We start from the raw sequence: 112430 nt of genomic DNA, 5'->3' as shown, positions 1-112430 counted from the left end.
CGGCTCCCACGCGCACGGCGCGAGCATCCACGGTCAGAAGGTCGGCACCTTCGGTCTCGGATCGGCGTTCTCTCTCAACGGCCCCAAGCCGCTGAGTGGGGGCGAAGGCGGGTTCGTTCTGACGGATGACGACGACACGTACTACCGGGTATTGACGTTCGCCCACTACAACAAGCGGTGCAAGTCGGAGATCCCGGAAGGTCATCCGCTCGCCCGGTATGCGGTCACCGGGTCTGGCCTCAAGCTCCGTATCCACCCGCTGGCGGCTGCCCTCGCCTTCAACCAGCTCGGCCGCCTGGACAGCTACCTCCTCGGCCGGGCTGAGATCGCCCGCTACCTCACCGAGCACCTGGCCCGGGTACCCGGGCTGGGAATCGTGCCGGTTCCCGATGGAGTGGTCACGTCCTGGTACGGGTTGACGCTCACCTATCGACCCGAGGAGCTCGGAGGTCTGACCCTCGACCGATTCCACCAGGCCCTGATTGCCGAGGGGGCGACCGGGTTCGACCGGCCGGGATCCACTCGGCCCCTTCACGAACTCCTGCTTTACCAGTACCCGGAACTGCTGTTTCCCGGGCACCCGTATCGCCACCGTCGGTTCCCGGCCGGCTGCTTCCCGGTCTCCGAGCATGCCTACCGGCACACGATCAAGTTGCCGGTCTGGCATCGTGAGCAGGATCTCGCGCTGGCCGAGCAGTACGTTCGCGCGGTCGTCAAGGTGAGCGAGCGTCATAAGGAGTTGCTGTGACCGTCACCTCCCCCGAGTTCCTGGCCCGCTTGGTGGACGACGCCCGAGCGGATGGCGTCACCGGCTTCGTGGCCGCCGCGGTTGTCACCGATGCCGACCGGGTCCTGCTCGTGCGGCGCAACCCGGGTGACTTCATGGGCGGTATGTGGGAGGTCCCCTCCGGCAAGGTCGAGGACGGGGAGACCGTCCTCGAAGCCCTGCACCGCGAGACCGCCGAGGAGACCGGCCTGACCATCGAGACGGTGAGCGGCTACATCGGCCACTTTGACTACTCCAACAGCCGCGGCGGCACCACCAGGCAGTTCAACTTCGCGGTCACCGTGGAGAAGACCGAGCTGATCGTCCTGACCGAGCACGACGCCTATCAGTGGGCCTTCCTTGGCGAGTTGCCCGAGGTGAGCGAGGCCGTCCGCCACCTGATCGCGCCCTGATCCGGAGCTCTCCCTCCGTCGACTTGGCTGCGTTTGGCGGGGAGCGTCCCGGGCGTTCCCCTGAAGGGTGCCGCGCGGGGGCCGTCCGTGCGGTGAGGGAGACGGGGCCCGCCCTCCTGGTCTCAGGGGAGGGCGGGAACCGGACCGGTGGTGCGGGCGGCCCGGCCTCGCCCGGCTCGTTTCAGACCGCGACCGGGGCGGCGCCGAAGTGCGTCCGGAGCGCCTCCGTGAGCGCCGTCGCCGCGGACTCCGGCGGGGCCGCCACCGCGATGTAGCCGTCGGGGCGGATGAGGAAGACGGTGGGGGTGGTGCCGTAGGCCGCGCGGAGGTGGCCGTCGGGGTCGAGGAGGTCGGCGGTGGGGCCGCCGACGTGGACGGTGTGGAGGGGGGTGGAGCCGGCCGCTTTGGTGAGGGCGGGGGTGTCCAGGTCGGGGGCGTCGAGGGCGAGCACGGTGAAGTGCGGGCCGCGGAAGGCGTCGAAGAGGCGGGTGGGGGTGCCGTCGGCGGTGGTGCAGGGGGCGTCGGGGGCGCGGTCGCCGGCGGTGCGGGCGTCCTCGGCGAGGCCGGTGCGCAGCTCGCGGGCGAGCGGGCTGTTCGGGTAGCCGATGCCGAGTTGGTGCAGGTCGGGGCCGCGACGGAGGCTGCCGGAGCGGTGCAGCCGGGTGCTGGTCGCGAGGATGTCGGCGGCGATCGGGCGGCGCTCGGCCTCGTAGGTGTCGAGGAGGGCGTCGGGGGCGCCGTGCCGGAGCACTTGGCCGAGCTTCCAGCCGAGGTTGTAGGCGTCCTGGACGCTGGTGTTCAGGCCCTGGCCGCCGGCCGGGGAGTGGATGTGCGCGGCGTCGCCGGCCAGGAACACCCGGCCGTGACGGTAGGCGTCGACCATGCCGGCCTTCGGGCGGTAGAGGGACGTCCACAGCACCTCGCGGACCTGGTCGCGGGTGAGGTGGGTGTGCGTGGCGATCAGGTCGCGGACCGCCTCGTGGGAGGTGTCCGGCTCGCCGGCCGCGGCGGCGAGCATCTGGAAGTCGTCGGTGCCGGCCAGCGGGAGGAGGCCGATGAAGCCGCCGTTCGGCGACATCCAGCGGTGCCAGTGGTCGCGGTCGAGGCCGTCGAGGCGGATGTCGGCGAGGACGGCGTGGCCCTGGGCGAGCTCCGGCCCGGTCATCCGGACGCCGAGCTGCTTGCGGACGGTGCTGGCGCCGCCGTCGCAGGCGACCAGGTAGCGGGCCCGGACGGTGCGCACGGCGGCGTCGGGCCCGGTCAGGTGGGCGGTCACGCCGTCGTCGTCCTGGGTGAAGTCGGTGAGCGCGGTGTCCAGTTGGACGCTGCCGCCGAGGTCGCACAGGCGGTCGTGGAGCAGGCGGACGTTGCGCCACTGGGGGAGCATGCGGATGTCGGCGTAGGGCGCGGACGGGGTCGGGGCGCCCCGCTCCACCATCTCGTGGGTGTGGACGATCCGGCCGTCCTTCCACAGCGCCATGGGCGGGTAGAGGCCGCTGGCGGCGTGCGCGGCGGGGAGTACGCCGAGGTCGTCGTAGACCTCCTGGGTGCGGGGCTGGATGCCGGTGCCGCGGGCGCCGAGGGAGAGGGTGTCCTGTCGCTCGACGATGAGGGTGGTCACGCCCCGGCGGGCGAGGTCGATGCCGAGCGCGAGGCCGGTCGGGCCGGCGCCGGAGATCAGGACGTCGACGGGCGGCGCGGTGGCGTCCCCGGCGGCGGCCTCGTAGGTGCCCTCGGTGGGGTTGGCGAAGGTTTCCTTAACGCTGTTAAGTGCCATGCTTTCGAGGCTGCCCTTAACGGTGTTAAGTTGTCAACATGGCTTCGCGCATTGACCGAAAACTGGTGGTGGAGACCGCCCTGCGGCTGCTGAACGAGGGCGGCCTGGACGGCCTGACCCTCCGGCGGATCGCCAAGGGACTCAACGTCCAGGCGCCCGCGCTCTACTGGCACTTCAAGAACAAGCAGGAACTGCTGGACGAGATGGCGACCGAGATCTTCCGGCGGCTGTTCCGGTCGACGCCGCCCGAGGGCGGGCCGGGGCCGGACGGCCGGTGGCCGTCCTGGCAGGAGATGGTCCGGAACACCTGCGCCGCGCTCCGCCGGGAACTGCTCACCTACCGCGACGGGGGCAAGGTCGTCGCCGGCACGCGGATGACGGACGACAGCTTCGCCGCCCCCCTGGAACTCTTCCTCGGCCACTTCACCGCGGTCGGCTTCACCCTGCCCGAGGCGTCCCGCGCCTGGTGGACCGCGTACAACTACACGGTAGGGCTGGTCATCGAGGAGCAGTCGGTGCACCCGGACCCCGCGCACCGGGAGGTCCGCGACCCGTCCTACGACCTCGACGAGCGGGAGCGCCGACTGGGCGCGGAGTACCCGCTCGCCGCACGGGCCGGGCGGGCGCTCTTCGGGGACCTGGAGGAGGCGTTCGAGGTCGGGCTCCAGATCATCGTCGCCGGGATCGAGGCCAACTACGTGCAGGCGCACGGGCGTTGACGGGGGTGTGGGGCGGGTCGGGCCCGCCCCGCCGGGCAGCGGCTAGCGGCGCGGATCGATGGCGCGGCGCAGCCGCGGGGTCAGCGGACGCTCGACCCACCGGTGCAGCACCCACGCCAGCAGCAGCATCAGCCCGACGGTCAGCAGGAACGTGGCGTACGAGGGCAGCCCGACGCCGCGGTGCAGCACGCCTATGACGACCCAGCCCAGGTGCTCGTGGACGAGGTAGAAGGGGTAGGTCAGCGCCCCGGCGACGGTCAGCCAGCGCCAGTTCGCCCAGCGCAGGGCGCCCAGGGCCACCGCGGCGACCGCGGCGAAGCCGAGGGTCACGACGGCGATGATGACACTCGCCGAGCGGTACGAGAAGGCGTGCGCGGACGGTGCGTGCCAGAGTCCGGCGACCGCGTAGTGCTGTCCGATCAGCCAGCTGACCAGCACGATCGTCCAGGCGACCGGGTCCCGCCGGCCGAACCGGTGCAGCAGGTACAGGCCCACGCCGCCGATGAAGAACGGGGCGTACTGGGGCATCAGGACGGTGTTCAGGAACGGGTCGTGGGCGGACTGGGCCAGGGCGGCGGCCAGCGTCCAGCCGGCGCAGAACAGGACGACCCGCCCGCGGGTGGCGCCCGGCAGCACCACGCACAGCGCGAAGAGGGCGTAGAAGCGCATCTCCGCCCAGAGCGTCCAGCACACGCCGAGGACCCGGTGCACGCCCAACGGGTACTGGAGCATGGTCAGGTTCGTCAGCACCTCGCTGGGCGAGAGCGCCTTGAAGGCGACCCAGGGGAGCGCGAAGACCGCGGTGACCAGCAGGATCGCCACCCAGTAGGCGGGGTACAGGCGGCTGACCCGGGAGGCGACGAAGGAGCGCAGGGTCCGCCCCCAGCCGCTGAGGCAGATCACGAAGCCACTGATCACGAAGAAGATCTGGACGCCCAGGCAGCCGTACGCGAACGCGCCGGAGAGGGCGGGGAACTGGTGGGCCGGGGAGTCGCCCCAGGCCCGGGAGACGTCACCGTTGCGGCCGCCGTAGTGGTACGCGGCGACCATCAGGGCGGCGAGCAGTCGCAGCCCGTCCAGGGCCCGCAGCCGGGCGGCGCCTCCGCTCCGGCCGCGGCCCGGTATCGCGGTGTCCCGGACGGCGGCCGGAACGGCGCCCGACCGGTCGGCCGTGGTGCGGTCCGGTGCCGTGCGGGGTGCCCCGGCCGCCGGTGAGGTCGTGGTCATCAGGCGGCGGCCCGCTTCCTCAATCGGCGCTGCACGGCCCGGGCCCGGCGCGCCACCCGGCGGAGGGCGGCGTTGCGCGGGATGAACGACAGTTGGGCCGGGAGCGCGCCGGGCAGCGCGAGCGCGGTGAGCCGGCGACGCTTGAAGTAGCGCCGGGTGCGCGGGCTCAGGTGGGCCGCCAAGTAGCGTTCGGTGGCCGGCCGCAGGTGCGGGTAGATCTGGTGCTGCATCGCGTAGCCGACGGCGGTGACCAGCGGGCCGACGTCCTCGGGCGCGGCGGTGGCGCGCGGCCGTTCGGCGCGGTCGGCGAGGTCCGGCACCAGCGCGTCCACCAGCGTCACCGGCATCCGGTTGCTGTTCTGGTACGGCGTCAACCGCTCCAGCAGCAGCCCGGTGCCGGTCCGGGCCACCGGCAGGTCGTAGAAGACCGCCGCGGTCAGCAGCGCGGTGGAGAAGCAGCCGACCACCAGTGCCGGCCGGGTCCGCTGGTAGAGGACCTCGGCGAGCACCGGCCGGTCCAGCACCGTGAGCGCGACCTCAAGCCGCTCGGCCTCCCGTTCCAGCAGTCTCGACCAGCGGGCCGGTGCCGACGGGTGCGGCTTGAAGACGATCTCGCGGTGCCCCCGCTCGACCGCCCCGCGCACCATCGCCACGTGCAGTTCCTCTTCCTCCTGCGGGGTGAGGATGGCGAGCGCGGAGAGGTACTGGCCGAGCAGCAGCGCCGCACCCTCCGGCACCCCGGCCAGGTCGTCCGCCGCCGTGCCGTCGTCGGCGAGGTCGGCCAGCACCTTGGTGAACGCGGCGGACGGCACCAGCACCGGCTCGACCCCGAACTCGGTGAGCAGCAGCGGCTTCAGGCCCGGCACCAGGTCCAGGTGGAGCAGCCGCTCGACCCGGGTGCCGACCAGCGGGTCGAGCTTGTTGCGGGTGGGGCCGTAGCTCATCAGCCCGTCGGCGTAGACGTGGACGGGCGCACCGGGGAAGAGCTGCGCCAGCGCCAGCGCCGGATTGACCTGGATCGACTCCACGACCAACTCGACCTGGTCGTCGCCCAGTTCCCACAGCAGCCGCAGATGGCGCTCCCACAGCGGTACGTCGTCGGGGCGCGGCGACCAGCCGCCGGGGTGGAACGGGCGGATCGTCTCGTTCCACGACAGCACCCGGTCGAAGCGGCCGCGCAGCCGCGCGAAGCCGGGCATGGCGTCCAGCGCCGGGGTGGTCTCCGGGGTCGTCGCGTTGTTGCTGATCAGCAGCAGTCGGCGGTCGGCCGGTGCGAACAGGTCGGCGTCCAGGGCCGCGGCCAGCGTCGCCGCGCCGTAGAGGGTGGAGGCCAGGAAGATCTGGGTGCGGGGCCGGTCGGGCATCAGGCGGCGACCTCCGCCGGGGTGGGGCGGCGACGCAGCCGCCGCAGCCGGGAGGCGCGGTGTACATCCATGGAATCCAGGGCTTCCTTCAGTACGTCCTGCGGCATGCGTTTCATGGCCGCGGCGCTCATCGCCCGCAAGGTGCGGGCGACCGGCGGCTCGAACCGTTCGATCGAGCCGAGATGGTGGGAAATGATCGCGCAATACGTGCGGACCGCTTTCGGCAACAACAGGTGCGCCTCGGGGTCCCGCGCCGTTTCCTCGATCACCTGATCGAAGGCGCGAATGAAGTCCAATTGCCGCACATCGCCGATCTGGGTCAGCGAGGACGCCACGCCGCGTCGGTAGAAAACCCCCAACAGGCCGGTCACCGCCATGGATTTCGCCTCGCGGTGCAATCGCCAGATCCACGGCCGGTCCTCGGCCGTGCGCAACCCGTCGGTGAAGTGCAGCAATCCGTCGTCGAGCAGCCGCCGGTGGTAGATGCCGGCCCAGGCGTAGGCGTAGTCCACCGAGGTGGAGCGGTCGGCGGGCAGGATCACGCTCCGCGGATCCATCACCACCCCCCGCCGGCCGTGCGGGACCCGGTGCACGGTGCGCGCCCGGGCGGTGCACTGGACGTGGTCGGTCCGGACGAAGTCGCACCCCAACTCCTCTATGACGGAGAGGAGTTCGGGGAGGTAGCCGGGGGCCAGCCAGTCGTCCCCGTCGAGGAAGGTGAGGTAGGTGCCGCGGGCCGCGTCCAGCCCGGTGTTGCGGGCGGTGGCCAGACCGCCGTTCTTCTCGTGCCGCAGCACCCGGGCACCCGGCAGGTCCGCCGCGGCGCGCGCGAGGATCTCCGGCGTCTCGTCGCGTGAACAGTCGTCGACGAGGAGGAATTCGAAATCCTCGCGAGAGTTCGCCGCCAGGCTTTTCAGAGTATCGGGCGCGTATGTCTGCACGTTGTAGAACGGCACGATGACGGAGAGCTTAACCACCCACGTGACGTTAGGGGTGGCGCCCGGCATTCGTCTTGACGCGGCGCGTACTTGGCGGTGAACGAAGAATGGCGGGATGGTTAACCGAGCCGGTGACCGGACGGTATCCGGGTGGGTTCGACATGCGTCGGTCGGCTGTTAACCCGTTGTTGCTCCTCAGTTGGTCCGCCAACCGTCGCGCCTTCCTAGCGTCTTCGACGTGCCATCACGTACCCATTCCGCACCGCGGGTCGCGGTGCTCGCCGACTCGGACACCCGGTGGAAGTGGGGCGCCCTGACCGCCCGCCGACTCCAACCGGACGCCCGGCTCGACGGCTACCTGCTCCGCGGCCGCGCCACCCCCACCGTCCGCCAGCTCGGCGAGGTCGGCGCCCGCGCGGACTCGCTGCAGGAGATCCGGGGCGTCGACTTCGTCCGCGCCGTGGACCGCACCCGTTGCGACGTGCTGGTGCTGGCCTGCGTCGGCGGCGCCGTCCAGGCGATGCTGCACGGACTGGGGCACGCCTGGCGCGCCGAAGGGCGCCGCCCCGTCGTCGTCACCGGCTACGTCGGCGTGGTCTACGAGAAGCTCGCCGACGGCCTGTTGCTGCGGCACGGCGCGGACGTGGTGCTCGCCAACTCCCGCCACGACGCGGACCGGTTCCGCGCGGTCTACCGCGGCGTCGGCGCCCCGGACGGCTCCGTCGTGGAATGCGCGCTGCCCTTCCTCGGCGGCGCCCCCTACGCGGAGCCGCCGGCCGGGCCCGCCGCACCGGGAGGCCGCCCGTACACCGTGGTGTTCGCCGCCCAGCCGTCCGTGCCGGACAGTCGCGAGGGGCGGACCCACCTGCTGCGCAGGGCGGTCGAGCACGCCCGCCGGCACCCGGACCGGGAGGTGCTGATCAAGCTCCGCAGCAAGCCCGGCGAGCACACCACCCACATCGAGGAACTGCCCTACCAGAAGCTCGCCACCAAGCTGCCCGGCGGACTGCCGCCCAACTGCCGCCTGGTGTACGGGAACATGGGCGAGGTCCTGGACCGCACCGACCTGCTGGTCACGGTCAGCTCCACCGCCGCCCTGGAGTCGCTGCACCGCGGCATCCCCACCGCCGTCCTCACCGACCTCGGCATCCGCGAGGCGCTCGGCAACCACCACTTCCTCGGCTCCGGCTGCCTGGCCTCCTGGGACGAACTCGACGCCGGCCACCGCCCGCAGCCCGACCCCACGTGGCTGGCCGGTCAGGGCGTCGCCGCGGACGGGGCGTACGAGGGGGCCTTCGACGCCGCCCGCGACCGCGTCACCGCACTGGCCGCCGCCGACCAACTGCCGCCGCTCACCCCCTACTACACCCCCCGCACCGCCCCCGGCTACCTGCCCGGCATCCTCGCCCGCTACGGCCTGGACCCGCAGGGCGCACCGCTCGCCGGACACGCCGAGGAACCCCAAGAGGCCGTCGGGCTGAGGAAGTTGGCACGCGAGACGGTCCGCGAGGCCGCCCGGGGCGCCTACCGGCACGGCGTCCAACGCGTCGCCCCGGCCATCCGCCGCTGGGGGCAGCTGTGAGCCACCCCCGCACCCGCGCACGACCGGCAACCGCGACCGGTCCCCGCCCGACCAAGGAGAGCCCCATGCCCCCCACCGTTGTGGCCGTCATCCCCGCCCGCGGCGGCTCCAAGGGCGTCCCCGCCAAGAACCTCGCCGCCGTCGGCGGCGTCCCCCTGGTGGCCCGCGCGATCCGCGAGTGCCGCGCCGCCCGGCTCGTCACCGACGTGGTGGTCTCCACCGACGACGCCGGGATCGCCGCCGCCGCCCGCGGCGCCGGCGCGATGGTCATAGCCCGGCCCGGCGAGATCGCCGGCGACACCGCCACCAGCGAGGCCGCGGTCCGGCACGCCATGGACAGCTACGAGGCCGAACAGGGCCGCCCGGTCGACGCGGTGCTGCTGGTCCAGTGCACCAGCCCGTTCCTCACCAGCGAGGACATCGACGCGGTGGCCGCCGCGGTGGTCGAGGACGGCGCCGACAGCGCACTGACCGTCGCCCCCTTCCACGGCTTCGTCTGGCGCGACGCCGACGCCGCGGTCGACGCGGTCGCCGGGGCGGACGCCACCGCCGACGGCGGCCACGGCGTCAACCACGACAAGTCCTTCCGGCCGCGCCGCCAGGACCGCCCGCAGGACCTGCTGGAGACCGGCGCCGCCTACGCCATGGACGCCGCCGGCTTCCGCACCAGCGGCCACCGCTTCTTCGGCCGCACCGAACTGGTCCGCACCGACCCGGCCCGGGTGCTGGAGATCGACGACCCGCACGACCTCGCCCGGGCCCGTGCCCTCGCCCCGCTCCTCGACGGACCCCGCCCCGGCGCCCTGCCGACCCGCGCGGACGTCGACGCCGTCGTCCTCGACTTCGACGGCACCCAGACCGACGACCGGGTGCTGGTCGACGCCGACGGACGGGAGACCGTCGCCGTGCACCGCGGTGACGGCCTGGGGATCGCCGCGCTGCGGCGCGCCGGGCTGGACCTGCTGATCCTGTCCACCGAACAGAACCCGGTGGTCGCCGCCCGGGCCCGCAAGCTCAAGGTGCCCGTCCTGCACGGCATCGACCGCAAGGACGTCGCCCTCAAGCAGTGGTGCGAGGAGGCCGGCGTCACTCCGGACCGGGTGCTCTACGTCGGCAACGACGTCAACGACCTGCCCTGCTTCGACCTCGTCGGCTGGCCGGTGGCGGTCGCCTCCGCCCACGACGTGGTCCGCGGCGCGGCCCGCGCGGTCACCGCCACGCCCGGCGGTAGCGGCGCCGTCCGCGAGATCGCCGGCTGGCTGCTGGGCCCTTCCCTGTAGCTCCCGCCCAGCCCTGTAACGCCGTTACAGGGCGCCGGCCTGCCTTTCCCCGACCCGCCCACTGCCCTTCCCCGACCCGCCCCCCCTGATCCACCACCCTCGAACAGAACGAAGGAACCTCCCATGAGCAGCACCTCCCGCCTCCGCTCCCTCGGCGACCGCCCGGTCGGCCCCGGCCGCCCCGTCTACGTCACCGGCGAGATCGGCATCAACCACAACGGCGACCTGGAGAACGCCTTCGCGCTGATCGACGCCGCCGCGGACGCCGGCTGCGACGCCGTCAAGTTCCAGAAGCGGACCCCCGAGGTCTGCACCCCGCGCGACCAGTGGGACGTCGAGCGCGACACGCCCTGGGGCCGGATGACCTACATCGACTACCGCCACCGCGTGGAGTTCGACGAGGACGGCTACCGCGCCATCGACGAGTACTGCAAGAAGCGCGGCATCGCGTGGTTCGCCTCCCCCTGGGACGTCGAGTCCGTCGCCTTCCTGGAGAAGTTCGACGTCCCCTGCTACAAGGTCGCCTCCGCCTCGCTCACCGACGACGAACTGCTGCGCGCCCTGCGCGCCACCGGCCGCGCCGTCATCCTCTCCACCGGCATGTCCACCCCCAAGCAGATCCGGCACGCCGTCGAGGTCCTGGGCAGCGACAACATCGTTCTCTGCCACGCCACCAGCACCTACCCGGCCAAGGCCGAAGAGCTCAACCTCCGCATGATCCACACCCTCCAGGCCGAGTACCCCAACGTCCCGATCGGCTACAGCGGCCACGAGACCGGCCTGCAGACCACCCTCGCCGCGGTCGCCCTCGGCGCCACCTTCGTCGAGCGGCACATCACCCTCGACCGCGCCATGTGGGGCTCCGACCAGGCCGCCTCCGTCGAACCGCAGGGCCTGACCCGCCTGGTCCGCGACATCCGCACCATCGAGGAGTCCCTCGGCGACGGCGTCAAGAAGGTCTACGAGAGCGAGCTCGGCCCGATGAAGAAGCTGCGCCGGGTCGCCGGCGTGGTCGCCGAGGCCGAGGCCGCGCAGGACGTGGACGCGCAGGACGCGGACGCCGCGGCCGACCGCGCGCCGGCCGCCGTCTGACCGGCCGAGCGGAGTTCGCAACGTGGACTCACCCGACGGGACCCGCGCCACCAGCGCCGAGGTCCCGCCCCAGGAGGCGGCGGGGACTCCCGCCCGCCGCCTCCTCGGGGTGCCCCGGCAGCGCCACCGGACCGACCCCAGCGGTGACGACATGACCCCCGCCCCCGCGGACACCGGGACCCTCGCCTTCGTCGAGAGCCCGGTGCAACTGCTGAACGTCCTCGAATGGGCGCACGCCGCCCGCGCCGCGACGCTCACCGTCGTCGTGCTCGCCCCGCACGACCCGATGACCCGCGGCCAACTGCGCCGGATGGCCGAACTCGCCCGCGACGAGGGCCACACCCTGCGCTGGGAGGAGGCCCGCGGCGGCGCCACCGCCCCGCTGCGCACCATCGGCGGCCTCACCCCCCTGCTCCGCCGGGCCCGCCGGGTCGTCCTCGGCGACCCGTTCTCCCGCTACGTCCAACTGCTCCTGGGCCTGACCCGCGCCCGCGACCTGGTCGTGGTCGACGACGGCACCGCCACCATGGAGTTCATCGGCCAACTCGCCCGCGGCGAACGGCTGGTGCGCTGGCACCGGCACGGTTCCGGGCGCGGCCCCCGCGACCTGCTCTTCGCGCCGTTCGCGGCCACCGCCCGCCGCCGCCTCACCCCCGACCCCGAGGGCGCCCGCCGCCGCCGCACCGTCGCCCTCTTCAGCTCCATGCCCGTCGAGGTGCCCGACGGCATGGCGGTCACCTCCAACGACTTCGCCTGGACCCGCGGACGCTTCGGCCCGCCCCGCCTGACCCGGACCGCCGACATCGTCGGCACCTCGCTCGTCGAGACCGGCGTCGTCGACACCGACCGCTACCTGGCCGCGGTCGCCCGCCTGGCCCGCGCGCACGGCGCCACCCGCTACTTCGCGCACCGCCGGGAACGCGCCGGCAAGCTCCACCGGCTGGCCACCGAGACCGGACTGGAGGTGGTCCGCCCCGACCTCCCACTGGAACTCATCGCCCGCCGCGGCCCCATCGGGCGGCTGGTCCTCAGCTTCCCGTCCACCGTCGTCCACACCCTCCCGCTGGCCCTGAAGGGGACCGGCGTGCAGGTCGCGGTCTGCGACATCGACCCCGCCTGGCTCACCGCGCACGCCTCGCCCCGCGCCCGGGGCTTCCTCGACGACGTCACCGGCACCGCCCGGGACGTCCGACGGCTACCGGGGGCCGACCCCGACGACCGCTCACGAAGACGGCGCACCACCACCGAACCCGGCGACCGCACACCCCCACCGAACGCCGTGGCCGAACACGGCGATCGAACCTGAGAGCAGAACCTGACAGGGAGCGATAAAACCCTGCTTCATACCCCTGCCAAATTCGGTCCATGCACCCAGCTGCCTAAAATTTCTTCCCCTGAGGGGCTGAACTTTTGTTGATCGAGGGCCAGTTGCCCCGTTCGGGCCCGTAACCTTCAACGGGTGAACCAACTGATGTCCCACCCCGCCGACGACCCGCACGCCCCCGCCCTGCCCGGTACGCTCCCCGACGCCCTACGCGCCGAACTCGTCGCGTTCCGTCGGGACTTGCACATGCACCCCGAGCTCGGCAACCAGGAATTCCGGACCACCGCGGCGCTCAAGGACCGCCTGGAGCGGGCCGGACTGCGCCCCCGGGTCCTGGCCACCGGCACCGGCCTCGTCTGTGACATCGGTACGGTCGACGGCACCCCGGGCGGCGCGGTGGGCGAGCGGCTCGCCCTGCGTGCGGACATCGACGCCCTCCCCATCCCCGACACCAAGACGGTCGACTACGCCTCGACGGTCCCCGGCCGCGCCCACGCCTGCGGCCACGACGTGCACACCACCGTGGTGCTCGGCGCCGGCCTGGTCCTCGCCGAGCTGGCCCGCCAGGGCCGCCTGCCCCGCCCGGTGCGGCTGCTCTTCCAGCCCGCCGAGGAGGTCCTGCCCGGCGGCGCCGCCGAGGCCGTCGAGTGCGGGGTGCTGGACGGCGTCGGGCAGATCCTCGCGGTGCACTGCGACCCCCGGGTCGACGCCGGCCGGATCGGCCTGCGCACCGGCCCGATCACCTCGGCCTGCGACCGGCTGGAAGTCACCCTCGAAGGCCCCGGCGGCCACACCGCCCGCCCGCACCTCACCACCGACATGGTCACCGCCGCGGCCCGGGTCGCGGTCGACGTGCCGGCGCTGATCGCCCGCCGGGTCGACGCCCGGGCCGGCCTCGCCGTCACCTGGGGCCGCCTGGAATCCGGTCACGCCTGCAACGTCATCCCGCAGCGCGCCGCGCTCTCCGGCACCGTCCGCTGCCTGGACCTGCACGCCTGGCGGCAGGCGCCGGACCTGGTCCACGCCGCGATCGACGAGGTCGCCACCCTGCACGGCGCCAAGTCCCAGATCGACTACGTCCGCGGCGTCCCCCCGGTCGTCAACGAGGTGGACAGCGTCCAGCTCCTGCACGACGCGATGGCCGCCCGGCGGGGCGTCGCGACCGTCGAGGACACCGAGCAGTCCCTCGGCGGCGAGGACTTCTCCTGGTACCTCGAACACGTCCCCGGCGCCATGGCCCGGCTCGGCGTCCGCCCGCCCGGCGAGCTGAGCAGCCTCGACCTGCACCGCGGCGACTTCGACGTCGACGAGCACGCGATCACCGTCGGCGTGGAACTGTTCACGGCGGCGGCTCTGCTCTGAGCCGAGCCCCTTCCGGGGAACGTTCGAACTGATGGGCTGCTGTCCGGGACGCGTTGCTCCGCGGAAGGGTGGCGGCATGAGGTACGCACCGAAGACCCTGACCCCGTACGTCTCCGCCCGCCACTACTTCGGCTCCCGGGACTCCGCGGCGCTGATCCAGCACCTGATGGAGAGGTACGAGCCATGCGCACCAGCATCGACCTGAGCACCGTCGCCTGGCGCAAGAGCAGCTACAGCAACATGGACGGTGGCAACTGCGTGGAGGTCGCCGAGATCATCCCCGTCGCCTGGCGCAAGAGCAGCTACAGCAACATGCAGGGCGGGGACTGCCTGGAGGTCGCGGACGGCGTCCCCGGTCTGGTCCCCGTCCGGGACAGCAAGGATCCGGGCGGTCCCGCCCTGCTCCTCCCGGTGGCCGCCTGGTCGGCGTTCGTCGCGGCGATCAAGGTCGAGGGTATAGCCGCCCGCTGAGGGCACATTTCACGCCACACCCCACCACCCCGGGCGGCCGGCCCTCTGTCGGTCGCCCGCCGTGTTTCCGGACCGTGCCCTGAGAGACGAATCGGTAACGGCAACGCAGTGGAGGGTTTTGCGCCAGGTCTACGCGCGTTAATCTCCCGACAAGTCAGCGCCACTGGGGGCGCTTGCAGCGAAGGGAAGGCCCCGTGCGTCGGGTCATCAGGGTTGTCGCCGCGGCCACCGCCACCGCGTGTCTCGGGCTCACCGCCACCGCCTGCGGCCAGAGTTTCGCCGAGGCCAACCGCGCGACACACGCGGGTGTCGGGCTGGCCTTCGACATCGGCGGGCGGGACGACCACTCGTTCAACGAGGCGGCCGCCCGCGGTACGGAGAACGCCCGCAAGCAGCTGGGCGTCAAGGTCAAGATGCTCACCGCGAAGAACGGCGAGACCGAGGCGGACCGCGAGCAGCGGCTGACCTCGTTCGCCGAAGCCGGCTACAACCCCGTCATCGGGGTCGGCTTCGCCTACAGCCAGTCCGTGCAGAACGTCGCCAAGGACTTCCCCGACACCACCTTCGGCGTCGTCGACGCGGTGCCCACCGGCAAGAACGTCGACGCGATGGTGTTCGCCGAGCACGAGGGTTCGTACCTCGCCGGGGTCGCGGCCGCGCTGAAGAGCAAGACCCACAAGGTGGGCTTCATCGGCGGCGTGAACAACGCGCTGATCCAGAAGTTCCAGGCCGGCTTCGAGCAGGGCGTGCGCGACACCGACCCGAAGGCCAAGGTCGTCTCGCAGTACCTGTACCCCAACAACGACAAGGGGTTCAACGACCCGGCCGCCGCCAAGGCCAAGGCCCAGGGCATGCTCGACAGCGGTATCGACATCATCTACTCGGCCGCCGGGCAGTCCGGCGCCGGCTCCATCGAGGCGGTCAGCAAGGTCAAGGGCGCCTGGGCGATCGGGGTGGACTCCGACCAGTACCGGCAGCCGGGACTGGCCCGCTACAAGGACCACATCCTGACCTCGGTGGTGAAGAACGTGGACGTGGCGGTCTTCGACCTCATCAAGAGCTGCGAGCAGCACAAGCCGCTCACCGGCGTCCACACCTACGACCTGAAGCACGGCGGCGTCTCGCTGGCCACCTCGGGCGGCTTCATCACGGACGTCCAGCCGCAGATCGACGCGGCCCGGAAGAAGATCATCGAGGGTCAGGTGAAGGTCAAGGAGACGCCGAAGTCGTAGCCTCCCGGGGCCGCGCCCGGCAGGCCCGTGCGAGCGCCGCCGGCACCGCGTCCCCGCTCCGTCCCACCCCGTCCGCTCCTTCCGCTCCTTCGCCCCTGAGGGGAGTGCGCCATCAACGCAGCACCCACCAGCAGCCCGCCCGGTCAGGACGCCCCTGCTGTAGAACTCCGCGGGATCACCAAGAGGTTCCCCGGCGTCGTGGCCAACCACGACATCCACCTCACGGTCCGCCGCGGCACCGTCCACGCCCTGTGCGGCGAGAACGGTGCCGGCAAGTCCACCCTGATGAAGATCCTCTACGGCATGCAGAAGCCGGACGAGGGCACCATCGCGCTCGACGGCGAACAGGTCGCCCTGCACTCCCCGGGCGACGCCATCGCCCGCGGCATCGGCATGGTCCACCAGCACTTCATGCTCGCCGACAACCTCACCGTCCTGGAGAACACCGTCCTCGGCGCGGAGAAGCTGCACGGCATCGGGGCCGGCGCCCGCGCGAAGATACGGGAGATCTCCGACGCCTACGGGCTGAACGTCCGGCCCGACGTGCTCGTCGAGGACCTGGGCGTCGCCGACCGGCAGCGGGTGGAGATCCTCAAGGTGCTCTACCGGGGCGCCAGGACGCTGATCCTCGACGAGCCGACCGCGGTCCTCGTCCCGCAGGAGGTCGACGCGCTCTTCGACAACCTGCGCGAGCTCAAGTCCGAGGGCCTGACCGTCATCTTCATCTCGCACAAGCTGGGCGAGGTGCTCTCGGTCGCCGACGACATCACCGTCATCCGGCGCGGCACGACCGTGGCCTCCGTCGAACCGGCCGGGACCACCCCCAAGCAGCTCGCCGAACTCATGGTCGGCAGCGAACTGCCGTCGCCCGAGACCCGCGAATCGACCGTCAGGGACGAGGAGATGCTGCGCGTCGACGACGTGCGGCTGTCCGCCACCGACTCCGACGGCGTGGTCCGCACGGTGCTGGACGGCATCTCGTTCACCATCCGCAAGGGCGAGGTGCTCGGCGTCGCCGGCGTCGAGGGCAACGGGCAGGCCGAACTGGTCGAGGCCGTCATGGGCATCCGCACGCCGGACGGCGGGACGATCACCCTGGACGGCGCCGACCTGTCGCGGTCCTCCACCCGCGCCCGGCGCGAGGGCGGCATCGGCTACATCCCCGAGGACCGCCACCGGCACGGCCTGCTGCTGGACGCCCCGCTGTGGGAGAACCGCATCCTCGGCCACGTCACCGAGCGCCCCAACAGCAAGGGCCGGCTCCTCGACCTGGCCGGCGCCCGCAAGGACACCGAGCGGATCGTCGCCGAGTACGACGTCCGCACCCCCGGCATCGAGGTCACCGCGGCCTCGCTCTCCGGCGGCAACCAGCAGAAGCTGATCGTCGGCCGCGAGATGAGCCACCACCCCAAGCTGCTGATCGCCGCCCACCCGACCCGCGGGGTCGACGTCGGCGCGCAGGCCCAGATCTGGGAGCAGATCCGCGCCGCGCGCCGGGAGGGCCTGGCGGTCCTGCTGATCTCTGCCGACCTGGACGAGCTGATCGGCCTGTCCGACACCCTGCGGGTGATGTACCGGGGCCGACTGGTCGCCGACGCCGACCCCGCCGTGATCACCCCGGAGGAGTTGGGCTCCGCCATGACCGGTGCCGCCAGCGGCCACCTCAGCGCGTCGGACGACTCGGTCGACAGCGCCGCCGCCCAAGGGGGTGACGCGCAGTGAGCACGTCCACCCCCACCCCAACGGCCAAGAAGCCCGCGGCCGTTGACGCCATCGCCCGCAGCGCCGCCCGGGACAAGGTCCTGCTGGGCGTCGCCGCACCGGTGCTGGCGATCGTCGCCGCGATAGTGATCAGCTCGCTGGTCTTCCTGGCGTCCGGCGAGAACCCGTTCCGCGCCTACGGGATCATGGCCGACTACGGCCACTACAGCGACAGCCAGGTCTGGATCGTCAACAAGGCGGTGCCGTACTACCTTTCGGCGCTCGCGGTGGCCGTCGGCTTCCGGATGAACCTCTTCAACATCGGGGTCGACGGGCAGTACCGGCTGGCCGCCTTCGCCGCGGCCGCGGTCGGCGGTGCCGTCGCGCTGCCCGGCGCCCTCCAGATCATCCTGCTCATCGTCATCGCGATGCTGGTGGGCGCGATCTGGTCCGGCATCGCGGGTCTGCTGAAGACCACCCGCGGGGTCAGCGAAGTGATCACCACGATCATGCTGAACTCCATTGCCGCCTCGGTGATCGGCTACTTCCTCCAGGACGGCCGGCTCGCCATCAAGGACGGCAACCTCCTGCACACCAAGTTCCTGCCGGAGTCCAGCCACTTCTTCTCCTTCCCCACCCACCCCAAGCCGGTCGAGGGCTTCGTGGTGGTCGCGGTGCTGGCCGGGGCCGTGTACTGGTTCCTGATCAACCGCACCCGCTTCGGCTTCGACCTGCGGGCGGTGGGCGCCTCCGAGCCGGCCGCCGAGGCCAGCGGCGTCAGCGTCAAGCGGATGGTCGTCATCAGCATGCTGCTGTCGGGCGCCGCGGCCGGTCTGGTCGGGATGCCGACCCTGCTCGGCGAATCGTTCCAGTACGGCACCGACTTCCCCGCCGGCATCGGCTTCACCGGCATCGCCATCGCACTGCTCGGCCGCAACCACCCGGCCGGCATGGCGTTCGGCGCGCTGCTCTGGGCGTTCCTCGACCGCACCGGCTCCCGGCTGGAGTTCGAGGGCTACGCCCAGGAGATCGTGGGCGTCATCCAGGGCGTGATCGTGCTCTGCGTGGTCATCGCCTACGAGGTCGTCCGCCGCTACGGGCTGCGCCTCCAGCAGCGCAAGGTCGGCGAGGAACTGGCCGCGCTCGCCCGGACCGGCGACGGCACCGGCAGCGCCGACAACAGTGACAAGCCGGAGGTGACGGCGTGAGTAGCGAACTCAAGTCCGCGGCACGGACCGCGGCTCCCGCCCCCGCCCCCGGCGGCCGGCGCAAGCTGACCTACCCCTGGATCCTGCTGATCATCGCCGGTGCGCTGGTCGCGGTCTCCGCCCTGCGGGCCGTCAGCGGCGCCACCGACCTCACCTCCGGCGGCCAGTTCGGGGCCGCGCTCAGCGCCGCGGTGCCGATCGGCCTGGCCGGTCTGGGCGGTCTGTGGGCCGAGCGCTCCGGCGTGATCAACATCGGCCTCGAAGGCATGATGATGCTCGGCTCGTTCGCCGCCGGCTGGGTCGGCTGGCAGCACGGTCCCTGGGCCGCGGCCGCGGCCGGCATCCTCGGCGGCGCGCTCGGCGGCCTGGTGCACGCCGTCGCCACCGTCACCTTCGGCGTCGACCACATCGTCTCCGGCGTCGCCCTCAACATCCTGGCGCTGGGCGCCACCCAGTACCTCGCCACCCTGTGGTTCGGGCAGGAGGGCAGCGCCGCGATGGCGGCCGGCGGCAACGACAAGCAGTCGCCGCCGATGCCCGACATGCCGACCTTCACCGTCCCCGGCCTCGCGGACTGGCTGAACGGGATCGAGGGCCACCACTGGTTCCTGGTCTCCGACCTCGCCGGGGTGCTCGGCGGTGCGGTCACCGGCGTCTCCTGGCTGACCGTGCTGACCGTCGGGCTCTTCGTCGGCACCTTCTTCCTGCTGTGGCGCTCGTCGTTCGGCCTGCGGCTGCGGTCCTGCGGCGAGGCCCCGCTCTCCGCCGAGTCCCTGGGCGTCAACGTCTACGCGTACAAGTACGCGGCGGTCCTGGTGTCCGGCGCGCTGGCCGGCCTCGGCGGTGCCTTCCTGGCGATCAGCGTGCACTTCTACCAGGACGGCCAGACCGGCGGTCGCGGCTACATCGGCCTGGCCACGATGATCTTCGGCAACTGGCGGCCGGGCGGCGTCGCCCTCGGCGCGGGCCTGTTCGGCTTCATGGACGCCATGCAGCTGCGCAGCGGCGGCCCGACCGTGCACGCCCTGCTGCTCGGGCTGGCCGCGCTGCTCGCCGGCCTGGCGCTGGTCCGGCTGCGGGCCGCCAAGCGCGCCCAGGCCGCGGTCGCCGCGGTGGCCGCCGCCGTTCTGGTGGTCTGGTACGCGCTCTCCGACAGCGTTCCGCTGGAACTGGTCGAGGCCAGCCCCTACCTCGCTACGCTGCTGGTCCTGGCGCTCTTCTCCCAGCGGCTGCGGGCCCCGAAGGCGATCGGCAAGCCGTACCGCCGTGGCCGGGGCCACTGACGCGCCGAGGTCCGACGCACCCCGCGCCGCGAGACGACGAAGGAAGACACCCCGCATGACGCACGACGTGCCGGTCACGATCGACTGGCCCGCACTGCGGACGCAGGCCCGGGACGCGATGTCCCGGGCCTACGCCCCTTATTCCGGCTATCCGGTCGGCGCCGCCGCCCTGGTGGACGACGGCCGCACGGTCACCGGCTGCAACGTCGAGAACGCCTCCTACGGCCTGGGCCTGTGCGCCGAATGCGGCCTGGTCTCGGCCCTGTTCGCCAGCGGCGGGGGCCGGCTCACCGCGTTCACCTGCGTCGACGGCGAGGGCGAACTGCTCGTGCCGTGCGGCCGCTGCCGCCAACTGCTGCACGAGCACGGCGGCCCGGACCTGCTGGTGGACACCGCGGCCGGGATCCGGCCGCTGGCCGCGCTGCTGCCGGACGCGTTCGGCCCGGAACACCTGACGCGCTGACGGCCGCTGGAGCCTGCGGACGGCGGGTGTCGCCACCCGCCGTCCGCCCTGGCGACCGCGCCGTCTATGCGTGTAGAACGGGACCTACCCGTTCGAAAGGAATCCGTCCATGGACGCCATCTCCGTCATCCGCACCAAGCGCGACCGCGGTGAACTGACCCCGGAACAGATCGACTGGGTCATCGACGCGTACACCCGCGGCGAGGTCGCCCACGAACAGATGTCGTCCCTCGCCATGGCCATCTTCCTCAACGGCATGAACCGCCGGGAGATCGCCCGCTGGACCGCCGCCATGATCGCCTCCGGCGAGCGGATGGACTTCTCCTCGCTCACCCGCCCCACCGCCGACAAGCACTCCACCGGCGGCGTCGGCGACAAGATCACCCTCCCGCTCGCCCCGCTGGTCGCCGCCTGCGGCGCCGCCGTCCCGCAGCTCTCCGGCCGCGGCCTGGGCCACACCGGCGGCACCCTCGACAAGCTCGAAGCCATCCCCGGCTGGCGCGCCGCTCTGAGCAACGACGAGATGCTGGACGTCCTGCGCACCGTCGGCTCGGTCATCTGCGCCGCCGGCGACGGCCTCGCCCCCGCCGACAAGAAGCTCTACGCCCTCCGCGACGTCACCGGCACCGTCGAGTCGATCCCGCTGATCGCCTCCTCCATCATGTCTAAGAAGATCGCCGAGGGCACCGGCTCCCTCGTCCTGGACGTCAAGGTCGGTTCCGGCGCCTTCATGAAGAACCTCGACGACGCCCGCGAACTCGCCTCCACCATGGTCGGGTTGGGCACCGACCACGGCGTGCGGACGGTCGCCCTGCTCACCGACATGGCCACCCCGCTCGGCCGCACCGCCGGCAACGCCCTCGAAGTCCGCGAGTCCGTCGAGGTGCTGGCCGGCGGTGGCCCGTCCGACGTCGTCGACCTCACCCTCGCGCTGGCCCGCGAGATGCTCGACGCGGCCGGCCTCAAGGACGCCGACCCGGCCAAGGCACTGGCCGACGGCTCCGCCATGGACCACTGGCGCCGCATGATCGCCGCGCAGGGCGGCGACCCCGACGCCGCGCTCCCGGTGGCCCGCGAGCAGCACACCGTCACCGCCGCCGCCACCGGCACCCTCGCCACCCTCGACGCCTACGCCGTCGGCCTCGCCGCCTGGCGCCTGGGCGCCGGCCGGGCCCGCAAGGAGGACCCGGTGCAGGCCGGCGCCGGCATCGAACTGCACGCCAAGCCCGGCGACCGGGTCACCGCGGGCCAGCCGCTGCTGACCCTGCACACCGACACCCCCGAGAAGTTCGCCTACGCGCTCGAAGCCCTGGACGGCGGGGTGGAGATCGGCCCGGCCGACGCGGCCTTCACCGCGCGCCCTGTGGTGCTGGAACGTATCGCCTGACCTGCGGTTTTCCCATTCGGGTGAACGGGATCGGTGGACCGACGCCGGTCCCGTTCGGCATGCTGGGATCGGTGTCACATCTACTAAGGAGACCGCCATGAGTGCACTCCCCGTCGACCCTGCTCCGGGTCAGCACTGGGATGAGCTCGTCCGCTTCTGGGAGGAGTCGGACTGGCCTGAGGGCAGCAAGGTGGAGATCATTGACGGGATCATCGTTGTGACACCACCGCCCGCCGCTCCCCACAACCGCATCGCCGAGTTGGTCCACCGCAGGCTGTACAGCGTGTTGCCGGAGGACTGGGGCGCCTACGAGACCCTCGGCGTCGCCCACCCCCCGTACGGCCGCCTCTACATCCCGGATCTGGTCGTGATCCCGCATGCGGTCATCGATGAGCTGGCAGGGGGCAGTTCCGCCCCGCTTCCGGCCGCCGAGCTGGTCGTCGAGATCACCTCACCGTCCAACGCGAGTTACGACAGGATCAACAAGGCAGCCGCGTACGCGCAGGCGGGGGTGGCGCTCTACCTGCTCATCGACCGCTTCGGCCCCGCCGGCCCCACGGTCACGCTCTTCGGGGAGCCGAAGGACCACGTCTACCGGGAACTTGAGAAGGTGAAGTTCGGGGAGGACATCCACCTCCCTGCGCCCTTCGGCCTCACCCTCGACACCAGCGCCTTCCCCTTCGGCGGGGTATGACGACGAAGGGCCCGCCCCACCAGGACAGGTGGTGGGGCGAGCCCTTCGCGTCGTGGGGTGTTACGCGGCCTTGCCCAGGGTCAGCAGCCGACGTTCGGCCACCGCCTTCCGGGTGGCGTAGAGGGTGATGCCGGCGGCGCCGACCATCGCGGCCAGGCCGAGCAGGACGGTGCCCGACCAGCCGGCGGCGTGGAAGGCGGCGGCGCCGAGCGCACCGCCCAGGCTGCTGCCGATGTAGTACGCGCACTGGTACAGCGCGGACGCCTGGGCCCGGGCGGTCTTGGCGGTGCGGCTGACCGACGACGAGGCCACCGCGTGGCCCGCGAAGAACCCCGCGGTGATCAGGACGAGTCCCGCCACCACCGCGCCCACCGAGGCGACGAGCGTCAGCAGCAGTCCCGCCGTGGTGGTGCCCACGGCCAGGTAGAGCGCACCGCGCCGGCCGACCCGACCGACCAGCTTCCCGGCCGCGGCCGACGAGACCGTACCGACCAGGTAGATCACGAAGATCGAACCGACGATGCCCTGGGGGAGGTGGAACGGCTCGGCGACCAGGCGGTAGCCGATCACGGTGTAGACCGCCCCGAAGACCGTCATGAACAGCCCGCCGATGGCGTAGAGGCGACGCAGCAGCGGGTCGGCGAGGTGACCGGCGAGGGTTCGGGCCAGCGCCCGCGGGCCCACCGAACGCGCCGCGAAGTGCCGGGCCCGCGGCACCAGCAGCCGGAACGCCACCGCACACACCACGGCCAGCACGCCCACCGCGCCGAGCGCCGCCCGCCAGCCCCACGCCTGGGCGACCCAGCCGGTGACGATCCGCCCGGACATCCCGCCGATGCTGTTGCCGGCCACGAACAGGCCGATCGCCGCCACCAGCGCCTTCGCGCGCACCTCCTCCGCCAGGAACGCCATCGCCGACGCGGGCAGCCCGGCCAGCGCGACGCCCTGCACGGCGCGCAGCGCGATCAGGGTGCCGAGGGAGGGGGCGAACGGCACCAGCAGCGCGATCACCGCGGCGACGGTGAGGGAGGCCGTCATCAGGGTGCGGCGCCCGAACCGCTCGGAGAGCGCGCTGAGCGGGATGACCCCGAGGGCCAGCCCGAAGGTGGCCGCCGAGACGGTCCAACTCGCCTGGTCCGGCGCGACGTCGAGGTCCGCGGAGATGGCCGGCAGCAGGGCCTGGGTGGAGTACAGGAGGGCGAAGGTGGCCACTCCGGCGGCGAAGAGGGCGAAGCTCATCCGGCGGTAGCCGGGGCCGCCCGGCCGCAGCTTGTCCGACTCGGGGTCGGTCACCGCGGCGGAGGGGGAAGAGGGGTCCGTGGACGACTGGGGAGAGGCGGCCGCACGGTCGGTGACGGACGCCCCGGTATCAGCGGGAGGCATGCTCCGAAGGTAGAAGGACGCCACCTCATGCGTCCAATGCATCAAAACGCGATAATCGATGCCGTGGAACATGATCGCAGCTCACCGCCGCCCCTGTTGCAAGGCCGCAACAGAAAAGACATTCCGGAACGCCTCCGCTCGGTCCCGCCGACCGCCCCCGAGGCCGCCGAGCTGGGCCCCGGCTCCTGGGCGCTGACCCTCGCCCCGCGGCTCGCCCAGTTCGCCGCGGTCGCCCGGCACGAGCACGTCACCCGCGCCGCCCACGAGCTCGGCATGCCCCAGCCGACCCTCAGCCGCGCCCTGGTGCGGCTGGAGCAGGACCTCGGCGTCGCCCTCTTCGCCCGGCACGGCCGCACCCTCTCCCTCACGCCGGCCGGCCGCGCCTTCCGCACCGCCACCGAACGCGCCCTGACCGACCTGGAACGGGCCACCGACGCCGTCCGCGCCGACGCCGACCCGACCGCCGGCAAGGTCGCCTTCGGCTTCCTGCACACCCTCGGCTCCGAGACCGTCCCCGGCCTCCTCCGCACCTTCCGCGCCGACCACCCCGGCATCCGCTTCCAACTCGTCCAGAACTACGGCGAAGCGATGATCGAACGCCTCCGCGCCGGCGACCTCGACCTCTGCCTGACCTCCCCGGTCCCCGACTACCCGGACCTGGTGGCGCGCCGCCTCGACGAGCAGAAGCTCCGCCTGGTCGTCCCGGACGACCACCGGCTGGCCGGCCGCAAGCGCATCCGCCTCGCCGAGGCGGCCGGCGAGCTCTTCGTCACCCTCGAACCGGGCTACGGCCTCCGCCGGATCACCGACGCCCTGTGCGCCGAGGCCGGCTTCACCCCGCGCATCGCCTTCGAGGGCGAGGAGGCCGAGACCCTCCGCGGCCTGGTCGCCGCCGGCCTGGGCGTCGCCCTCCTCCCACCCCCCGCCGTCCCCCGCCCCGGCGTCGCCGAACTGTCCGTCACCGCCCCCCGCGCGGTCCGCGAGATCGGCGTCGCCTGGCTCGACGGCCGCGTCGACACGCCCCCGGTGACCGCCTTCAAGAAGTTCCTCCTGAGCCGCCGCGGCGCCCTCTTGTCGTGAGGCGGCACCCCGACACCCCCACCCCGCACCGGAGTCGACCGTCCGGTCAGTGGCGGTCACTGGTGCTCAGCGGCGCTCAGTGCCGCAGGGACGTCCCGAAACCCGATGCCAGGGGCATGCGGAGGCCCAGGGGCGGGGGAGCGGCCAGGGCGTCCTTGACGGGGCGGGCGTAGGCGCGGGTGAAGAGGGCGCCGAGGAGGAAGTCGGTGGCGAGGGCGTGCACCTCGAAGCGGTGTTGGTGCAGGGAGTGGCCGTCGGAGTGCACCTCGAAGCGGCAGGTGTCGCGGTTGATCTTCTTGGCGCGCTGGGCGTAGCGGTAGGAGAGGTCGGGGTCGACGCGTTCGTCGTTGGTGCCGTGCACCAGCAGGACCTGGCGCCCGATCAACTGCTTGACCGGGTCGGGGTCGGTGCCGTACTGGCGCGGGTCGGCCAGCCACGGGGCGAGGCCGAGGACGGCGTGCACGGCCGGGTGGCCGGCGGCGTGCAGGGCCGCGCGGGCGCCCATGCCGGTGCCGACCAGGGCCACCGGAACGTCACCGTAGCGGCGGACCACCTCGTGCAGCGCCCAGGTGGCGTCCCGCGCCGGGTGCGCGGCGGAGCCGTTCCAGCCGCGGCAGCGGTAGTGCACCACGTGGGTGGTGAGTCCCTCGGCCCGGCCGGCCCGGGCCAGTCGGGCGGCCAACGGGCGTACGGACAGGGCCGGGACCGGCGACGGCCGGCGCAGTCCGGTCGGTCCGCACCCGGGCAACAGGAGGGCGACGGCGTTGACCGTCCGGTCCGTGCCACCCGCTCCCAGTGGTTTTCCCAGCCGGGCCTCGCGCACCGGCAGTGCTTGCTGAGCCATGACGAGAACGATGGCAGAACGAGGAGCCCTGTCCACCCTGCGGACCGGTCACTGTTACATATCGTTCGGCGATATCTACGCGCGTAGGGTCTACAGTGCGGAAATGACGAGCGAGCTCAGCAACCTCCCGACCGCCGAACAGATCCGTCGCGCACCCAAGGTGTTGCTCCACGACCACCTCGACGGCGGCCTGCGCCCCGCCACCGTCGTCGAGCTGGCCAGCGAGATCGGCTACACCGGACTCCCCGAGACCGATCCCGACCGGCTCGGGACCTGGTTCCGGGAGGCCGCCGACTCCGGCTCGTTGGAGCGCTACCTGGAGACCTTCACGCACACCTGCGCCGTCATGCAGACCCGCGAGGGGCTGTTCCGGGTGGCCGCGGAGTGCGCCGAGGACCTGGCGGCGGACGGCGTCGTCTACGCCGAGGTCCGCTACGCGCCCGAACAGCACCTGGAGGGCGGGCTCGGCCTCGAAGAGGTCGTCCAGATCGTCAACGAGGGCTTCCGGGAGGGCGAGCGGCGGGCCCGCGAGCGCGGCCACCGGATCCGGGTCGGCGCCCTGCTGACCGCGATGCGGCACGCGGCCCGGGCGCTGGAGATCGCCGAACTCGCCAACCGCCACCGCGACCTGGGCGTGGTCGGCTTCGACATCGCGGGCGCCGAGGCCGGCTTCCCGCCCACCCGCCACCTCGACGCCTTCGAGTACCTCAAGCGGGAGAACAACCACTTCACCATCCACGCCGGCGAGGCGTTCGGCCTGCCGTCGATCTGGCAGGCGCTCCAGTGGTGCGGCGCCGACCGGCTCGGCCACGGCGTCCGCATCATCGACGACATCGAGGTCGCCGACGACGGCACGGTCACCCTCGGCCGGCTCGCCTCCTACGTCCGGGACAAGCGCATCCCGCTGGAGCTGTGCCCGACCTCCAACCTCCAGACCGGCGCCGCCAGTTCCTACGCGGAGCACCCCATCGGGCTGCTGCGCCGGCTGCAGTTCCGCTGCACGGTCAACACCGACAACCGGCTCATGAGCGACACGAGCATGACCCGGGAATTCGAGCACCTGGTGAAGACGTTCCGCTACACGCTCGACGACCTTCAGTGGTTCACGGTCAATGGTATGAAGTCTGCTTTCCTTCCTTTCGATGAACGTCTGGCCATGATCAATGACGTCATCAAGCCCGGATACGCGGAATTGCGCTCGGAATGGCTCTTCCGCCAGTCGGCCGCGACCACCGCGCCCAGCAGCGGTTCTGACGCAGAGTGAGCGTGTGAAAAGGTGCCTAGCGCAACGGCCGGTGGATTGTCCACCGGCCGTTTTTCCGTTCGCCCCAGGTGTTTGCGGGGGCGCCGGCCGCCTTACTAGGTTTCCTAGCCGGTCAAGCCCCCATCACGAGGACGTAAGCAATGAAGCAGGGAACGGTCAAGACTCTCGGTGCCGTCGCGCTCGGCGCCGCCATCGCCGCCACCGCCGCAGGCGCGGCCAACGCCGCCCCGGCCGGCAACTCGATCGACACCAACCGCGTGCTGCACAGCCTGCCGGTGAAGGACGCCACCAGCACGCTCTCCGGAGCGACCAAGGGCGGCGGCAGCGACGTCAAGGCTCCCGTCACCTCCAAGGGCAACCAGCTGCTCGGCGGCATCCCCGCCGGCACGGTCACCAAGAACCTCCCCCTCGGCGGCTGAACCGGCCCCGCCGTCCCCTAGGGGACGGCCCCGGCGCGCCCCGGTCCGTACGCGGTATCCCGTGCGGACCGGGGCACCGTCGTGTCCGGGGCGCGGGCGGTCACCAGGCCGCGGCGTCGCGCGCCGAGTCCTCCGAGGGGAGGAGGACCCACAGGGCCAGGTACGCGACGAACTGCGGGCCGGGCAACAGGCAGGAGAGCAGGAAGAGCACCCGCATCGTCGTCCGGGACGTCCCGAAGCGGCGGGCGAGGCCGGCGCAGACACCGGCGATCATGCGGTTGTTGGCGGGTCGGACCAGTGCGGCGGCCATGACGAGCTACTCCTTGTCGACGATCCGGGGCGGTTGCCCCGATGTCTCAAAAGTAGGTCCGGCCGCCGGAGAAGACGTCAGCCTGCGGGGCCAGACTGACCCTGGAGATTCTCGGGGTCGCACCCTGGCTCCGCTCGTCCCGCCGGCGGAGACGGGACCGGGCCCCGGGGACGACCACCAGGTGCGCCAGCGCGACCCCGAGCGCGTTCAGGAGCACCGTGTCGACGTCCGGCACCTGACCCGGCACCGACGTCTGCAGCAGCTCGATCGTCAACGAGATCATGACGCCGGCGAAGACCGTGCGCGTCACCGAGCCCCAAGGCGAAACGTTCAGTCGGCCGCCGACCAACGGCAGCAGCACCCCGAGGGGCGCCAGCAGCAGCACCGGCGCGCCGAGATGCCACACCGCCGCCCAGCCGCCCCGCGCCAGCTCGGCGTGGATCGACGCCAGCGGCTGGAGGTTCGCCGCCGGCACCCACGGCACCGTACGGGGACGCAGCATCAGCCAGCCGACGATCAGCAGATGCGCCACGAGGAGGAGAAACCCGGTGGCGCGCAAACGGGGGGCGACGGTGTTGCCGGGGCCATGACGCTGCACACAGGCCAGGACGCCGGTACCGGGGGGCGCGGTTCCGCCCCGTTGTGCCCGGCTTGGACGGTACCGCTCAGCTCTCCTCGGACTGCGGGTCGCCCCAGCCCGCGTGCTGCGCGGCGTCCGGGTTGGCCTGCACGTCCGGCGAGCAGTCGTAGCGGTGCGCCGCCGCTGGCCCCGGGCCGCCCAGCAGCGCGCCGCCGGTACGCCCCAGTGCGGCGCTGCGGCCGTAGGTGCACACCAACTGGGCCAACGCGAACGACGGCAGGTCATCCGGCTCGGCCGACAAGCGCAGCGCCTCGGGGGCGTCACCGGCGTGCGGCCCGTCCACCCGCAGCGTGCCGGGCATCGCGGTGCTGAACCCGGCCCGGGTCTCGTCCGGGGTCGGCGGCTTCTGCAGCTCGGCCAGGAGCACCCGGGCCACCGGCAGCCGCACCGCCGCCCCCGGAGCGGCCTGCGGCCGGGCCACCTGCCGCTCCACGGACACCAGCGCCGACCCGCACACCAGATACACCGCGACCCGCTCCGCCCCCGCCGTGGTGACCGCACCCGGTCCCGGCGCGTGGCAGCTCACCCGGGACGGGGCGCCGCCCGCGTCGACCGGGACCGACGTGCCGCGGATCCCGCAGCCCGCGGCGGCCAGCGCCAGCACCGCCGCCGGCACGGCGCACCGCACCGCCGCCCGCCGCCCGCGGCGGATCACCGGCCGCCCTCCGCGCCCCCGCCGGCCGGCCGCTCGCCGCCGTCCGCCGACGCGTCGTCGGTCAGCCGGGAGGCGTCCATCGGCAGCCGCAGGGTGAACACCGCGCCGCCCTCGGGGTGGTTGGCGGCGCTGATCCGGCCGCCGTGGATGTGCGCGTTCTCCTGGGCGATCGACAGGCCCAGACCGCTGCCCTCGGACCGCGGACGGGACGCGCTCGCCTTGTAGAAGCGGTCGAAGACATGCGGCAGCACCTCCTCCGGGATGCCCGGGCCGTGGTCCCGCACCCGGATCACCAACTGGCCGCCGGGGATCTCCCCGCCCTGCTCGAACGGGGCGGCGTCGGTGGCGGGCCGGGGCTCCGCCGCCGCCCCGTCCGCCGGCTCCGCACCGCCCGCCGCCGACGCGGCCGCCGCGGGCTCCGCCGGCTCGGTGCGGACCGACACCCGCACCGGCGAACCGCCGTGCTTGAGGGCGTTGCCGATCAGGTTCGCCAGGATCACGTCCAGCCGCCGCGGGTCCAATCGGGCCACCGTGCCGCGGTCCGCGTCCAGCTCCACCGCGTCCAGCCAGGCCCGGGCGTCGATGCAGGCGGTGACCTGGTCGGCGACGTCGACGGCGTCCAGCACCAGCCGCGCGGTCCCCGCGTCGAAGCGGGTGACCTCCATCAGGTTCTCCACGAGGTCGTTCAGCCGCCGGGTCTCGCTGACCACCAGCTGCACGGCCGGCGCGATCATCGGGTCGAAGGAGTCGGCCTCCTCCTCCAGCACCTCGGTGACCGCGGTGATCGCGGTCAGCGGCGTCCGCAGCTCGTGGGACATGTCGGCGACGAACCGCCGCGAGGCCGCCTCCCGGCCGCTCAGCTCCTCGACCCGCTGCTGGAGCCGCTCCGCGGTGCGGTTGAAGGTCCGCGACAGGTCGGCGAGTTCGTCGGTGCCGGTCACCCGCAGCCGGGTGTCCAACCGCCCCTCGCCCAGTTGCCGGGCCGCGTGGCCGAGCCGCTGCACCGGCCGCAGCACGGTCGTCGCCGCGGCCTGCGCCAGCAGCGCCGAGCCGACCAGCGCCAGCGCGGTGGCGATCCCCAGCGACCAGCCCAGCGACGTCAGGTCCTGCCGCTCGGTGGCCAGCGACTTCATCATGTAGCCGGTCGGTCCGCCACCGATCACCTTCGCCCCGGCGACCAGGTACGGGACGTCCCCGACCGCCTTGCGCTGCCAGTACAGGTGGTGCGCGGCCTGGTTGTTCTCGTCGACCGGACGCACCTGGTCGACGGCGTTGCGCAGCGCCTGCGGGACGTTCGCCAGCGTCAGCAGGTCCTTGTCGGTGGTGGCCGCGCACTCCTTGCCCTCGCGGTCCACCCCGATCAGCAGCACCGCGTAGTTCTGCGGGCCGGCGGCCATCTGGCGTGCGGTGTCCTGGAGTTCGGAGCAGCGCGGGCGCAGCGGCAGCGAGCGGGTGTTGTCCTCCAGCGACTTGCGGAAGTCCTGTAGGGCGGCGTTCTGCGTCCGGTCCAGGACCGTGTTGCGGTTGAGCCAGTACGCGATGCCGGACGCCGAGACCGCCGCGGTCAGCGCGACCAGGGCGAACACCACGACCAGCCGCAGCCGCAGGCTCGTCAACCGCAGCAGGCCCGCGGCCCGGCGCAGCAGCCGCACCACCCGGCCGCCCGGCGCGTCGCCGTCCCCGGCCTCCCGCGTCCCCTCCCCGGCCCCGCCGTCGTGCGGGGTGGCCGTCGTCACTGCGGCGCGTCCAGCCGGTAGCCGACGCCGCGGACGGTGCGGATCAGCGTCGGCGAGGACGGGACGTCCTCCACCTTCGCGCGCAGCCGCTGCACACAGGCGTCCACCAGCCGTGAGTCGCCCAGGTAGTCGTGCTCCCAGACCAGCCGCAGCAGCTGCTGCCGGGACAGCGCCTGCCCGGGGCGACGGCTCAGCTCCAGCAGCAGGCGCAGCTCGGTCGGGGTCAGTTGCAGGTCCTGGCCGTTCTTGGTGACGGTCATCGCGGACCGGTCGATCACCAACGAGCCGAACGTCGCCGAATCGCTGGACTCCCGCTCCCCGCGCCGCAGCACCGCGCGGATCCGGGCGTCCAGCACCCGGCCCTGCACGGGCTTGACGACGTAGTCGTCGGCGCCGGACTCCAGGCCCACGACCACGTCGATGTCGTCGCTGCGCGCGGTGAGCAGGATGATCGGCAGTTGGTCCGTGCGCCGGATCCGCCGGCAGACCTCGAAGCCGTCGATGCCCGGCAGCATCACGTCCAGCACGATCAGGTCCGGCCGCTGCTCGCGCAGCAACTTCAGGCCGTCCTCGCCCGTCGCCGCGGTCATCACGCGGTGACCCTGGCGGGACAGCGAGAGTTCGAGGGCCGTGCGGATGGCGTCGTCGTCCTCGATCAGCAACAGGAAAGGCACGCTCGCCATTCTGGCGCATGGGGCGCCGGTAGATCGACCGCCGGCGTTCCGGCGCCGTCCACCGGGCCCGACCGCCGGTCGTGACGGAGCCACGCCGCACCGCCTCCGGCCCTGTGACACGCCTGTGACAGACGACGGACAACGCGATGAAACTGGGTTGGCAGTCTTTGGGTCAGCCGGGAGAGATCAACTCCGCAGCGGAGGATCTCGACCGGGACACACCGAACGAACTGGCTCGATCGACGGGGGGCAGCGCGATGAAGAACACCCTGCACGGCACGACTTCCGGTGCGGTCGTCACGCGCCTCCACGACATCGGGCGGGAGAAGTCCGGTGCGGAGGGGGGCACCACCCTGCCCGAGCGGAGCCGAGGGCTCGGGGGAGGGCGGGGGTGCCCTCGCGGCACCGGGCGTCAACGGCCGCCGTACATGGTGGCCATCGACGCGACGATGGTGTCCCAGGGGCCCAACGGGGGGACCGCGGGCCTCGGGGACACCGACGGGGGAGCGCAGTACGGGGAGACGGGGGACCGGCGCACCGCGGCGGACGCGGCGGAGGCCGAAGCGGCCTTCACCGCCTACGTCCAGGAGCGCCGCGCCTCCCTGTACGCCACCGCCTACCACCTGACCGGCGACCGCTACGAGGCCGAGGACCTGCTGCAGAGCGCACTGTTCTCGACCTACCGGGCCTGGGACCGGATCAGCGACAAGGCGGCGCTCGGCGGCTACCTGCGCCGCACCATGACGAACCTGCACATCAGCGCCTGGCGCCGCCGCAGGCTCAACGAGTACCCGACCGAGGAACTGCCCGAGACCGCCGCCGACGCGGACGCCATGCGCGGCACCGAGCTGCGCGCCGTCCTGTGGCAGGCGCTGGCCCGGCTGCCCGAGGCGCAGCGCACCATGCTGGTGCTGCGCTACTACGAGGGCCGCACGGACCCGGAGATCGCGGACATCCTCAACATCAGTGTCGGCACGGTGAAGTCCAGCATCTGGCGCTCGCTGCGCCGGCTGCGCGAGGACGAGGTCCTCAGCTTCGGCCGTGACGAGCAGGAGTCCTTCGGCGCACTGGTCGCCTGAGGACGGGGGGTAGGGCCCGAGGGGGATCCGGGGGGAGAACCCGAGGGGGGACACGGGGGAACAACGGGGAACACGGGGGAAACGAGCGGGTTCGGGCGGCCGGGGGGTGCGTCCGAACCCGCTCCTTCGTGCGTGCCGGGAGCGTCCCGCCGCGCGGCGGGACGCTCCTCAGCGCCGGGCCGCGGCCCGCGCCGGATCGTCCCCCACGCCCGCGCCGCCGTGCGCACCGGACGGCGCGCCCTCGCGCGCCGCCGCTATCCGGGTCAGCGCCTCCGGCTTGGCGCACGGGTGGGCGCCGAGCGCGGTGTGCCGGGCCACGATCGTCCGCTCGTTGCGCAGCAGCCGCAGCCCCCGCCGCACCAGGTACACCGCGGGCTTGCGGCCCTCGCGCAGGTCCCGGGCCAGCCGCCGCCGGAAGGTGGTGGCGGGCCGCCCGCGCAGGCACAGCGCGTCGGCCAGCAGCCCCGCCGCCCGGCACCGGTCGATGACGTCGGCGGCGAAGATGCCCTCCGCGATGAACAGCGGCGCCCCGTCCAGGGCCAGGCCCGTGGCGCCGGTCCGGGAGCTGGTCGCGATGTCGTACACCGGGACCGCGGTGCGGCCGGTGCGGCACAGTTCCTCGATGGCCGCGACCGCGGTGTCCGCGTCCCAGGAGAGCGGCGAGTCCCAGTCCGCGCCGCCGCCGTCCGGCAACTGCGGGAGCGAGGGGTCCGTGCACTCCTTGTAGAAGTCGTCGAGGTTGAGGACGGGCAGACCGGACAGGGCGGCCAGGGACGTCTTCCCGGAGCCGGAGGGGCCGGTCAGCAAGAGGACGCGGGCGCGCGGCCGGGCGGGCGAATGGGAGTTCACGGGCACTCATTGTCGGGCATTGCGCCGTGGGGGGTACCCCTGGCGCGCGAGGTGGAACGCCCGGCCACCGCTCAACTACGCTTCGCAGTCAACCGATTACGCGGAGGGTTCACGAGGCGCCCGCGCGACCGGTGGCACCACCGTAATTCCGCTGTTCCGCTCCGCTCCGATCCACAGGCAGGTGGCTCACATGCCCTCCCACGCACGTCCCAAGCCCAGCCGCGTCCCCCGCGGCCTGTTGCGCGCCGGTTTGGTGGTCTCCGCGGCCGGCGTCGCGCTCACGGGCGGCGCGGCGGTGGCGGGCGCGGCCGCCCCCGCGGCCGGCGACACGGCCCCGCAACGGACCTCGGACGAAGGGCTGGTGGGGCAGGCGCTGACGCGCTCGGTGACGGGCTCCACCGGCCGCGGCCTCGGCCCCGTCAAGGACCTCAAGCTGGATCCGATGGCCAACACCGGCGTCGATCCGCTGGCGAACGGCCTCGGCACCCAGGTCGCGGACTTCAAGCCGGTGAGCACCACGCAGGTGACGGACCCGGTGACGAAGGGCGGTTCGCTGCGGGACCTGCCCGTGACCGGCACCGCGATGCGGCTGCTGCCCGGCTGACCGGCCGGGCCCCGCCCCGCAACGCGACGGCGCGGGACCCCGCCCCACCAGGGGCCGGGGTCCCGCGCCGTTCGTCCGTGCCGGCCCCGGGACGGAGCCGGCACGGCCGCGGATCAGACGCCCATCGGGTGCCACACCGTCTTGGTCTCCAGGAAGGACAGCAGCCGGTCGGTGCCCGGGTCGGCGGTCCAGTCCGTGGCCCGCGGGCGCAGCACCCGCTTGAGGTTGTCCGCCGCCGCGGTCTCCAGCTCCGTCGCCAGTTCGGCGTCGGCACCGGCCAGGTCCAGGGCGTTGACGTCCTGGTGGGCGGCGAGCGGAGCGGACAGTTCCGCGGTCCGGCCCGAGAGGAGGTTGACCACCCCGCCCGGCAGGTCGGAGGTGGCCAGCACCTCCGCCAGGGACAGCGCCGGCAGCGGGGCCCGCTCCGCGGCCACGACCACGGCGGTGTTGCCCGTGACGATCACCGGGGCGAGCACCGAGACCAGACCCAGGAACGACGACTCCTGCGGCGCCACCACGGCCACCACGCCGGTCGGCTCCGGGGCGGAGAGGTTGAAGTACGGGCCCGCCACCGGGTTCGACGACCCGGCGATCTGGGCGACCTTGTCGGACCAGCCCGCGTACCAGACCCAGCGGTCGACCGCCGCGTCCACCTGCGCCGCGGCCTTGGCCTTCGACAGCCCCTCGGCGTCCGCCACCTCGGCGACGAACTGGTCCCGGCGGCCCTCCAGCATCTCCGCGACGCGGTACAGGATCTGGCCCCGGTTGTACGCCGTCGCGCCCGACCAGCCGCCGAACGCCTTGCGTGCGGCGACCACCGCGTCCCGTGCGTCCTTGCGGGAGGCCAGCGGGGCGTTGGCCAGCCAGCTGCCCTTTGCGTCGGTCACCTCGTACACCCGCCCGCTCTCGGACCGGGGGAACTTGCCCCCGACGTACAGCTTGTAGGTCTTGAAGACAGCCAGCCGCTCAGACATTGAGGTACGCCTCCAGACCGTGCCGGCCGCCCTCGCGGCCGAAGCCCGACTCCTTGTAGCCGCCGAACGGCGAGGTCGGGTCGAACTTGTTGAACGTGTTGGACCAGATGACGCCGGCCCGCAGCTTGCTCGCCATCCACAGCATCCGCGAGCCCTTCTCGGTCCAGATGCCCGCCGACAGGCCGTACGGCGTGTTGTTGGCCTTGGCCACCGCCTCCTCCGGCGTGCGGAAGGTCAGCACGGACAGCACCGGGCCGAAGACCTCCTCGCGGGCGATCCGGTGGGCCTGGGTGACGCCGGTGAACAGCGTCGGCGCGAACCAGTAGCCGGCGCCGGGCAGTTCGCACGCCGGGGCCCAGCGCTCGGCGCCCTCGGCCTCGCCCGCGTCGGCCAGCTCGGTGATCCGGGCCAGCTGCTCGGCGGAGTTGATCGCGCCGATGTCGGTGTTCTTGTCCAGCGGGTCGCCGACCCGGAGGGTGGCCATCCGCCGCTTGAGCGCGTCCAGCAGCTCGTCCTGGATCGACTCCTGGACCAGCAGCCGGGAACCCGCGCAGCACACGTGCCCCTGGTTGAAGAAGATCCCGTTGACGATCCCCTCGACGGCCTGGTCGATCGGGGCGTCGTCGAAGACGATGTTGGCCGCCTTGCCGCCCAGTTCGAGGGTGAGCTTCTTGTCCGTGCCGGCGACCGTACGGGCGATCGCCTTGCCCACGTCGGTGGAGCCGGTGAACGCGACCTTGTCGATGCCCGGGTGGGCCACCAGCGCCGCGCCGGTCGAGCCGTCACCGGTGACGATGTTGACGACGCCCTTGGGCAGCCCGGCCTGGCGGCAGATGTCCGCGAAGAACAGCGCGGACAGCGGGGTGGTCTCGGCCGGCTTGAGGACGACGGTGTTGCCGCAGGCCAGCGCCGGCGCGACCTTCCACGCCAGCATCAGCAGCGGGAAGTTCCACGGGATGACCTGACCGGCCACGCCCAGCGGGCGCGGGTTCGGGCCGAGGCCCGCGTGGTCGAGCTTGTCCGCCCAGCCCGCGTAGTAGAAGAAGTGCGCGGCCACCAGCGGCAGGTCGGCGTCCCGCGCCTCGCGGATCGGCTTGCCGTTGTCCAGGGTCTCCAGGACGGCCAGCTCGCGCGAGCGCTCCTGGATGATCCGGGCGATCCGGAAGAGGTACTTGGCGCGCTCGGCGCCCGGCAGCGCCGACCACTTCTCGAACGCCGCACGGGCCGCCCTGACCGCGCGGTCGACGTCGTCGGCGGTGCCCTGGGTGTACTCGGCCAGCACCTCTTCGGTGGCGGGCGAGACGGTCTTGCGCAGGCCGCCGCCCGCGCCCTCGGTGAACTCGCCGTCGATGAACAGCCCGTAGGAGGACGCGAGGTCCACCACGGCGCGCGACTCGGGCGCCGGTGCGTAGTCAAAGGTCATGGTCAGTCCACCGTGACGTAGTCGGGGCCGGAGTAGCGGCCGGTGCTGAGCTTCTGACGCTGCATCAGCAGGTCGTTGAGGAGGCTGGACGCGCCGAAGCGGAACCAGTCGGCGGTCAGCCACGCGTCGCCCAGCGTCTCGTTGACCATCACCAGGTACTTGACCGCGTCCTTGGTCGTCCGGATGCCGCCGGCCGGCTTCACACCGACCTGCACGCCGGTCGCCGCGGCGAAGTCGCGCACCGCCTCCAGCATCAGCAGCGTGACCGGGGGAGTGGCGTTCACCGCCACCTTGCCGGTCGAGGTCTTGATGAAGTCCGCGCCGGCCAGCATCGCCAGCCAGGAGACCCGCCGGACGTTGTCGTACGTCTGGAGTTCGCCGGTCTCGAAGATGACCTTCAGGTGGGCGGCCGAGCCGTCGGGACGCGCGCACGCCTCCTTCACGGCCCTGATCTCCTCGAAGACCTCCAGGTAGCGGCCGGAGAGGAAGGCGCCCCGGTCGATCACCATGTCGATCTCGTCGGCGCCGGCGGCCATCGCGTCCCGGGTGTCGGCCAGCTTCACCGGGAGCGCGGCCCGGCCCGCCGGGAAGGCGGTGGCGACGGAGGCGACGTGGATGCCGGAGTCGCCCAGCGCCTCCTTGGCGACGCCGACCATGTCCGGGTAGACGCAGATCGCGGCGACCTTGGGGGCGGTGCGGTCGGTGGGGTCGGGGTGGACACCCTTGGCGCACAGCGCCCGGACCTTGCCGGGGGTGTCCGCGCCTTCGAGCGTCGTCAGGTCGATCATCGAGATGGCCAGGTCGATGGCGTACGCCTTCGCCGTGGTCTTGATCGAGCGGGTGCCGAGCGTGGCGGCGCGGGCCTGGAGCCCTACCGCGTCGACGCCGGGGAGTCCGTGCAGGAAGCGGCGCAGCGCTCCGTTCGAGGCGGTCACGTCCGCCATCGACGCCAGGCGCCCCGCGGCCTCATTGCCGTATGCGGGAACAGTGGTGGGCATGGTCACGAGGGGAGCATATCTACGCGCGTAGCGACATGCCACCCCCCGGCCGGAACCGCCCGGGAACGGCCGGATGCGCACGGCGTCCGCATTGATGCCGTAACGCAATGTCCGGCATCCGGACGGTCAGGCAGAATCGGCGGCATGACGAGCCCGGAACGGTCCACCTCGCCTCCGCAGCAGTACGCGGAACGCAGCTACCGCTCGCCGGCGGCCCTGGTCGGCGGCGCACTGCTCATCGCGCTCGGCCTCTGGCTCGGCGCCGACGCGCTGCTGCGCGGCACCCCCGCCACCAAGCTCACCGCGCTCTTCGCGCTGCTCTTCGGGGTGCCGCTGGTCGCCGCCTTCTCACTGCGACCGCTGGTCCGGGCGAACGAGGACCGGCTGCTGGTGCGCAATCCGTTCCGCACCATCACGCTGCCCTGGGCGGCCGTCGAGGACCTGCGGGCGACGTTCTCCGCCGAGGTCTTCACCGGCGCCGGCGCCAAGTACCAGCTCTGGGCCATTCCGGTCTCCCTCCGCCAGCGCAAGAAGGTCGCCCGCCAGGCCGCGCGCGGCGCCGGCCGCCCCCGCTTCGGCCTCAACGCCGACGCCGGCCCGGTCCCGAAGGCGATGGCCGACCAGACCCTCGCCGAACTCCACGAGATCAAGGACCGCGCGACCCACCGCGCGACCGCCCAGGGCGACCCCGAGGTCCGCTGGTCGTACGCGATCCTCGCACCGAGTGTGGTGGGGGCGGTGGGGCTGGCGGTGATGGTGGCGCTGTAGCCGGCGTCCGCCCATGGGGCGTCAGGAAAGGAGGGGCCGGGCTGCGGTGAGCCCAGCCCCTGCTCATCCCCTTTGCGGAACAGCTCGGTCGGGAGCGTGCAGCCATGGAGTGTGTCGCCCGTCGGCAGTCACGGTCAGACCGAAGTGCTCTGGGCGGGGGCAGGCGTGGCTTCTCCACCAGCAGTGGGCCGCCTCGACTTCGCGCCAGAGGCGACGCCGGCCGTGCTCCCAGACCGTGAACCGTTCGTCCGTCTCTCCGTCATAGTCGACGGCGGCCCAGGACGTGGCGTCGAGGGTGGCCAACCAGAGGCGGGCGGACACTCCTTCGACTTCGGGGTCTTCGTGCCAGGCCCACCACACGTCCGGGAGTTGGAGTCCGATGGCGAACTGCGCCGCCCAGTCGTCCCCGGTGACGCTCCACGGGGGCACGCTGCTGGACCTCTCGTCAGGTACATGATCTTCCCTGACCACGTCACGAAAGATCCTCAGATCGGTGCGCTGGCCGCGCAGGAGCATGAAGGCGGAATGGGGGTGGAAGTTGCCGGACGCGCTCCCGTCGGACGCCGCGACGAGGCGCAGCAGGCCGTAGCAGAGCCACGGCGTTTCCCAGGGGAGGAGCATGACGCCGCCGGGCTTCATGCGGGTCAACCAGCCGGACGGTACGTTGCGAACGGAACACGTCGCCAGGAAGCGGTCGAGGTCATGGTCCACGTCCAGCGCGGCCCCGTCCGCCGTGACGACACGCGGGGCCGGTCCAGCCGCTCGCAGGTTGTCCCTTGCCTGCTCGGCCAGCGCCGGGTCCACCTCGACGGTGGTCACCAGTTCCGAACCCAGCCGGTGGGCCAGCAGCCCGGCGTTCCAGCCGGTTCCGGTGCCGATCTCCCATACGCGGTCCCCGTCGCGGACATCGAGCATGTCCAGCATCCGGAAGACGATGCCGGGGGCCGAGGCCGAACAGGACGGCCACCGTTCGCCGTCACCGGGGGCCGCGCCGTCATTGATCTGGGTCACGACGGGGGCGTCGTCGTAGGCCGCGCGTAGCCATGGGCCCGGGGCCTTCCGGCGGTCGCACGGAATGAGCGCGTCGCCCAGCCACACCGTGTCGGGGAGGAAACCGTGGCGGGGCACACCTTCGTAGGCTGCTGCCCACTCAGGTGCCAGGGGGCGCGGCAGCGTCTCGTTCAGCCTGCCGAGCAGGCCGCGCGCGGCGGCCCGCTCGGCGGCTCCGGTGGTGTCGTCCATCCCGGAGGGCCTACTTCCTCTTGCCGTGCTTCGGGCCCGGGTTGGGATCCTTAGTGTCCGACGACGGTTTGGCCGTGCCCGGGTCCTTGCCTCCGGAGTGCTTTCCGTCGCCTCCGTCGCCGCCTTTGCCCGTTCCCCATGCCATGACTGTCTCCGCTCGTTTTGTTCTCTTACGCCTGTCAATGTGAGGGTGCGGGTCCGCGTCCGGGGCGTTCGCCGTACCAGATGGAGGCTGCGACGAGTGCGGGCGGCGGGGCCCTGAGAGGTCCCGCCCTCCGGCTGATAGGGGAGGGCGGGACCGGTTCCCTCACCGTGCGGGCGAACCCGCGCGGCATCCTTCAGGGAAGCGTCCGGGACGCTCCCCGCGGGACGGACCGGGGCCCTGAGCCGAGCCTGTCGGCTCGGACGGGGCAGGATTGTCCCTGCTCAGGGCTTGGCCGGTCGGGGGAGTTGTGTGCGGGCGGAAGTCCGTCCAGCCCGTCGTCAGTAGGACTTGGTGCGGAGCCGTCGTCCGCCTCGGCCTCGCCGTCCTCGTCGAGATCTCCCTCCCACTGGAGCAAGCGGGCGCCCCGACTCTCCGACACCCGGTGGACCTTGGTCAGCTGGGCGTTCAACTCGACGGCCAGGAGGTGGATCTCCCCGGGGGTCCACGACCGGGCGGCGAGGATGCCGGCCGCGTCCTCGATGAGGTCGGCGGCCGAGGCCATCTGCTCCGCCTCGACCCGGTCGGCGAGGCGCGAGACGTATCCGGTGCCGGTCCCGCCGAGGAGGTAGCACGGCTTCCCGTCCCAACTGGTCCACGGCAACAGCCTGGCGGTGCCCATGGGGTGCGTCACGCGGCCACCTCCACTCCGTGGATCCAGCGGGGCCCCATGTCGATGCCGTGCACGGCCAGCCAGAGGGTCCGGCGCCGTTCCCGTTGCGCGCGACGCTCCCGCCGTTCCTCGGGCGTGAGCACGTACGGGCGGACCAAGGCAACGTCCTCGCCGCGCAACACGGGGGTGGCCACGTGCTCCCGTCGGGCCATCGGGACGGGAACCCGCCGCGCAACGGGCGGCGAACCGGCCGACCGACGGCGGCCCTGCGCGGGGAACACCCGCCGCAGCAGCGGGAGTAAGCATCCCGCGATAGCGTTGGTCATGTCGTCAACTCCTTGTTAGTTGATGGCCACGCCCCCGGGCCGTCGCCACGGTCGCGGGGGTACTCCTGTGTCGTACGCGTTTCTGAGTGGCCGTCAGTCGGGGTCGGTGGGCGGCCCGCCCGACGCGGAGGCCATGACGTGCAGGAAACCGCCGGCCTTCTCGATCTCGCGGGTCACCTGGTCGTACTCCCGCGTCACGGGCGAGATCATCGAACGGCGCGCCGTGACCACCGCACCGGCCCCACCGGACCGGACGTGCTCGATCGCTTGCCTGAGCCCGGTGCGGTCCGGAGGCGACGATGCACCCGCCCCGTCCTCGATCACGGCGGCGATCTCCCAGCAGAACGCCTCGGCGTACTCCGTGCAGTCCTTGCGGAGTTCGGCGACGTCGGCGTGCGGATCACCACACAGGTAGATCACGCAGCGGAACCGCCCCCTGCGCGTGGCTTTGCCGGGCGCGCCCGCGTCACCCGGCGGGACGCCCGCTGCCGCGTCCGCGAGAGTCCGTCGCCGCCGTAAGTCGCTCTCGGTTCGCCGGGCCTTGGTCGGCTCCTGCCGCCGCCCGGGTTCGGTACTGGCCATGCGTCAATCGTGTCTGATTGATCACGCATGGTGAAGAGACGGGGTGTAGGGCCGGAAAGGATAGGCGGACCTCGACTCCTACGCCCCGTAAGAGCTATGCGATCAGTGGCACGCCGATCAGCTCGCTGATGTTCCGCACGCGGGCGGTGGAAACCTTGGCGAGACGCTTTCCGATGACGCCGGGCAATGCCTGGTGCTTGACCCACTGCGGGGCGTCGAGTCCTACCTCGATCAGGGTGTCCGCGGCTCGGTCGTACAACTTCGACTCGCACTGGGCCAGGGCGACGTCGAGCTTGTATCTGTTGCGCGCCACCTTCGACATGCTCTTGGGCAGCTTTGCCATGTCGGGTTGGCTGGCCAACTTGAGCGCTTGCCCGTAGTTCCTCAACGCCACGTGGATTCCAACCGCTTCGGTTTTCGCGGCTGTTGGGCCAAAGCTGGTGCCGTACAACTTCTCCTCCCGGCCGAGCCGTGCAGCCGCGGCCTGCGCCTGCGAAATGTAGTCGTCTGCCGCATGCGCGTCCTCGCGCCGCGATGCCGCCACAGCTGCCGAGATCATCAGACGGCCGTAAGCCAGGAATTCGGAGCGTGAAGCCTTGCTGAATGACGGCTCGATCGCCTGTGCGGCTCGTTCGGCCACGGCGACGGCCCGCGGTGTCTGTGCGCCCCGCAAGTAGATCCACGACAGTGTGGATTCGAGCAGTGCCAACATCACCGGGTCGTCTGCTTCTTTGGCGAGGATTTTGGCGGACGTGAGCGCACTCAATGCGAGGTCGCGATGGCCGAAGCCGTTGGCACACGAAGCGGCGACCCGGTACGTGCTCGCGAGGACTAGCGCCAATCTTTCGCGCTCGACGCCCGCGGCGCTGTTGTAGCGAACCTGTCCTTCCATGAGGACCTTTGAAGCGAGGCTGCTCACCTGGGCCGTATCACTGGCCCAGTAGGCGCCCCAGGCGAGATCGCGCGCCGCGGACAATTCGTCGAGCGTGCTCGGGTTGCTGATGCCGTCCCACTCGCCGAGCGCGCTCTCGTGCACGGCATTGGACAGGCGACGCAGCGCGGCACGGTCGTCCCGGTTCATCCCCCGGCGCGGCGCCTGCTGCCCCAGGATCACCGCAACGTCGGTCTTGAGCGCATTGGCGAGCTTCAGCAGCGAGCCGACGGAGAGGTCTCCGCGGTCCTGTTCGGCCTTCTGCACGAGGGCGAGCGAGACGCCCGCCGCCTCGGCGAGAGCCTGCTGCGTCAGGTCAGAGCCCCGTAGATGTTTGATGCGCTTGCCAGTCGTAAGGTCGGCCCAGTTGCTCACGATCACCTCGGTGGGTTGCTCAGGCTCAAGCGGCTCCTCCGATGGTAGGCGCCGTTGCCGCGGTGCCCAGGGGGTACGGAACAACCGGGGAACCGCATTCAGCCGTACGTGGTGCAGCCCTTCTCCCGCGAGTCACGGTTGGTCGAGGAACGGGCCGCGGGGCGGGGAGAGTTCGGAGTGCTCGGCCGGGTTGCGGCTGCGTCGGGGAATGCTTTCGAGTGGCCCCCACGAGGCAGAGTTTTTCCACGGCCGGCTACGCCCGCATCATCGCCCTGGAAGCAGAAATCGGCTGCACTGAGCACGCACCGAAGGAAAACGAGAGAGGGGTACCTATGGCGGACCACGAGGGTGCACGGTTGTTCCGCGAGGCGTGGATCGCGGGTGTGCACGCGCATTTTCCGGGTGAGCCGAAGCCCGGCTATGTGGCTCCCTGGGAGGACACGCCGGCTTGGGAGCGCGAGGCGGCGGGAGCGGTGTACGAACAGGTGCGTCAGTTGTTCGACGTCAGCGGGGGCAGGGCGGCACGGCTCAGCAGTGAGCAGAAGGGCCGCTTCGTGGCGACCTGCTGGACTGCCCAGATGTTCCGGCATTTCGCCGATCCGAAGCCCGGATACGTCGCCGACTGGGCGGACTTGCCCGAGTGGCAGAGGAAGACGGACGTCGCCATCTTCGCCGCCATCGAGGAATCGCTGAGCTGACGGGTCTCAGGACGGGCCGGGCTCGCGGGGAGCCCGGCCCGTCGACGCAGTGGCACGCCACAGAGGCACGCCGCGGAGGCACGAAGTCGCGCCCGGGGAACGTCAGATCCCGGCTGCCGCCGCCACGTCCGACTTGACCGCCGCCAGGGCCGCCGCCGCCTTGGCCCGCGCGGCGGGCAGGCCGTCGCGGTCGGCCACCGGCACCACGACCTCCAGGTAGCACTTGAGCTTGGGCTCGGTGCCGCTGGGGCGGACCACGACGCGGGCCGCCTCGATGCCGTCCGCCGGGGCGCCAGCGAGGTAGTAGCGCAGGCCGTCGGTGGGCGGGAGGGCGGCGCTGCCCTCGTTCAGGTCGTCGGCGCGGGTGACGGTCAGGCCCGCCAGGGCCGTCGGGGGCTCGGCGCGCAGCCGGTGCATCGCGTCGGCGATCAGCGACAGGTCCTCGACCCGCACCGAGAGCTGGTCGGTGGCGTGCAGGCCGAACTCCACGGCCAGGTCGTCGAGGAGGTCGGCCAGGCCGCGGCCGGCCCGCTTCAGCTCGGCGGCCAGTTCGGTGATCAGCAGGGCGGCGGTGACGCCGTCCTTGTCGCGGACGCCCTCGGGGTCGACGCAGTAGCCCAGCGCCTCCTCGTAGGCGTAGCGCAGGCCGTCGACCCGGGCCAGCCACTTGAAGCCGGTCAGCGTCTCCTCGTAGGGGAGCGTGGCGCCGGCCGCGATGCGGGACATCAGCTGCGAGGAGACGATCGTCGTGGTGAACGTCCCGGCGGCGCCCTTGCGGACGAGGTGCGCGGCGAGCAGCGCGCCGACCTCGTCGCCGCGCAGCATCCGCCAGCCCTCGGGGGTGCCGGGGGCGGGGACGGCGACGGCGCAGCGGTCCGCGTCGGGGTCGTTGGCGATCACGATGTCGACGCTGCCGGGGGCCTGGGCCCGGGCGGTGGCGAACGCGAGGTCCATCGCGCCCGGCTCCTCCGGGTTGGGGAAGGCCACCGTCGGGAAGTCCGGGTCCGGCTCGGCCTGTTCGGCGACGACCGTCGGGGCCGGGAACCCGGCCCGCGCGAAGGCGGCGACGAGGGTGTCCCGGCCGACGCCGTGCATCGGCGTGTAGACGACGCCCACGTCCCGCGCGGAACCGGCGGTCAGCACCGCGTCGGTGCGCTCCAGGTAGGCGGCCAGGACGGTGTCGTCCAGGGTTTCCCAGCCGGAGTCGGGGCGGGGCACGTCGGCGAGCGACCGGACCGCGGCGATCCGGTCGGCGATCGCGGCGTCCGCGGGCGGCACGATCTGCGAGCCGTCGCCCAGGTAGACCTTGTAGCCGTTGTCCCGCGGCGGGTTGTGGCTGGCGGTCACCTCGATGCCGGCCACCGCGCCCAGGTGCCGGATGGCGAAGGCCAGGACGGGGGTCGGCAGCGGGCGGGGCAGGACCGCGGCGCGCAGGCCGGCACCGACCATGACCGCGGCGGTGTCCCGCGCGAAGTCGGCGCTCTTGTAGCGGGCGTCGTAGCCGACGACCACCAGGCCGTCCCCCTGCCCGTTGTCCTTCAGGTACGCGGCGAGGCCGGCCGCGGCCCGGATGACCACCGCGCGGTTCATCCGCATCGGGCCGGCGCCCAGCTCGCCGCGCAGACCGGCGGTGCCGAACTGGAGGGTGCCGGCGAACCGCGCCGCCAGCTCCTCGTGCTGGTCCGCCTCGATGAGCTTGGCCAGCTCATCCCGGGTCTCCGGGTCGGGGTCCTCGGCCAGCCACGCCTGGGACCGGCCGATCAGCTCCGCGGGAACGGTAGCCACGTGATGCTCCTGCCTGTGGATGCGATGTGGGGGATGCCTAAGGGGACGCGCGGCCGGGCGGCCGGTCGCGGCGGTGACCACCGCTACCGTCCGCCGTCCGTGCCGGCACCGGGATCCTGCCGCCCGGGACGGCCCCCGGCCTGCCCGACGGCCGGTACCGGCTAGATCTTGCTGAGGACCTGGCCGAGCAGCGTGCCCATCGCGATCGCGGAGTCGCGGCCCGCCTGGAGCACCTCCTCGTGGTTCAGCGGCTCGCCCGTCATGCCGGCGGCGAGGTTGGTCACCAGCGACAGGCCCAGCACCTCGGCGCCGGCCTCGCGGGCGGCGATCGCCTCCAGGACGGTGGACATGCCGACCAGGTCGGCGCCCATGGTGCGGAGCATCCGGATCTCGGCCGGGGTCTCGTAGTGCGGGCCGGGGAGCTGGGCGTAGACGCCCTCCTCCAGGGTCGCGTCGACCTCCTTGCACAGCGCGCGCAGCCGCGGCGAGTACAGGTCGGTCAGGTCGACGAAGTTGGCGCCGACGATGGGGGAGGTGGCGGTGAGGTTGAGGTGGTCGCTGATGAGCACCGGCTGGCCGGGGCGCATGCCGTCGCGCAGGCCGCCGCAGCCGTTGGTGAGCACCACGGTCTTGCAGCCGGCGGCGACGGCGGTGCGGACGCCGTGCGAGACCGAGGCGACGCCGCGGCCCTCGTAGTAGTGGGTGCGGCCCAGGAAGACCAGGGCGCGCTTCTCGCCGATCCGGTACGAGCGGATCTTGCCGCCGTGGCCGGCGACGGCCGGCGCCGGGAAGCCGGGCAGCTCGGTGACGGGGAACTCGTGCTCGGGCGCGCCCAGGGCCTCGGCGGCCGGGGCCCAGCCGGAGCCCATGACCAGGGCCACGTCGTGGCTCTCGGCACCGGTGAGTTCGCGCAGGCGGGCGGCCGCGGCGTCCGCGGCCCCCTTCGGGTCGATGTCGGGGGTAACAGATGCGTTCACGCGGACGAGGGTAGCCGGTAATGCCCTACGCGCGTAGATGTCGCTGCCCACGGGCCTGTGGGCGTCGGTTTGTGGCTTCTGCCAAAGGGTTCCGGGGGCGCGGCGGCGGGCCGGGCGGGAGCGAGCCGGTCAGCAGGGGCGCTTGCGGATCTCCATGACGTAGTCGTGCGGCGCGCCGGCGGACTCGGCCGCGTCGGCGATCTCGCCCAGGTAGCGGGCCGAGGGCAGACCGCCCTCGTAGCCGTTGAGGACGTAGATCCAGGCGGCCTCGTCGCCGTCGAGGGTGTGCACCCGGACCCGCATCCGCCGGTAGATCTCCAGGCCGACGCCCTCCCAGCGGTCCATGGACTCCTCGTCCATCGGAGCGATGTCGTAGAGCGCGACGAAGAGCTGGGAGCCCGGGTCCTCGACGACCGTCGCCAGGGCGCCCTCCCACCCCATCTGCTCGCCGCCGAAGGTGAGCCGCCAGCCGTTCAGCCAGCCGGTGCCGCGCAGTGGGGAGTGCGGTGCGCGGCGGGACATCAGCCGCGCGTCGAGGTTGCCGGCGTACGCGGCGTAGAGCGACATGCTTCCGAGGGTACGGGAGGTTCCCCGTTGGGCTCGTGGTACCGGAGATTCGCACAACCGGCTGGCGAGAGCAGACGGCCGGCGCCCACCCGGCGGCATCCGTGCCCCCGGGGGAGAGCCGCGGTCGGGCGTGCGGGACAATGGAGTACGTGACTCGGATCGTGATCATCGGTGGTGGACCCGGCGGATACGAAGCGGCCCTGGTGGGAGCTTCGCTCGGCGCGGAGGTGACCGTCGTCGATTGCGACGGTCTGGGGGGTGCGTCGGTGCTGACCGACTGCGTCCCGTCGAAGACCCTCATCGCCACCGCCGAGGTGATGACGACCTTCGACTCCTCCTACGAGGAACTCGGCATCATCGTCGAGGACGACACCCCTTACAACGAGCGCCCCGCGCGGGTGGTCGGCGTCGACCTCGGCAAGGTCAACCGACGGGTCAAGCGGCTGGCGCTGGCCCAGTCCCACGACATCACCGCCTCGGTCACCCGCGCCGGCGGCCGGGTGCTGCGCGGCCGCGGCCGGCTGGAGCCGGGCCAGGCGCCGGACGGTTCGCGCAAGGTCACCGTGACCGCCGCCGACGGCTCGACCGAGGCCCTGATCGCCGACGCCGTGCTGGTCGCCACCGGCGCCCACCCGCGCGAGATCCCGGACGCCAAGCCGGACGGCGAGCGCATCCTGAACTGGACGCAGGTCTACGACCTCACCGAGCTGCCCGAGGAACTCATCGTGGTCGGCTCCGGCGTCACCGGCGCCGAGTTCGCCGGTGCCTACCAGGCGCTCGGCTCCCGGGTCACCCTCGTCTCCTCCCGCGACCGGGTGCTGCCGGGCGAGGACCCGGACGCCGCCGCCGTACTGGAGGACGTCTTCCGCCGCCGCGGGATGAACGTCATGGCGCGCTCGCGGGCGCAGTCCGCCAAGCGGGTGGGCGACCGGGTCGAGGTGACCCTCGCCGACGGCCGCACCATCTCCGGCACGCACTGCCTGATGGCGGTCGGCTCCATCCCCAACACCGAGGGGATCGGCCTGGAGGGCGCCGGCGTCCGCCTGAAGGACTCCGGCCACATCTGGACCGACAAGGTCTCCCGCACCACCGCCCCCGGCGTCTACGCGGCCGGCGACTGCACGGGCGTGTTCGCGCTGGCCTCGGTCGCCGCCATGCAGGGCCGGATCGCGATGTACCACTTCCTGGGCGACGCGGTCACCCCGCTCAACCTCAAGACGGTCTCCGCGAACGTCTTCACCGACCCCGAGATCGCCACCGTCGGCTACTCCCAGGCCGACGTCGACAACGGCGTGATCGACGCCCGGGCGGTCAAGCTCCCGCTGCTGCGCAACCCGCGCGCCAAGATGCAGGGCATCCGCGACGGCTTCGTGAAGCTGTTCTGCCGCCCCGGCACCGGCATCGTCGTCGGCGGCGTGGTGGTCTCGCCGCGGGCCAGTGAGTTGATCCACCCGATCTCGATCGCGGTCGACAACAACCTGACGGTCGAACAGATCGCCAGTGCCTTCACCGTCTACCCGTCGCTGTCCGGCTCGATCGCCGAGGTCGCCCGCCAGCTGCACACCCGCAAGACGGCCGGCGACTGACCGGCGCTCCGCAAGCGGGCCCATGGAATATTTGTGCCCACTATGGGCACTTGGGGTGAAACGGTCCTGCACGGTCGGGACCGGACACCTCTCCCCGCGGCCCGTCGCCCTCTGCCTGAAGAGCGCAACTGACCAGGCAGCGGGCGGATTTGTGCACGCACGGTGACGGGAATCGGGGCATGTGCATGCCGCATACCACGTGAAGTGATGCCGTGTGAACAACTTCCGTTAATTGGTGCAACCTGCTGAAAACAGACGGTCGTTGGCGTTACTGTCAGTTTCGTGTTCGCTGCAGAACGTCGCCAATTGATCCTAGAAATGGTGCGCGCGAACGGAGCGGTATCGCTCCGGGAGCTCGCCCGCGTCGTCCAGACCTCCGAAGTGACCGTACGGCGCGACGTGCGGGCGCTGGAGGCAGAGGGACTGCTCGACCGCCGGCACGGCGGGGCGGTCCTACCAGGAGGTTTCACCCGCGAGTCCGGCTTCCCGCAGAAGTCCCACCTCGCCACCGCGGAGAAGACGGCGATCGCCGACCTCGCCGCCGGTTTCGTCGAGGAGGGCGAGGCCATCGTCGTCGGCGCCGGGACCACCACCCAGGAGCTGGCCCGCCGGCTCGCCCGGGTCCCCGGCCTGACCGTCGTCACCAACTCCCTGCTGGTCGCCCAGGCACTGGCCCACGCCAACCGCGTCGAGGTGGTGATGACCGGCGGCACCCTGCGCGGTTCCAACTACGCGCTGGTCGGCAGCGGTGCCGAGCAGTCGCTCCAGGGACTGCGGGTCTCCCGCGCCTTCCTGTCGGGCAGCGGCCTGACCGCCGAGCGCGGGCTGTCCACCTCCAACATGCTCTCCGCCAGCGTCGACCGGGCGCTGGTGCAGGCGGCGGGGGAGGTGGTGGTGCTCGCCGACCACACCAAGCTCGGCTCCGACACCATGTTCCAGACCGTGCCCACCGACGTCATCACCCGACTCGTGACGGACGAGCCGCCGGCCCACGACGACCGGGCCGCCACCGAGTTGCAGGCACTGGCCGACCAGGGCGTCCAGATCGCCGTCGCCAGCAACTCGCTCCCCGGACAGGCACCCGCCCAGCCGGGCCTGGAGACCGCCCCGCCGGAGCGCCGGGGCCCGCGGCGGGACGTGCCGCTGCCGGGCCAGCGGCGCAGTCACCCGGGCGGCGCGCCCGGGGCGCCGCAACTGCGCTCGGCGGGCGCGCTCGGTGACGGCCGGGTGGCGGATCTGGCGCCCCGACGGCGCTGAGCCGCGGCGGGACGGCGGGCGTCGGGCGGGCCGGAGAGTCCGGCCCGGGACGCCGGGGCCCGCCCCGGCCCGCCGGGCGGCGGGCTACGCCCCGGTCTCCCGGCCCGTCCCGCCCGCCTTCAGCCCGCGCAGGGTCAGCGTCAGCAGCCGGTCGGCCAGCTCCGGATCGTCCGGGGACTCCTCGGCGGCCAGCGCGATGCCGTTGGTGAGCTGGAGCAGGTCGCCGATGACGACGTCCCGGCGCACCGCCCCGGCCTGCTGGGCCCGGCTCAGCAGCGCGGCGCCCGCCTCGCCCAGCGGCACGCTGCACCGCGCCATGCCCGAACTCTCGTCCGCCGACGCGGTCATCATCGCCCGGGACAGGCCCCGGTAGGTGCTGGCGTGCGTGATCAGCGCGCGCAGCCAGTCGACCAGCGCGGTGCACGGCTGCGGGGCGTCGGCCAACTCCCGCGCGTAGCCGACCAGGGCGTGCACCTCGCCCTGGAAGACCGCGCCCATCAGGGCGGTGCGGTTGGGGAAGTGCCGGTACAGCGTGCCGATGCCGACGCCGGCGCGCCGCGCGATGTCCTCCAGCGAGGTGTCCGTGCCGTGCTCGGTGAACGCCGTCCGCGCCTCGGTCAGCAGCCGCTCGTAGTTCCGCCGGGCGTCGGCCCGCATGGGACGCACCGCGGACGTCCCCCCGGCCGCGTGCGCCGCCGCGGCCCGCTCCACCCGCCGCTGCCCTGCCGTGTCGGTCGCCATCGCCGTCCTTCCTCACACCGGCCGGTTGCGGCCGGTGGCTCCAGGATGCCACTGCCCGCCGGACGGGTGTTCCGGCACGGTCGGCAGGCGCCGTCGGGAGCGTCGTCGGCCCGGGCGGGCCGGGGCTGAACGCCGCTCAGAAAGGGCCGTCCCGGGCCCGCGGCCGGATGCCGATGCCGCAGGTGGACGCCCGGCGGACGGTCGGTGATGTTCCGGCGTACCGGGGCCGTCGGGCCGGCGAACACCTCGCGAAGGCGGCAACGTCACCCTGCCAAGGGCCATCAAACCAGGCGCAAAGAGGGCTTCCGGGGACGTCCGGGGGCCGTCCAGGAAGTCTGGGGAACATCGATGGGACTGACCAGCAGGCCACTGTTGTACGCCATGATCGCCCTTTCCGCGGCCTGCGTGGGGCTCACCGTCTGGCTCTGGCCGCGGTTCGCCGGGCGCGGGCCGCGGGCGGTGCTCGGGCGGCTGGGGGTGATCGCCGCGACCCAGTTGGCGATCGTGGCCGCGCTCGGCCTGGTGGTGAACACCAACTTCCAGTTCTACGCCTCCTGGCACGAACTGCTCGGCCTGTACGACGGGGCCCCCGCCGCGGTCGGCAAGTGGGGCGACGAGGGCGCCGCGGGGCCCGCCGGCGACCCGACCAAGGGGCTGGTGCAGCCCTCCGGCACGGAAGGGCTGGACAAGGTGCACGGGCTGCCCACGGGGCCGCCGGAGAAGAACGGCAAGGTCGAGACGGTCCGGATCGTGGGCAAGCGGACCCGGGTGGTGGACCCGGCGTACGTCTACCTGCCGCCGCAGTACTTCCAGAAGCAGTACGCCCGCCAGCGCTTCCCGGTCGTCGTCGCGCTCAGCGGCTACCCGGGCGGGATATTCCTGCTGGGACAGCACCTGCGGATGCCGGAGACCGCGGCGAAGCTGGTCCGCAACGGCACCCTCCAGCCGACCGTCATCGTGATGCTGCGCCCCACCATCGCGCCGCCGCGGGACACCCAGTGCGTCGACGTCCCCGGTGGCCCGCAGGCCGAGACGTTCTTCGCCCAGGACGTGCCCGAGGCCCTCAAGTCGCACTACCGGGTGGGGCACGACCCGGGCGCCTGGGGCCTGCTCGGCTACTCCTCCGGGGGGAGCTGCGCCCTGCAACTCGCCATGCGCCACCCCCGCACCTACACCGCGGCGGCCGCCCTCTCGCCCGACTACAAGGTCTCCAACGACCCCACCACCGGCAACCTCTTCGGCGACGGCACGGACCGCGGCAAGCGCCGCGAGGAGCACGACCTGATGTGGCGGCTGGCGCACCTGCCGTCGCCCGACGTCAACGTGCTGATCGGCACCAGCCGCAGTGGGGAGAAGAACTACCCGGCGGCGCGGGCGTTCCTGGCCGCGGTCCGCCCGCCCATGAAGGCGGACTCGATCGTGCTCGACCACGGCAGCCACAACTTCGCCACCTGGCGCCGCGAACTGCCCGCCGCGCTCCAGTGGATGAGCCGGACGCTGGTCTTCCCGGAGGAGGTCGTGGGGAAGTCGTAGCCGCCGTCGTCAGCGACGTTGTCACCGACGGCGGCGACAACGGCGAGGGGCGGGCTCCTGGTACCGAGGTACCGGGAGCCCGCCCCTCGGGGCGGTGCGGGGACCGGTCAGTCCTTGATCTCGCAGATCACGGCGCCGGAGGTGAGGGCCGAGCCCACCTCGGCGGTCAGGCCCTTGACGGTGCCCGCGCGGTGCGCGTTGATCGGCTGCTCCATCTTCATCGCCTCCAGGACGATGACCAGCTCGCCCTCGGCGACCTGCTGGCCCTCCTCCACGGCGACCTTGACGATGGTGCCCTGCATCGGGGAGGCCAGGGTGTCACCGGAGGCGGCGCTGCCGCTCTTCTTGGTGGCCTTCCGCTTGGGCTTGGCGCCCCCGGCCACCGCGGCGCGGGCCAGCGGCATGCCGAGCGACGCCGGCAGCGAGACCTCCAGCCGCTTGCCGCCGACCTCGACCACGACCGTCTCGCGGGTGTCGGCCTCGGCCTCCTCCGCACCGGGCGCGGCGAACGGGGGGATCTCGTTGACGAACTCGGTCTCGATCCAGCGGGTGTGGACCGTGAACGGCGCGGTGGAACCGGTGAGTTCGGGGGCGAACGCCGGGTCCTTGACGACCACGCGGTGGAACGTGAGGGCGGTGGCCATCCCGGCCACCTGGAACTCGTTGAGCGCCCGGGCGGCCCGCTGGAGGGCCTGCTCGCGGGTGGCGCCGGTGACGATCAGCTTGGCGAGCAGGGAGTCCCAGGCGGGGCCGATGACCGAGCCGGCCTCGACGCCGGCGTCCATGCGGACGCCCGGGCCCGACGGCGCGTCGAACCGGGTGACCGTGCCGGGCGCGGGGAGGAAGTTGCGACCCGGGTCCTCGCCGTTGATCCGGAACTCGAACGAGTGGCCGCGCAGCGCCGGGTCGTCGTAGCCCAGTTCCTCGCCGTCGGCGATCCGGAACATCTCGCGGACCAGGTCCAGGCCGGTGACCTCCTCGGTGACCGGGTGCTCCACCTGGAGACGGGTGTTGACCTCCAGGAAGGAGATGGTGCCGTCCTGGCCGACGAGGAACTCGCAGGTGCCGGCGCCCTCGTAGCCGGCCTCCTTGAGGATGGCCTTGGAGGCGCGGTACAGCTCGGCGTTCTGCGCCTCGCTCAGGAACGGCGCGGGGGCCTCCTCGACGAGCTTCTGGTGGCGACGCTGGAGCGAGCAGTCACGGGTGGAGACGACGACGACGTTGCCGTGCTTGTCGGCCAGGCACTGGGTCTCGACGTGCCGGGGGCGGTCGAGGTAGCGCTCGACGAAGCACTCGCCGCGGCCGAACGCGGCGACCGCCTCGCGCACCGCCGACTCGTACAGCTCGGGAACCTCTTCGAGGGTGCGGGCGACCTTCAGGCCGCGGCCGCCGCCGCCGAACGCCGCCTTGATGGCGATGGGCAGCCCGTGCTCCTTGGCGAACGCGACGACCTCGTCGGCACCGGAGACCGGGTCCGAGGTGCCGGCGACCAGCGGGGCGCCGGCGCGCTGCGCGATGTGCCGGGCCGCGACCTTGTCGCCGAGGTCGCGGATGGCGTGCGGCGGCGGGCCGATCCAGGTCAGCCCGGCGTCGAGCACAGCCTGCGCGAACTCGGCGTTCTCGGAGAGGAAACCGTAGCCGGGGTGGATCGCGTCCGCACCGGAATCGGCGGCGGCCTGGAGGACCTTGGCGAAGTCGAGGTAGCTGGTGGCAGGGGTGTCACCGCCCAAGGCAAAAGCCTCGTCCGCGGCACGGACGTGCAGGGCGTCCCGGTCCGGGTCGGCGTAGACGGCTACGCTCCCGATTCCGGCGTCCCGGCATGCACGGGCAACGCGGACAGCGATTTCGCCACGGTTGGCGATGAGCACCTTGCGCACGATGGGTCCTTCCTGGGCGCTACGCCGCAACACACTGAACGCAGCGAGTTTAGGGACTGGCGACACCGCGTGCCGACCCGTTCTCTGGGGTGAGCTTGCCCACACGGAGCGTGCGCGCGGCGATGGTGAGGGAGTGAAGTCCGTTGGAATCCCAGGGTAGAGCCGGATTCCCGGGCGCTGGTCCGCGGCGCGGTGTGGTCTAGGTCTCGAACTGTGGACGCCCGGCGAACCGTCAATTCTTTGTGGAGTCCCTACGAATGGGCGAGTGAAAGTTTTCGGGTGGGCGCGCCGGGCGGGGGCATGCAGAAGGAGGGCGTGCGCGGTGATGCAGACCCCTTGCCGCAGCTGTTACCCATTAGTAGCCTGCGTGATGCCTTCTGTACTCCTGGTAACGGCTCGTGACGACGGCACACGGCGGCGCGGACAGCGCGGCGACGGTGCATGACGGTGGAAGTGGGGTGGGCGAGGTGGTGGCGGCCCGCAGACCGGTGGCCCTGGCGGCGGCGGTGGTCCTGATCCTCGAAGCGGCCGGGATGCTGCTGCTCAACTGGATCCTGAGCATCGTGGTCGACCGGCAGCAGATGTCCCTGGCCGGCCTGCGGCCGGGCGCCATGTCCGTCGGCGCCTGGGTCGGCGGCGCGGTCTTCGCCCTCTTCCTGCTCTGCTGCGCCGCGGTGCTGCTGCGCGGCGCGCTCCGGGACCGCGGCCCCGGGCGCCTGGCGCGCATCGCGCTGATCTGCTGCGCGGTGGTGCACGGCGTCCTCGGGGCGCTCGCCGTCGGACTGCTCGGCTGGCCGGCGTTCGCCGCCGCGATGGTGGTGCTGGCGCTGCTCGTGCTGACGCTGGTGGCCTACGGCGAGGCGCGCCCGCGGGCGGCCGGGGTCGAGGAGCCGGCCGCGGGCGGCGCACCCGCCTGAAGCCCGCCCGGTCAGCTGCCGGCGGGCCCGTCCGCCGGCGCGTGCGCGCGCAGGATCGTGACGAACGCCCGCATCCACTCCGGCTGGTCCGGCCAGGCGCGGGCCGAGACGACCTTGCCGTCGACCACCGCCGGGCCGTCCACGAAGACCCCGCCGCCCAGCTCCACCTCCGGCGAGCAGGCCGGGTAGGCCGAGGTGCGGCGGCCCTTCAGCACGCCGAGCGGGGCCAGGGCCAGGGCCGCGTGGCAAATGTGCGCGACCGGCTTGTCCGCGTCGAAGAAGTGCCGCACCACCGGCCCGAAGTCCGGGTCGTGACGCAGGTATTCGGGGGCCCGGCCGCCCGGGAGGACCAGCGCCGCGTACCCGGCGGGGTCGACCTCGGACAGCGCCAGGTCGGCCGGCCAGGAGTGGCCCGCCGACTCGGTGTAGGTGTCGTAGCCCTCGACGAAGTCGTGCGTGACGAACCGCAGCTTCTTGCGCGACGGCGCCGCGACGTGGACCTCGTACCCCTCCTCCAGCAGCCGCTGGTACGGGTAGAAGAACTCCAGGTCCTCGCTGGCGTCGCCGGCGACGATCAGGATCTTGGCCATGGGGAACACTCCTCGCGGTGTCGGTCGCTTCGGGAACCATCGGTTCCCCGGCGACGCGCACCACTCACCGGCTGGCCGGAAAACACCCGTCGCGGGCGGAATCCGGACCGCTCAGGCCCACAGGTCGGTGATCGCGACGCCCAGGTCGGCCAGCAGCCGGCGGAACAGCGGGAGCGACAGGCCGATGACGTTGCCCGGGTCGCCGTCGATCCCGTCGATGAACGGCGCCGAGCGGCCGTCGAGGGTGAACGCGCCCGCCACGTACAGCGGTTCACCGCTGGCCACGTACGCGGCGACCTCGGCGTCGCTGGGCTCCCCGAAGCGGACCGTGGTGGACGCGGTGGCCGAGACCTGCCGGCCGGTCGCGGTGTCGATCACGCAGTGGCCGGTGCGCAGGACCCCGGACCGGCCGCGCATGGACTTCCAGCGGGCGGTGGCGTCCTCGGCGTCCGCGGGCTTGCCCAGCGCCCGCCCGTCCAGCTCCAGGACCGAGTCGCAGCCGACGATCAGCGCACCGGCGGCCTCCGGCCGGGCCGCGACCGCGGCGGCCTTCGCCTCGGCCAGCACCCGGGCCAGTTCCTCGGGGGTGGCGGCGGTCAGCGCGTCCTCGTCGACCCCGCTGACCACGACCTCGGGCGCCAACCCGGCCTGCCGGAGCAGGCCGAGCCGGGCCGGGGACTGGGAGGCGAGGACGAGACGGCGGGGGCGGGCGGCTTCGGTCATGCCCGCCATCGTACGGAGCCGGCGGCGGTCAGTGGGCCGGGGCCCGGCGCCGCCCGGCCCACAGCACCAGCCACCCCGCGAGGGCGCCCAGCGCGGCGCCCAGGGTGTTGTGCGCCCAGTCCGCGGGCTGGCAGTCGCGCACCGGGTCGAGGGTCTGCAGGAGTTCGACGGCGGCCCAGGTGGCGGAGATGCCGAGCGGCACCAGCAGCGCCCGCCGGGTCGCCAGCACCCCGCAGAGCGCCGGCGGGACCCACAGCAGGACGTTGACCCACTGGTGGCCGGCACCCGCACCCAGCGTCCGCACCCCCGCCCCGCCCTCCACGACGCACGCGTGCAGCCGCCCGAGCACGCCCGGCGCGATCTGGTCGGGGAGGGTGATCCCGACGCACAGGCCGTAGGTCACGAGGAACAGCAGGGTCGGGACGCGCGGCCAACCGCGGTGCCGGACGAGCGGCCGCCACGCCAGCAGGGCGACCAGGACCAGTGCCGTGCTCAGCGCGGCCATCACCAGGGCGTGCAGCTTCGGCGACATCGGCGCTCCCCCGTCAGGCGGCGATCAGTCGTTGCCGCAGCTTGCGCTCGGTGGCCCGGTCCAGTCCGAGCCCCTTGCTCAGATAGCCGTCGAACGAGCCGTACTTGGCCTCGACCTCGTTGAACGCCGCGTCCAGATAGCTCTCCCGCACCCCCAGCACCGGCTCCAGCAGCGCCGGGTCCTTGAGCTTGCCGGCGGCCTGGAGCTGCGCCAGCTGACGGTCGTTGGCGGCCTGGAGGTAGTGGTTGGACGCCAGGTAGTCCTGGTCGACGGTGCTCCGCGGCACGCCCGCCGCGGTCAGCAGGACGGCGCTCATCCAGCCGGTGCGGTCCTTGCCCTGGGTGCAGTGGAAGAGCACCGGCGTCCGGCCGTCGGCGACCGCCCGGGCCGCCGCCCCGAACGCCTTGCCGGCCGCCGGGTCGCTGACCAGCCAGGCGTAGTACGCGTCCATCATCCGCACCGCCTTGCCGGCCCCGAGCGCCCGCTGCTGCGCCGCCGGGCCGCCCGCGATCAGTGTGGCCATCGTCCGGGACAGGTCGGCCTTGGGGTCGTAGACGGGCAGGGCGGTGCGGTGGACCCCGGTCGGCAGCGCGTCCGGGGCGGTCGCCACCTCGGCCGGGGAGCGGAAGTCGAGGTCTTCGGTGACGCCGTCCTCGGTGAGGGTCCGCTGCTCGGCGGGGGTGAGGTGGTTCAGCGCGTCGGCGCGGTAGACGACGCCGTGGCGGACCTCGTGGCCGTCGGCGGTGCGGTAGCCGCCGAGGTCGCGGGCGTTGGGGGCGTCCCGCAGTCCCATCGACCGGGGCACGGGGGCGGTGGCGGCGGCCCGGGCGGTGCTGCTCGACCCGCCGCCCGAGGAGTCCTGCGCGGGCCGTGCCGAGCAGCCGACGGCGCCGGTGGCGAGGACACCGAGACCGGTGGCCGCGACGACGAGCCGGCGCACCGACCGCCGCCCCGGAAGTTTATTAATGGTGACCATTAGGCGAAGGTAGGGGCGCCTACGGTAAATCCTCCATAAACATTGCCGACGGTCACAGGAAGAGCACAGCCAGCGCCACAGGAAGCCCACAGGAAATGGGTCGGGCCCCGGTGCTCAAGGGAGATCATTTCCCCCTATTTCCCGGCCGCCCGGCCCGCCGCATTCCGCGTCCCGGAATTGCCTACTGGTTCAGCACGGCCTGCATCACCGACTTCGCGATCGGCCCGCCCAGCTTTCCGCCGGCGATCTCCGAACGCGGGATGTCCATGTCCTTCGGGTCGACGAAGACCGCCACCGCCACCGGCGAACTGCCGTCGGGCAGCTTCGCGTAGGAGACGAACCAGGCGTACGGCCGCTCGTCGTTCACATTCGCACCGTGCTGGGCCGTACCGGTCTTGCCGCCGACCGTCACGCCGTCGATCTTCGCCTTCGAGGCGGTGCCGTCCGAAACGGTGTACTCCATCATTTCCTGCACCTTCAGTGCGGTGTCCTTGGAAACCGCCTGCGGGTCCTTCGGATTCAGCGGCGTCGGGTCGAACTTCTCGATCGTGGAAAGGTCCGGACCGCGCAGCTCCTCGACCAGGTACGGCTTCATCACCTTGCCGTTGTTGGCGATTCCGGCGGCGACCATCGCCATCTGCAACGGCGTACTGGTCACGCTGCCCTGCCCCATGCCGGTCAGCGCGGTCTGCGGCTGGTCCAGCTTGCTCGGATAACCGCTCACCGCGGAACGCACCGGAATGAACTGCTCGGCGTTGAAGCCGAACTTCTCCGCGGTCTCGCGCATCTTGTCCGTACCGAGCTTGTGCGCGGCGTCCAGGAAGACGTTGTTGCAGGACCACTGCATGCCGGTCTTCAGCGACGCCTTGTCGCACGGCGCCCCCTCGACGTCGTTGCCGACCTGGGTGCGGGTCTGCGGGAGCGTGTACGGGGCCGGGGCGCCGGAGGAGGCGTTGATGTCGCTGACCGTGCCGTGCTCCAGCGCCGCGGCCGCGGTGAGCACCTTGAAGGTGGACCCCGGCGGGTAGATCTCGCGCAGCGCCCGGTTGTTCATCGGCTTGCCCTTGTCGGCTTCGAGCGCCAGGTACTTCTTGCCCTCCGCGTCCGACAACCCCGCGAACGTCGACGGGTCGTACGACGGCGTGCTGGCCATCGCCAGGATCTTGCCGGACCGCGGGTCGAGGGCGACCACCGCGCCGTTGGCGTGCAGGTCGGTCAGGCCCTTGTACGCGGCCTTCTGCGCCTTCTCGCTGATGGTCGTCAGGACGTCGCCGCCGCGCGGCTTCTCGCCGGTCAGCATCCCCCGCGCCCGGTTGAAGAACAGCCGGTCGTCCTTGCCGTTGAGGACCTTGCGGTAGACGCCCTCCAGCATGGTCTCGCCCGCCGCCTGCCGGGCGTAGCCGGTGACCGGGGCGTACATCGCGCCGTCGGTGTAGGTGCGCTTGTACTTGAAGTCGCCGCTGGTCTGGGTCGACCCGGTGATGGGCTTGCCGCCCACGATGATGTTGCCGAGCGGGTACGAGTACGCCTCGATCTTGACCCGCCGGTTGTTGTCGTTGTTGGCGAGCTGGTCGGCCTGTACGAACTGCACCCAGGTCGCCCGGACCAGCAGGGCCAGCACCAACGCCCCGCAGAAGACGGCTATGTGTCTGAGCGGCCTGTTCATGGTCTCCCTCCGGCCCGGGGGGCGGCCAGCCGATCACCACGCGGCCGCATGCCCGAATTGCACTGTCGAGAGAGAAAGATGCTTTTACGGGCTCTGCGGTTGCAGGGAGCGAAGAGACCGCTGTGGCCGGTGGGGCGTTCGGTGCGCTCCCCGTCCGTGTCCCGGCCCGCGGAACCGGGCGGTCCGCAAGCGCCGTCACCGCACCAGGAGCACCAGCGTTCCCACCATGATCGCCGTGGCCAGCACGAAGCCCATCCGACGGAGCTTCTCCTGCACTTCGCGCAGCTCCTCGGGCGGTTCGTCGGGCGGATCGGACCACAGCATGACCTCGATCCTCCCGCCCCCCACGACGACGGCGCCTGAGTACGCGTACTCAGGCGCCGCACCGCGAAGGACTAGTCAGTGCACCCTGCACCGACCGCGTTCGGCCAGGTCACCGCGGCCAGAAACTGGTCCGCCAGGCCCGCGGTCCCGGATGGGGCACATGGGACCGGGCCGGAACCGTCGCCGCCGGATCCGACCACTGACTGCGCGGCCCGCCCTCCTCGGGGGCACCGCCGGCGGCCACCGCCGCCGCGCGGGCCTGCACCACCGCCAGCGCGGCGGCCAACTCCTCGGGCGTGGGATTGCCCCGTACGACCTTGATCATCGTCAACCGACCTCCTCCGGCGCGGACTACAGCGGGATGTTGCCGTGCTTCTTCGGCGGCAGCGCCTCGCGCTTGTTGCGCAGCGTGCGCAACCCGCGGACGATGTGCCGCCGGGTCTCGGAGGGCATGATCACCGCGTCGACGTAGCCCCGCTCGGCCGCGACGTAAGGATTCAGCAGCGCGTCCTCGTACTCCTGGATCAGCTCCTGGCGCCGGGTGTCCTGCTGGGCCGGGTCCTCGATCGCGGCCAGCGTGCGGCGGTGCAGGATGTTCACCGCGCCCTGCGCGCCCATCACCGCGATCTGCGCGGTCGGCCACGCGAGGTTCAGGTCCGCACCCAGGTGCTTGGAGCCCATGACGTCGTACGCCCCGCCGAACGCCTTCCGCGTGATCACGGTGATCAGCGGGACCGTCGCCTCCGCGTAGGCGTAGATCAGCTTGGCGCCGCGCCGGATGATCCCGTCGTACTCCTGGTCCGTCCCCGGCAGGAAGCCCGGGACGTCCACGAACGTCAGCACCGGGATGTTGAACGCGTCGCAGGTGCGCACGAACCGCGCGGCCTTCTCGCTCGCGTTGATGTCCAGGCACCCCGCGAACTGCATCGGCTGGTTGGCCACCACGCCGACCGAATGGCCCTCGACCCGCCCGTACCCGGTGAGGATGTTCGGCGCGAACAGCGCCTGGGTCTCCAGGAATTCGCCGTCGTCCAGCACGTGCTCGATCGCCGTGTGCATGTCGTACGGCTGGTTGGCCGAGTCCGGGATCAGCGCGTCCAGCTCGCGGTCCGCGTCGGAGACCGCCAGGTCCGCCTCCTCGGGGAAGGCCGGCGGGTCCGAGAGGTTGTTGGACGGCAGGTACGACAGCAGCCCCTTGACGTACTCGATGGCGTCCTTCTCGTCCCCCGCCATGTGGTGCGCCACGCCGGAGGTGGTGTTGTGCGTACGGGCCCCGCCCAGCTCCTCGAAGCCGACGTCCTCACCCGTGACCGTCTTGATGACGTCCGGCCCGGTGATGAACATGTGCGACGTCTGGTCGACCATCACCGTGAAATCCGTTATGGCCGGGGAATACACCGCACCACCCGCGCACGGACCGACGATCAGGGAAATCTGCGGCACCACGCCCGACGCATGCACATTGCGTCGGAAAATCTCCGCGAAGAGCCCGAGAGCGGCCACGCCCTCCTGAATCCGGGCACCGCCGCCGTCATTGATCCCGATGACCGGGCAGCCGTTCTTCAGCGCGAAGTCCATCACCTTGACGATCTTCTCGCCGTAGACCTCGCCGAGCGATCCGCCGAAGATCGTGAAGTCCTGCGAATACACGCACACCGGACGGCCGTCGACCGTGCCGTAGCCGGTGACGACGCCGTCGCCGTACGGCCGGTTCTTCTCGATCCCGAAATTCGTCGACCGGTGCCGGGCGAACTCGTCGAGCTCGACGAACGAGCCCTCGTCCAAAAGGAGGTCGATGCGCTCACGCGCCGTCAACTTCCCTTTGGCGTGCTGCTTTTCCACTGCACGGGCGGAGCCGGCGTGAGTGGCCTCCTCGACCCGCCGTTGCAGATCCGCCAATTTGCCCGCGGTGGTGTGGATGTTTGCTTCCGGTTCGGACATCGGGATGCGGCTCCTGCTCGTCCTGGACTGGCACTCGTACAGGGGGAGGTACGGGTGTGGCTACCGATTCGTAGCGTATCGGCGGGACTGCTCTGCGGCACTGCGTCGTTGACCACACCTAGGCTGGGGCCATGACGCCTCAACCACCGGAAAACCGGGACAAAGACGCCGGTCGCTGGAGCGATCTGAGCCGCCCGCCGCTGAACGCCACCGCGCTCCGCCGGGCCCTCGTCCGGCCCGACTCGCTCTGGTCCGCGCTGGACGTCGTTCCCGCCACCGGCTCCACCAACACCGACCTCGCCGACCGCGCGGCCGCCGGTGACCTGCGCGAGGGGACCGTCCTCGTCGCCGAGGAGCAGTCGGCCGCCCGCGGGCGCCTGGACCGCCGCTGGACGGCGCCGCCCCGCTCCGGCCTCTTCGTCTCCGCCTACCTCACGCCGACCGTGCCGCTCGCCCGCTGGGGTTGGCTGCCGCTCCTGGCCGGCGTGGCCACGGCCACCGCGATCGCCCGCACCGCCGGCGTCGACACCGCACTCAAGTGGCCCAACGACCTGCTGGTCACCGTGGACGGCGCGGAGCGCAAGACGGGCGGCATCCTCGCCGAACGCGCCGGCGACGGCGTGGTCATCGGCATCGGCCTCAACGTCTCCCTCACCGCCGACGAACTCCCCGTCCCCACCGCCGGCTCCCTCGCCCTCGCCGGCGCCCCCCACACCGACCGGGACCCCCTGCTGCGGGCCGTGCTCCGCTCGCTGGAGCACTGGTACGGCGCATGGCAGGCGGCCGACGGCGACCCGGGCGCCTGCGACCTCCAGGCCGCGTACGTGGCGGGCTGCGCCACGCTGGGCCGGCACGTGCGGGCGGAACTCCCGGGCGACCGGTCCGTCGAGGGCGAAGCGGTCGCGCTCGACGCCGACGGCCGGCTGGTGCTCGCCACCTCCGACGGCGTCCAACAGCCGGTGGGCGCCGGCGACATCGTCCACCTCCGCCCGTCGACGGGGGACGGCTACACGTAACGAAGGGGCCCGCCGCGCGGGCCTCGCCGGTGCGGTGCCGTGTACGTCGGGCCAGGTGGCGGCGGCCCCGGCGGCCCGCACGTGCCGGACGGCGGGCGGGGCCACCCGCACCGTGCCCCGGCCGCACCGGCCGGACGCGGCTCCGCGACCCCGACGCCGCGACGACGTGAGGCAGAGCACACCTGCCGTATCGTTGGGGCGGTCCGCCGGCAGGGAGCGGATCATGGGCGAGCAGCGAGATCGGAAGGGCCGTGCGCAGGGAACGGACAGGGAGCGGTCGGTGACCGCCGACGAGTCGGGGGCCACCCCGCGCGGCGCGGACGCCGAGGGCGAGGCGGTGGGTGAGGCGTCCGCGGGCGACCCCGCGGGCGACCCCGCACGGAGCGACGACGGCCCCGAAGCGGCCGCCGGCGCCAACGGCGAGGACAACGGCGAGGACAACGGCGAGGGCAACGGCGAGGGCAACGGCGAGAACAACATCGCCGTCAAGCTCGAACAGCTCATCCTCGGCGCCGAGCGCCGCTACACGCCGTTCCAGGCGGCCCGCAGCGCCGGCGTCTCGATGGACCTGGCCGCCCGCTTCTGGCGGGCCATGGGCTTCGCGGACATCGGCCAGGTCAAGGCCCTCACCGAGGCCGACGTTCTGGCCCTGCGGCGGCTCGCCGGCCTCGTCGAGGCGGGGCTGCTGAGCGAGGCCATGGCGGTGCAGGTCGCCCGGTCCACCGGCCAGACCACGGCCCGCCTCGCCGACTGGCAGATCGACTCCTTCCTGGAGGGGCTGACCGAGCCCCAGGACTCCGGCCTGACCCGTACCGAGATCACCTACCCGCTGGTCGAGCTGTTGCTCCCGGAGCTGGAGGAGTTCTTGGTCTACGTGTGGCGGCGGCAGCTGGCCGCGGCCACCGGGCGGGTGGTCCAGGCGCAGGACGACGCGGAGATGGTGGACCGGCGGTTGTCCGTCGGGTTCGCCGACCTGGTCGGGTTCACCCGACTGACGCGGCGCCTGGAAGAGGAGGAACTGGGCGAGCTGGTCGAGGCGTTCGAGACCACCGCCGCCGATCTGGTCGCCGCGCACGGGGGCCGGCTCATCAAGACCCTGGGCGACGAAGTGCTCTTCGCGGCGGACGACGCGGGCGTCGCCGCCGAGATCGGGCTGCGCCTGATCGAGACCATGGGCCACGACGAGACGATGCCCGAGCTGCGGGTGGGCATCGCGTTCGGCACGGTCACGACCAGGATGGGCGACGTCTTCGGCACGACCGTCAATCTGGCGAGCCGGCTGACCTCGATAGCGCCGAAGGACACCGTGCTGGTGGACGAGGCGTTCGCGGTGGAGCTGGGGCGCACCGGCGACGCCCCGGTCTCCGAGGCGGACGCCGCGGCCGCGGAGAAGGCGGCCCAGGAGGGCACCGGCAGTCCGCCGCCCCCGTACCGCTTCGCGTTGCAGCCGATGTGGCAGCGGCCGGTCCGCGGGCTCGGCGTCGTCGAGCCGTGGATGCTGACCCGGCGCGGGTGACCCGGGCGCGAGTGCGGTGGCCCTGCCGGAACCGGCCGTGAGCTGACATGATCCTCGTCGTCAGGTCAACGAGCGTTAACCGGTGATCGGGAGGGCGGCATGCAGCGGTTCGGTGCACAGGAATGGGTGGGCGTGGCGCGCCACGGCTTCGTGGCGGAGTTGGTCCTGGACCGGCCGAAGGCGATGAACGCCGTGTCGACGGCGATGGCCGACGCGCTGACGCAGGCGTGCGCCGAGCTGGCCGCCGACCGGACCGTGCGGGCGGTGGTGCTCACCTCCACCCATGAGCGGGCGTTCTGCGTGGGCGCCGACCTCAAGGAGCGGAACTCCTTCACGGACGCGGACCTGATGCGGCAGCGTCCGCGCACCCGGGCCGCGTACACCGCGGTGTTGGAGCTGCCGGTGCCGACGGTGGCCGCGGTGCACGGGTTCGCGCTCGGCGGTGGTTACGAGTTGGCGCTGGCCTGCGATCTGATCGTCGCGGACGGGACCGCGGTGGTCGGCCTGCCGGAGGTGTCGGTGGGCGTCATCCCCGGCGGGGGCGGGACGCAGCTGCTGCCGCGCCGGGTGGGGGCGGCGCGCGCCGCCGAGTTGGTGTTCACCGCGCGTCGGGTGTCGGCGGCGGAGGCGGGCGAGTTGGGCCTGGTGGACCGGGTCGTGGCGGACGGGCAGGACCGGGCGGAGGCGCTGGCGCTGGCCGCCGCGATCGCCCGCAATTCGCCGGTCGGGCTGCGCGCGGCCAAGCGCGCCCTTCGGCTCGGGCAGGGGTTGGACCTGCGGGCCGGGCTGGAGGTGGAGGACGGTGCGTGGCGGAGCGTGGCGTTCTCCGGGGACCGGGCCGAGGGCGTCGCGGCCTTCAACGAGAAGCGCGACCCCGACTGGCCGGGGGAGTGACCGCCCGGTCCGCTCCTTCCGGTGGTCCTTGACCTGCGGAAGGGGCGGTTCGGGTCAATCATTCCTACGCTGTAATACAGAGCGTGCGCACGGCTACGGAATGTGAGGATCCGGTGACGGGCGAGGGTGACGCGAGGCTGCGGGCCGTGGTGGAGCTGGCGCAGGCGATGGCGGCCGCGCCGGCGCTGCGCGACTCCGCCCGGGCCGCGGCCCAGGGGGCGCGGCAGGCGCTGGGCGGTTCCTTCGCGGCGATCTGCAAGTGGGAGCGCGAGCGGGGGCGGCTGCGGGTCCTGGTCAACGTCGGCGAACTCGCCCCGGGGGAGCGGGAGTTCCCGGACGACGAGACGTATCCGGTGCACGCGTTCGCGGAGATCGTCGGGTTCCTCCACGAGGAGTGGGCCGGTGGCGGGGAGCCGAGCGCCTGGGTGGAGGTGGCCGCGGGGGAGCCGGGCGGTGACGTCGCCGACGGTTCGCTGGTGCCGCCCAGCGGTCCGGGGCGGGTGGCCGCGCTGCGTCGGCGGGGCCGGGGTTGCTGCGTGGTCGCGCCGCTCGTGCTGCACGGTCGGGCCTGGGGCGAGTTGTACGTGGCGCGGCGGCCGGGGGAGCCGGTGTTCGGGCGGGCGGACGCCGATTTCGCGACCGTGCTGGCCGCGGTCACGGCCGCGGGGATCGCCCAGACCGAGCGGCTGGCGGAGGCCCGCCGGCTGGCGTTCACCGACGCGCTGACGGGTCTGGCCAACCGCCGGGCCGTGGACATGCGGCTGGACGAGGCGTTGGAGCAGCACCGCGCCGACGGGGTGGTGGTGAGCCTGGTGGTGTGCGATCTGAACGGGCTGAAGCAGGTGAACGACTCGCGGGGGCACGCGGTCGGCGACCGGTTGTTGGAGCGCTTCGGTTCGGTGCTGTCGCTGTGCGGAGCGATGGTGCCGGGGACCCTCGCGGCGCGGTTGGGCGGGGACGAGTTCTGCCTGTTGGCGGTCGGCCCGGACTCCGACGAGGTGGTCAAGGTGGCCGGCGAGCTGTGCGGCCGGGCCGCGGAGTTGGACCTCGGGGAGGGGGTGGCCGTGGGGGTCGCCTCGACCGGCGATCCGATCGGCCCGGTGCACACCGCCCGGCGGCTGTTCCGGTTGGCGGACGCGGCCCAGTACCGCGCCAAGGCGGCGAAGTCCGGCGGTCCCGTGGTGGCCGGGCGGCACGGCGGGGCGGACGATCCGGTCGTGCGGCTGGCGGACGCGCCCGAGCCGTCGCAGGGGCCGGAGCGGCGGAGGTTCCGCAGGTGAGCGGGGGCCGGGGCGCGGGGTGCGGGCGCTCCGGGTGAGGAGCGACGGTGGTCTCGGGCGATGATCGGTAAGGGGTGATCCCGAAATCCGGTGGTGACATCCGGCGATTCAGTCTCTAGGGTGCCTGAATATGGATATGCACACTGTGGTGCTGGGGACGTCCGGCACCACCGCACAGGACGTCATCGCGGTGGCCCGCGGCGCGGCCCGGATCGAGCTGTCCGAGGAGGCCCGCTCCGCCGTCGCCACCTCCCGCGCCTTCATCGACGAGCTCGCCGCCAAGCCGGACCCGGTCTACGGCGTCTCCACCGGCTTCGGCGCCCTCGCCGTACGCCACATCAGCCCGGAGCTGCGCGCCCAGCTCCAGCGCAACATCGTGCGCTCGCACGCGGCCGGCATGGGCCCGGCCGTCGAGCGCGAGGTGGTCCGCGCCCTGATGTTCCTGCGGCTGAAGACCCTCGCCTCGGGACACACCGGCGTCCGCCCGGTGGTCGTCGAGACCATGACCGCGCTCCTGAACGCCGGCATCACCCCGGTCGTCCACGAGTACGGCTCGCTCGGCTGCTCCGGCGACCTGGCCCCGCTCTCGCACTGCGCCCTGACGCTGATGGGCGAGGGCGAGGCCCAGGGCCCGGACGGCGTCGTCCGACCGTCCGGCGAGCTGCTGGCCGCGCACGGCATCGAGCCCGTCGAACTGCGCGAGAAGGAGGGGCTGGCGCTCCTCAACGGCACCGACGGCATGCTCGGCATGCTGGTGATGGCCTGCGCCGACCTGGCCCGGCTGTTCACCTCGGTGGACGTCACCGCCGCGCTCTCCATGGAGGCGCTGCTGGGCACCGACAAGGTCCTCGCGCCCGAGCTGCACGCCATCCGGCCGCACCCGGGCCAGGCCGCCTCCGCCGCCAACATGCTGGCGTTCCTGGACGGTTCCGGCCTCATCGGCCACCACCAGGACGACGCCCCGCGCGTGCAGGACGCCTATTCCATCCGCTGCGCCCCGCAGGTCGCCGGCGCCGGCCGGGACACCCTCGCGCACGCCCGCCTGGTCGCCGACCGGGAGCTGGCCGCCGCCGTCGACAACCCCGTGGTGCTGTCCGACGGCCGGGTGGAGTCCAACGGCAACTTCCACGGTGCGCCGGTCGCCTACGTCCTGGACTTCCTGGCCATCGCCGCGGCCGACCTGGCCTCGATCGCCGAGCGCCGCACCGACCGGCTCCTGGACAAGAACCGCTCGCACGGGCTGCCCGCCTTCCTCGCCGGGGACCCGGGCGTCGACTCGGGCCTGATGATCGCCCAGTACACCCAGGCCGCGCTGGTCAGCGAGTTGAAGCGGCTGGCCGCCCCGGCGTCGGTGGACTCCATCCCGTCCTCCGCCATGCAGGAGGACCACGTCTCGATGGGGTGGTCGGCGGCGCGCAAGCTGCGCACCGCGGTGGACAACCTCACCCGGGTCATCGCCGTCGAGCTCTACGCCGCGACCCGCGCCGTCGAACTGCGCGAGGGGCTGACGCCCGCCCCGGCGACCCGCGCGGTGCTGGACGCCCTGCGCGCCGCGGGCGTCCAGGGCCCGGGCGAGGACCGTTTCCTGGCGCCGGACCTGGAGGCGGCGTACGCCTTCGTCCGGGACGGCGCGCTGGTGACGGCGGCGGAGTCGGTCACCGGCGAACTGGCCTGACGCGACGTCAATCCGCGCCGGCGGCCCGCACCGGGGCCGCCGGCGCCCGCCCGTGCCCGGCCCGGCCGGTGGCGGAACGGCCCCGGGCTCAGGCGGATTCGTCGCGGGTGCGGTGCACGGAGTAGCCGACCAGGGCGGCGCCGAGCGCCAGGCAGGCCGCGCCGCCGACCACGTACGGGGTGGTGTTCGGGCTGCCGGTGTCGGCGAGGTAGTGGACGGGCCCGGCACTCCCGGCCGGCGCGCCGCCCGGCCGGGTCGTGGTCGAACCGCTGTCGGACTGCCGCGCACCGGCGTGACGCTCGGTGCCCGCCGCGTCCGAGACCTTCGCGCGCCCCGGAACTGCCGGTGCGGAATCCGTCCGGAGGTCGGAATGCGGGGCTCCGCCGTCCCCCACGAGCGCATTCGCGGACGGTACGAACCACAGGGCGAACAGCACCGATCCCGCGGCAGTGGCGGTCAGCAGCGGTCGTCGTGCGGTCACGAAAGCAATCCCCCTTGTGGGTTCGGCGAATTGGCCGTTGATCGCAGATGTTAGTGACCGCCGCGGGTCGTGCGGTAGTCGGGACCCGCTGGTGCTTACCCTCCGTTCATGAGCAATGGCGAGACATCACGCTTTGTACGGCTTCACGTCGAACTGGTCATGGAGGTCACCGACGCCGCCGAGCTGACCGGCGCCGCGGTCGGCCGGATCGACGCCGACCCCGCGCTCCCCGACGACGAGCGCAGGCAGTCCCTGGAGACGGTCAGAGACGATCCAGCGGAAGCGCTGGCCCACCTCATCGACCCCTTCGACCTGGTCAACGAGGTCCCCGGCACCGAACTCGCCCAGGCGTCCTGGAGCAGCGAGGAGATGACCGACTACGACCCGGACGCCGAGTGGGACGCCGCCGAGTGGGACCTGGCGGACGACGCGGACGAGGAGGGCTGACCGCGGATCCGCCGCCTCCCCGCCCCGCCGGCCACCCACCGCGACCCCCGTGCGACGCCGTGTCGCACGGGGGTCGACGTGTCGCACGGGGGACGACGCGCCCGTCGCTCGATCGCGGCGCCGGCGGGGCCGCGGGGCCGCTCCCCGCGCCGGCCGGCCCCCTCACCTCGCGTCGCGAGCCCCGCGCCGTGCGCCATCCCTCCTCACGCACGCCGCACGGCCGGCGGCACTCCGCTGCCCCATGCGTGATCTGCGCCATTATTTAGCCGATGGGCGTTTTGCTGCCATTGCGTGTCCTTCCCCACACTTCTGCCGTGAATGAAGCGGATGAAAGGGATAAGGCGTACCAATGAAGTCGGCCGGAATGCCTGCGTCCAGATATGCCTGCGTTCATTCGGCGGCTCGCTCGGGGACTTTTCGCGAAATCGTTAGCAATGGAGAAGCGTGTGATGACGGACCGCAAGCGCCGCAAGGGCCTCATAGCCAGTGCCGCGCTGCTCGGGGGAGTGCTCACGGTCGCCGCGTGTGGTGCCAGCAACGCCACCGGACACGGCGGCGGTGCGAACGCGGGGCGGCAGGACGGCTCCCAGCACGAGAGCACCCAGCAGGTGGACGAGGCAGCAGCGCAGGACGCCTCGCAGGCGAAGATCACCATCACGCCGAGGGACGGCTCGACGGACGCCGGTCTCAACGACGCCAAGGTGACCGCCGGCGGCGGCAAGCTCACCGACGTCACCATGACCACGGTCGTCGCGCACCAGGGCCAGCAGTCCCAGCAGAAGACCGTCGCGGGCACCCTCTCCGCCGACGGCACCTCCTGGAAGCCCAAGCAGGCGCTGTCCCGCGCGACCACCTACAAGATCACCGCGCACGGGGTGGACGCCCAGGGCCGCACGGCGGTGGAGAACTCCACCTTCACCACGGTCTCCCCGACCAACAGCTTCCTCGGGAACTTCACCCCCGAGGACGGCTCGACGGTCGGCGTCGGCATGCCCGTGTCGATCAACTTCGACAAGCCGGTCAAGAACCGCCAGGCCGTCCAGTCCGCGATCTCGGTCGCGTCCAGCAGCAACCAGCAGGTCGTCGGCCACTGGTTCGGCAACAAGCGGCTGGACTTCCGGCCCAAGGACTACTGGAAGCCGAACTCCCAGGTCACCCTGAAGCTCGCCCTGGACGGCGTCGAGGCGTCGCCGGGCGTGAAGGGCATACAGAACAAGACCGTCCACTTCACCGTCGGCCACTCCCAGGTCAGCACCGTCGACACCAAGACCCACCTGATGACCGTGGTGCGCGACGGCCGGACGGTCAAGACCATCCCGATCTCCTCGGGCAGCGACGACCACCCGACCTACAACGGTCAGATGGTCATCTCCGAGAAGTTCAAGCAGACCCGCATGGACGGCTCCACCGTCGGCTTCACCAACAACGACGGCAAGGGCGAGTACGACATCCCCGACGTCCCGCACGCCATGCGGCTGTCGAACTCCGGCACCTTCATCCACGGCAACTACTGGGGCAAGGGCATCTTCGGCAAGGCCAACACCAGCCACGGCTGCATCGGCCTGCCGGACGTCAAGGGCGCGGGCGACCCGTCCACCGACGGCGCGTGGTTCTTCAACCACTCGCAGATCGGCGACGTCGTGAAGGTCGTCAACTCCCCGGACCAGACCATCAAGCCGGACAACGGCCTCAACGGCTGGAACATGTCCTGGTCCCAGTGGGTCGCCGGCAGCGCGAGCTGATCCGGGGCGACGCCCCACGGCGATGACCGACGTCCGGCGCCCGGGAACCCGCAACCTCCGCGGATTCCCGGGCGCCGCTCGTCGTCCGCCGCGGCGCACGACGAGGACGCCGGGCGCCCCGCCACGGCCGACCGCCGACCCGTGACCCGCACCCCGCGGCCGACCCGCCGCCCGTCCGTACAGTGGCCGAGTGAGCGAGCGCGAGAGAAACGGCGGCGGGAAGCGCGGCGGGCAGCGCCCCGGGCGCGGCGACGGAGGCCGGGGCGCCCGAGCCGGTGGCGACGGCGGGCAACGGCCCGCCGACCGGGCCCGCCAGGCCGCCGACCTGCTCGGCACCGTCCTGGGCCGGGTCCGGTACGCGGCGGACGGGGCGGCCGCCGAGGACGCCATCGAAGCGGGCGCCTCGACGCTGACCGCCGCGGCGCCCGGCTGGGAAGCGATCAGCGCGGCCGCGGTCACGGCCGCCGTGGAGGCCGTCCGGCGCTGTTGGGCGGGCGGCTGGTACCCCGCCGACCTGGTGCGGATCGTCCGCCGGGAGGCTCCCGACGCCGCGTCGCCGGCCCTGGTCCTCGACGCCGTCGCCGCCGAGGAGACCCGCCGCCCGCGGTCGTCCGCCGCCGCTCGCGACCCGCGCTGGCGCGCCCAGTTGGCCGACCTGGACGCCCGCGTCTGGTGGGACGCCGACCCCGGCTACCTGGACGCGGTCGCGGCCCGGCGCCGCACCTCCCGCTTCGAGACCGCGTACGACGTGCTGACCGCGCTGCGCCTGCTCTCCCGGCTGCCCCGGATCACCCCGCTGCCACCCCCGCCCGGCGCGCCCGATCCGACCGGCGCGCCCCGGCCGTCGTCCGGCGCCGGCGGACCCGGCGGAACGTCCGCCACCCGCGCCCTCGGCCGGATCCGCGCCCTGCTCGCCAAGGCGGAGGCGACCGGCTTCCCGGAGGAGGCCGAGGCACTCTCCGCCAAGGCCCAGGAGTTGATGGCCCGTCACAGCATCGACGAGGCGCTCCTCGCGCACGCCCACGGCCCGGGCGCCAGTGGGCCCGCCGACGGCCCCGCGGCGTTCCGCATCGGCATCGAGGGCCCCTACGAACAGGGCAAGGCGCTGCTCCTCGACGCCGTCGCGGCCGCCAACCGCTGCCAAGCCGTCTGGGCCGGTGAACTGGCCTTCTCCACCGTCGTCGGCTTCCCGCCCGACCTGGAGGCGACCGAACTCCTCTACACCTCGCTGCTGCTCCAGGCGACGTCGGCGATGAACCGCGCGGGCGACGCACACCACGCCCGCGGTCATTCCCGCCGCACCCGCGACTTCCGCCAGACGTTCCTCGTGGCCTACGCGGACCGCATCCGCACCCGCCTGAGCGCGGCCACCGCCGCCGCGACCGCCGCGGCCACCGCCGAATCCACCGCCCCGGACCGGCTCCTCCCCGTCCTCGCCGCCCGCGAACTCGCCGTCCAGGAGACCACCGGCACGCTCTTCCCCGACACCGCACCGGTGCGCCTCCGCGGCATCCGCGACGCCGCCGGCTGGCACCAGGGCACCGCCGCCGCCGACCGCGCCCACCTGGGCCGCCCCGAGGGCGACACCCCCACCTGACGACGCCGGAACCGAGAGCCGGGCAGGCTCCGGGTTCTCCCCGATCCCGCGATCCCACCGTTATGAACCAAACGATTCAAAACTCATGGTAGCGTTCCGTATCGATCGTTCCAAAACGAGCCCGGCGGAAGCCGAGGAGGGGAGTCGAGATGACCACGGACGGGATCGCGCGCGGGGCGCTGGCGGGCAAGGTCGCCCTGGTGACCGGCGGTTCGCGGGGAATCGGAGCGGCGGCGGCCCGGGCGTTGGCCGCCGAGGGGGCCGCGGTGGCGATCAGCTACACGGCGTCCGAAGCGCGGGCCGCCGCCGTCGTGGCCGAACTGACCGGCACCGGCGTCCGGGCCGCCGCCTACCGCGCCGACCAGGCCGACCGGCAGCAAGTCGCCGACCTGGTGGCCGCGGTGGCCACCGACTTCGGCCGGTTGGACATCCTGGTGAACAACGCGGCCGTGTCCGTCAACGGCGCCGTGGACGCCCCCGCGGACGACCCCGCGGCGTTCGACCGGCAGTTGGCGGTCAACGTGGGCGGCGTCGCCTCGGCCGTCCGGGCCGCCGCCGCCGTCCTGGGGGAGGGCGGGCGGATCATCACCGTCGGCTCGACCCTGGCCGCCCGCGCCGGCTTCCCGGGCGTCGCCGACTACGCCGCGACCAAGGCCGCGATCGTCGGCTACAGCAAGGGCGCGGCCCGCGACCTCGCCCCGCGGGGCATCACGGTCAACGTCGTCCAACCCGGCAGCGTGGCCACCGACATGAACCCCCCGCAAGGCGCCTTCGCGGACGCCCAGCGCGCGGCCAACCCCATGGGCCGCTTCGGCCACCCCGACGAAATAGCCGCCGGCATCGCCTTCCTCGCCGGCCCGACCGCCTCCTTCATCACCGGCGCCGTCCTCGACATCGATGGGGGGTACTTGGCCTGAACCCCGGCCGGGACGCCCTCACCGTCACCGCCGCACCCGGCGCGCGTAGGTCTGGAAGCGCACGTGGCGACGTCAGCCGTCGGTCTTGGCCACGCCCACGGGGCAGGAGACGCCCGTGCCGCCGATCCCGCAGTATCCGGCGGGGTTCTTGTCGAGGTACTGCTGGTGATACGCCTCCCCCGGGTAGAAGGGGCGGGCGTCGGCGGGGAGGATCTCGGTGGTGATGGCGCCGTAGCCGGAGGAGTTGAGGACCTGTTGGTAGGCGTCGCGGGAGGCTTCGGCGGCCTGTTGTTGGGCGGGCGAGTGGGTGTAGAGCGCCGAACGGTACTGGGTACCGACGTCGTTGCCCTGGCGGAAGCCCTGGGTGGGGTCGTGGGACTCCCAGAACAGCTTCAGCAGGGACGCGTACGGGACGACCTTCGGGTCGTAGACGACGCGGACGGCCTCGGTGTGGCCGGTGTGGCCGCTGCACACCTCCTCGTAGGTGGGGTGCGGGGTGTGACCGCCCTGGTAGCCGACGAGGGTGGTCCACACGCCCTCGGCCTGCCAGAACTTCCGCTCGGCGCCCCAGAAGCAGCCCAGCCCGAAGTCGGCGACCTCCAGTCCCTCCGGGTACGGGCCGAGCAGCGGGTTACCCAGGACGGTGTGCCGGTCGGGGACGGTGAAGTCCGGCTCGGGGCGTCCCTTCAGCGCTTCCTCGGGGGTGGGGAGATGGTTCTTGAAGCGGGAGAACAGCATCGGGATCGTGCTCCAGAGGAGAGGGCCGGCGGGGGAAGGGGGACGGGCGAGTGGCGGGCGGGGGTGTCGCTTCCGTTGGGGGAACGTTCCGGGGGCCCCGGGCATTCCGGGCCCGGGGAGCCCCCTGCCCGGCGCGAGCGGAGGGCGACGTCCCGTGACGGCCGGGTCGGTAACTAGGCCCGGAAGCCCGTCGAGGTGCCGCCGAGCTGTTCCCAGCCGGCGATCGCCAGGGCGCGGTACGCGGCGTACTCGGCGGCCGGGCTGCGCCCGTAGGACCAGGGGACGGCGCCCACGTGGCCGTCGACGAGGCGCAGTTGTTCCATCGCCTCGGCGTAGCGCTCCGCGCGGACCAGGAACCAGACCAGCAGGTGGCGGACGTGCGGTGCCATCGGGTGGTCGGCGGGGGCCTCGCGGAGGGCGAAGTGGGCGCCCTCTATGGCGCGTTCGACGACGGCGCTCTGGAAGAGGCTGCGGACCATGTTGGCCTCGGGCAGGTGCGCGTAGACCGCGAACAGCGGCAGGGCCGGCAGCAGGCTCTTCGCGGGCGCCCCGGCGGCGGCGCGCCCGGCGAAGCCCTCGGCCTGCTCCCGGGAGCCCTGCCACTGCTCCGACCAGTACGGCAGCGCCGCCAGGTGCGCGCCCATGTGGTGCGGTGCCCGCTGGCGGACCTTGGACCAGAGCTCTTCGTAGTCGGCGGGGCGCTCGCCCAGGCCGCGGGCGACGGCCAGCTCGGTGATGTACGGGATCGGGCTGCCCGGTGCCAGCAGCGCCGCCTCGTGGCAGACCGTGCGGGCCTCCTCCAGGATCATCCGGAAGTCCTGCGAACCGGGGTCGCGCAGCGCCTGGACGACCAGGAACTGGGCGTGCGTCTGGGCGCCGCCGGGGTCCTTGGGGGCCTCGGCGCGCCAGGTGCGCAGCCAGATGCCGCCGGCCCGGGTGCCGGTGGGGGTGGCGGGGGCCGGCGGCGTCTGTGCCAGCTCGAACGCGGCCGCGCCGGCCAGCGTCTGCACCCGCTGCCAGCGCAGCTCCCAGTCGTCGCCGGTGGACCGCAGGAGTTCGGCGGCCGGCCGCCAGTCGTGCGTGCGGTGCATCTCGGCGAGCGCGTCGGCCAGGTCCTCGTCGGGGCCGGGCAGTCGTACGTCGAGCTCTTCCAGGGGGACGAAGCCGTAGCCGGCCATCGGGTCGGCGGCCACCGTCAGGCCCCGCTCGGCGTGCTGTACGGCCTTCCGGCGCCGCATCCAGGGCAGGAAGACCAGACCGCCGAGCGCGATCGCGGCGAAGAGGAGCAGCAGAACGTCCATGTGGTGTGTCCCGGTCGGAGGGGCTGGGGCTGGGGTGGCGGTCGGTGGGGAGGGGGACCGCGGCGGCGTGTGCGCGGGCCCGCAGTGCGGTCCCGGCGCAGGTCGCCGCGCGATCTCCCGAGCTTTCGTATGTATCCACTATCCAGCGAACCAGAAAGTTCCGGAAAGTTCGGCCCGGTGGCCGACTACCCTCGGCAGGCATGAGCGAACAGCGCGACGAGCGCCACCAGCACTTCGAAACCCTTGCCATCCACGCAGGTCAGGAGCCCGACCAGGCGACCGGCGCGGTGGTACCGCCCATCTACCAGGTGTCCACTTACAAGCAGGACGGCGTGGGTGGGCTTCGCGGCGGCTACGAGTACAGCCGCAGCGCCAATCCGACCCGCACCGCCCTGGAGGAGAACCTCGCCGCCCTCGACGGCGGCCGTCGCGGCCTCGCCTTCGCCTCCGGCCTCGCCGCCGAGGACTGCCTGCTGCGCACCCTGCTCGCCCCGGGCGACCACGTGGTGATCCCCAACGACGCCTACGGCGGCACCTTCCGCCTGTTCGCGAAGGTCGTCGAGCGGTGGGGCGTGGAGTGGTCGGTGGCCGACACCTCCGACCCGCAGGCCGTGCGGGCCGCGCTGCGCCCCCGCACGAAGGTGATCTGGGTGGAGACGCCCAGCAACCCGATGCTGGGCATCAGCGACATCGCGGCGCTCGCCGGGGTGGCCCGCGACGCCGGCGCCCGCCTGGTCGTCGACAACACCTTCGCCAGCCCCTACCTCCAGCAGCCGCTCGCCCTCGGGGCGGACGTGGTGGTGTACTCCACGACCAAGTACATGGGCGGGCACTCGGACGTCGTCGGCGGCGCGCTGGTCGTGAACGACGACGCGCTCGGTGAGGAACTGGCCTACCACCAGAACGCCATGGGCGCGATCGCCGGGCCGTTCGACGCCTGGCTGGTGATGCGCGGCATCAAGACGCTGGCCGTCCGCATGGACCGGCACAGCGCCAACGCGGCGCGCGTCGCGGAACTGCTGGTCTCCCACCAGAAGGTCACCCGGGTCTACTACCCGGGGCTGGCCGAGCACCCCGGCCACGAGGTCGCCGCCAAGCAGATGCGGGCCTTCGGCGGCATGGTGTCGTTCCAGGTGGCGGGCGGCGAAGAGGCGGCGGTGGAGGTCTGCAACCGCGCCCGGCTGTTCACCCTCGGGGAGTCGCTGGGCGGCGTGGAGTCGCTGATCGAGCACCCGGGGCGGATGACGCACGCCTCGACGGCCGGTTCCGCACTGGAGGTCCCCGCCGACCTCGTGCGCCTCTCGGTCGGCATCGAGTCCGCCGACGACCTGCTGGCCGACCTCACGCAGGCGCTGGGCTGACGCCCTGGCCCCGGGGCGACGCGCGCCCACCCCGGTCCGTTCCGCACCCCTCAGTACCCCGCCACGGGAGGGGTGGTGCGGGCCGGCGGTGGGCGCCAGGGCTGCGCGACCCCCGCCCACAGGGCCAGGGTCAGCAGCGCCAGGACCGCGAGCAGCGTTCCGGTGCGGTGCAGCAGGCGGCGCCGGGCCAGCAGGCGGCGGCCGCGGGCGGCGGCGTGGGCGGGCAGGTCCGGCGGCACCGGTGGCTGCGGGCCGGCTCGCAGCATCCGCCGGGCTTCGGTCTCCTTGCGGTCGGGCGGGCGCCCCTCGGGCGGGATCACGGCGGTGCGACGGCCGGTGGCGGGCGGCGGCTGCGGAGTTCGGCGACGGCGTGCCGGCACAGCGTGCGCACCCGCTCGGCGGGCAGCCCCAGTTGGGCCGCGGTCTGCTCCTCGGGCACGTCCTCGTGCAGGCGGAGCACCAGCACCAGGCGCTCGCGCGGGGACAGCCGGTCGAGCAGACCGCCGCGCGGCCGGCGGTGGCGCCACGCGGCGCGGGCGAACTCCGCGGTCAGTTCCCGGCGGGCCCGCTCGTAGGGGTCCGCGCCGTGCTTCCCGTCCCAGCCGGCGTACGTCCTGGCCAGCGCGCGGAGCAGCAACTCCTCGGCCACCGGCGCCGGTCGGTCCGCCGGCTCCCCGGTGAGCAGGGCGGCGGCGTGCAGCAGCCGTCCCGCCGCGGCCGCGGTGAACGCCTCGAACTCCCGGGCCCGGCGCCGCTCCCGAGCCCGTCGCCGCTCTCCCACCGCGCCTCCCGGATGACGGGCGGCCGGCGCCCCCCGGCCCTACGGTGACGCCGCGGCCCGTCGGACAGCCCCTGGCCCTCCATGGCACGGCAGTTGGGGGTCGGGGTCAAGAGGCGTGACGAGGGCATCGCCCTCCGTACGTCCCGGCGCGCCCGGTCACGGCGGGGCGCGGTGCGCACCCGCCGGCGCGGCGCCGGTCCGGAGCCCCCGTCCCGTACGACGCCCCGGTCCGGGCCGGCGGTCGGCCGTGGTCCGACCGGTGCCGTCAGGACGGGGCGGGCCCGCCCGGCGCGAGGGCGGTGATGTCGGCGAGCGAGGTGTTGAAGCGCGTCAGGAGCGTGGTGAAGGCGTCGCGCTCCTCCGCGGTCCACTTCTCGGTGACCATCGCCATCAGGGCCCGCCGCGACGCCCGGACCTCGTCGAGCCGGGCGTGGCCGCGCTCGGACAGTTCCAGGACCACGGCGCGGCCGTCCTCGGGGTGGGTGGCGCGGCTGACCAGGCCGGCGTCGACCAGCGGGGCGACCTGCCGGGTCACCGTGGAGGAGTCGATGCCCATCCCGCAGGCCAGGGCCTTGACGCCCATCGGGCCTTCCTGGTCCAGGCGGTTGAGGAGCAGATAGGCGGCGCGGTCCATGGAGTTGCGCGCCTGCCCGACGCCGCCGAGCCGGCTCTGTTCGGCGCGCCGGGCGAAGACGGCCACTTGGTGCTGCAGCGCGTCGAGGAGAGCGGAGTCGGGGTGGGTCGTCATGTCCGGAGAGGTGGGCATGGCCGGGGCTCGCTTAATCGGGGTGGGTACGGACGGGGAAACAGCGTACGCGGCGCCGGCGCGGGCCGTGCCGGCGCTGCCGCGTACGACCCTGACGGCCCTGGCGGGCGGCCCCGTCGATCCGCGGGTGTCCGGCATCCGGCCGGAAAGGGCCCGTTCGTGGCCGAACTGCGAAACTGGCCGCATGGTCGACCCCACGTCGCATCCGCCGCATCCGCCGCATCAGTCCGTGGCCCCCGCGAGCACCGCTCCGGCCGCGCCGGTGGGGATCACGGTTGACGACGTGCGCGCGGCGCAGAAGCTGCTGTCCGGGGTGGCGCGGACCACCGCACTGGAGGGCAGCCGCTACCTGTCGGCGCTGGTGGGCGCCCCGGTCCACCTCAAGTGCGAGAACCTCCAGCGCACCGGCTCGTTCAAGATCCGCGGCGCGTACGTGCGGATCGCCGGTCTCTCGGCGCAGGAGCGGGCCGCCGGCGTGGTGGCGGCCAGTGCCGGCAACCACGCCCAGGGGGTGGCCCTCGCGGCGTCCCTGCTGGGTGTGGCCTCGACGGTGTTCATGCCGGTCGGCGCGCCGCTGCCGAAGGTCGCCGCGACCCGCGAGTACGGCGCCGAGGTGCGGCTGCACGGCCAGGTGGTGGACGAGACGCTGGCCGCCGCCCAGGAGTACGCGCGGCAGACCGGTGCGGTCTTCATCCACCCCTTCGACCACCGCGACATCATCGCGGGCCAGGGCACGGTCGGCCTGGAGATCCTCGAACAGTGCCCGGAGGTGCGCACCGTCGTCGTCGGGGTGGGCGGCGGCGGGTTCGCCGCGGGCGTCGCCCTCGCGGTCAAGGCGCTGCGGCCGGACGTGCGGGTGGTCGGGGTGCAGGCGGCGGCCGCGGCCTGCTACCCGCCGTCGCTGGCGGTGGGGCGCCCGGTGGCGATCGAGCCGCTGGCCACGATGGCGGACGGCATCAAGGTGGGGCGCCCCGGCGACGTGCCGTTCGGCATCGTGCGGGAGCTGGTGGACGAGGTCCGCACGGTCACCGAGGACGAGTTGTCCGCCGCCCTGCTGCTGTGCCTGGAGCGGGCGAAGCTGGTGGTGGAGCCGGCCGGGGCGAGTCCGGTGGCGGCGCTGCTGTCGTCGCCCGGCTCCTTCGAGGGGCCGGTGGTCGCGGTGCTCTCCGGGGGCAACGTCGATCCGCTGGTGATGCAGCGGATCCTTCGGCACGGCATGGCCGCCGCCGGCCGCTACCTGTCCTTCCGGGTCCGGCTGACCGACCGTCCGGGGGCGCTGGCCAATCTCCTGGGCGTCCTGACGGTGGTGGACGCCAACGTCCTCGACGTCGGGCACGTGCGCATCGACCCCCGGCTCGGGCTCACCGAGGTCGAGGTCGAACTGCACCTGGAGACGAAGGGGCCGGAGCACTGCGGCGAGGTCACCGCGGCGCTGCGCGAGGCGGGGTACGACGTGGTCGCGGTCTGACGCGGGGCGGTGCGCGGGGCACGGGCGGGGCGGTGGCGGGCAGCCACCGCCCCGCGGCGTTGGGGCCCGGCCGTCGCGGCCCGTCGGATCGACGGCGGGGCCGGTCCCGCCGTCGCGACGGAAGATATCCCTCACGACCTGTATCGCGATGTATCGCGTTTGCGCTACCATCGGCGCGAGCGGGGGCGCCGCGTCATGGCGTCCGCCGCGGACGAGCGCCCGTCAGTCACCCGCACGCCCTGGAGTGCGCCGGCCCCCCCTGCGGAACCGTGGGGCTTCGGCGCCGGAAGCAAGGCCGCCGCACGCCCGAAAACGTACTATTCGGCTTATCTGTCGCATTCGACCTGGAACTGATCCAAGCCATGGGGGTACCCACATGCCAGGCGCCATTTACGCCGAAGGTCTGGTGAAGACCTTCGGCGAGGTGAGGGCACTGGACGGCGTCGACCTCGACGTTCCCGAAGGAACCGTCCTCGGAATGCTCGGCCCGAACGGTGCCGGCAAGACCACCGCCGTCAGGGTCCTGACGACCCTGCTCCGGCCCGACCGGGGGACCGCGCGGGTGGCCGGCGTCGACGTCGTCGCACACCCCGACGCGGTGCGCCGCGCCATCGGCCTCTCCGGTCAATTCGCCGCCGTCGACGAGTACTTGACCGGCCGGGAGAACCTCGTGATGGTCGGGCGGCTCTACCAGATGAGCGGACGCGACGCCAAGCGCCGGGCCGCCGAACTGCTGGAGCGGTTCAACCTCGGCGACGCCGCCGACCGCACCGCCAAGACCTACTCCGGCGGGATGCGCCGCCGGCTCGACCTCGCCGCCGCCCTGGTCGTCAGCCCGCCGGTGATGTTCATGGACGAGCCCACCACCGGCCTGGACCCGCGCAACCGCCAGGCGCTGTGGGACGTCATCCAGGAACTCGTCGCCGGCGGCACCACCCTGCTGCTCACCACCCAGTACCTGGAGGAGGCCGACCGGCTCGCGCACGACATCTGCGTCGTCGACCACGGCCGGGTCATCGCCCGCGGCACCTCCGACCAGCTCAAGGCGCGCACCGGCGGCGAACGGATCGAGGTCGTGGTGCACGCCCCCGAACACCTCCCGGTGGCCGAGGGCGTCCTGCGCGCGGTCGCCAAGGGCGACGGCGCGGTCGACCCCCACACCCGGAGGGTGACGTTCCCGGTGACCGGCGGCGCCAAGCTGCTCGCCGAGGTCCTCCGCGAACTGGACTCCCGCGGCGTGGAGATCGACGACATCGGGCTGCGCCGCCCGACCCTCGACGACGTCTTCATCGCACTGACCGGACACACCGCCGAGGCGGCGCAGGACGGCGGCGACACCTCCGCGGACGGCGACCGGGCCGGCGCGGCCACCACCAAGGAGGGCGTGCGATGAGCGCGTTCGACCAGGCGACCGGCGTGGCCGCCGCCCGCAACCCGCAGTCCCACGGCGGCCTCGTGCGATCCGTGCGCGACGCACTGGTGGTGGCCCAACGCAACTTGATCCGCATGCTGCGGATCCCGAATCGTGTTCGCCTGTCTCGACTAGGTTCCATCTCGCCGCGCGGCCGATACCTGAACGTGAGTGGGCTGGGAGCCCGGAAGGAGCTGGCGAAGTGAGCGGCATCAGTGACTCCCTGGTCATCGCCCGCCGGAACGTCACGCGCATGGTCCGGATTCCCGAGGTGCTCGTTTTCGGGCTCATCCAGCCGATCATGTTCGTGGTGCTGTTCAGCTACGTGTTCGGCGGCTCCATCAGCGTCCCCGGTGCAGGCATCAGCCCCTCCGGATACCGGGAGTTCCTGATGGCGGGCATCTTCGCGCAGACCGTCACCTTCGCCACCGCCGGAGCCGGCGCCGGCATCGCGGACGACATGCACAAGGGGCTGATCGACCGGTTCCGCTCGCTGCCCATGGCCCGTGGTGCGGTCCTCACCGGCCGGACCCTCGCCGACCTGGTGCAGACCGCACTGACCCTGGTGGTGCTCGCGCTCGTCGCCCTCCTGGTCGGCTGGCGTATCCACGAGAACTTCGCAAGCGTGCTCGCCGGTTTCGGCCTGCTGCTTCTGCTGGGTTACGCGTTCTCCTGGATCGGTGCCCTGATCGGGCTGAGTGTGCGCACCCCGGAGGCGGCCACCTCCGGCGGACTGCTCTGGCTCTTCCCGCTGACGTTCATCTCCAACGCCTTCGTGCCCAGCGACAACATGCCGACGGTGCTGCGCCACTTCGCCGAGTGGAACCCCTTCAGTGCCACCGTGCAGGCAGCGAGGGAACTCTTCGGCAACATCCCCAAGGGGTATCCGGTGCCGGACGCCTGGCCGATGCAACACCCGGTTCTCGCTTCCGCGGCCTGGTCCATCCTGATCATCGTGGTCTTCCGGACCTTGGCGGTCCGCAAGTACCGCCGGGCAGCGGGTTGATTCGCCGAAGGCATGAAAGTCGAGGCTCCGGCACGAGAGCTGAGCGTCAGGTGCTCCGCTCAGTGATAAGCCCTGCTCGTTGCCTTTGCGGGTCGAGCAGGGCGCTGGTGCGGAGTCAGTACAGATAGACGGTGTGTCCGCAGCTACCGCACTGATATTTGCCGTTTCCTTGGTCCTCCATGGGCTTTCCGCAGCACACGGGATGCGCTGTTCCTCTCCGGGGATGTGGGTCAGGCGGTGAGCGGGGGGGGGTGAGCGTGCTTCCAACGGAGCGCCGCGTTTTCGCCGCCGAGCCAGTACGACCGTCGCTCGTTGGTGATCTGCTGGCCGCCGATCCAGTAGGCGTGTGCCTCTGGGGTGACGGCGAGGCGGACAGAGGTGATGTCGGGCTCGCCCGCGTCGTGCCAGGCGGTCACGGTGTTTTCGATGGCATCCCAGATGGCGACCGGGCCGCCTTGACGGACTGTCCACTGGTCGCCGTCGGCGGTGAGGGCGGCGAACGCCTCTCGGCCGGCGTCGAACAGGTACACCGTTTCTCGGCCGTCGCTGGTGGCGCGGAGGAACTGGGCGCCGGGGGCGGCGAGCTGGGCGAGGAAGGCCGGCATCCAGTCTTTGAGCGTGTCGGGAGAGACGGGGGTCTTCCGCTCTGTGTCGGCGTAGAAGGAGCGGGCGGCCAGGTCTCCGGCGAGCGGTACGGCGGCTTCTGCTCGTGCGGGCATGAAGGAGCTGCGGCCGATGATGCGGCCCTCTGCGGTGCCGTCGTCCTTGACGGTGAGTTTGGCCAGGCCGGTGCCGTAGGACCAGGCGCTGGGGCCGACGGTGGCGAGGATGATGCCGCCGGGCTTGGTCTGGCGTACCCAGGTGTAGGGGATGCGGCGGAGGGCGCAGGTGGCGATGGTGCGGTCGTAGGGGGCCCGGCGGGGGTGGCCCAGGAGGCCGTCCCCGGTGACGGTCCAGGTGGAGTATCCGGCGGCCTCCAGGGCGTTGTCCGCCCGCTGGGCCACGTCGGAGTCCACTTCGACGCTGGTGACGTTGTCCTCGCCCAGGCGGTGGCAGAGCAGGGCTGTGGAGTAGCCGGTACCGGTGCCGATCTCCAGGACGGTCATGCCGTCCTCCAGGTCCAGGGCCTCGCTCCCATGGCAGCACCCCGTAAATATCCCGACGAACTCCGTGAGCGCGCGATCCGCGAGGTCCGCACCTCGGGCCGCCCTATCGCCCACGTCGCGAAGGACCTCGGCAGCCACAAGGAAGCCCTGCGCGGCTGGGTTCGCCAGGCCGAGGTCGACCGAGGCGAACGCGACGACCGGCTGACCACCGTCGAACGCGAAGAACTGAAGCAACTCCGCCGGGAAAACGCCGAGTTGAGGCGGGCCAACGACATCCTGAAGGCCGCCTCGGTGTTTTTTGCCCAGGAGATCGACCGTCCCCGGCCCCAGGGCTTTGGCCTGCGTGACGAAGTCCTGGGCAGCAGGGGCTAGTTCGGCCATGGCCTCCGCGTCGCCGGCCAAAGCGTCGCCCAGGCCGGACATGCCCACCTTCAGGGCCACGCCCGCCGATGCCAGGGCCAGGACGGCCGGTGCGGCGACCGCAGCCGCGGGGCCCATGGACGCGATGGAGGACGACGGTCCCGCCACCGCCGGGATGCTGGAGGCGGCCGTGGACAGCTTGCCCAGCGTCCCCACCAGGGACAGCACCTTGCGGCCGGCGCCGCCGGAGCTGTCTCCCACGTTGGATACGTCCCGGGCCAGCGTGGCCAGCCGGTCCCGGTCCGCTTCGACGCGGGCCGGGATCGTCATCGGCGGCCGGATGCGCGCCAGTTCCCGGCGCAGTCTGGCTATCTCTCGCTCGTTGACCTCCAGGCGGACGCCAAGGCCGGCGTTCGCACCCTGGAGGCGTTCGCGGAGGGTGGAGCGGAACCGGGACAGGTCCGGGTCCACGGTGACGCGGACGCGAGCGCGGACGCGCGTCAGCTTGGCGTTCAGCCGCTCCCGGAACCCGTCCAGGTCCGGGACGGCCTGGACCTGGACGCGGGCCCGCCGCTCGATGCGGTCAAGGTAGCGCTGGAGGCTGACGGCGAAGTTCGACGTGTCGGGAAGGACACGGATCGAAAGGCGCCCTACCTCGCGGCCTCCGGGGCCGGCCATGAATTACCCCCTGGTGCAATGGGTCGGGCCAAGGGGTGAGTGGACAGGTCAAGGCGCCGCTCGTGCTTGTCCGCCTTGACCTGTGGAACGTTGACGGGTGTGGGTTCCCGCTTGAGTCGCCCGCCGGAGACGCGGACGTTGTTGGCATCGGCGAACCGAACGGCGTCCAACAGAGCGGCCAACAGGTGCGTTTGCACCGTCCAGCCATGATGTTCGGGCCCGCCGGCCAGGGACGTGGCCAAGGCGGAGTCCGGGGGCAGATGCTCGGACAGGTGCCAGGCCCGGCGGGGCGTGAGGGCGCCCCTCCACACGTCGGCCAGGTCCAGGCCGTAGAACCGCTGGAGGTCCGCCCGCAGTGCCCCGCCGTGGCCTTGATCGATTAGCTGTCCGAGCGCGGAGCTTCCCCCACCTGGGTCTCCTCCTGCCACTCACCGACGGTGCGGACGAACACGGCCAGCGGCCAGTCCTCCATCTCCGTCTTCAGCGCGGCCGGGTCGTCGGCCACCAGGAGGAGCAGGTCACGGATCTTCGGGACCAGCTCCTCCAGCTCCTCCGATCCGGTCTCGCCGAAGCGCGCGAGGATGGCGCGGGCCGCCTTCAGGCCGTCGTCGGGAAGCATGAGGATGTTGCGGAGGTGAACCGTTTCGCCGGCCCGTGTCTCCAGCGGCAGAGCCTCGTACTCCGCCGCAGCTTCCGCCATCATGTCCGCGCAAGAAAGTGCCAAGGGTCGTCCCCACAGTCGGTGTTGGTGGTCCCAGGAATCAGTCCTCCGCCCGGAGGGACCGGCCAGACGGAAGAGGTCCGTGAAGGCGTCAGGCGACGCTTCGCGTTCGTTAGGGGCTGTCCGATGGGTCATGTGACCGACATGCAGTCCGCGGGAAGGCCCAGAACTCTCTGACCGGTTCAGGTGTAGACCACCAAGATCCGGGCAGGCGGCGCTGAAGAACGGACCACGAACTACGGGGTGAACACCATGCACGGCGGCGGAGGATTCAGCGGGGGCGGCCACCACGGGGGCGGCTTTGGCGGCCACCATCACAGCGGAGGGCTGAGCCACCACAGCAGTCACCACCATCACACCGGGGACTCGCAGGGTTTCGTCGCGATTCCCTCGTTCCTGCGCCGTGGGTCATCAGGCGATGCCACGGGAGTGGCCCCCCTGCCCGTGGCGCTGGGTCTGCTGCTGGCCGGGCTCATCGTCGGGGCGCTGCTGGCGGCCCACTAGCCAGAAGGCTTAGTCGCCGCCGTGCGGCGGGGGCTCCGAGGCCGCAACCTGGGCCCATTCACCGATGGCGCCGCCCAGCTTCGTGGAGCCCAGGAATGTGCCCTTGATCGGGAAGGACACGAAGTCGTCCGAGGCCATGCCCACCGCGTCGGAGCCCAGGAGGGAGACGCGCGGGTGGTACAGCGGTAGATAGTTGGTGCCGTCCACCAGGACCACCAGGACCACCAGGAGCGCCTTGGTCTGCGGGGTGGGCGTGGCCGGGATGCGGAACGACTTGTCCGCCTGGACTGCTGCCGGACCCGCACCGAAGTAGAGCTGGTAGGTCAGGGCCGTGGCCTGGATGGACTGGAAGGTGACGGAGTACGTCACGTCCGGGGTCGTCGCGCGGAGTTTGGCGTTCTGCCAACTCCCCTTGATCTCCGGGTCGTCGCCGTCGCGGCCGAACTCCGGGAGGGCGTCAAGCTTGGTGTGCCCGACGTGCTCCCACGCGCCGCCCGGGTTGGTCGGGTCGGTCAGGTCGGCGGGCTTCTCGGTGTCGGGGTCAGCGATGAAGATGTAGCCGCCGGCCGGGACGATGGCGGCGTTGTCGATCAGAGCCAAACTGTTCTCCAGGGGTAGGTCAGAGGGGCCGCGCGGTCACGCGGTAGGTGGCCTGGAACCGGAACAGGTCCGGCCCGGCCTGCGGTTCACCGAAGCGGATCTCCGCCGGTCCCGATACGTCCTCGAACCGGATCAGGTAGCCGTCGGCACCGCGGAATTGCGCTCTGCACGCCTCCGCCAGGGCGACCCGGGCCGTGCGGGCCAGGCATCCCCGTACGCCCGCACGAGGGCGGAGGCATCGGCCAACGTGGCCTCCGCCTGGACGCGCTCCTCCCCGACCAGCTCACGGCCCAGACGCTGTTCCAGAGCCGCCATTTCCGCCAGGGGCTTCATGTGACCCCTACTTGTCGGCCGGGGGCTTCGACGCGGTGGGCATGTCCAGCTTCACCGCGCGCACCAGGCGCTTGGCGGGGTTCTTGCCGCCGCCCACCGGGTCCGTCATGACGTTGTAGCCGGCGTAGACGTTGAGGATGGAGCGGTCCCGCAGCTTGGCCGCGTCGTAGTCCCGCACCCACCGCATGGCCAGGCCGTTGTACGACTGCGACGAACCCGAGGTGACACCGGCCGGAATGGCCGGGGCCCGGGTCGCCAGGACGAACGCAGAGGGGATGAAGCCGTACGCGGCACGCGGTTTGATCGCGTTGGACACCACCAGGTCGAACCCCGCCAGGCGGCCGATGGTGGCAGCTCGGAGCGCCGAGTCCGAACCGGACCGGCAGACGTCCGCGATGCGGTTGGACTTCAGCAGTGCGGTTTCCACGTCCGCGCCGATCAGGAGGGTGCGGCCTTCCTGGGGAACGTTCGCCTTGTTCAGGGCCGCGCGGGCATCGATGAGGCCCTTCCACGGGTCCGCCTCATCCAGCGGGACCGTGCTGCTGTAGCTGGCGGTCTCGATCATGTTCGCCACGCCGGTGTCAATCGCCTTGGCCACGGCGTTGACCTGAGGCTGAAGTACCTGAGATGCGAAGTCTCGGATATCCAACGTCAGTTCCTCGTCCGTGATCGACACGGCCGAGTAGATGTCCTTGTTGAGCGTGACGGTGGTGGAGTCCTCCGCCAGCTCGTCCAGGGCGATGTCCGACGACCGGTCGTTGCGCCATTCGTACTCGCGTGCCTCAAGCTGGGCCGGAATCCGAATGGTGATCGCGTCGTTCTTGGCGCCGGTGAAGTCGAACCCGCCGTTCGTCCACACCAGACGTGACAGGACCATTTCCCGTTCAAGAAGACCCAGCGCCGTCGCTGCGATCTTCTCGGACTTCAGAAAGCTGTTAGCCATGTGCTCCGCTCAGGGCAGGGCCCCAAGCCAGCACACAGCGCAGCCAAGGGCCTTGGACAGGAACCCTTGGTTTTGGTGTTGCTCTACGTGCGACTACCCCTTGATGGCCCGGGAGCGCCGTCGCAGTCCCGCGGTACGGCGGGACGTGGCGTACCAGAGGGCCAGCGCACCGAGGGCGAAGCCGATCCCGATGGCCGCCCATGCCGCTGGGTTCTCCTCCACCCACATGCGCTGGTCGCTCGCCATGGCGATAGAACCGAAAAGGCGGCCGTGGCGCGTAGGTACCACGCACGACAGGGCGAGGAACGCAACGCAGCCCAGGGCCATCGCGCCGATGCAGCGCGCTCGCTGCCGTCGTTTCAGCGCGGCGTCAGCCAATGGCCACCAGCAAAGAATGCCGCTGCCGCAGAACGCGCCGAAGGCATAGCCAGCGCCTGGCCCCAGACCGGCGACCCAGCGCCACATGGGATCTCCCACGAAAACTGAGGCGGCCCCACCGAGGACGATGATCCACAGCACCTTAAAGGCGTGGCGTTCGAACAATCTGGCTATGGCGGACATCGCGGTCATGCTACGGCACGCAGCTCAGCAGCCCATGCAGTCCGCCAGAGGAGCTACCCCCAACGCCTACCGGCGGGCGCGCGGGATGCTGGCCGCCAGCTCTGCCGGGTCGCTGGGGGCCGGCGTGACCGACGGATCAAGGCCGCCCCGGCCCATGCCGCCGGCCTTGCTGTGGAACAGCTCCGCCAGGGTCTTGGCGTCGGCCTCGCGGGCGTCCTCGTCGGCCCCGGTGATCCGGAGGGCCAGAGCGTCCGGCAGGTGGTAGCGGCGGGCCAGGCGCTCCCGGTGCAGCTCCGTCTCCAGCTCCGTGGCCCGGTCGGCCACGGCCTGGAACTCCTCCGGCGACCGGGCCGCCTTCAGGGCCTCCGCCGTCTCCCGCGCCTTGGTCCGGTACCGGGCCGCTTCCGCCCGTACGCCCCTCAGCTCCGCGCGGAGTGCATCGGTGTCCAGCTCCTGGCCGTCGCCCTGCTCCTCCGGCCGGGACGACTCCTCGGGGCCGTTCGCGGCGTCGGTCGGGGCCTGTTCGTCGTCGGCCGGGCCGTCGGCCGGGCCGACGGCCGGCTCGGAGGTGGTGGGGGTGGTCTCCATGCGGAACCTCTCCTCGGTGTTGTCAGGATTCGATGTGCAGTCCGGCCCCAGGTGTCCCAGCCGGACAGTTAGGTGAAGGAGCAGGGCCTGATTGGGTTAACTGCCTTGCGTGAACGGATCGAAGGACATCCACCAGGGGACTTTCCCAGCACGTAGTTCCACTTCGACCCTTGGAGATTTCCATGCGCATTCGCACTGCAATTGCCGCCGCAGCCCTGGTCGCGACAGCCGTACTCCACGGAGCAGGCGCGGCGGCCGCCGTTTCGCACATCGCTCCCTCGTCCCATTCCAAGCAGGTCATCTCTGCGGATGACGACGACGATGACGACGAGATGGGCCAGAGTGACGAAGACTGAGCACGCCTGAGGGGTGAACGGCCGGCCCATGTGCCTGGCTAGTGCCCCCTAGACGCTTCAACGTGGCGACGCCATGCCCTCCGGGCCTCCGCGCCGGTCATTCCGCGGGTGACTTCCTGCCATTGGCGGTCGTAGTCGCGGGCCTGGGGGGTCATGAAGTCGTTGCGCGAGTAGACGGGGACCGTCTGGCAGTGACACCCGTTGTGGTAGCGAGTCAGGTCCTCCCGCGAGTCTGGAGGACGACGGTTGGCCCGTCGCCGTCCGTCCGGGGAGTCCTTGGGTTTCCGCCGGCCACCGCCGGCCACCGCCGGCCACCGTGGACTGGCTGGTGTAGATGGCGCCCCGGCTGGCGAGCATGGCGCAGAACGCACAGGGGTTGCCATCCGTGATCCTCGCCCTGCCGACGACCCGCCGGTCCTGCCTCGACGCCCGGTCGATCAGGTCCCGCCCGGCCCGCAAAACCTCGCGGTCGGCAGCTCCGGCGGACGACCGATCGGCGGTGTCCACCGCGTCCTCCAGCTCCTGGAGAAACCCGCCGTCGTCCAGCCGCCCCCGGGCCTCGTCCGTGCCGGCCTGGTCCAAGTGCTGCCGAACCTTGGCCGGCCCCTGAGACACAAGCGACGCCACGGCCGCCCGGTCGTGACGCTCCTCCGGCTCCTCCGGCCAGTCGAACCCGTCCAACCGGATCTCCGCACCGTCGTCCGGCTCCGGCGTGCGCACCGCGTCGATCTGCTCCGCCCAGTCCTCCCGCAGTTCCCCCAGGGTCGTGGTCTCGCCCATGTGCTCCCCGGACAGCGGCGGGACGGTGTGCCCGGTCTCCAGGGCCCGGTACAGGCGGTAGAACGCTGCTGCCTGGTCGCGGGAGCGTCGTCGCTCACGGCGGATTAGGCCCAGCATCCAGGCCAGCCACGCGGAACCGCTCTCCGGCGCGTGACGCACTGGTTTGGGTCTGGTGAGTACGAGGGCGCTAGAGGCCCTGACGCCCTACGAGGGCGTTCCTGTGGCGCCTGCGTATGTGCTGCCCCCGATGCTGGCCACGGGCACGGCGGACCCTCAGTACACGGTCGAACGTGCAGCTCAGGGAAGCCGCGCAGGCAACTGCAACATCGCGAAGATGGATGAACGGGTTTCCCCGAGGTCGTGATCTTCGGGCTGATCCAGCCGATCATGTTCGTGGTGCTGTTCACCTACGTCTTCGGCGGATCCATCGCCGTCCCCGGCGCCCCGGCCGGCGACGCCCAGGCGTACCGCGAGTTCCTGATGGCCGGGATCTTCGCGCAGACCGTCACCTTCGCGACCGCCGGCGCCGGCGCGGGCATCGCGGACGACATGCACAAGGGGCTGATCGACCGGTTCCGCTCGCTGCCGATGTCCCGTGGTGCGGTGCTCACCGGCCGGACCCTCGCCGACCTGGTGCAGACCGCACTGACCCTGGTGGTGCTGGCCGTGGTCGCGCTGCTCATCGGCTGGCGCAGCCATGAGAACCCGGCGAGCGTGCTGGCCGGCTTCGCCCTGCTGCTCCTGCTCGGCTACGCCTTCTCCTGGATCGGCGCGCTCATCGGCCTCTCGGTCCGCACCCCGGAGGCCGCCACCTCCGGCGGACTGCTCTGGCTCTTCCCGCTGACGTTCATCTCGAACGCCTTCGTCCCGGTCAACGGCATGCCGGCGTTCCTCCAGCACGTCGCGGAGTGGAACCCGTTCAGCGCCACCGTCGCCGGCGCCCGGCAGCTGTTCGGCAACACCATCGAGGGCGTGCCGCAGTCGGTGACCGGGGCCTGGCCGATGGAGCACCCGGTGCTGGCCTCGGTGATCTGGTCGGTCCTGATCATCGTGGCCTTCCGGACCCTGGCGGTCCGCAAGTACCGCTCGGCGACCGCCTGAGCCGGCCGCCCCCCCCCGCACGCGGAGGCGGCCCGGAGCGCTCAGCTCCGGGCCGCCTGCGTCGTCTCTGACGTGGTGCGCGGCTCAGCCGTTGTACGGCTTGGCGTCGAGGATCTTCACCGACGCCTTCTTGCCGTTCGGGAGCTCGTACTCCGCGTCGGCACCGATCCGCTTGCCGTTCACGCCCGACCCCAGCGGCGACTGCGGGGAGTAGGTCTCGACGTCCCCGCTCGCGTACTCCCGCGAAGCCAGGAGGAACGACAGCGTGTCGTCCGGGTCCCCGTCGAACGCGATGGTGACGACCATGCCGGGGGCGACCGTGCCGTCGGCGGCGGGAGCCTCGCCCACCTTCGCCGACTCCAGCAGCTGCTTCAGCTGGCGGACGCGGAGCTCCTGCTTGCCCTGCTCCTCCTTGGCCGCGTGGTACCCGGCGTTCTCCTTCAGGTCACCTTCCTCGCGGGCCGCCTGGATCTTCTCGGTGATCTCGGCGCGTGCGGGACCAGACAGGTACTCCAGCTCGGCCTTGAGCTGGTCATACGCCTCCTGGGTCAGCCAGGTGACGTTCTCGCTGGTCTGGGTCACAGGTGCTCCTCGTCGGTACTGGGGATAAATCAAACGCCCTACCAGGAAGGTTTGCGCCTTCGCAGGTGGGCGAAACCACGAGCCTAACAATTCCGGCACAAAAGGGGGAAGAGGAATTTCACAGTGGTCGCACAGGAATGCATCGCCGCAGATCAGAGTCGGTCGGCCGGCGCGCGGATGTCGGCCGAACGGGTCACCGGCCCGCTCCGCTCCGTCGGCGCCGGATCCCGCCGGGGCGTCGTGCGGTCAGCCGTTGCCGGCCGGCGCGCCCGTGCAGCCGACCAGGACCGCGTTGGTCGCGCGCTTCGTCGTCCGCACCGTGACCTCGGTGTCGACCTGTCCGGCGCGCTGGTCGATGGCGACGTCCTTGCGGCCGACCTCGGAACCGTCGGTGGCCTGCGAACGCAGCGTGCACACCCCGGTGTCGTCCTTGTCCTTGACGACTTCGAGATGGACCTTGACCGCGTGGTCGGAGACGGCTTCCCAGGTGATGATCCGGCCGCTGAGGTCCTGTCCGGAGATGTACGAGACGCCGAGCCAGCCCACCACGCCGAGCAGTACCACGCCGAGCACCGCCCCGATGATCTTCAGCTTGCGGTCGGCGCGCTGGTCGGCGGAACGGCCGTAGCGTCCGTCCGGGAGCCCTTCGCGCACCGCAGCCATGATCCATCCTCCTGATAGGGGACCGGGAACCGACAGACCCCCGGGGGGTCCCCGCCCCAGGGAATACAGCGCCCCCTCGCTTCGGTCACTATAGGAGGCATCTTCTCCGGCTTTTCACTGAGGATCGAGTCTTGACCGAGCAGCTGCGATTGATGGCGGTCCACGCCCACCCCGACGACGAGTCGAGCAAGGGTGCGGCCACCATGGCCAAGTACGTGTCCGAGGGGGTGGACGTACTGGTCGCCACCTGCACAGGCGGCGAGCGAGGCTCCATCCTCAACCCCAAGCTCCAGGGCGACCCGTACATCGAGGAGCACATCCACGAGGTGCGCAAGAAGGAAATGGACGAGGCCCGGGAGATCCTGGGCGTCAAGCAGGAATGGCTGGGCTTCGTCGACTCGGGGCTCCCCGAGGGCGACCCGCTGCCGCCGCTGCCCGAGGGCTGCTTCGCCCTGGAGGACGTCGAGGTCGCGGCCGGGCGCCTGGTCAAGCTGATCCGGGAGTTCAAGCCGCAGGTCATCACGACCTACGACGAGAACGGCGGCTACCCGCACCCGGACCACATCATGACCCACAAGATCACGATGGTGGCCTTCGAGGCGGCCGGCGACCCGGAGAAGTACCCGGAGGCCGGCGAGCCCTGGCAGCCGCAGAAGCTCTACTACAACCAGGGCTTCAACAAGCCCCGCACCATCGCGCTGCACGAGGCGCTGCTGGAGCGCGGCATGGAGTCGCCCTACGGCGAGTGGCTGGAGCGGTGGAAGCAGTTCGAGCGGCGCGAGCGGACGCTGACCACCTACATCCCGTGCGCCGACTTCTTCGAGATCCGCGACAAGGCGTTGATCGCCCACGCCACCCAGATCGACCCCGACGGCGGGTGGTTCCGGGTGCCGATGGACGTCCAGCGCGAGGTCTGGCCGACGGAGGAGTACGAGCTCGCGAAGTCGCTCGTGGACACTTCGCTCCCCGAGGACGACCTCTTCGCGGGCATCCGCAACAATTGAGCCCATGATGAGCGCGACCAGCACCCTCGCCCTGACGCACTTCGTCACCCTTGCCGACAGCTTCGACAAGGACAAGGTGACCCCCGGCGTCCTCGGCTTCATCGTTTTCGCGGTCATCGGCGGTGCCGTGTGGCTGCTGATGAAGTCCATGAACAAGCACATGCGCAAGGTGGACTTCGAGGAGCCCGCGGAGGACGGCCAGGGCACTGCCGCCCCGGCGGCCGCCGCGGCTCCGGAGCCGAAGACCAGCTGACCGCCCGGCGCCGGGCCCGCGGGCCCGGTGTGGGGCGTGCGCACCGCGTCGCCGGTCCATGGACCCGGTGCCGGTCCGCGCGCCGGCCGTCTGGCAGCGGCCGGTCGACCGGCCCGGCGGCTCGCTGACCCAAGAGGTCAGCGAGCCGTGCCCGCGACCGGACGCCCCGCCTCCGCACGGGCGGCGTCACGCCGGCACCGTCACTCGGCGGCGGCCGGCTCCTTCGGCACGCCCATGATCTCCCGGGCGTGCCGGTCCGGCACCATGCCCAGGCGCCACGCCTGCCAGCCCGTCTCGGGCTCCACCCCGCGCTCCAGCAGCAGCCCGAAGGTCTGGGCGCAGTCCTCCAGCTTCGCGTCCCGCCCGTCGTGCCGCTCCCGGACCAGCTCAGCCAGCTCCTCCTGCGCCACCGCCGCGCCGACCACCGAACCGCCGGGCGAGGCGAACGGCAGCAGCGTGCACCGCAGGAACCGCGCCCAGTCCGCCCCGCGGCGGTCGCCGTACCCGGCGAAGAGCCGCCCGGCCTCGTCGGCCAGCTCCAGCGCCTGGGCCGTGCGGCCGTTGCCGGCGTCGACGATCACCAGCTCCAGCACCGACCACGCCTCGCCGTGCGCCACCCCGATCCGCTGGAAGTCCTTCCGGGCGTCCTGGAGCAGCTGCCGGGCGAAGCCGCTGTTGCGCAGCGAACCGGTCTGCTCGGCCCGCAGGTCCCGGGTCACCCGCCCCGCGTGGTGCCGGGCGCAGGCCAGGCCGTAGCCGTCCTGCATGCGACTGAACATGTTCCGCGAGCGCTCCAGCTGCCGCAGGGCCTCGTCGCGCTCCCCGCGCTCCTCCAGCGCCTGGCCGAGGTAGTACATCGTCCACGCCTCGCCGCGGGCGTCCTCGTGCTGGCGGTGCAGCGGCAGTGCCTGGCGCAGCTGGTCCACCGCGGGGCCGGGGTCGCCGGCCACCAGGCGGGCCCGTGCCAGCTGGGTCATCGCCCAGGCCGTGCCGCGGTCGTCGTGCGTGCGTCCGTACAGCTCCAGGGCGGCGTGCAGGGCGGTCTCGGCGGCCGGGACGTCGCCCCGCCGCAGGTGGACCTGACCGAGCTGGAAGTGCGCCCACGCCTGGCCGTGCAGGCTCTCGCTCTCCTCGTGGAGCGCCACGGACTCGGTCAGCAGTTCCAACGCCTCGGCGAGCCGCGCCCGGTCCCGCTCGACCGCCGCCAGGGCGTGCAGCGTCCACGCCCGGTCGCCGCGCATGTCGGGGCCGGCCTGGAGGTCCAGCGCCTCGCGCAGCTTGGCCGCCGCCTCGGTGAGACTGCCCTGCTGCTGGAGCGTGATGCCCAGGTCGCGCAGCGCACGGGCCGCACCCACCGGGTGCTGCGCCTCGAAGTAGAGGTCGACCACCGACGACAGCGTCGTCCGGGCGCGGTCCAGCTCGCCCAGCTGGCGGGCCGCGACGCCGGTGCGCCACTGCACCGAGCGGACCAGCATCCCCTGGCCGGCCGCCCGGGTCAGCTCGCTCAGCTCGCCCAGGCGGTAGAGGTCGCCGCGCAGCAGGCAGTAGTCGCACAGCGCGCCCAGCAGGTGCGAGACGGTGTCCTGGTCCACCTCCTGATCGGCGTGGCGCAGGGCGGCGGTGATGAAGCTGGTCTCGTCGTCCAACCACTGCAGGGCCGCGTCCAGGGACGCGAACCCGTGCGGGCCGAAGCGGTCGGCGCGGGTGGAGGTGTTGCCGTCGACGAGCCGGATCACCGCGTCGGCCAGCTCCGCGTAGCCGCGGATCAGCCGCTCCTGGGCCGCGGCGCGCTCGGCCGGCTCCTCCTCCTCGGCCAGCCGGGCGTGCGCGAACCGGTGCACCAGGGGGTGCAGGCGGTACCGCTCGCCGCGGACGTGCTCGATCAACCCCGCCCCGGCCAACGCGGTCAGCCGCTGCTTGGCCTCCGCGTCCGCGACGCCCAGCAGCGCGGCCGCGGCCGCCACCCCCAGGCTCGCCCGGCCCACCAGGGCCAGCCGGCGCAGCAACTGCCGGGCCTGCGGCGGCTGGTCGGCGTAGCGCAGCGCCAGGGCCCGCTCCACCGGTGCCGCCCCGCCGGCCTCCGCCAACTCCTCGGCCAGCGCGGCGGGGGAGCGCTCGCCCAGCGCGGAGCCGACGACCCGCAGCGCCAGGGGCAGGCCGGCGCACAGCTCCGCGATCCGGTCGATCGCCCGCGCGTCGTACGGGGCCGCGTCCTCCGCCGGCTCCGCACCGGCCGCCGCCGAGCGCAGCAACTCCTCGGTGCCCGCCGCGTCCAGCGCCGCCACCGGCAGGTGGTGCACCCGGGCCGCCAGGTCGGCGGGCAGGTCCAGCGGCGTGCGGGAGGTGACCAGGACCAGGCTCTCGGAACGGTCCGGGACCAGGGCCCGCACCTGCTCGGCGTCCGAGGCGTCGTCGAGCAGCACCGTCACGGGGAGTCCGGACAGGTGCTGGTGGTAGAGCTCGGTGAGCCGCCTGACGTGCTGCTCCTGCGAGGGACGCTCGCGGAACAGCAGCTGCTCGCGCGGCGCGCCCAGGCGGTTCAGCAGGTGCAACAGCGCGTCCCGGGTCGGCAGGGGCACCTCGCCGGGGGTGTCGCCGCGCAGGTCCACCAGACACGCGCCGCGGAACTGATCGCGCAGTTGGTGGGCGGCCCGCACGGCCAACGCCGTCCGCCCCGCGCCGGACTCGCCGTGCAGCACCACCACGATCGGCCGGGTCTCCGTACTCGCCCGGCCGGCCTGCACCCACTGGACGATCTGCGTCAGCTCCGCCCGCCGCCCGGCGAACGGGCCGTCAGGACGGGGGAGATGCGTGAACGACCGCTCCAGGACCGACCGCTGGCGGGCCGCCGCGCTACGGTCCGCGCCGCGCAACTGCGGCCCCCGCGCGCCCTTCGCCTTCCCCGCCGGCCGGGCCGCGGACCCGCCGCCGCTGCGGGCCGCCGCGCTCACCATCCGCTGCTGGTCCAGGAACGGGCGGATGCCGCGCACCTCCAGCGCCGTCAACCATTGGAGCCGCAGTTGCTCCGGCCCGCCGGGCTGACCGCGCATCCCGGCCTGGCGGTGCGCCGCCGGGAAGTGGCCGGCCGTCAGCTTCACGACCGTGGCCGCCGCGCCGGCCACCAGCGCCGCGGCGCCCGCCCCGACCGCCGGCCCGCCACCCGTGCCGTACGCCAGATCCACCCCGAACGCGGCCACCGCGGCGACCGCCGACGCCACGACCGGGGTGCCCAGCTCCTTGCGCGAGAGCCGCTCCGCCAGCGGCCGCCGGCCGGCCGCCGCCTCGTCCAACGCGCGGACGTACGCCACGTACTCCTCCCCGGCGGGGGCGGCCAGCTCGTCCAGCGCCGCCCGCGCCCTGCCGAGCAGTGCCGGCCCGTCGAGCCGGCCGCCGGAGCGGCGCACCTCCTCCTCGACGGCCCGCGTCAGCAGCCCGTCCGCTTCCTTCCGGTGGCCGTCCCGCAGCCCAGCCAGTTCGCCCGGCATGCCCGTCCCCCCTCCAGCAGTCGCCAGGAGTCCTGGCGGTCCAGCGGTCGTCGACGGATCACCCCTGCCCACCGGCGCGTCCCCGCACCCGTGCGGCTCGCCCGGCGTGATCTCCGCCGAGCACACAGTCTTCCGTGTCCGGGCGGATTCCGGCAGGGCTGTGGATAACTCCCGCCTCTCCCGGAATCCGGGGCCCCAGTGGGAGAGGATGGCCCCATGCCGAACCGCCTGGCCCATGAGACGTCCCCGTACCTGCTCCAACACGCCGACAATCCGGTCGACTGGTGGCCGTGGTCCCCCGAAGCGTTCGAGGAGGCCCGACGGCGCGGCGTCCCGGTGCTGCTCAGCGTCGGCTACAGCTCGTGCCACTGGTGCCACGTCATGGCGCACGAGAGCTTCGAGGATCCGGTCGTGGCCGCGCTGCTCAACGAGCACTTCGTGGCCGTCAAGGTCGACCGCGAGGAGCGTCCGGACGTCGACGCCGTCTACATGGAGGCGGTCCAGGCCGCCACCGGTCAGGGCGGTTGGCCGATGACCGTGTTCCTCACGCCCGACGCCGAGCCCTTCTACTTCGGGACGTACTTCCCGCCCGAGCCGCGCCATGGCATGCCGTCGTTCGGGCAGGTCGTCGAGGGGGTCCGCGGGGCGTGGGCGGACCGGCGCGAGGAGGTCGGCGAGGTCGCCGGCCGGATCGTCGCCGACCTCGCGGGCCGTTCGCTGGCCGAGTCGCTGCCGGAGGGGGACCAGCGGCCCCCGCGTCCCGAGGAGCTGGCGGCCGCCCTGATGGGGCTGACCCGCGAGTTCGACGCGGTGCACGGCGGGTTCGGCGGCGCGCCGAAGTTCCCGCCGTCCATGGTCGTGGAGTTCCTGCTGCGCCACCACGCCCGGACGGGGTCCGCGGGCGCCCTGGAGATGGTCGAGGCGACCTGTGCCGCGATGGCCCGCGGCGGCATCTACGACCAGCTCGGCGGCGGCTTCGCCCGCTACTCCGTCGACCGGGAATGGGTCGTTCCGCACTTCGAGAAGATGCTGTACGACAACGCCCTGCTGTGCCGCGCCTACGCCCACCTGTGGCGCGCCACCGGCTCGGACCTGGCACGTCGGATCGCCCTGGAGACCGCCGACTTCATGGTCCGCGAACTCCGCACCGAACACGGCGGCTTCGCCTCCGCACTGGACGCGGACAGCGACGACGCCACGGGCCGGCACACCGAGGGCACGTACTACGTGTGGACGCCGGAGCAGTTGCGCGCCGTCCTGGGCGAGAAGGACGCCGAGTTCGCCGCCACGTACTTCGGCGTCACCGAGGACGGCACCTTCGAGGAGGGCGCCTCCGTCCTGCAACTCCCGGACACCGGGGACCTGGTGGACGCGGAGCGGGTGGCGTCGGTGAAGGAGCGGCTGCTCGCGGCCCGTGCCGAGCGCCCCCGCCCCGGACGCGACGACAAGGTCGTCGCCTCCTGGAACGGGCTGGCCGTCGCCGCGCTCGCCGAGACCGGTGCCTTCTTCGACCGGCCCGACCTGGTGCAGGCCGCCACCGACGCCGCCGACCTGTTGGTCCGCGTCCACATGGACTGGCAGGCCCGGCTGCACCGCACCTCCCGCGACGGCACGGCCGGCACCCACACCGGTGTGCTGGAGGACTACGCGGACGTCGCCGAGGGGTTCCTCACGCTGGCGTCGGTCACCGGGGAGGGCGTCTGGGTGGAGTTCGCCGGCTTCTTCCTGGACACCGTGCTGGTCCAGTTCGCCGCCCCGGACGGCACGCTCTACGACACCGCCGCCGACGCCGAGCGACTGATCCGCCGCCCCCAGGACCCGACCGACAACGCCACGCCCTCCGGGTGGACCGCCGCGGCCGGGGCGTTGCTGTCGTACGCGGCGCTGACCGGCAGCGCCCTGCACCGGGGCGCCGCCGAGCGCGCCCTGGGCGTCGTCACCGCCCTGGGCGGCCGGGCGCCGCGCTTCATCGGCTGGGGGCTGGCGGTCGCCGAGGCCGCGTTGGACGGCCCGCGCGAGGTCGCGGTGGTCGGCCCGTCGGACGCCCCGGCCACCCGGGCGCTGCACCGGGCCGCGCTGCTGGGCACCGCCCCCGGGGCGGTGGTGGCCCTGGGTGCGCCGGGGGAGGACACCGCCGAGGTGCCGCTGCTGAGGGCGCGCCCCCTGGTCGACGGCGAGCCGGCCGCCTACGTGTGCCGGCACTTCACCTGCGAGCGGCCGACGACGGACCCGGAGGAGCTGGCGGAGCGGCTGCGGCCCTGAAGTGGTGCGGCCGGCCGGCGGCCCGTAGGCGGCCGGCCCCGCTGGTTCCCTCCGGGGCCGGCGGCCCGGCACCTGCCCCAAGTCCTAGGACCAGCGACCGGATTGAACTTGACGCGGGCGTCAAGTTCTAGCCTCGGCGCATGACGAACCGCACGCACCGCGAAGTCCGCCTGGCCGCCCGACCCACCGGCCCGGTCACCGACGACCTCTTCGAGATCGTGGAGGTCCCCGTCCCGGAGCCGGCGGCGGGGCAGGTACTGGTACGCAACACCCTGATGAGCGTCGCCGCCGTGATGCGCACCCTGATGGACGAGGTCACCACCGTTCCGATGCCGTCCTTCGTGGTCGGCAAGGCGCTCGACGGGCCGGCCGTCGGCGAGGTGGTCGCCGCCCCCGGGACCGACCTCAACCCCGGCGACCTGGTGACGCACCGCCTCGGCTGGCGCGAGTACGCCCTGTTGGACGCCGGGGACGTCCAGCGCCTCGACGCCGGACTGCTGCCCGACCCGGCCGGCTACCTCTCCCAGGGGCCCACCGCCCTGATGGGCATCGACCGCGGCGCCGAAGTCCGGCCCGGTGACACGGTGTTCGTCACCGGGGCGGCCGGCGGCGTCGGCTCGCTGGCCGGCCAGATCGCCAAGCTGCGCGGCGCCGCCCGGGTCATCGGCAGCACCGGCTCGCCGGAGAAGGCCGACCGGCTGCGCAAGGAGTTCGGCTACGACGCGGTGGTCGTCCGCGGCGCCGGGCCCATCGAGGAGCAGCTGCGGGCGGCCGCCCCGGAGGGCATCGACGCGCTCTTCGACAACGTGGGCGGCGAACAGCTCCAGGCCGCGATCGCCCTGGCCAACCGCGGCGCCCGGCTCGCCGTGGTGGGCGCGCTCTCCGTCCAACTGGCCGACGGGAAGCCGGCCCCCACGCCGATCGACACCCTGTCGCTGCTGGCCCGCAGCATCACCCTGCGCGGCGTCGCGCTCTACGACCACCTGGACCTGATCCCGGCGTGGCACCGGCTGTTCGGGCAGGGGCTGCGCGAGGGCACCCTCACCTTCCCGCACGCCCGTCTGCACGGCATCGAGCAGGCCCCGCAGGCGCTACAGGAGCTGATCGCGGGCCGCCACCTGGGCGCCGTCCTGGTGGAGTTGTAAGGCACGCCCCCGGGCGGGACGGTCGCGCGGGGTGCCCGGAGGTGCCCCGTACGGTCGTTCCTCCGGGGCCGTCCCCGTCCCGGAGGTAGCCTGCAGGGGTGACGACCTTGCTCGGGTACCGCTCGCTCGTCCAGGAGGCCGCGGCGCTGCGGTCCGGTGTGGACGATCCCCTCGACGCGGTGCGCCGCACCTGCGACCGCATCGACGCCGTGGACCCCCGGATCCGGGCCTTCGTGCCGGAGCCACGGCGCCGCGATCGGCTGTCGGCCGCGGCCCGGGAGCTGGCCTCGGCCGGGCCACCGGGCCCCGCCGGGCGCCCCGCCCTGTACGGCGTCCCGGTCGGAATCAAGGACATCGTGCACGTCGACGGGTTGCCCACCCGGGCGGGTTCGGCGCTGCCGGCCGACGAGTTGACCGGCCCGCAGGCGGCCGTCGTGGACCGGCTGCGGCTCGCCGGGGCGCTGATCGCCGGCAAGACGGTGACCGCGGAGTTCGCGGTCACCGCGCCGGGGCCGACCCGCAACCCGCACAACCCGGCGCACACGCCCGGGGGTTCGAGCAGCGGCTCGGCGGCGGCGGTCGCCGCCGGGATGGTCCCGCTGGCCATCGGGACGCAGACCGTGGGCTCGATGATCCGGCCCGCCGCCTACTGCGGAGTGGTCGGATTCAAGCCGACCTACGGGCGGATCCCGCTCGACGGGGTGATCCCGAACGCGCTCAGCTTCGACACCCTCGGGTGCTACGCCGCGGAGCTGGCGGGGATCGCGCTGGCGGCGCCGGTGCTCTGCGACGACTGGCGGACCGCGGACGTCGAAGTGCCCTGCGGATGCCCGGTGTTGGGCGTACCGGTCGGGCCCTATCTGGAGCGGGCCGACCCCCAGGCTCTGCACGCCTTCGCGGCCCAGCGGGAGGTGCTGGCGGCGGCCGGCTACGAGGTCCGCGAGGTGCCCGTGATGGCCGACTTCGCGCAGGTCGTGGCGGACCTCTTCACCATGAACCGCTACGAGGTCGCCCGCGCCCACACCGGGTGGTTCGCCCGCCACGCCGACCTCTACCGGGAGCAGACCACGGCCGCCCTCCAGGAGGGGCAGGCGATCGGGGACGCCGCCTACCGGGCGGCCGCGGAGCGCCGCACCGCCTTCCGCGAACGGCTCGCGGCGGCCGGTGCCGCCGCCGGGATCGACCTGTGGATCGCCCCGGCGGCCACCGGCCCGGCGGCCCCCGACCTCACCACCACGGGCAGCGCGATCATGTGCCTGCCGTGGAGCAACGCCGGGCTGCCCTCGCTGAGCCTGCCCGCCGGCCGGGCCGGCAACGGACTGCCGCTGGGGCTCCAGTTGGTGGGCCGGTCCGGGGCCGACGAGTCCCTGCTGACCTGGGCCGTGGACGTCGAACGGGTCCTGAACGAGACGTTCGGGGACCCCACGGCGGCCGGCCGCTAGGCCGTCGCGCGCACCACGGGGGGACGAGGGGGAGGCGGATGCGGATCGGGGACGCGGCGGCGGCCGCCGGGCTGACGCCGCGGGCGCTGCGCTACTACGAGCAGCAGGGACTGGTGACGGCCCGGCGGATGCCGTCGGGCCACCGGGAGTACGACGCGGAGGACGTCCGCCGGCTGCGGGCCGTCCGCGAACTGCGCGAGGCGGGGCTGACCGTCGGCGACGTGCGGGCCTTCGCGGACCTGCTGCAGTCCCTGCCGCCGGAGGGCGTACCGGACCTGCTCGTACCGGATCCGGGCTCCGGGCGCTGCGCGGCCGCCGAGGCGGTGGCCCGCCGCCGGCTGGCCGAGCTGGACGGCCACATCGCGCGGTTGTCCCGGGTGCGGTCGCGTCTGGCGGCCCGCCTGGGGGAGCCGGGCGATCCGGGGGCCGGCGGTCCGAGTGCGGGGGGCCGCGCGGTCAGAGGGTGAGCCCGCGGGCCAGGACGTCCATGGACTGCTGGATGAGTTCCTGCGGGCTGGTCGCCTCGTGGTCCCCGGCCCAGCGCAGCATCGCCTCCTGGAGCGCGGCCAGGACGGCCGCGCTGACGACCCGGATTGCCAGGTCGTCCGCCGGGCGGCCGGCGCGCTCGGCCAGCGCGGTGCTGACGGTCTCGATGTGCCGGGCGGTGAGTTCCGCGGTGCGGCCCCGCACGGCCGGCACGTCGCGGATCAGCCGGATGCGCTGGACGAGTTCTCCGCGGTCGGTCGCGCTGATGTCGCGCATGATCCCGACCGTGACGTGCCGCAGGGTCTCGACGAAGGGTTCGCCGGTCGGGCGGGCGCGGATCCCGGCGGCCAGCAGGGCGTCGTACTCGTCGGTGAGCACGATGTCCTCCTTGGCGGGGAAGTAGCGGACGACCGTGCTGGGGGAGACCTCGGCGGCCGCGGCGATCCGGTCGACGGGGGTCGCGTCGTAGCCCCGCTCCGCGAAGAGCCGGAAGGCGGCCCGGCGGATCGCCTGCCGGGTCTTGAGCTTCTTCCGCTCGCGCAGCCCGGGCTTCGGGTTGCCGGGCGTGGCGGCGGAGACGCGTGCGCAGACCATGCGGCTCATTGTCCCCGTCCGTCTCGTGGCCGAGGCACGGTGCCTTGACAGCGCTCTGATTGTCAGTGGGGTGTGTCACGCTGTGAGGCGGGCATGATTACTGTCAGTGACGATTGGGTGATCGGACGGGGAGGTTCGCGATGCGACCCGCGATTCATGTGTATGCCGCGCTCGCCGCCGCGCTGTGCGTGGGCGGCTTCCTGGTGGGGGGCGGCCTGTTGGTGACGGTGCTGGTGCTGGCCGGTCTGGCGGTCTTGACGTGGCGCGTGGCCGCCGCCTCGCGGCCGCGGCCGGGGTGGGGCGCGGCGGGTGCCGGCAGACCGGGCGGTAGAGCGGGTGGCGGGCCCGACGGGTCGGCCACCCGGATCCCCGCCTCAGCGGTGCGAATACGCGACGAGCGAGATGCCCACGTAGTGCACGACGAAGGCCGCGAGGGTGAGGGAGTGGAAGACCTCATGGAAGCCGAACCACCGAGGTGACGGGTTGGGGCGCTTGATGCCGTAGATCACGCCGCCCGCGCTGTAGAGCAGCCCGCCGACGATCACGAGGACGAGGACGGCGATGCCGCCGGTGCGCAGGAAGTCGGGGAGGAAGAAGACGGCGGCCCAGCCCATGGCGATGTAGCAGGGGGTGTAGAGCCAGCGTGGCGCGCCGACCCAGAAGACCCGGAAGGCGATGCCCGCCAGTGCGGCGGCCCAGACCGCCCAGAGCAGCACCTGGCCGCGGGTGCCCGTCACCAGTAGCAGCGTCAGCGGGGTGTAGGTGCCGGCGATGATCAGGAAGATGTTGGCGTGGTCGAGCCGGCGCAACACCCCGTCGACCCGGGGGCTCCAATTGCCGCGGTGGTAAAGGGCGCTGACGCCGAACAGCAGGCAGGCGCTGATCGTGTAGATCGCGCAGGCCAGGCGGCCTCGGGGGCTGTCGGCGAGCGCGGTCAGGACGACGCCGGAGAGCAGGACGGCCGGGAACATCCCGGCGTGCAGCCAGCCCCGCAGCTTCGGCTTGAGCGGTCCGGCCGTGGCGGCGACCGCCGTGACCGGGGACCCGGTATCGGTCCTGGACGGCGCGGCAGGGGGGCGGCTTTCGGCGGCGTCAGGCGCGGAAGTCATGGCGCAATGCTACCTACGCAACCGTAAGTTACGGATTCGTCCGGAAGTGGTGACGGTCACCACGGTGCCCCCTGGACAGAACCGATTCAGGGTCGGATGATCAAATGAGTGCGGTCGGCACCGGATGAGCGGTCACGAAGCATCCGGGTCGCGGCCCCCAAGGGGCAGACAAGTAAAAGCAGCGGTTTCCTTGCCTTATGAGCAGGAAGCCGGCCAAAACCCCTCATCTAGGAGCGATCGTGGCGCGCGACAACGCGGCTCCCACCCCGACCCGGCACCAGGCCCTGCTCGATTGGGTCGACGAAATAGCGGCGATCACCCAGCCCGACCGGGTCGTCTGGTGCGACGGCTCGGAAGCGGAGTACGAGCGGCTGTCCGAGGAGCTCGTCGAGAAGGGCACGTTCCGCAAGCTCGACCCGATCAAGCGCCCCAACTCGTACTACGCCGCGTCCGACCCGACGGACGTCGCGCGTGTCGAGGACCGCACCTTCATCTGTTCGGAGAAGGAAGAGGACGCCGGCCCGACCAACCACTGGAAGGCCCCCGCCGAGATGCGGGAGATCTTCGCGGGGGAGAAGGGCATCTTCCGCGGTGCGATGAAGGGCCGGACGATGTACGTCGTCCCGTTCTGCATGGGCCCGCTCGGCTCCCCGCTCTCCGCCATCGGGGTGGAGATCACCGACTCCGCGTACGTCGCCGTGTCGATGCGCACCATGACGCGGATGGGCCAGGCGGTCCTCGACGAGCTCGGCACCGACGGCTTCTTCGTCAAGGCCGTGCACACCCTCGGCGCCCCGCTCGCCGAGGGCGAGCAGGACGTGCCGTGGCCGTGCAACTCCACCAAGTACATCTCGCACTTCCCCGAGTCCCGCGAGATCTGGTCGTACGGCTCGGGCTACGGCGGCAACGCGCTGCTCGGCAAGAAGTGCTACGCGCTGCGGATCGCCTCCGTCATGGCCCGCGACGAGGGCTGGCTGGCCGAGCACATGCTCGTCCTCAAGCTGACCCCGCCGCAGGGCGAGGCCAAGTACGTCGCCGCGGCGTTCCCGAGCGCCTGCGGCAAGACGAACCTGGCCATGCTGGAGCCGACGATCCCCGGCTGGACGGTCGAGACCATCGGTGACGACATCGCCTGGATGCGGTTCGGCGAGGACGGCCAGCTCTACGCGATCAACCCCGAAGCCGGCTTCTTCGGCGTGGCGCCCGGCACCGGCGAGCACACCAACGCCAACGCCATGAAGACCCTCTGGGGCAACTCCGTCTTCACCAACGTCGCCCTGACCGACGACGGCGACGTGTGGTGGGAGGGCATGACCGAGGAGACCCCGGCGCACCTGACGGACTGGAAGGGCAACGACTGGACGCCCGCCTCCGGTGTCCCGGCCGCGCACCCCAACGCGCGGTTCACCGTGCCCGCCGCCCAGTGCCCGACCATCGCGCCCGAGTGGGAGGACCCCAAGGGCGTGCCGATCTCGGCCATCCTGTTCGGCGGTCGCCGGGCCAGCGCGGTGCCGCTGGTGACCGAGTCGCTCAGCTGGCAGCACGGTGTCTTCCTCGGGGCCAACGTGGCGTCCGAGAAGACCGCCGCCGCCGAGGGCAAGGTCGGGGAGCTGCGTCGCGACCCGTTCGCCATGCTGCCGTTCTGCGGCTACAACATGGGCGACTACATGGCGCACTGGCTCAAGGTCGGGGCCGACAAGGACCCGGCGAAGCTGCCGAAGATCTACTACGTCAACTGGTTCCGCAAGGACGACGCGGGCCGCTTCGTGTGGCCGGGCTTCGGCGAGAACAGCCGGGTGCTCAAGTGGATCGTCGAGCGGCTGGCGGGCACGGCCGAGGGCGTCGAGACGCCGATCGGTGTGCTGCCCACCAAGGACGCGCTGGACACCGAGGGCCTGGAACTCTCCGAGAAGGACCTGGAGTTCCTGCTCACCGTCGACAAGGAGGTCTGGCGCGAGGAGGCGGCGCTGGTCCCCGAGCACCTCAACACCTTCGGCGACCACACGCCGAAGGAGCTGTGGGACGAGTACCGCGCGCTGGTGCAGCGGCTCGGCTAGTCCCGGCCGGCCCGGCGGCGCACCGCCCGCCCGGCCCGTGTGCACGACCGCCCGGGGCCCGTACGCGTGTACGGGCCCCGGGCGGGTGCGTTGTGGGGCCTTCGACCGGCCGGACGCCGGTCGGCGTCCTCGGGAGTGTGCGGTCAGGTGGTGGCGAGGTCCCGTTCGCCGGCGCGGTGGGCGGAGAGCCGCTCCTCGGCCAGCGCGATGGCCTCGGCGTCGTCCCGCGAGGTGGCGACGGCGAGGGCGTTCCCGGCGAGGGTGTGGGCGCGCTGGCGGAGGGCCGGGATCCGGGTCGGGTCGCCGCCGGTCGGTTCGGCGCGCAGCGGCAGCTGGCCGCTCAGCCGGGCGACCGCGGCGGCGATGCGCTCGGCCGCCGAGGCCAGGGCGGCGCGCGCGGCGCCGCACTCGGTCAGGGCGTGCAGCTCGTCGGTGACGGTGAGCAGCGCGGTCAGCTGCCCGGCGAGCCGGATGTCCAGCTCCTCCTCGCGGGAGCGGTGCGGGATCCCCGGGGCGACGGCCATGGTGTGGACCGACTTGGTGCGGATCGGTTCGTACATGGGACGGCCTCCTGAAAACGTCTAGGAGGCCATCCTAGCTTAGACCCTGTCTAAAATTGTGTCTCGTATAGAAGTTGCTGCGGTTCAGTACTGTCCGTAACCGTCGAGGAAGGCGCCGATGCGGGTGACGGCGTCCGTCAGGTCGTCCTTGTTCGGCAGCGTGACCAGGCGGAAGTGGTCCGGCTCGGGCCAGTTGAAGCCGGTGCCGTGGACGATCATGATCTTCTCGGCGCGCAGCAGGTCCAGCACCATCTGACGGTCGTCCTTGACCTTGTACACCGCGGGGTCCAGTCGAGGGAAGGCGTAGAGCGCGCCCTTCGGCTTGACGCAGCTGACGCCCGGTATCCGCGTGAGCAGTTCGTAGGCGGTGTCGCGCTGCTCCAGGAGCCGGCCGCCGGGGAGCACCAGGTCGTTGATCGACTGCCGGCCGCCGAGGGCGGTGGCGACCGCGTGCTGCGCCGGCATGTTGGCGCACAGCCGCATGTTCGCCAGGATCGTCAGCCCCTCGATGTACGAGGCGGCGTGCGCCTTCGGGCCGCAGACCGCCAGCCAGCCGCTGCGGTAGCCGGCGACCCGGTACGCCTTGGACAGGCCGTTGAAGGTCAGCGTCAGCAGGTCCGGGGCGAGCGCGGCGAACGGGGTGTGGGTGACGCCGTCGTAGAGGATCTTGTCGTAGATCTCGTCGGCGCAGACGATCAGGTTGTGCCGGCGGGCGATCTCGGCGAGGCCGCGCAGCAGCTCGTCGTCGTAGACCGCGCCGGTGGGGTTGTTGGGGTTGATGACGACGAGGGCCTTGGTGCGGTCGGTGATCTTGCGCTCGATGTCGGCGAGGTCCGGCATCCAGTCGGCCTGCTCGTCGCAGCGGTAGTGGACGGCGGTGCCGCCGGAGAGCGAGACCGACGCCGTCCACAGCGGGTAGTCGGGGGCCGGGACCAGCACCTCGTCGCCGTCGTCCAGCAGTGCCTGCATCGACATCTGGATCAGCTCGGAGACGCCGTTGCCGAGGTAGACGTCGTCGACGGAGAGGTCGATGCCCTTGGTCTGGTAGTGCTGCACCACTGCCCGGCGGGCCGAGAGCAGGCCCTTGGCGTCGCCGTAGCCGTGTGCGGTGCCGACCGAGCGGAGGACGTCCTCCAGGATCTCGGGCGGGCACTCGAATCCGAACGCCGCCGGGTTGCCGGTGTTGAGCTTGAGGATGCGGTGACCCTCTGCCTCCAGCCGCATCGCCTCCTCAAGCACGGGGCCGCGGATTTCGTAGCAGACGTTGGCGAGCTTCGTTGACTGGATCACCTGCATGACGGCCACTCTACGGGGGCGTAGGGCAGCGCGCCGGGTGGTTTTCGCCACGTGGTCGGCGGACGGTGCGCGGGCGCTCACCCGGTGCGACCGGTGGGGCGGGTGCTGATTTCGTGGCGGGCGGTCGGGCCCGGGCGTCCCGCCGGGCGCGGTTAGGACCGGCCCGGGGTGCGGCGGACCGCCCGGCCGGCCAGGACGTCGGTGCGGCGGCCGTCCTCGATGACGAACCGGCCGTCGATCAGGACGTGCGGGATGCCGGTGGGCGGGGTGCGGGGGGCGTCGAAGGTGGAGCCGGCGGCGACCGTCCGCGGATCGAAGAGGACCAGGTCGGCGCGGTACCCCTCGCGGACCAGGCCGCGGTCGGGCAGCCGCAGCCGGGCGGCCGGGCGCGACGTCAGGTGCGCCACGCACTCCTCCAGGGACAGCACGCCCAGCTCGCGGGCGTACCGGCCCAGGTACTGCGGGAAGGTGCCGTACGCCCGCGGGTGCGGCTTGGCGCCCTGGAGGATGCCGTCGCTGCCGCCGGTGTGGACCCGGTGCCGCATGATCTGCCGGACGTTGTCCTCGTGCCCGACGTGCTGGAGGATCGTGGGGCCCAGCCGGTCGGCGCGCAGCAGGTGGCGGGCGGCGTCCCAGGGGTCCTCGCCGCGGGCGGCGGCGGTGCGGGCGACGGTCGCGCCGACCCAGCCGTCCAGTGCGGGGTCGGTGACGCCGGAGATCTCGATGGTGTCCCAGTCGATGGGGACGCCGTGGCAGCCGTCCGACCCCTCGACCTCCAGGGCGTGCCGGACGGCCGCGGCGGTGGTGTCGTCGGCCAGCCGGGCCAGGATCGCGTCCGGGCCGCCCTCGCCGGCCCAGCTGGGCAGCATCGCCACGAGCGTGGTGCAGCCGGGGGTGTACGGATAGGTGTCCAGGGTGAGGTCGGCGCCGGCGTCCAGGGCCTGGTCCAACAGGGCGAGGAGTTCCGGCGCCCGGCCCTCGTTGACGCCGAAGTTCATGGTGGCGTGGGCGAGGTGCAGCGCGCAGCCGGCCTCGCGGGTGAGGGCGATCATCTCCTCGTACGCGGTCAGGGCGCCGGCGCCGTAGGAGCGGTGGTGCGGGCAGTAGTAGCCGTCGTAGCGGGCCACCACCCGGCACAGTTCGGTCAGTTCGGCGTCGGAGGCGTACATGCCCGGGGTGTAGGTCAGGCCGGACGACAGGCCCACCGCGCCCTGCTCCAGGCCCGCGGCGACGAGCTGCCGCATCCGGTCGAGTTCGGCGTCGGTGGCCGGGCGGTCGTCGAGGCCGACGGCGAGCATCCGGACGGTGCCCTGGGGGACAAGGTAGGCGGCGTTGACCGCGATGCCCTCGCCGTCGAAGCCGTGGTCCAGGCGGTCGAGGTACTCGCCGACGGTGCGCCAGGTGAAGGGGAGGGCGTCGTCGCCGGGGCCGCCGCCGTTCCAGCCGGCGATCTGGGCCCGGACCGCGGCGAGCGTGCGGTCGTCGACCGGGGCGTAGGACAGGCCGTCCTGGCCGAGGACTTCGAGGGTGACGCCCTGGGCGGCCTTCGCGGTGTGCTCCGGGTCGCGCAGCAGCGCCAGGTCGCTGTGCGCGTGCATGTCGATGAAGCCGGGGGCGAGGGCGAGGCCGGCGGCGTCCACGGTGCGGGGGGCGGACGGGCGGGGGCCGCCGTCCGCCTCCCGGTGGACGGTGGCGATCCGGCCGTCCGCCAGGGCGACGTCGGCGCGGTAGGAGGGGCCGCCGGACCCGTCGATGACGCGTGCGTCGCGGAACACGGTGTCCATGGGCGGGCTGCCTCTCTCGGCGGTCTCGGGTCCTCGCCGCCCCGTCCGGGCCGTCTGGGCCGTCCGGGGCGGTGCGTCAGGGGCGGGTCAGGGTGCGATCGGGGATTCTCGGGGGTGCTCCGGGGCGAGCGGCGCACCCCCGGTGGGCATCAGAAGAACGTGCGGACGAAATCGACGACCGTCCCGTCCCGCTCGACCAGCGGGATCAACTGCCACTTGTCGAAGGAGGTGCAGGGGTGCGACAGGCCGAGGGCGACCCAGTCGCCGACCTCCAGGTCCCCGGCGTGCTCGGTCCGTACCCAGGCGTGCTGGTCGGACAGGCCGGTGACGGTGAGGCCGGTCGCCGGGCGCAGGGTGCCGTCCCGGCCGGAGCGCACGGCCTGCGGCTGCGGCAGGTGGAGGTCGTACGCGGCGTCCCGCTTGCCGGCGTTGAGGAACGCCTGCTCCGGGGTGGGGCGGGAGACGACCTGCGCCCAGAGGCGGAAGGCCGGCTCCAGCGCGCCCTCTTCCGGGACGCGGTTGAAGGGCGTGAGGTGGCGGTAGTGCCCGTCGTCGTGCGAGACGTACGCGCCCGAGCGCAGCAGCTTCAGGACGGGTGCGGAGAGCGCGGGGAGGTCCGCGAAGACCTCGGCGACCGCGTCGAACCACGCGCTGCCGCCGGCGCTGACCACGATCTCGTCGAGGTCGGCGAAGCGGCCGGCGGCGTCGAGGTCGGCGGCCAGCGCGACCAGCCGGCGCAGCCACGCCGTGACCCGCTCGTGGTCCGCGTCGGGCACCTCGCCCTCGTAGCCGGCCACACCGACCAGGCGGAGGGTGTCCACGCCGGCGATCGCGTCGGCCAGTTCGCGGCACTCGGCCTCGGTGCGGGCGCCGGTGCGGGCCCCGTCGCCGGCGCCCAGTTCGATGACGACGTCCACCGGGCGGGTCGCCTCGGCGGCGCGCAGGGCGGCGTCCATCAGCTCGATGCCGCGCACCGAGTCGACGTAGCAGATGAAGCGGAAGTCGGGGTCGGCGGCGAGTTCGCCGGCCAGCCAGCGCAGCCCGGCGGCGTCGACGACCTCGTTGGCGAGGAAGATCCGCTGGATGCCGAAGTCGCGGTAGACGCGCGCCTGGTGGGGGACGGCCGCGGTGATTCCCCAGGCGCCGTGCGCCAGTTGGCGCTCGAAGAGCTGCGGGGCCATGGAGGTCTTGCCGTGCGGGGCGAAGGCCAGGCCGTGCCGGGCGGCGTAGGTCTCCAGGAGGGCGAGGTTGTGCTCGACCGACTCGGCGGAGAGGGCCAGTACGGGGGTGGTGAAGCCGCCGGTGAAGAGGTTGCGGCGCTCGGCGGCCAGCGCGCCGACGGTGCGTCCGGCGGCGTCCGGGGGGAGCGCCTTGAAGCGGTGATCGACCTTCTCGTCCGCGAGGTTCTTGAGTTCCTGCGCGAGCCGCTCGCCGGCCATGGAGCCTCCTCAAAGAGCGTGTTGCACCCTCTGCAACACCCATTGCGCATATCGCTTACAGCTGTCTAACATCCGAGCCATCGCCCGGTCAATGGTGGGAAAACGCCAGGGCCGACCGGGCGGAACACGCCGCGGGCAGACCGGAAACCCCACGTCACACCGCCCGGAAAGCGGCCCCGCCCGCGGCCGGCGCACCCTCCCGCGGACCCTTCGAGGGGCCCGCGCGGCAGAGCGGACGGCCAGGGACGGCACAGCGAAGGAGCGCAACCGATCGTGACCAGGTCCTCGAACGTCAGCGACCCGCCCGTCCCGGCGGCCGGCGCGGCCCCGGACGTCGACGTCGTCTGCCTCGGCGAGTCCATGGTCACCTTCCTGCCCACCGTCCCCGGCCCGCTCGCCGACGTGCCGGCCTTCGAGCGCGCCATCGGCGGCGCGGAGTCCAACGTCGCCTGCGCCCTCGCCCGCGCCGGGCACCCGACCCGCTGGATCTCCCGGGTCGGCGCCGACGGCTTCGGCGACCACCTGGTCCGGGAGATCGCCGGCCACGGCGTCGACACCACCGCGGTCCGCCGCGACCCCACCCGCCCCACCGGCATCTACTTCCGCACCGCCGGCGACCGGGCCACCGCCGCCCACGAAGTCGCCTACTACCGTGCCGGCTCCGCCGCCTCCGCGATGGCCGCGGACACCATGGACCTGGCCGCCCTCCGCTCCGGCCGGGTGCTGCACCTCTCCGGCATCACCGCCGCGCTCTCCGCGGACTGCCTGGGCCTGCTGCGCGCCCTCATGGCCCGCCCGGACGACCGCGCCCGCCCGCTGATCTCGTTCGACGTCAACCACCGTCCGCACCTGTGGTCCGGCGCGCGCGGCCCGGAGGTCCTCCTGGACCTGGCGCGCGCCGCCGACGTCGTCTTCGTCGGCGCCGACGAGGCGCTGGCCGCCTGGGGCCTGCCCGACCCGAGGGCGGTCCGGGCGGCGCTGCCCCAACCCCAGACCCTGGTCGTCAAGCTCGGCGCGGCCGGCGCGCTGGTCTTCCGCCGCGCCCCCGGCACCCCCGGCGAAGACGAGGAGCCCGCCGGCACCCTCGTGCCCGCCCCCACCGTCGACGTGGTCGCCGCGGTCGGTGCCGGCGACGCCTTCGCCGCCGGGTTCCTCTCCGCCGCCCTGCGCGCCCTGCCGCTGCGCACCCGGGTCCGGCACGGCCACCTGTGGGCCGCCGCCGCCCTCACCGTCCCCGGCGACCTCGCCGCACCCCCCTCCCGCGCCGTGGCGGACCGGTTGGCCGGGCTCGACGACGACGCGTGGGGGAAACTGCACCTCGGCCCCGGCTGGACGGACGCCAGCCAGGCCGCGGACCAGGAGGTACGGACGCAGTGAACGAGCGCAGCCAGAGCACCATCGACCGGCGCGCCCCCGGCGGGGCCGGGGCGAAGCGGAGCGGGGCACGAGCATGAGCCAGACCGTCGACCGCGCGCTGAGCATCCTGCCGCTGCTCGCCGAGGGCCCCGCCGACCTGGGACGGGTCGCCGACCGGCTCGGCGTGCACAAGTCCACCGCGCTGCGGCTGCTGCGCACCCTCCACGAGCACGGCCTCGTCTACCGCCAGCCCGACCAGCGCTACCGCCTCGGCGCCCGGCTCTTCGCCCTCGCCCAGGAGGCCGTGGAGAGCCTCGACGTCCGGGACATCGCCCACCCCCACCTCGTCGCGCTCAACGAGAAGTGCGGCCACACCGTCCACCTCGCCGTCTACGAGGAGAACGAGGTCCTCTACATCGACAAGGTCGAGAGCCGCTACCCGGTCCGGATGTACTCCCGGATCGGCAAGCCGGTCGCGATCACCGTCGCCGCGGTCGCCAAGCTGCTCCTGGCCGACCTGCCCGAGGCCGAGCGCCGCACCGTCGCGGAGAAGCTCGACTACCCCCGTTACACGTCCCGTTCGACCACCGACGCCGCGGCCTTCCTGGCCGAGCTGGCCACGGTGCGCGAACAGGGCTGGGCCACCGACCTCGGTGGCCACGAGGAGTCCATCAACTGCGTCGGCGCCCCCATCCGGGGCGCGGACGGCCGGGTGGCGGCCGCCATGTCGGTCTCCGCACCCAACGTCGTCGTCAGCGCGGAGGAACTCCTCGGCCTGCTCCCGCTGGTGCGCCGCACCGCCGACGCCATCAGCCGGGAGTACTCCGGCACCCCGAGCCCCGGCCACAAGCCGGCCCCGTGAAGCACGTCTGAAGGACACACATGAGCGAGAAGACCGCCCTCACCCCGGCCACCCACACCACCCCGCCCGCGAAGTTCTC

At 72.6% G+C, this 112430-nt stretch carries 107 protein-coding genes and 3 pseudogenes (2 of these 110 cut by a window edge); 56 read left to right on the top strand and 54 right to left on the bottom strand.

The window, feature by feature from the left end:
- A protein-coding gene (locus ACLJT4_RS02460; RefSeq protein WP_411120761.1) for a DegT/DnrJ/EryC1/StrS family aminotransferase crosses the window boundary here: on the top strand, window positions 1-748 show its 3' portion. The gene continues 506 nt to the left of window position 1, outside the view; 748 of the gene's 1254 nt are visible here — the last part of the coding sequence; its start codon lies off the left edge, out of view; the stop codon is at window positions 746-748.
- The gene (locus ACLJT4_RS02455) at window positions 745-1179 is read left to right on the top strand and encodes an NUDIX domain-containing protein (RefSeq protein ID WP_411120760.1); all 435 of its coding nucleotides are present in this window, start codon (window positions 745-747) and stop codon (window positions 1177-1179) included. The genes ACLJT4_RS02460 and ACLJT4_RS02455 overlap by 4 nt, the downstream gene beginning before the upstream one ends.
- A 181-nt stretch (window positions 1180-1360) precedes the next feature.
- On the opposite strand, the gene ACLJT4_RS02450 is transcribed toward ACLJT4_RS02455, so the two are convergent.
- Complete coding sequence (locus ACLJT4_RS02450) at window positions 1361-2956, bottom strand: FAD-dependent monooxygenase (protein WP_411120759.1); 1596 nt, start codon at window positions 2954-2956, stop codon at window positions 1361-1363.
- A gap of 38 nt (window positions 2957-2994) precedes the next feature.
- On the opposite strand from ACLJT4_RS02450, the gene ACLJT4_RS02445 reads away from it, so the two are divergent.
- The gene (locus ACLJT4_RS02445) at window positions 2995-3675 is read left to right on the top strand and encodes a TetR/AcrR family transcriptional regulator C-terminal domain-containing protein (protein WP_411120758.1); all 681 of its coding nucleotides are present in this window, start codon (window positions 2995-2997) and stop codon (window positions 3673-3675) included.
- 42 nt (window positions 3676-3717) lie between these two features.
- On the opposite strand, the gene ACLJT4_RS02440 is transcribed toward ACLJT4_RS02445, so the two are convergent.
- The 3 genes from ACLJT4_RS02440 to ACLJT4_RS02430 are packed head-to-tail and all read right to left on the bottom strand — an operon-like array spanning window position 3718 to window position 7243.
- Window positions 3718-4902 carry an acyltransferase family protein gene (locus ACLJT4_RS02440; RefSeq protein WP_411120757.1) on the bottom strand — a complete coding sequence of 395 codons (1185 nt, stop codon included), beginning with the start codon at window positions 4900-4902 and terminating at the stop codon, window positions 3718-3720.
- Window positions 4902-6266 (bottom strand): polysialyltransferase family glycosyltransferase, encoded by a 1365-nt coding sequence (locus tag ACLJT4_RS02435; protein ID WP_411120756.1) that lies wholly within the window; start codon window positions 6264-6266, stop codon window positions 4902-4904. The genes ACLJT4_RS02440 and ACLJT4_RS02435 overlap by 1 nt, the downstream gene beginning before the upstream one ends.
- Window positions 6266-7243, bottom strand: coding sequence for a glycosyltransferase family 2 protein (locus ACLJT4_RS02430; protein WP_020929451.1), 978 nt, complete (start codon window positions 7241-7243; stop codon window positions 6266-6268). The genes ACLJT4_RS02435 and ACLJT4_RS02430 overlap by 1 nt, the downstream gene beginning before the upstream one ends.
- Window positions 7244-7442: 199 nt before the next feature.
- Here ACLJT4_RS02430 and ACLJT4_RS02425 point away from each other — a divergent pair, with 199 nt between their 5' ends.
- From ACLJT4_RS02425 to ACLJT4_RS02360, 14 genes are all read left to right on the top strand, one after another.
- A complete protein-coding gene (locus ACLJT4_RS02425; protein WP_411120755.1) occupies window positions 7443-8786 on the top strand; it encodes a DUF6716 putative glycosyltransferase in 1344 nt (447 codons plus the stop codon).
- 65 nt (window positions 8787-8851) lie between these two features.
- On the top strand, window positions 8852-10066 hold the full coding sequence (locus tag ACLJT4_RS02420) for a cytidylyltransferase domain-containing protein (protein WP_411120754.1): 1215 nt from the start codon (window positions 8852-8854) through the stop codon (window positions 10064-10066).
- Between the two features lie 123 nt (window positions 10067-10189).
- On the top strand, window positions 10190-11158 hold the full coding sequence (locus tag ACLJT4_RS02415; RefSeq protein WP_411120753.1) for an N-acetylneuraminate synthase family protein: 969 nt from the start codon (window positions 10190-10192) through the stop codon (window positions 11156-11158).
- Window positions 11159-11180: 22 nt separating this feature from the next.
- Window positions 11181-12464, top strand: coding sequence for a hypothetical protein (locus ACLJT4_RS02410; RefSeq protein ID WP_411120752.1), 1284 nt, complete (start codon window positions 11181-11183; stop codon window positions 12462-12464).
- Between the two features lie 165 nt (window positions 12465-12629).
- The gene (locus tag ACLJT4_RS02405) at window positions 12630-13844 is read left to right on the top strand and encodes an amidohydrolase (RefSeq protein WP_411121066.1); all 1215 of its coding nucleotides are present in this window, start codon (window positions 12630-12632) and stop codon (window positions 13842-13844) included.
- Window positions 13845-13920: 76 nt separating this feature from the next.
- Entirely contained in the window at window positions 13921-14049 is a 129-nt protein-coding gene (locus tag ACLJT4_RS02400; RefSeq protein ID WP_411120751.1) for a hypothetical protein, read from the top strand.
- Window positions 14028-14315, top strand: a complete 288-nt coding sequence (locus tag ACLJT4_RS02395) for a DUF397 domain-containing protein (RefSeq protein ID WP_411120750.1) — start codon at window positions 14028-14030, stop codon at window positions 14313-14315. Before ACLJT4_RS02400 ends, ACLJT4_RS02395 begins: the two co-directional genes overlap by 22 nt.
- 194 nt (window positions 14316-14509) lie before the next feature.
- Window positions 14510-15547: a BMP family protein gene (locus ACLJT4_RS02390; RefSeq protein ID WP_016574954.1), complete on the top strand. Its 1038-nt coding sequence runs from the start codon at window positions 14510-14512 to the stop codon at window positions 15545-15547.
- Window positions 15548-15745: 198 nt separating this feature from the next.
- Window positions 15746-17269 (top strand): ABC transporter ATP-binding protein, encoded by a 1524-nt coding sequence (locus ACLJT4_RS02385; RefSeq protein WP_411120749.1) that lies wholly within the window; start codon window positions 15746-15748, stop codon window positions 17267-17269.
- Window positions 17266-18456 carry an ABC transporter permease gene (locus ACLJT4_RS02380; RefSeq protein WP_016574956.1) on the top strand — a complete coding sequence of 397 codons (1191 nt, stop codon included), beginning with the start codon at window positions 17266-17268 and terminating at the stop codon, window positions 18454-18456. Before ACLJT4_RS02385 ends, ACLJT4_RS02380 begins: the two co-directional genes overlap by 4 nt.
- Complete coding sequence (locus ACLJT4_RS02375; protein ID WP_411120748.1) at window positions 18453-19739, top strand: ABC transporter permease; 1287 nt, start codon at window positions 18453-18455, stop codon at window positions 19737-19739. The genes ACLJT4_RS02380 and ACLJT4_RS02375 overlap by 4 nt, the downstream gene beginning before the upstream one ends.
- Window positions 19740-19794: 55 nt before the next feature.
- Entirely contained in the window at window positions 19795-20202 is a 408-nt protein-coding gene (locus tag ACLJT4_RS02370) for a cytidine deaminase (RefSeq protein WP_411120747.1), read from the top strand.
- A 109-nt stretch (window positions 20203-20311) separates the two neighbouring features.
- Window positions 20312-21589 carry a thymidine phosphorylase gene (locus tag ACLJT4_RS02365; RefSeq protein ID WP_016574959.1) on the top strand — a complete coding sequence of 426 codons (1278 nt, stop codon included), beginning with the start codon at window positions 20312-20314 and terminating at the stop codon, window positions 21587-21589.
- Between the two features lie 97 nt (window positions 21590-21686).
- Entirely contained in the window at window positions 21687-22283 is a 597-nt protein-coding gene (locus tag ACLJT4_RS02360) for a Uma2 family endonuclease (RefSeq protein ID WP_411120746.1), read from the top strand.
- Between the two features lie 60 nt (window positions 22284-22343).
- Here the strand turns inward: ACLJT4_RS02360 and ACLJT4_RS02355 are convergent, their stop codons facing one another.
- Window positions 22344-23666, bottom strand: a complete 1323-nt coding sequence (locus ACLJT4_RS02355) for an MFS transporter (RefSeq protein ID WP_411120745.1) — start codon at window positions 23664-23666, stop codon at window positions 22344-22346.
- Window positions 23667-23729: 63 nt separating this feature from the next.
- On the opposite strand from ACLJT4_RS02355, the gene ACLJT4_RS02350 reads away from it, so the two are divergent.
- On the top strand, window positions 23730-24746 hold the full coding sequence (locus ACLJT4_RS02350; RefSeq protein ID WP_411120744.1) for a LysR family transcriptional regulator: 1017 nt from the start codon (window positions 23730-23732) through the stop codon (window positions 24744-24746).
- 76 nt (window positions 24747-24822) lie between these two features.
- On the opposite strand, the gene ACLJT4_RS02345 is transcribed toward ACLJT4_RS02350, so the two are convergent.
- Window positions 24823-25590, bottom strand: coding sequence for an alpha/beta hydrolase (locus tag ACLJT4_RS02345; RefSeq protein WP_411120743.1), 768 nt, complete (start codon window positions 25588-25590; stop codon window positions 24823-24825).
- A 103-nt stretch (window positions 25591-25693) separates the two neighbouring features.
- On the opposite strand from ACLJT4_RS02345, the gene ACLJT4_RS02340 reads away from it, so the two are divergent.
- Window positions 25694-26854: an adenosine deaminase gene (locus ACLJT4_RS02340; protein WP_411120742.1), complete on the top strand. Its 1161-nt coding sequence runs from the start codon at window positions 25694-25696 to the stop codon at window positions 26852-26854.
- A 140-nt stretch (window positions 26855-26994) separates the two neighbouring features.
- A complete protein-coding gene (locus tag ACLJT4_RS02335) occupies window positions 26995-27273 on the top strand; it encodes a hypothetical protein (protein ID WP_016571670.1) in 279 nt (92 codons plus the stop codon).
- Window positions 27274-27373: 100 nt separating this feature from the next.
- Here ACLJT4_RS02335 and ACLJT4_RS02330 read toward each other — a convergent pair whose 3' ends face one another.
- From ACLJT4_RS02330 to afsQ1, 5 genes are all read right to left on the bottom strand, one after another.
- The gene (locus ACLJT4_RS02330; protein WP_411120741.1) at window positions 27374-27583 is read right to left on the bottom strand and encodes a PspC domain-containing protein; all 210 of its coding nucleotides are present in this window, start codon (window positions 27581-27583) and stop codon (window positions 27374-27376) included.
- A gap of 46 nt (window positions 27584-27629) precedes the next feature.
- Window positions 27630-28115: a VanZ family protein gene (locus tag ACLJT4_RS02325; RefSeq protein WP_411121065.1), complete on the bottom strand. Its 486-nt coding sequence runs from the start codon at window positions 28113-28115 to the stop codon at window positions 27630-27632.
- Between the two features lie 133 nt (window positions 28116-28248).
- Window positions 28249-28878, bottom strand: coding sequence for a hypothetical protein (locus ACLJT4_RS02320; protein WP_411120740.1), 630 nt, complete (start codon window positions 28876-28878; stop codon window positions 28249-28251).
- Window positions 28875-30614, bottom strand: coding sequence for an ATP-binding protein (locus tag ACLJT4_RS02315; RefSeq protein ID WP_411120739.1), 1740 nt, complete (start codon window positions 30612-30614; stop codon window positions 28875-28877). Before ACLJT4_RS02315 ends, ACLJT4_RS02320 begins: the two co-directional genes overlap by 4 nt.
- Entirely contained in the window at window positions 30611-31288 is a 678-nt protein-coding gene (afsQ1, locus tag ACLJT4_RS02310; RefSeq protein ID WP_016571665.1) for a two-component system response regulator AfsQ1, read from the bottom strand. The genes ACLJT4_RS02315 and afsQ1 overlap by 4 nt, the downstream gene beginning before the upstream one ends.
- A 257-nt stretch (window positions 31289-31545) precedes the next feature.
- Between afsQ1 and ACLJT4_RS02305 the strand changes: the two genes are divergently transcribed.
- On the top strand, window positions 31546-32367 hold the full coding sequence (locus ACLJT4_RS02305) for a SigE family RNA polymerase sigma factor (RefSeq protein WP_411120738.1): 822 nt from the start codon (window positions 31546-31548) through the stop codon (window positions 32365-32367).
- A 168-nt stretch (window positions 32368-32535) separates the two neighbouring features.
- Here the strand turns inward: ACLJT4_RS02305 and ACLJT4_RS02300 are convergent, their stop codons facing one another.
- Entirely contained in the window at window positions 32536-33216 is a 681-nt protein-coding gene (locus tag ACLJT4_RS02300) for a uridine kinase (protein WP_411120737.1), read from the bottom strand.
- Window positions 33217-33406: 190 nt separating this feature from the next.
- Between ACLJT4_RS02300 and ACLJT4_RS02295 the strand changes: the two genes are divergently transcribed.
- Entirely contained in the window at window positions 33407-33820 is a 414-nt protein-coding gene (locus ACLJT4_RS02295; protein ID WP_275463200.1) for a hypothetical protein, read from the top strand.
- Window positions 33821-33933: 113 nt separating this feature from the next.
- On the opposite strand, the gene ACLJT4_RS02290 is transcribed toward ACLJT4_RS02295, so the two are convergent.
- The 3 genes from ACLJT4_RS02290 to deoC are packed head-to-tail and all read right to left on the bottom strand — an operon-like array spanning window position 33934 to window position 37215.
- Entirely contained in the window at window positions 33934-34794 is an 861-nt protein-coding gene (locus tag ACLJT4_RS02290) for an aldehyde dehydrogenase family protein (protein ID WP_331249248.1), read from the bottom strand.
- Window positions 34787-36217 (bottom strand): aldehyde dehydrogenase family protein, encoded by a 1431-nt coding sequence (locus tag ACLJT4_RS02285; protein WP_411120736.1) that lies wholly within the window; start codon window positions 36215-36217, stop codon window positions 34787-34789. Before ACLJT4_RS02285 ends, ACLJT4_RS02290 begins: the two co-directional genes overlap by 8 nt.
- Window positions 36218-36219: 2 nt before the next feature.
- Window positions 36220-37215: a deoxyribose-phosphate aldolase gene (gene deoC, locus ACLJT4_RS02280; RefSeq protein ID WP_411121064.1), complete on the bottom strand. Its 996-nt coding sequence runs from the start codon at window positions 37213-37215 to the stop codon at window positions 36220-36222.
- Window positions 37216-37359: 144 nt separating this feature from the next.
- On the opposite strand from deoC, the gene ACLJT4_RS02275 reads away from it, so the two are divergent.
- Window positions 37360-37983: a PH domain-containing protein gene (locus ACLJT4_RS02275; RefSeq protein ID WP_411120735.1), complete on the top strand. Its 624-nt coding sequence runs from the start codon at window positions 37360-37362 to the stop codon at window positions 37981-37983.
- Between the two features lie 63 nt (window positions 37984-38046).
- Here the strand turns inward: ACLJT4_RS02275 and ACLJT4_RS02270 are convergent, their stop codons facing one another.
- The 5 genes from ACLJT4_RS02270 to ACLJT4_RS02250 form a co-directional block, all read right to left on the bottom strand.
- Window positions 38047-39225: a methyltransferase domain-containing protein gene (locus ACLJT4_RS02270; protein WP_411120734.1), complete on the bottom strand. Its 1179-nt coding sequence runs from the start codon at window positions 39223-39225 to the stop codon at window positions 38047-38049.
- Window positions 39226-39563: 338 nt separating this feature from the next.
- Window positions 39564-40061 (bottom strand): hypothetical protein, encoded by a 498-nt coding sequence (locus ACLJT4_RS02265; RefSeq protein ID WP_411120733.1) that lies wholly within the window; start codon window positions 40059-40061, stop codon window positions 39564-39566.
- A complete protein-coding gene (locus ACLJT4_RS02260) occupies window positions 40058-40234 on the bottom strand; it encodes a hypothetical protein (RefSeq protein ID WP_411120732.1) in 177 nt (58 codons plus the stop codon). The genes ACLJT4_RS02265 and ACLJT4_RS02260 overlap by 4 nt, the downstream gene beginning before the upstream one ends.
- A gap of 225 nt (window positions 40235-40459) precedes the next feature.
- Complete coding sequence (locus ACLJT4_RS02255; RefSeq protein ID WP_411120731.1) at window positions 40460-40948, bottom strand: recombinase family protein; 489 nt, start codon at window positions 40946-40948, stop codon at window positions 40460-40462.
- A 94-nt stretch (window positions 40949-41042) separates the two neighbouring features.
- Window positions 41043-42254: a helix-turn-helix domain-containing protein gene (locus ACLJT4_RS02250; protein ID WP_411120730.1), complete on the bottom strand. Its 1212-nt coding sequence runs from the start codon at window positions 42252-42254 to the stop codon at window positions 41043-41045.
- A 332-nt stretch (window positions 42255-42586) separates the two neighbouring features.
- Between ACLJT4_RS02250 and ACLJT4_RS02245 the strand changes: the two genes are divergently transcribed.
- Window positions 42587-42952 carry a hypothetical protein gene (locus tag ACLJT4_RS02245; protein WP_411120729.1) on the top strand — a complete coding sequence of 122 codons (366 nt, stop codon included), beginning with the start codon at window positions 42587-42589 and terminating at the stop codon, window positions 42950-42952.
- Between the two features lie 102 nt (window positions 42953-43054).
- Here the strand turns inward: ACLJT4_RS02245 and ACLJT4_RS02240 are convergent, their stop codons facing one another.
- The 3 genes from ACLJT4_RS02240 to ACLJT4_RS02230 form a co-directional block, all read right to left on the bottom strand.
- On the bottom strand, window positions 43055-44737 hold the full coding sequence (locus ACLJT4_RS02240; RefSeq protein WP_411120728.1) for a phospho-sugar mutase: 1683 nt from the start codon (window positions 44735-44737) through the stop codon (window positions 43055-43057).
- A 161-nt stretch (window positions 44738-44898) separates the two neighbouring features.
- Window positions 44899-45714 carry a purine-nucleoside phosphorylase gene (locus ACLJT4_RS02235; RefSeq protein WP_382467609.1) on the bottom strand — a complete coding sequence of 272 codons (816 nt, stop codon included), beginning with the start codon at window positions 45712-45714 and terminating at the stop codon, window positions 44899-44901.
- A gap of 129 nt (window positions 45715-45843) precedes the next feature.
- The gene (locus ACLJT4_RS02230) at window positions 45844-46281 is read right to left on the bottom strand and encodes a gamma-glutamylcyclotransferase (protein WP_016575476.1); all 438 of its coding nucleotides are present in this window, start codon (window positions 46279-46281) and stop codon (window positions 45844-45846) included.
- Window positions 46282-46421: 140 nt separating this feature from the next.
- Between ACLJT4_RS02230 and ACLJT4_RS02225 the strand changes: the two genes are divergently transcribed.
- Together ACLJT4_RS02225 and ACLJT4_RS02220 are read left to right on the top strand one after the other, a co-directional pair.
- Window positions 46422-47867, top strand: coding sequence for an NAD(P)H-quinone dehydrogenase (locus tag ACLJT4_RS02225; RefSeq protein WP_411120727.1), 1446 nt, complete (start codon window positions 46422-46424; stop codon window positions 47865-47867).
- A gap of 318 nt (window positions 47868-48185) precedes the next feature.
- Window positions 48186-49124: a DeoR/GlpR family DNA-binding transcription regulator gene (locus ACLJT4_RS02220; protein ID WP_233657020.1), complete on the top strand. Its 939-nt coding sequence runs from the start codon at window positions 48186-48188 to the stop codon at window positions 49122-49124.
- 84 nt (window positions 49125-49208) lie between these two features.
- On the opposite strand, the gene ACLJT4_RS02215 is transcribed toward ACLJT4_RS02220, so the two are convergent.
- On the bottom strand, window positions 49209-49865 hold the full coding sequence (locus ACLJT4_RS02215) for a TetR/AcrR family transcriptional regulator (protein WP_411120726.1): 657 nt from the start codon (window positions 49863-49865) through the stop codon (window positions 49209-49211).
- Window positions 49866-50213: 348 nt separating this feature from the next.
- Here ACLJT4_RS02215 and ACLJT4_RS02210 point away from each other — a divergent pair, with 348 nt between their 5' ends.
- On the top strand, window positions 50214-51398 hold the full coding sequence (locus ACLJT4_RS02210) for an alpha/beta hydrolase (RefSeq protein ID WP_411120725.1): 1185 nt from the start codon (window positions 50214-50216) through the stop codon (window positions 51396-51398).
- Between the two features lie 107 nt (window positions 51399-51505).
- On the opposite strand, the gene ACLJT4_RS02205 is transcribed toward ACLJT4_RS02210, so the two are convergent.
- Entirely contained in the window at window positions 51506-53275 is a 1770-nt protein-coding gene (locus ACLJT4_RS02205; protein ID WP_411120724.1) for an acetyl/propionyl/methylcrotonyl-CoA carboxylase subunit alpha, read from the bottom strand.
- A 458-nt stretch (window positions 53276-53733) separates the two neighbouring features.
- On the opposite strand from ACLJT4_RS02205, the gene ACLJT4_RS02200 reads away from it, so the two are divergent.
- On the top strand, window positions 53734-54192 hold the full coding sequence (locus ACLJT4_RS02200) for a hypothetical protein (protein ID WP_411121063.1): 459 nt from the start codon (window positions 53734-53736) through the stop codon (window positions 54190-54192).
- 11 nt (window positions 54193-54203) lie between these two features.
- On the opposite strand, the gene ACLJT4_RS02195 is transcribed toward ACLJT4_RS02200, so the two are convergent.
- From ACLJT4_RS02195 to ACLJT4_RS02160, 8 genes are all read right to left on the bottom strand, one after another.
- Entirely contained in the window at window positions 54204-54782 is a 579-nt protein-coding gene (locus ACLJT4_RS02195; RefSeq protein ID WP_016571397.1) for a DJ-1/PfpI family protein, read from the bottom strand.
- A 111-nt stretch (window positions 54783-54893) separates the two neighbouring features.
- A complete protein-coding gene (locus ACLJT4_RS02190; RefSeq protein WP_411120723.1) occupies window positions 54894-55505 on the bottom strand; it encodes a Maf family protein in 612 nt (203 codons plus the stop codon).
- A 28-nt stretch (window positions 55506-55533) separates the two neighbouring features.
- The gene (locus tag ACLJT4_RS02185; RefSeq protein WP_411120722.1) at window positions 55534-56037 is read right to left on the bottom strand and encodes a hypothetical protein; all 504 of its coding nucleotides are present in this window, start codon (window positions 56035-56037) and stop codon (window positions 55534-55536) included.
- Between the two features lie 13 nt (window positions 56038-56050).
- Window positions 56051-57013, bottom strand: coding sequence for a tyrosine-protein phosphatase (locus tag ACLJT4_RS02180; protein WP_411120721.1), 963 nt, complete (start codon window positions 57011-57013; stop codon window positions 56051-56053).
- Window positions 57014-57194: 181 nt separating this feature from the next.
- Entirely contained in the window at window positions 57195-58679 is a 1485-nt protein-coding gene (locus tag ACLJT4_RS02175) for a peptidoglycan D,D-transpeptidase FtsI family protein (protein WP_411120720.1), read from the bottom strand.
- Window positions 58680-58874: 195 nt separating this feature from the next.
- On the bottom strand, window positions 58875-59003 hold the full coding sequence (gene mmpB / locus ACLJT4_RS02170) for a morphogenic membrane protein MmpB (RefSeq protein ID WP_016571392.1): 129 nt from the start codon (window positions 59001-59003) through the stop codon (window positions 58875-58877).
- Window positions 59004-59112: 109 nt separating this feature from the next.
- Complete coding sequence (locus tag ACLJT4_RS02165) at window positions 59113-59328, bottom strand: acyl-CoA carboxylase epsilon subunit (RefSeq protein ID WP_411121062.1); 216 nt, start codon at window positions 59326-59328, stop codon at window positions 59113-59115.
- A 26-nt stretch (window positions 59329-59354) separates the two neighbouring features.
- The gene (locus ACLJT4_RS02160) at window positions 59355-60944 is read right to left on the bottom strand and encodes an acyl-CoA carboxylase subunit beta (protein WP_016571390.1); all 1590 of its coding nucleotides are present in this window, start codon (window positions 60942-60944) and stop codon (window positions 59355-59357) included.
- Between the two features lie 131 nt (window positions 60945-61075).
- On the opposite strand from ACLJT4_RS02160, the gene ACLJT4_RS02155 reads away from it, so the two are divergent.
- The 5 genes from ACLJT4_RS02155 to hutH all read left to right on the top strand — a co-directional run bounded on the left by ACLJT4_RS02155 (window position 61076) and on the right by hutH (window position 67325).
- Window positions 61076-61960, top strand: a complete 885-nt coding sequence (locus ACLJT4_RS02155) for a biotin--[acetyl-CoA-carboxylase] ligase (protein ID WP_411120719.1) — start codon at window positions 61076-61078, stop codon at window positions 61958-61960.
- A 280-nt stretch (window positions 61961-62240) separates the two neighbouring features.
- On the top strand, window positions 62241-63476 hold the full coding sequence (locus ACLJT4_RS02150) for an adenylate/guanylate cyclase domain-containing protein (protein ID WP_411120718.1): 1236 nt from the start codon (window positions 62241-62243) through the stop codon (window positions 63474-63476).
- Between the two features lie 99 nt (window positions 63477-63575).
- Window positions 63576-64370, top strand: coding sequence for an enoyl-CoA hydratase/isomerase family protein (locus ACLJT4_RS02145; protein ID WP_411120717.1), 795 nt, complete (start codon window positions 63576-63578; stop codon window positions 64368-64370).
- Between the two features lie 167 nt (window positions 64371-64537).
- On the top strand, window positions 64538-65650 hold the full coding sequence (locus ACLJT4_RS02140) for a diguanylate cyclase domain-containing protein (RefSeq protein WP_411121061.1): 1113 nt from the start codon (window positions 64538-64540) through the stop codon (window positions 65648-65650).
- Window positions 65651-65780: 130 nt separating this feature from the next.
- The gene (gene hutH, locus ACLJT4_RS02135; protein WP_411120716.1) at window positions 65781-67325 is read left to right on the top strand and encodes a histidine ammonia-lyase; all 1545 of its coding nucleotides are present in this window, start codon (window positions 65781-65783) and stop codon (window positions 67323-67325) included.
- 88 nt (window positions 67326-67413) lie between these two features.
- On the opposite strand, the gene ACLJT4_RS02130 is transcribed toward hutH, so the two are convergent.
- Window positions 67414-67806 (bottom strand): hypothetical protein, encoded by a 393-nt coding sequence (locus ACLJT4_RS02130; protein ID WP_411120715.1) that lies wholly within the window; start codon window positions 67804-67806, stop codon window positions 67414-67416.
- 108 nt (window positions 67807-67914) lie between these two features.
- Between ACLJT4_RS02130 and ACLJT4_RS02125 the strand changes: the two genes are divergently transcribed.
- From ACLJT4_RS02125 to ACLJT4_RS02110, 4 genes are all read left to right on the top strand, one after another.
- Entirely contained in the window at window positions 67915-68253 is a 339-nt protein-coding gene (locus ACLJT4_RS02125; RefSeq protein WP_411120714.1) for a hypothetical protein, read from the top strand.
- 449 nt (window positions 68254-68702) lie between these two features.
- Window positions 68703-69995: a L,D-transpeptidase gene (locus ACLJT4_RS02120; RefSeq protein WP_411120713.1), complete on the top strand. Its 1293-nt coding sequence runs from the start codon at window positions 68703-68705 to the stop codon at window positions 69993-69995.
- Between the two features lie 190 nt (window positions 69996-70185).
- On the top strand, window positions 70186-71592 hold the full coding sequence (locus ACLJT4_RS02115; protein ID WP_411120712.1) for a DUF2786 domain-containing protein: 1407 nt from the start codon (window positions 70186-70188) through the stop codon (window positions 71590-71592).
- 149 nt (window positions 71593-71741) lie between these two features.
- The gene (locus ACLJT4_RS02110; protein WP_411120711.1) at window positions 71742-72509 is read left to right on the top strand and encodes an SDR family oxidoreductase; all 768 of its coding nucleotides are present in this window, start codon (window positions 71742-71744) and stop codon (window positions 72507-72509) included.
- Between the two features lie 72 nt (window positions 72510-72581).
- Here the strand turns inward: ACLJT4_RS02110 and msrA are convergent, their stop codons facing one another.
- Entirely contained in the window at window positions 72582-73247 is a 666-nt protein-coding gene (msrA, locus tag ACLJT4_RS02105) for a peptide-methionine (S)-S-oxide reductase MsrA (RefSeq protein ID WP_411120710.1), read from the bottom strand.
- Window positions 73248-73420: 173 nt separating this feature from the next.
- Window positions 73421-74548 (bottom strand): hypothetical protein, encoded by a 1128-nt coding sequence (locus ACLJT4_RS02100; RefSeq protein WP_411120709.1) that lies wholly within the window; start codon window positions 74546-74548, stop codon window positions 73421-73423.
- A gap of 200 nt (window positions 74549-74748) precedes the next feature.
- On the opposite strand from ACLJT4_RS02100, the gene ACLJT4_RS02095 reads away from it, so the two are divergent.
- Window positions 74749-75909, top strand: a complete 1161-nt coding sequence (locus tag ACLJT4_RS02095; protein ID WP_411120708.1) for a cystathionine gamma-synthase — start codon at window positions 74749-74751, stop codon at window positions 75907-75909.
- Between the two features lie 50 nt (window positions 75910-75959).
- On the opposite strand, the gene ACLJT4_RS02090 is transcribed toward ACLJT4_RS02095, so the two are convergent.
- From ACLJT4_RS02090 to ACLJT4_RS02080, 3 genes are all read right to left on the bottom strand, one after another.
- Window positions 75960-76229: a hypothetical protein gene (locus ACLJT4_RS02090; RefSeq protein ID WP_411120707.1), complete on the bottom strand. Its 270-nt coding sequence runs from the start codon at window positions 76227-76229 to the stop codon at window positions 75960-75962.
- Entirely contained in the window at window positions 76226-76690 is a 465-nt protein-coding gene (locus tag ACLJT4_RS02085; RefSeq protein ID WP_411120706.1) for a sigma factor-like helix-turn-helix DNA-binding protein, read from the bottom strand. The genes ACLJT4_RS02090 and ACLJT4_RS02085 overlap by 4 nt, the downstream gene beginning before the upstream one ends.
- A 265-nt stretch (window positions 76691-76955) precedes the next feature.
- The gene (locus tag ACLJT4_RS02080) at window positions 76956-77456 is read right to left on the bottom strand and encodes a MarR family winged helix-turn-helix transcriptional regulator (protein ID WP_016572718.1); all 501 of its coding nucleotides are present in this window, start codon (window positions 77454-77456) and stop codon (window positions 76956-76958) included.
- Window positions 77457-77640: 184 nt separating this feature from the next.
- Between ACLJT4_RS02080 and ilvA the strand changes: the two genes are divergently transcribed.
- The 4 genes from ilvA to ACLJT4_RS02060 all read left to right on the top strand — a co-directional run bounded on the left by ilvA (window position 77641) and on the right by ACLJT4_RS02060 (window position 81341).
- Entirely contained in the window at window positions 77641-78924 is a 1284-nt protein-coding gene (gene ilvA, locus ACLJT4_RS02075; RefSeq protein ID WP_411120705.1) for a threonine ammonia-lyase, read from the top strand.
- Window positions 78925-79300: 376 nt separating this feature from the next.
- The gene (locus ACLJT4_RS02070; RefSeq protein ID WP_411120704.1) at window positions 79301-80317 is read left to right on the top strand and encodes an ATP-binding cassette domain-containing protein; all 1017 of its coding nucleotides are present in this window, start codon (window positions 79301-79303) and stop codon (window positions 80315-80317) included.
- Window positions 80314-80541, top strand: coding sequence for an integral membrane transport protein (locus ACLJT4_RS02065; protein ID WP_411120703.1), 228 nt, complete (start codon window positions 80314-80316; stop codon window positions 80539-80541). The genes ACLJT4_RS02070 and ACLJT4_RS02065 overlap by 4 nt, the downstream gene beginning before the upstream one ends.
- Complete coding sequence (locus ACLJT4_RS02060; protein WP_411120702.1) at window positions 80538-81341, top strand: ABC transporter permease; 804 nt, start codon at window positions 80538-80540, stop codon at window positions 81339-81341. Before ACLJT4_RS02065 ends, ACLJT4_RS02060 begins: the two co-directional genes overlap by 4 nt.
- Before the next feature lie 230 nt (window positions 81342-81571).
- On the opposite strand, the pseudogene ACLJT4_RS02055 reads toward ACLJT4_RS02060, so the two are convergent.
- Window positions 81572-82471: pseudogene (locus ACLJT4_RS02055) on the bottom strand (rRNA adenine N-6-methyltransferase family protein); the annotation flags it as partial.
- 6 nt (window positions 82472-82477) lie between these two features.
- Here ACLJT4_RS02055 and ACLJT4_RS02050 point away from each other — a divergent pair.
- A pseudogene (locus ACLJT4_RS02050) lies at window positions 82478-82768 on the top strand (transposase); the annotation flags it as partial.
- A gap of 1096 nt (window positions 82769-83864) precedes the next feature.
- On the opposite strand, the gene ACLJT4_RS02045 reads toward ACLJT4_RS02050, so the two are convergent.
- Window positions 83865-84188 carry a phage tail assembly protein gene (locus ACLJT4_RS02045; RefSeq protein WP_411120701.1) on the bottom strand — a complete coding sequence of 108 codons (324 nt, stop codon included), beginning with the start codon at window positions 84186-84188 and terminating at the stop codon, window positions 83865-83867.
- Between the two features lie 261 nt (window positions 84189-84449).
- On the opposite strand from ACLJT4_RS02045, the gene ACLJT4_RS02040 reads away from it, so the two are divergent.
- The gene (locus ACLJT4_RS02040; protein ID WP_411120700.1) at window positions 84450-84710 is read left to right on the top strand and encodes a hypothetical protein; all 261 of its coding nucleotides are present in this window, start codon (window positions 84450-84452) and stop codon (window positions 84708-84710) included.
- Between the two features lie 9 nt (window positions 84711-84719).
- On the opposite strand, the gene ACLJT4_RS02035 is transcribed toward ACLJT4_RS02040, so the two are convergent.
- The 4 genes from ACLJT4_RS02035 to ACLJT4_RS02020 form a co-directional block, all read right to left on the bottom strand.
- Complete coding sequence (locus tag ACLJT4_RS02035) at window positions 84720-85310, bottom strand: hypothetical protein (RefSeq protein WP_411120699.1); 591 nt, start codon at window positions 85308-85310, stop codon at window positions 84720-84722.
- 340 nt (window positions 85311-85650) lie between these two features.
- Window positions 85651-86586 carry a P22 phage major capsid protein family protein gene (locus tag ACLJT4_RS02030; protein WP_411120698.1) on the bottom strand — a complete coding sequence of 312 codons (936 nt, stop codon included), beginning with the start codon at window positions 86584-86586 and terminating at the stop codon, window positions 85651-85653.
- 93 nt (window positions 86587-86679) lie between these two features.
- Window positions 86680-87147 carry a hypothetical protein gene (locus ACLJT4_RS02025; protein WP_411120697.1) on the bottom strand — a complete coding sequence of 156 codons (468 nt, stop codon included), beginning with the start codon at window positions 87145-87147 and terminating at the stop codon, window positions 86680-86682.
- A gap of 66 nt (window positions 87148-87213) precedes the next feature.
- Window positions 87214-87735 (bottom strand): hypothetical protein, encoded by a 522-nt coding sequence (locus ACLJT4_RS02020; protein WP_411120696.1) that lies wholly within the window; start codon window positions 87733-87735, stop codon window positions 87214-87216.
- 170 nt (window positions 87736-87905) lie between these two features.
- On the opposite strand from ACLJT4_RS02020, the gene ACLJT4_RS02015 reads away from it, so the two are divergent.
- A complete protein-coding gene (locus ACLJT4_RS02015; RefSeq protein ID WP_411120695.1) occupies window positions 87906-88091 on the top strand; it encodes a hypothetical protein in 186 nt (61 codons plus the stop codon).
- A gap of 1131 nt (window positions 88092-89222) precedes the next feature.
- A pseudogene (locus tag ACLJT4_RS02010) lies at window positions 89223-89972 on the top strand (ABC transporter permease); the annotation flags it as partial.
- Between the two features lie 84 nt (window positions 89973-90056).
- On the opposite strand, the gene greA reads toward ACLJT4_RS02010, so the two are convergent.
- Window positions 90057-90554: a transcription elongation factor GreA gene (gene greA / locus ACLJT4_RS02005; RefSeq protein WP_016572722.1), complete on the bottom strand. Its 498-nt coding sequence runs from the start codon at window positions 90552-90554 to the stop codon at window positions 90057-90059.
- Window positions 90555-90800: 246 nt separating this feature from the next.
- Complete coding sequence (locus tag ACLJT4_RS02000; protein WP_411120694.1) at window positions 90801-91217, bottom strand: DUF4307 domain-containing protein; 417 nt, start codon at window positions 91215-91217, stop codon at window positions 90801-90803.
- Window positions 91218-91348: 131 nt separating this feature from the next.
- Here ACLJT4_RS02000 and mca point away from each other — a divergent pair, with 131 nt between their 5' ends.
- Together mca and ACLJT4_RS01990 are read left to right on the top strand one after the other, a co-directional pair.
- Complete coding sequence (gene mca, locus ACLJT4_RS01995) at window positions 91349-92221, top strand: mycothiol conjugate amidase Mca (RefSeq protein ID WP_016572724.1); 873 nt, start codon at window positions 91349-91351, stop codon at window positions 92219-92221.
- Window positions 92222-92225: 4 nt separating this feature from the next.
- Window positions 92226-92474, top strand: a complete 249-nt coding sequence (locus tag ACLJT4_RS01990; RefSeq protein ID WP_411120693.1) for a hypothetical protein — start codon at window positions 92226-92228, stop codon at window positions 92472-92474.
- Between the two features lie 200 nt (window positions 92475-92674).
- Here ACLJT4_RS01990 and ACLJT4_RS01985 read toward each other — a convergent pair whose 3' ends face one another.
- Window positions 92675-95959 carry a tetratricopeptide repeat protein gene (locus ACLJT4_RS01985; RefSeq protein ID WP_411120692.1) on the bottom strand — a complete coding sequence of 1095 codons (3285 nt, stop codon included), beginning with the start codon at window positions 95957-95959 and terminating at the stop codon, window positions 92675-92677.
- Between the two features lie 216 nt (window positions 95960-96175).
- Here ACLJT4_RS01985 and ACLJT4_RS01980 point away from each other — a divergent pair, with 216 nt between their 5' ends.
- The 4 genes from ACLJT4_RS01980 to ACLJT4_RS01965 all read left to right on the top strand — a co-directional run bounded on the left by ACLJT4_RS01980 (window position 96176) and on the right by ACLJT4_RS01965 (window position 101275).
- On the top strand, window positions 96176-98221 hold the full coding sequence (locus tag ACLJT4_RS01980; RefSeq protein WP_411120691.1) for a thioredoxin domain-containing protein: 2046 nt from the start codon (window positions 96176-96178) through the stop codon (window positions 98219-98221).
- Between the two features lie 140 nt (window positions 98222-98361).
- On the top strand, window positions 98362-99366 hold the full coding sequence (locus tag ACLJT4_RS01975; RefSeq protein WP_411120690.1) for a zinc-binding dehydrogenase: 1005 nt from the start codon (window positions 98362-98364) through the stop codon (window positions 99364-99366).
- A gap of 98 nt (window positions 99367-99464) precedes the next feature.
- Window positions 99465-100808, top strand: coding sequence for an amidase (locus ACLJT4_RS01970; RefSeq protein ID WP_411120689.1), 1344 nt, complete (start codon window positions 99465-99467; stop codon window positions 100806-100808).
- A 38-nt stretch (window positions 100809-100846) separates the two neighbouring features.
- Entirely contained in the window at window positions 100847-101275 is a 429-nt protein-coding gene (locus ACLJT4_RS01965; protein WP_411120688.1) for a MerR family transcriptional regulator, read from the top strand.
- Here the strand turns inward: ACLJT4_RS01965 and ACLJT4_RS01960 are convergent.
- Complete coding sequence (locus ACLJT4_RS01960; protein ID WP_411120687.1) at window positions 101265-101888, bottom strand: TetR/AcrR family transcriptional regulator; 624 nt, start codon at window positions 101886-101888, stop codon at window positions 101265-101267. The genes ACLJT4_RS01965 and ACLJT4_RS01960 overlap by 11 nt on opposite strands.
- 374 nt (window positions 101889-102262) lie before the next feature.
- Complete coding sequence (gene trhA, locus ACLJT4_RS01955) at window positions 102263-102997, bottom strand: PAQR family membrane homeostasis protein TrhA (protein WP_016570431.1); 735 nt, start codon at window positions 102995-102997, stop codon at window positions 102263-102265.
- A 239-nt stretch (window positions 102998-103236) separates the two neighbouring features.
- On the opposite strand from trhA, the gene ACLJT4_RS01950 reads away from it, so the two are divergent.
- Window positions 103237-105054: a phosphoenolpyruvate carboxykinase (GTP) gene (locus ACLJT4_RS01950; RefSeq protein WP_411120686.1), complete on the top strand. Its 1818-nt coding sequence runs from the start codon at window positions 103237-103239 to the stop codon at window positions 105052-105054.
- Between the two features lie 143 nt (window positions 105055-105197).
- On the opposite strand, the gene ACLJT4_RS01945 is transcribed toward ACLJT4_RS01950, so the two are convergent.
- The 4 genes from ACLJT4_RS01945 to ACLJT4_RS01930 form a co-directional block, all read right to left on the bottom strand.
- Entirely contained in the window at window positions 105198-105614 is a 417-nt protein-coding gene (locus ACLJT4_RS01945) for a hypothetical protein (RefSeq protein WP_411120685.1), read from the bottom strand.
- Between the two features lie 84 nt (window positions 105615-105698).
- Window positions 105699-106910: a pyridoxal phosphate-dependent aminotransferase gene (locus ACLJT4_RS01940; RefSeq protein WP_016570428.1), complete on the bottom strand. Its 1212-nt coding sequence runs from the start codon at window positions 106908-106910 to the stop codon at window positions 105699-105701.
- 152 nt (window positions 106911-107062) lie between these two features.
- Complete coding sequence (locus ACLJT4_RS01935; RefSeq protein ID WP_411120684.1) at window positions 107063-108694, bottom strand: N-acyl-D-amino-acid deacylase family protein; 1632 nt, start codon at window positions 108692-108694, stop codon at window positions 107063-107065.
- Between the two features lie 149 nt (window positions 108695-108843).
- Window positions 108844-110133 (bottom strand): amino acid deaminase, encoded by a 1290-nt coding sequence (locus ACLJT4_RS01930; RefSeq protein ID WP_411120683.1) that lies wholly within the window; start codon window positions 110131-110133, stop codon window positions 108844-108846.
- Window positions 110134-110406: 273 nt separating this feature from the next.
- On the opposite strand from ACLJT4_RS01930, the gene ACLJT4_RS01925 reads away from it, so the two are divergent.
- The 3 genes from ACLJT4_RS01925 to ACLJT4_RS01915 form a co-directional block, all read left to right on the top strand.
- A complete protein-coding gene (locus ACLJT4_RS01925; RefSeq protein ID WP_411120682.1) occupies window positions 110407-111510 on the top strand; it encodes a sugar kinase in 1104 nt (367 codons plus the stop codon).
- Window positions 111511-111583: 73 nt separating this feature from the next.
- Window positions 111584-112351, top strand: a complete 768-nt coding sequence (locus ACLJT4_RS01920) for an IclR family transcriptional regulator (protein WP_411120681.1) — start codon at window positions 111584-111586, stop codon at window positions 112349-112351.
- A gap of 20 nt (window positions 112352-112371) precedes the next feature.
- On the top strand, window positions 112372-112430 hold the beginning of the coding sequence (locus ACLJT4_RS01915; protein WP_411120680.1) for a RidA family protein. Its footprint extends 352 nt past the window's final position; the window shows 59 of its 411 coding nt (coding positions 1-59); the start codon lies at window positions 112372-112374; its stop codon lies off the right edge, out of view.

Origin of the sequence: Streptomyces sp. x-19 (assembly GCF_046549115.1) — a bacterium.
GTDB lineage: Bacteria > Actinomycetota > Actinomycetes > Streptomycetales > Streptomycetaceae > Streptomyces > Streptomyces albulus_C.
Note: the sequence above shows the minus strand (reverse complement) of the source record. Positions and strands in the feature narration are given on the sequence as shown.

Coding starts and splice junctions, on each gene's coding strand:
- ACLJT4_RS02445 (WP_411120758.1), top strand. CDS start 2,995: ATGGCTTCGCGCATTGACCGAAAACTGGTGGTGGAGACCGCCCTGCGG.
- ACLJT4_RS01930 (WP_411120683.1), bottom strand. CDS start 110,133: ATGGCCGGCGAGCGGCTCGCGCAGGAACTCAAGAACCTCGCGGACGAG.
- ACLJT4_RS02030 (WP_411120698.1), bottom strand. CDS start 86,586: ATGGCTAACAGCTTTCTGAAGTCCGAGAAGATCGCAGCGACGGCGCTG.
- ACLJT4_RS02395 (WP_411120750.1), top strand. CDS start 14,028: ATGCGCACCAGCATCGACCTGAGCACCGTCGCCTGGCGCAAGAGCAGC.
- ACLJT4_RS02270 (WP_411120734.1), bottom strand. CDS start 39,225: ATGGACGACACCACCGGAGCCGCCGAGCGGGCCGCCGCGCGCGGCCTG.
- ACLJT4_RS02230 (WP_016575476.1), bottom strand. CDS start 46,281: ATGTCGCTCTACGCCGCGTACGCCGGCAACCTCGACGCGCGGCTGATG.
- ACLJT4_RS02180 (WP_411120721.1), bottom strand. CDS start 57,013: ATGGTCACCATTAATAAACTTCCGGGGCGGCGGTCGGTGCGCCGGCTC.
- ACLJT4_RS02175 (WP_411120720.1), bottom strand. CDS start 58,679: ATGAACAGGCCGCTCAGACACATAGCCGTCTTCTGCGGGGCGTTGGTG.
- ACLJT4_RS02195 (WP_016571397.1), bottom strand. CDS start 54,782: ATGGCCAAGATCCTGATCGTCGCCGGCGACGCCAGCGAGGACCTGGAG.
- ACLJT4_RS01975 (WP_411120690.1), top strand. CDS start 98,362: ATGACGAACCGCACGCACCGCGAAGTCCGCCTGGCCGCCCGACCCACC.
- msrA (WP_411120710.1), bottom strand. CDS start 73,247: ATGCTGTTCTCCCGCTTCAAGAACCATCTCCCCACCCCCGAGGAAGCG.
- ACLJT4_RS02330 (WP_411120741.1), bottom strand. CDS start 27,583: ATGGCCGCCGCACTGGTCCGACCCGCCAACAACCGCATGATCGCCGGT.
- ACLJT4_RS02400 (WP_411120751.1), top strand. CDS start 13,921: ATGAGGTACGCACCGAAGACCCTGACCCCGTACGTCTCCGCCCGCCAC.
- ACLJT4_RS02305 (WP_411120738.1), top strand. CDS start 31,546: ATGAAGAACACCCTGCACGGCACGACTTCCGGTGCGGTCGTCACGCGC.
- ACLJT4_RS02000 (WP_411120694.1), bottom strand. CDS start 91,217: ATGGCTGCGGTGCGCGAAGGGCTCCCGGACGGACGCTACGGCCGTTCC.
- ACLJT4_RS02160 (WP_016571390.1), bottom strand. CDS start 60,944: ATGTCCGAACCGGAAGCAAACATCCACACCACCGCGGGCAAATTGGCG.
- ACLJT4_RS02020 (WP_411120696.1), bottom strand. CDS start 87,735: ATGGAGACCACCCCCACCACCTCCGAGCCGGCCGTCGGCCCGGCCGAC.
- ACLJT4_RS02165 (WP_411121062.1), bottom strand. CDS start 59,328: ATGATCAAGGTCGTACGGGGCAATCCCACGCCCGAGGAGTTGGCCGCC.
- ACLJT4_RS02290 (WP_331249248.1), bottom strand. CDS start 34,794: ATGTCTGAGCGGCTGGCTGTCTTCAAGACCTACAAGCTGTACGTCGGG.
- ACLJT4_RS01980 (WP_411120691.1), top strand. CDS start 96,176: ATGCCGAACCGCCTGGCCCATGAGACGTCCCCGTACCTGCTCCAACAC.
- ACLJT4_RS02365 (WP_016574959.1), top strand. CDS start 20,312: ATGGACGCCATCTCCGTCATCCGCACCAAGCGCGACCGCGGTGAACTG.
- ilvA (WP_411120705.1), top strand. CDS start 77,641: ATGGTCGACCCCACGTCGCATCCGCCGCATCCGCCGCATCAGTCCGTG.
- ACLJT4_RS01965 (WP_411120688.1), top strand. CDS start 100,847: ATGCGGATCGGGGACGCGGCGGCGGCCGCCGGGCTGACGCCGCGGGCG.
- ACLJT4_RS02275 (WP_411120735.1), top strand. CDS start 37,360: ATGACGAGCCCGGAACGGTCCACCTCGCCTCCGCAGCAGTACGCGGAA.
- ACLJT4_RS02145 (WP_411120717.1), top strand. CDS start 63,576: ATGCAGCGGTTCGGTGCACAGGAATGGGTGGGCGTGGCGCGCCACGGC.
- ACLJT4_RS02065 (WP_411120703.1), top strand. CDS start 80,314: ATGAGCGCGTTCGACCAGGCGACCGGCGTGGCCGCCGCCCGCAACCCG.
- ACLJT4_RS02025 (WP_411120697.1), bottom strand. CDS start 87,147: ATGTCCGCCATAGCCAGATTGTTCGAACGCCACGCCTTTAAGGTGCTG.
- ACLJT4_RS02225 (WP_411120727.1), top strand. CDS start 46,422: ATGGAGTACGTGACTCGGATCGTGATCATCGGTGGTGGACCCGGCGGA.
- ACLJT4_RS02405 (WP_411121066.1), top strand. CDS start 12,630: ATGTCCCACCCCGCCGACGACCCGCACGCCCCCGCCCTGCCCGGTACG.
- ACLJT4_RS02190 (WP_411120723.1), bottom strand. CDS start 55,505: ATGACCGAAGCCGCCCGCCCCCGCCGTCTCGTCCTCGCCTCCCAGTCC.
- ACLJT4_RS02340 (WP_411120742.1), top strand. CDS start 25,694: ATGACGAGCGAGCTCAGCAACCTCCCGACCGCCGAACAGATCCGTCGC.
- ACLJT4_RS02100 (WP_411120709.1), bottom strand. CDS start 74,548: ATGGACGTTCTGCTGCTCCTCTTCGCCGCGATCGCGCTCGGCGGTCTG.
- ACLJT4_RS02255 (WP_411120731.1), bottom strand. CDS start 40,948: ATGGCCAGTACCGAACCCGGGCGGCGGCAGGAGCCGACCAAGGCCCGG.
- ACLJT4_RS02110 (WP_411120711.1), top strand. CDS start 71,742: ATGACCACGGACGGGATCGCGCGCGGGGCGCTGGCGGGCAAGGTCGCC.
- trhA (WP_016570431.1), bottom strand. CDS start 102,997: ATGACTTCCGCGCCTGACGCCGCCGAAAGCCGCCCCCCTGCCGCGCCG.
- ACLJT4_RS02295 (WP_275463200.1), top strand. CDS start 33,407: ATGCCCTCCCACGCACGTCCCAAGCCCAGCCGCGTCCCCCGCGGCCTG.
- ACLJT4_RS02440 (WP_411120757.1), bottom strand. CDS start 4,902: ATGACCACGACCTCACCGGCGGCCGGGGCACCCCGCACGGCACCGGAC.
- ACLJT4_RS02245 (WP_411120729.1), top strand. CDS start 42,587: ATGGCGGACCACGAGGGTGCACGGTTGTTCCGCGAGGCGTGGATCGCG.
- ACLJT4_RS02210 (WP_411120725.1), top strand. CDS start 50,214: ATGGGACTGACCAGCAGGCCACTGTTGTACGCCATGATCGCCCTTTCC.
- ACLJT4_RS02420 (WP_411120754.1), top strand. CDS start 8,852: ATGCCCCCCACCGTTGTGGCCGTCATCCCCGCCCGCGGCGGCTCCAAG.
- ACLJT4_RS01940 (WP_016570428.1), bottom strand. CDS start 106,910: ATGCAGGTGATCCAGTCAACGAAGCTCGCCAACGTCTGCTACGAAATC.
- ACLJT4_RS02345 (WP_411120743.1), bottom strand. CDS start 25,590: ATGGCTCAGCAAGCACTGCCGGTGCGCGAGGCCCGGCTGGGAAAACCA.
- ACLJT4_RS02185 (WP_411120722.1), bottom strand. CDS start 56,037: ATGTCGCCGAAGCTGCACGCCCTGGTGATGGCCGCGCTGAGCACGGCA.
- ACLJT4_RS02285 (WP_411120736.1), bottom strand. CDS start 36,217: ATGACCTTTGACTACGCACCGGCGCCCGAGTCGCGCGCCGTGGTGGAC.
- ACLJT4_RS02120 (WP_411120713.1), top strand. CDS start 68,703: ATGACGGACCGCAAGCGCCGCAAGGGCCTCATAGCCAGTGCCGCGCTG.
- ACLJT4_RS02415 (WP_411120753.1), top strand. CDS start 10,190: ATGAGCAGCACCTCCCGCCTCCGCTCCCTCGGCGACCGCCCGGTCGGC.
- ACLJT4_RS01990 (WP_411120693.1), top strand. CDS start 92,226: ATGATGAGCGCGACCAGCACCCTCGCCCTGACGCACTTCGTCACCCTT.
- ACLJT4_RS02125 (WP_411120714.1), top strand. CDS start 67,915: ATGAGCAATGGCGAGACATCACGCTTTGTACGGCTTCACGTCGAACTG.
- ACLJT4_RS02140 (WP_411121061.1), top strand. CDS start 64,538: ATGGCGGCCGCGCCGGCGCTGCGCGACTCCGCCCGGGCCGCGGCCCAG.
- ACLJT4_RS02220 (WP_233657020.1), top strand. CDS start 48,186: ATGGTGCGCGCGAACGGAGCGGTATCGCTCCGGGAGCTCGCCCGCGTC.
- ACLJT4_RS01945 (WP_411120685.1), bottom strand. CDS start 105,614: ATGTACGAACCGATCCGCACCAAGTCGGTCCACACCATGGCCGTCGCC.
- ACLJT4_RS01985 (WP_411120692.1), bottom strand. CDS start 95,959: ATGCCGGGCGAACTGGCTGGGCTGCGGGACGGCCACCGGAAGGAAGCG.
- ACLJT4_RS02155 (WP_411120719.1), top strand. CDS start 61,076: ATGACGCCTCAACCACCGGAAAACCGGGACAAAGACGCCGGTCGCTGG.
- deoC (WP_411121064.1), bottom strand. CDS start 37,215: ATGCCCACCACTGTTCCCGCATACGGCAATGAGGCCGCGGGGCGCCTG.
- ACLJT4_RS02335 (WP_016571670.1), top strand. CDS start 26,995: ATGAAGCAGGGAACGGTCAAGACTCTCGGTGCCGTCGCGCTCGGCGCC.
- ACLJT4_RS02215 (WP_411120726.1), bottom strand. CDS start 49,865: ATGGCGACCGACACGGCAGGGCAGCGGCGGGTGGAGCGGGCCGCGGCG.
- ACLJT4_RS02080 (WP_016572718.1), bottom strand. CDS start 77,456: ATGCCCACCTCTCCGGACATGACGACCCACCCCGACTCCGCTCTCCTC.
- ACLJT4_RS02435 (WP_411120756.1), bottom strand. CDS start 6,266: ATGCCCGACCGGCCCCGCACCCAGATCTTCCTGGCCTCCACCCTCTAC.
- ACLJT4_RS02070 (WP_411120704.1), top strand. CDS start 79,301: ATGCCAGGCGCCATTTACGCCGAAGGTCTGGTGAAGACCTTCGGCGAG.
- ACLJT4_RS02045 (WP_411120701.1), bottom strand. CDS start 84,188: ATGATGGCGGAAGCTGCGGCGGAGTACGAGGCTCTGCCGCTGGAGACA.
- ACLJT4_RS02450 (WP_411120759.1), bottom strand. CDS start 2,956: ATGGCACTTAACAGCGTTAAGGAAACCTTCGCCAACCCCACCGAGGGC.
- ACLJT4_RS01935 (WP_411120684.1), bottom strand. CDS start 108,694: ATGGACACCGTGTTCCGCGACGCACGCGTCATCGACGGGTCCGGCGGC.
- ACLJT4_RS01960 (WP_411120687.1), bottom strand. CDS start 101,888: ATGGTCTGCGCACGCGTCTCCGCCGCCACGCCCGGCAACCCGAAGCCC.
- hutH (WP_411120716.1), top strand. CDS start 65,781: ATGGATATGCACACTGTGGTGCTGGGGACGTCCGGCACCACCGCACAG.
- ACLJT4_RS01920 (WP_411120681.1), top strand. CDS start 111,584: ATGAGCCAGACCGTCGACCGCGCGCTGAGCATCCTGCCGCTGCTCGCC.
- ACLJT4_RS02360 (WP_411120746.1), top strand. CDS start 21,687: ATGAGTGCACTCCCCGTCGACCCTGCTCCGGGTCAGCACTGGGATGAG.
- ACLJT4_RS02095 (WP_411120708.1), top strand. CDS start 74,749: ATGAGCGAACAGCGCGACGAGCGCCACCAGCACTTCGAAACCCTTGCC.
- ACLJT4_RS02355 (WP_411120745.1), bottom strand. CDS start 23,666: ATGCCTCCCGCTGATACCGGGGCGTCCGTCACCGACCGTGCGGCCGCC.
- mmpB (WP_016571392.1), bottom strand. CDS start 59,003: ATGCTGTGGTCCGATCCGCCCGACGAACCGCCCGAGGAGCTGCGCGAA.
- ACLJT4_RS02370 (WP_411120747.1), top strand. CDS start 19,795: ATGACGCACGACGTGCCGGTCACGATCGACTGGCCCGCACTGCGGACG.